This window comes from Paenibacillus sp. LHD-38 (assembly GCF_031157315.1).
Classification (GTDB): Bacteria; Bacillota; Bacilli; order Paenibacillales; family Paenibacillaceae; genus Pristimantibacillus.
Genome location: NZ_JAVIFU010000004.1, coordinates 57,672 through 173,014, shown reverse-complemented (window position 1 = coordinate 173,014; position 115,343 = coordinate 57,672). Strand labels below are relative to the sequence as shown.

98 protein-coding genes, 1 pseudogene and 2 riboswitches (2 of these 101 cut by a window edge) are annotated in these 115,343 nt (G+C 48.4%); of the genes and pseudogenes, 14 read left to right on the top strand and 85 right to left on the bottom strand.

Annotated features, from left to right (window positions below):
- The 6 genes from RCO25_RS05390 to RCO25_RS05365 form a co-directional block, all read right to left on the bottom strand.
- Positions 1–365, bottom strand: the 5' end (the start) of a protein-coding gene (locus tag RCO25_RS05390) for a sensor histidine kinase (RefSeq protein ID WP_308995104.1). Its footprint begins 1,417 nt before the window's first position; only the first 365 of its 1,782 coding nucleotides appear in the window; it begins with the start codon at positions 363–365; its stop codon lies beyond the left edge, outside the window.
- A 48-nt stretch (positions 366–413) separates the two neighbouring features.
- Entirely contained in the window at positions 414–1,292 is an 879-nt protein-coding gene (locus RCO25_RS05385; RefSeq protein ID WP_308995103.1) for a carbohydrate ABC transporter permease, read from the bottom strand.
- A gap of 11 nt (positions 1,293–1,303) precedes the next feature.
- Positions 1,304–2,200: an ABC transporter permease gene (locus tag RCO25_RS05380; protein ID WP_308995102.1), complete on the bottom strand. Its 897-nt coding sequence runs from the start codon at positions 2,198–2,200 to the stop codon at positions 1,304–1,306.
- Between the two features lie 102 nt (positions 2,201–2,302).
- Entirely contained in the window at positions 2,303–4,093 is a 1,791-nt protein-coding gene (locus tag RCO25_RS05375) for an extracellular solute-binding protein (protein WP_308995101.1), read from the bottom strand.
- Between the two features lie 636 nt (positions 4,094–4,729).
- Entirely contained in the window at positions 4,730–5,152 is a 423-nt protein-coding gene (locus RCO25_RS05370) for a VOC family protein (protein WP_308995163.1), read from the bottom strand.
- A gap of 95 nt (positions 5,153–5,247) precedes the next feature.
- Positions 5,248–6,057 (bottom strand): helix-turn-helix transcriptional regulator, encoded by an 810-nt coding sequence (locus tag RCO25_RS05365; RefSeq protein ID WP_308995100.1) that lies wholly within the window; start codon positions 6,055–6,057, stop codon positions 5,248–5,250.
- 56 nt (positions 6,058–6,113) lie between these two features.
- On the opposite strand from RCO25_RS05365, the gene RCO25_RS05360 reads away from it, so the two are divergent.
- The 3 genes and pseudogenes from RCO25_RS05360 to RCO25_RS05350 all read left to right on the top strand — a co-directional run bounded on the left by RCO25_RS05360 (position 6,114) and on the right by RCO25_RS05350 (position 7,543).
- Positions 6,114–6,776: a sugar phosphate isomerase/epimerase family protein gene (locus RCO25_RS05360; RefSeq protein ID WP_308995099.1), complete on the top strand. Its 663-nt coding sequence runs from the start codon at positions 6,114–6,116 to the stop codon at positions 6,774–6,776.
- A gap of 11 nt (positions 6,777–6,787) precedes the next feature.
- Positions 6,788–7,081 (top strand): annotated as a pseudogene (locus RCO25_RS05355) (AraC family ligand binding domain-containing protein); the annotation flags it as partial.
- The gene (locus RCO25_RS05350) at positions 7,082–7,543 is read left to right on the top strand and encodes a helix-turn-helix transcriptional regulator (RefSeq protein WP_308995162.1); all 462 of its coding nucleotides are present in this window, start codon (positions 7,082–7,084) and stop codon (positions 7,541–7,543) included.
- A gap of 11 nt (positions 7,544–7,554) precedes the next feature.
- Here RCO25_RS05350 and RCO25_RS05345 read toward each other — a convergent pair whose 3' ends face one another.
- The 9 genes from RCO25_RS05345 to RCO25_RS05305 form a co-directional block, all read right to left on the bottom strand.
- A complete protein-coding gene (locus tag RCO25_RS05345; RefSeq protein ID WP_308995098.1) occupies positions 7,555–9,159 on the bottom strand; it encodes a response regulator transcription factor in 1,605 nt (534 codons plus the stop codon).
- A complete protein-coding gene (locus RCO25_RS05340; RefSeq protein ID WP_308995097.1) occupies positions 9,137–10,846 on the bottom strand; it encodes a sensor histidine kinase in 1,710 nt (569 codons plus the stop codon). The genes RCO25_RS05345 and RCO25_RS05340 overlap by 23 nt, the downstream gene beginning before the upstream one ends.
- Before the next feature lie 181 nt (positions 10,847–11,027).
- Entirely contained in the window at positions 11,028–12,377 is a 1,350-nt protein-coding gene (locus RCO25_RS05335; RefSeq protein WP_308995096.1) for an ABC transporter substrate-binding protein, read from the bottom strand.
- An 80-nt stretch (positions 12,378–12,457) separates the two neighbouring features.
- On the bottom strand, positions 12,458–13,288 hold the full coding sequence (locus RCO25_RS05330; RefSeq protein WP_308995095.1) for a carbohydrate ABC transporter permease: 831 nt from the start codon (positions 13,286–13,288) through the stop codon (positions 12,458–12,460).
- Positions 13,289–13,305: 17 nt separating this feature from the next.
- Complete coding sequence (locus RCO25_RS05325) at positions 13,306–14,184, bottom strand: carbohydrate ABC transporter permease (RefSeq protein WP_308995094.1); 879 nt, start codon at positions 14,182–14,184, stop codon at positions 13,306–13,308.
- An 828-nt stretch (positions 14,185–15,012) separates the two neighbouring features.
- A complete protein-coding gene (gene rlmD, locus RCO25_RS05320) occupies positions 15,013–16,509 on the bottom strand; it encodes a 23S rRNA (uracil(1939)-C(5))-methyltransferase RlmD (protein ID WP_308995093.1) in 1,497 nt (498 codons plus the stop codon).
- Between the two features lie 80 nt (positions 16,510–16,589).
- A complete protein-coding gene (locus tag RCO25_RS05315; protein WP_308995161.1) occupies positions 16,590–17,498 on the bottom strand; it encodes a diacylglycerol kinase in 909 nt (302 codons plus the stop codon).
- 64 nt (positions 17,499–17,562) lie between these two features.
- The gene (locus RCO25_RS05310) at positions 17,563–18,345 is read right to left on the bottom strand and encodes a sirohydrochlorin chelatase (protein ID WP_308995092.1); all 783 of its coding nucleotides are present in this window, start codon (positions 18,343–18,345) and stop codon (positions 17,563–17,565) included.
- 11 nt (positions 18,346–18,356) lie between these two features.
- A complete protein-coding gene (locus RCO25_RS05305; RefSeq protein WP_053372669.1) occupies positions 18,357–18,647 on the bottom strand; it encodes a YerC/YecD family TrpR-related protein in 291 nt (96 codons plus the stop codon).
- Positions 18,648–18,882: 235 nt separating this feature from the next.
- Between RCO25_RS05305 and RCO25_RS05300 the strand changes: the two genes are divergently transcribed.
- Positions 18,883–19,410 carry a tyrosine protein kinase gene (locus RCO25_RS05300; protein ID WP_308995091.1) on the top strand — a complete coding sequence of 176 codons (528 nt, stop codon included), beginning with the start codon at positions 18,883–18,885 and terminating at the stop codon, positions 19,408–19,410.
- A 557-nt stretch (positions 19,411–19,967) separates the two neighbouring features.
- On the opposite strand, the gene RCO25_RS05295 is transcribed toward RCO25_RS05300, so the two are convergent.
- The 21 genes from RCO25_RS05295 to purS all read right to left on the bottom strand — a co-directional run bounded on the left by RCO25_RS05295 (position 19,968) and on the right by purS (position 43,510).
- A complete protein-coding gene (locus RCO25_RS05295) occupies positions 19,968–20,963 on the bottom strand; it encodes an inorganic phosphate transporter (RefSeq protein ID WP_308995090.1) in 996 nt (331 codons plus the stop codon).
- A 24-nt stretch (positions 20,964–20,987) separates the two neighbouring features.
- On the bottom strand, positions 20,988–21,599 hold the full coding sequence (locus tag RCO25_RS05290; RefSeq protein WP_308995089.1) for a DUF47 domain-containing protein: 612 nt from the start codon (positions 21,597–21,599) through the stop codon (positions 20,988–20,990).
- Between the two features lie 221 nt (positions 21,600–21,820).
- Positions 21,821–22,894: a DUF3048 domain-containing protein gene (locus RCO25_RS05285; RefSeq protein ID WP_308995088.1), complete on the bottom strand. Its 1,074-nt coding sequence runs from the start codon at positions 22,892–22,894 to the stop codon at positions 21,821–21,823.
- 252 nt (positions 22,895–23,146) lie between these two features.
- Entirely contained in the window at positions 23,147–23,968 is an 822-nt protein-coding gene (locus RCO25_RS05280; RefSeq protein ID WP_308995087.1) for an alpha/beta hydrolase, read from the bottom strand.
- A gap of 94 nt (positions 23,969–24,062) precedes the next feature.
- A complete protein-coding gene (gene mnmH, locus RCO25_RS05275; protein WP_308995086.1) occupies positions 24,063–25,106 on the bottom strand; it encodes a tRNA 2-selenouridine(34) synthase MnmH in 1,044 nt (347 codons plus the stop codon).
- Between the two features lie 27 nt (positions 25,107–25,133).
- Positions 25,134–26,186 carry a selenide, water dikinase SelD gene (selD, locus tag RCO25_RS05270; protein WP_308995085.1) on the bottom strand — a complete coding sequence of 351 codons (1,053 nt, stop codon included), beginning with the start codon at positions 26,184–26,186 and terminating at the stop codon, positions 25,134–25,136.
- 16 nt (positions 26,187–26,202) lie between these two features.
- Complete coding sequence (gene phnC, locus RCO25_RS05265) at positions 26,203–26,970, bottom strand: phosphonate ABC transporter ATP-binding protein (protein WP_308995084.1); 768 nt, start codon at positions 26,968–26,970, stop codon at positions 26,203–26,205.
- A gap of 1 nt (position 26,971) precedes the next feature.
- On the bottom strand, positions 26,972–27,718 hold the full coding sequence (gene phnE / locus RCO25_RS05260; RefSeq protein WP_308995083.1) for a phosphonate ABC transporter, permease protein PhnE: 747 nt from the start codon (positions 27,716–27,718) through the stop codon (positions 26,972–26,974).
- 2 nt (positions 27,719–27,720) lie between these two features.
- Positions 27,721–28,659, bottom strand: a complete 939-nt coding sequence (phnD, locus tag RCO25_RS05255; RefSeq protein ID WP_308995082.1) for a phosphate/phosphite/phosphonate ABC transporter substrate-binding protein — start codon at positions 28,657–28,659, stop codon at positions 27,721–27,723.
- A 343-nt stretch (positions 28,660–29,002) separates the two neighbouring features.
- A complete protein-coding gene (locus RCO25_RS05250; RefSeq protein ID WP_308995081.1) occupies positions 29,003–30,397 on the bottom strand; it encodes a sensor histidine kinase in 1,395 nt (464 codons plus the stop codon).
- On the bottom strand, positions 30,394–31,254 hold the full coding sequence (locus tag RCO25_RS05245) for a response regulator transcription factor (protein WP_308995080.1): 861 nt from the start codon (positions 31,252–31,254) through the stop codon (positions 30,394–30,396). The genes RCO25_RS05250 and RCO25_RS05245 overlap by 4 nt, the downstream gene beginning before the upstream one ends.
- A gap of 25 nt (positions 31,255–31,279) precedes the next feature.
- Positions 31,280–32,725, bottom strand: a complete 1,446-nt coding sequence (locus RCO25_RS05240; protein WP_308995079.1) for a hypothetical protein — start codon at positions 32,723–32,725, stop codon at positions 31,280–31,282.
- A gap of 30 nt (positions 32,726–32,755) precedes the next feature.
- Complete coding sequence (locus tag RCO25_RS05235) at positions 32,756–33,922, bottom strand: polysaccharide deacetylase family protein (RefSeq protein ID WP_308995078.1); 1,167 nt, start codon at positions 33,920–33,922, stop codon at positions 32,756–32,758.
- Positions 33,923–34,141: 219 nt separating this feature from the next.
- The gene (gene purD, locus RCO25_RS05230; protein ID WP_308995077.1) at positions 34,142–35,407 is read right to left on the bottom strand and encodes a phosphoribosylamine--glycine ligase; all 1,266 of its coding nucleotides are present in this window, start codon (positions 35,405–35,407) and stop codon (positions 34,142–34,144) included.
- A gap of 136 nt (positions 35,408–35,543) precedes the next feature.
- The gene (gene purH, locus RCO25_RS05225; RefSeq protein WP_308995076.1) at positions 35,544–37,091 is read right to left on the bottom strand and encodes a bifunctional phosphoribosylaminoimidazolecarboxamide formyltransferase/IMP cyclohydrolase; all 1,548 of its coding nucleotides are present in this window, start codon (positions 37,089–37,091) and stop codon (positions 35,544–35,546) included.
- A 63-nt stretch (positions 37,092–37,154) separates the two neighbouring features.
- Positions 37,155–37,766 carry a phosphoribosylglycinamide formyltransferase gene (gene purN, locus RCO25_RS05220; RefSeq protein ID WP_308995075.1) on the bottom strand — a complete coding sequence of 204 codons (612 nt, stop codon included), beginning with the start codon at positions 37,764–37,766 and terminating at the stop codon, positions 37,155–37,157.
- Positions 37,766–38,809, bottom strand: coding sequence for a phosphoribosylformylglycinamidine cyclo-ligase (gene purM, locus RCO25_RS05215; protein ID WP_308995074.1), 1,044 nt, complete (start codon positions 38,807–38,809; stop codon positions 37,766–37,768). Before purM ends, purN begins: the two co-directional genes overlap by 1 nt.
- A 65-nt stretch (positions 38,810–38,874) precedes the next feature.
- The gene (gene purF / locus RCO25_RS05210; RefSeq protein ID WP_308995073.1) at positions 38,875–40,359 is read right to left on the bottom strand and encodes an amidophosphoribosyltransferase; all 1,485 of its coding nucleotides are present in this window, start codon (positions 40,357–40,359) and stop codon (positions 38,875–38,877) included.
- Positions 40,341–42,587, bottom strand: coding sequence for a phosphoribosylformylglycinamidine synthase subunit PurL (gene purL / locus RCO25_RS05205; RefSeq protein ID WP_308995072.1), 2,247 nt, complete (start codon positions 42,585–42,587; stop codon positions 40,341–40,343). The genes purF and purL overlap by 19 nt, the downstream gene beginning before the upstream one ends.
- On the bottom strand, positions 42,565–43,260 hold the full coding sequence (purQ, locus tag RCO25_RS05200) for a phosphoribosylformylglycinamidine synthase subunit PurQ (protein WP_308995071.1): 696 nt from the start codon (positions 43,258–43,260) through the stop codon (positions 42,565–42,567). Before purQ ends, purL begins: the two co-directional genes overlap by 23 nt.
- A gap of 4 nt (positions 43,261–43,264) precedes the next feature.
- A complete protein-coding gene (purS, locus tag RCO25_RS05195; RefSeq protein WP_171056467.1) occupies positions 43,265–43,510 on the bottom strand; it encodes a phosphoribosylformylglycinamidine synthase subunit PurS in 246 nt (81 codons plus the stop codon).
- A gap of 439 nt (positions 43,511–43,949) precedes the next feature.
- On the opposite strand from purS, the gene RCO25_RS05190 reads away from it, so the two are divergent.
- Positions 43,950–44,207 (top strand): hypothetical protein, encoded by a 258-nt coding sequence (locus tag RCO25_RS05190; protein WP_308995070.1) that lies wholly within the window; start codon positions 43,950–43,952, stop codon positions 44,205–44,207.
- Positions 44,208–44,488: 281 nt separating this feature from the next.
- Here RCO25_RS05190 and RCO25_RS05185 read toward each other — a convergent pair whose 3' ends face one another.
- From RCO25_RS05185 to purE, 4 genes are read right to left on the bottom strand one after another with little or no spacing between them, the layout of a single operon-like run.
- Positions 44,489–45,385, bottom strand: coding sequence for a phosphoribosylaminoimidazolesuccinocarboxamide synthase (locus tag RCO25_RS05185; RefSeq protein ID WP_308995069.1), 897 nt, complete (start codon positions 45,383–45,385; stop codon positions 44,489–44,491).
- A 15-nt stretch (positions 45,386–45,400) separates the two neighbouring features.
- On the bottom strand, positions 45,401–46,696 hold the full coding sequence (gene purB, locus RCO25_RS05180; protein ID WP_308995068.1) for an adenylosuccinate lyase: 1,296 nt from the start codon (positions 46,694–46,696) through the stop codon (positions 45,401–45,403).
- A gap of 7 nt (positions 46,697–46,703) precedes the next feature.
- The gene (gene purK, locus RCO25_RS05175; protein WP_308995067.1) at positions 46,704–47,879 is read right to left on the bottom strand and encodes a 5-(carboxyamino)imidazole ribonucleotide synthase; all 1,176 of its coding nucleotides are present in this window, start codon (positions 47,877–47,879) and stop codon (positions 46,704–46,706) included.
- Complete coding sequence (purE, locus tag RCO25_RS05170; RefSeq protein WP_114378329.1) at positions 47,876–48,361, bottom strand: 5-(carboxyamino)imidazole ribonucleotide mutase; 486 nt, start codon at positions 48,359–48,361, stop codon at positions 47,876–47,878. The genes purK and purE overlap by 4 nt, the downstream gene beginning before the upstream one ends.
- A 318-nt stretch (positions 48,362–48,679) precedes the next feature.
- Positions 48,680–48,779: riboswitch (purine riboswitch) on the bottom strand.
- A gap of 557 nt (positions 48,780–49,336) precedes the next feature.
- On the opposite strand from purE, the gene RCO25_RS05165 reads away from it, so the two are divergent.
- Entirely contained in the window at positions 49,337–50,614 is a 1,278-nt protein-coding gene (locus RCO25_RS05165; RefSeq protein ID WP_308995066.1) for a glycoside hydrolase family 18 protein, read from the top strand.
- A 104-nt stretch (positions 50,615–50,718) separates the two neighbouring features.
- Here RCO25_RS05165 and RCO25_RS05160 read toward each other — a convergent pair whose 3' ends face one another.
- The 3 genes from RCO25_RS05160 to RCO25_RS05150 form a co-directional block, all read right to left on the bottom strand.
- The gene (locus RCO25_RS05160) at positions 50,719–51,288 is read right to left on the bottom strand and encodes a nitroreductase family protein (RefSeq protein WP_308995065.1); all 570 of its coding nucleotides are present in this window, start codon (positions 51,286–51,288) and stop codon (positions 50,719–50,721) included.
- A 55-nt stretch (positions 51,289–51,343) separates the two neighbouring features.
- Positions 51,344–52,327, bottom strand: coding sequence for a peptide-methionine (R)-S-oxide reductase MsrB (gene msrB, locus RCO25_RS05155; protein WP_308995064.1), 984 nt, complete (start codon positions 52,325–52,327; stop codon positions 51,344–51,346).
- Positions 52,328–52,444: 117 nt separating this feature from the next.
- Positions 52,445–54,202: a stalk domain-containing protein gene (locus tag RCO25_RS05150; protein WP_308995063.1), complete on the bottom strand. Its 1,758-nt coding sequence runs from the start codon at positions 54,200–54,202 to the stop codon at positions 52,445–52,447.
- A gap of 265 nt (positions 54,203–54,467) precedes the next feature.
- On the opposite strand from RCO25_RS05150, the gene RCO25_RS05145 reads away from it, so the two are divergent.
- The 3 genes from RCO25_RS05145 to RCO25_RS05135 all read left to right on the top strand — a co-directional run bounded on the left by RCO25_RS05145 (position 54,468) and on the right by RCO25_RS05135 (position 56,992).
- Positions 54,468–54,899, top strand: coding sequence for a hypothetical protein (locus tag RCO25_RS05145; protein ID WP_308995062.1), 432 nt, complete (start codon positions 54,468–54,470; stop codon positions 54,897–54,899).
- Positions 54,896–55,972 carry a phosphodiester glycosidase family protein gene (locus tag RCO25_RS05140; protein ID WP_308995061.1) on the top strand — a complete coding sequence of 359 codons (1,077 nt, stop codon included), beginning with the start codon at positions 54,896–54,898 and terminating at the stop codon, positions 55,970–55,972. The genes RCO25_RS05145 and RCO25_RS05140 overlap by 4 nt, the downstream gene beginning before the upstream one ends.
- A 99-nt stretch (positions 55,973–56,071) precedes the next feature.
- Complete coding sequence (locus RCO25_RS05135) at positions 56,072–56,992, top strand: proline dehydrogenase family protein (protein WP_308995060.1); 921 nt, start codon at positions 56,072–56,074, stop codon at positions 56,990–56,992.
- A 188-nt stretch (positions 56,993–57,180) separates the two neighbouring features.
- Here the strand turns inward: RCO25_RS05135 and RCO25_RS05130 are convergent, their stop codons facing one another.
- From RCO25_RS05130 to RCO25_RS05075, 12 genes are all read right to left on the bottom strand, one after another.
- Positions 57,181–58,143 (bottom strand): metallophosphoesterase family protein, encoded by a 963-nt coding sequence (locus RCO25_RS05130; RefSeq protein WP_308995059.1) that lies wholly within the window; start codon positions 58,141–58,143, stop codon positions 57,181–57,183.
- Between the two features lie 42 nt (positions 58,144–58,185).
- Positions 58,186–59,037: an EamA family transporter gene (locus RCO25_RS05125; protein ID WP_308995058.1), complete on the bottom strand. Its 852-nt coding sequence runs from the start codon at positions 59,035–59,037 to the stop codon at positions 58,186–58,188.
- Between the two features lie 161 nt (positions 59,038–59,198).
- Positions 59,199–59,966: a DeoR/GlpR family DNA-binding transcription regulator gene (locus tag RCO25_RS05120; RefSeq protein ID WP_308995057.1), complete on the bottom strand. Its 768-nt coding sequence runs from the start codon at positions 59,964–59,966 to the stop codon at positions 59,199–59,201.
- 156 nt (positions 59,967–60,122) lie between these two features.
- The gene (locus RCO25_RS05115; RefSeq protein ID WP_308995056.1) at positions 60,123–61,136 is read right to left on the bottom strand and encodes a 5-oxoprolinase subunit C family protein; all 1,014 of its coding nucleotides are present in this window, start codon (positions 61,134–61,136) and stop codon (positions 60,123–60,125) included.
- Positions 61,133–61,888: a 5-oxoprolinase subunit PxpB gene (gene pxpB, locus RCO25_RS05110; protein ID WP_374992063.1), complete on the bottom strand. Its 756-nt coding sequence runs from the start codon at positions 61,886–61,888 to the stop codon at positions 61,133–61,135. Before pxpB ends, RCO25_RS05115 begins: the two co-directional genes overlap by 4 nt.
- A complete protein-coding gene (locus tag RCO25_RS05105; protein WP_308995055.1) occupies positions 61,885–62,652 on the bottom strand; it encodes a 5-oxoprolinase subunit PxpA in 768 nt (255 codons plus the stop codon). The genes pxpB and RCO25_RS05105 overlap by 4 nt, the downstream gene beginning before the upstream one ends.
- Before the next feature lie 246 nt (positions 62,653–62,898).
- Positions 62,899–64,284: an NCS2 family permease gene (locus tag RCO25_RS05100; RefSeq protein WP_308995054.1), complete on the bottom strand. Its 1,386-nt coding sequence runs from the start codon at positions 64,282–64,284 to the stop codon at positions 62,899–62,901.
- Between the two features lie 122 nt (positions 64,285–64,406).
- Positions 64,407–64,507: riboswitch (purine riboswitch) on the bottom strand.
- 110 nt (positions 64,508–64,617) lie between these two features.
- Positions 64,618–66,687 carry an iron ABC transporter permease gene (locus RCO25_RS05095; RefSeq protein ID WP_308995053.1) on the bottom strand — a complete coding sequence of 690 codons (2,070 nt, stop codon included), beginning with the start codon at positions 66,685–66,687 and terminating at the stop codon, positions 64,618–64,620.
- Positions 66,684–67,721, bottom strand: coding sequence for an ABC transporter substrate-binding protein (locus tag RCO25_RS05090; protein WP_308995052.1), 1,038 nt, complete (start codon positions 67,719–67,721; stop codon positions 66,684–66,686). The genes RCO25_RS05095 and RCO25_RS05090 overlap by 4 nt, the downstream gene beginning before the upstream one ends.
- 217 nt (positions 67,722–67,938) lie before the next feature.
- Positions 67,939–69,249: a 6-phospho-beta-glucosidase gene (locus RCO25_RS05085; RefSeq protein WP_308995051.1), complete on the bottom strand. Its 1,311-nt coding sequence runs from the start codon at positions 69,247–69,249 to the stop codon at positions 67,939–67,941.
- A 19-nt stretch (positions 69,250–69,268) separates the two neighbouring features.
- Entirely contained in the window at positions 69,269–70,231 is a 963-nt protein-coding gene (locus RCO25_RS05080; protein ID WP_308995050.1) for an N-acetylglucosamine kinase, read from the bottom strand.
- Between the two features lie 198 nt (positions 70,232–70,429).
- On the bottom strand, positions 70,430–71,281 hold the full coding sequence (locus tag RCO25_RS05075; protein ID WP_308995049.1) for an AraC family transcriptional regulator: 852 nt from the start codon (positions 71,279–71,281) through the stop codon (positions 70,430–70,432).
- A 188-nt stretch (positions 71,282–71,469) separates the two neighbouring features.
- On the opposite strand from RCO25_RS05075, the gene RCO25_RS05070 reads away from it, so the two are divergent.
- Positions 71,470–72,108 carry a TetR/AcrR family transcriptional regulator gene (locus RCO25_RS05070; RefSeq protein ID WP_308995048.1) on the top strand — a complete coding sequence of 213 codons (639 nt, stop codon included), beginning with the start codon at positions 71,470–71,472 and terminating at the stop codon, positions 72,106–72,108.
- A gap of 257 nt (positions 72,109–72,365) precedes the next feature.
- Here the strand turns inward: RCO25_RS05070 and RCO25_RS05065 are convergent, their stop codons facing one another.
- Entirely contained in the window at positions 72,366–72,533 is a 168-nt protein-coding gene (locus RCO25_RS05065; protein ID WP_308995159.1) for a GMP synthase (glutamine-hydrolyzing), read from the bottom strand.
- 340 nt (positions 72,534–72,873) lie between these two features.
- On the opposite strand from RCO25_RS05065, the gene RCO25_RS05060 reads away from it, so the two are divergent.
- Complete coding sequence (locus RCO25_RS05060) at positions 72,874–73,284, top strand: hypothetical protein (protein ID WP_308995047.1); 411 nt, start codon at positions 72,874–72,876, stop codon at positions 73,282–73,284.
- Positions 73,285–73,296: 12 nt separating this feature from the next.
- On the opposite strand, the gene RCO25_RS05055 is transcribed toward RCO25_RS05060, so the two are convergent.
- The 21 genes from RCO25_RS05055 to RCO25_RS04955 form a co-directional block, all read right to left on the bottom strand.
- Positions 73,297–73,950, bottom strand: coding sequence for a hypothetical protein (locus tag RCO25_RS05055; protein ID WP_308995046.1), 654 nt, complete (start codon positions 73,948–73,950; stop codon positions 73,297–73,299).
- 390 nt (positions 73,951–74,340) lie between these two features.
- Positions 74,341–74,979, bottom strand: coding sequence for a hypothetical protein (locus RCO25_RS05050; RefSeq protein WP_308995045.1), 639 nt, complete (start codon positions 74,977–74,979; stop codon positions 74,341–74,343).
- A gap of 70 nt (positions 74,980–75,049) precedes the next feature.
- A complete protein-coding gene (locus RCO25_RS05045) occupies positions 75,050–76,132 on the bottom strand; it encodes a hypothetical protein (RefSeq protein WP_308995044.1) in 1,083 nt (360 codons plus the stop codon).
- A gap of 236 nt (positions 76,133–76,368) precedes the next feature.
- Positions 76,369–77,190 (bottom strand): tyrosine-type recombinase/integrase, encoded by an 822-nt coding sequence (locus tag RCO25_RS05040; protein ID WP_308995043.1) that lies wholly within the window; start codon positions 77,188–77,190, stop codon positions 76,369–76,371.
- Positions 77,191–78,011: 821 nt separating this feature from the next.
- Positions 78,012–78,650, bottom strand: coding sequence for a hypothetical protein (locus RCO25_RS05035; RefSeq protein WP_308995042.1), 639 nt, complete (start codon positions 78,648–78,650; stop codon positions 78,012–78,014).
- A gap of 183 nt (positions 78,651–78,833) precedes the next feature.
- Positions 78,834–79,403, bottom strand: coding sequence for a hypothetical protein (locus tag RCO25_RS05030; RefSeq protein WP_308995041.1), 570 nt, complete (start codon positions 79,401–79,403; stop codon positions 78,834–78,836).
- An 805-nt stretch (positions 79,404–80,208) separates the two neighbouring features.
- The gene (locus RCO25_RS05025; protein ID WP_308995040.1) at positions 80,209–82,023 is read right to left on the bottom strand and encodes a hypothetical protein; all 1,815 of its coding nucleotides are present in this window, start codon (positions 82,021–82,023) and stop codon (positions 80,209–80,211) included.
- A gap of 408 nt (positions 82,024–82,431) precedes the next feature.
- Complete coding sequence (locus tag RCO25_RS05020; RefSeq protein ID WP_308995039.1) at positions 82,432–83,379, bottom strand: tyrosine-type recombinase/integrase; 948 nt, start codon at positions 83,377–83,379, stop codon at positions 82,432–82,434.
- 159 nt (positions 83,380–83,538) lie between these two features.
- A complete protein-coding gene (gene guaA / locus RCO25_RS05015; RefSeq protein WP_308995038.1) occupies positions 83,539–85,077 on the bottom strand; it encodes a glutamine-hydrolyzing GMP synthase in 1,539 nt (512 codons plus the stop codon).
- Between the two features lie 535 nt (positions 85,078–85,612).
- Positions 85,613–89,008 (bottom strand): transglutaminase domain-containing protein, encoded by a 3,396-nt coding sequence (locus RCO25_RS05010; protein ID WP_308995037.1) that lies wholly within the window; start codon positions 89,006–89,008, stop codon positions 85,613–85,615.
- The gene (locus tag RCO25_RS05005; protein ID WP_308995036.1) at positions 88,995–90,485 is read right to left on the bottom strand and encodes a DUF58 domain-containing protein; all 1,491 of its coding nucleotides are present in this window, start codon (positions 90,483–90,485) and stop codon (positions 88,995–88,997) included. Before RCO25_RS05005 ends, RCO25_RS05010 begins: the two co-directional genes overlap by 14 nt.
- Positions 90,482–91,501, bottom strand: a complete 1,020-nt coding sequence (locus RCO25_RS05000; RefSeq protein ID WP_308995035.1) for an AAA family ATPase — start codon at positions 91,499–91,501, stop codon at positions 90,482–90,484. Before RCO25_RS05000 ends, RCO25_RS05005 begins: the two co-directional genes overlap by 4 nt.
- A gap of 89 nt (positions 91,502–91,590) precedes the next feature.
- Positions 91,591–92,901 (bottom strand): polysaccharide deacetylase family protein, encoded by a 1,311-nt coding sequence (locus RCO25_RS04995; protein WP_308995034.1) that lies wholly within the window; start codon positions 92,899–92,901, stop codon positions 91,591–91,593.
- A gap of 187 nt (positions 92,902–93,088) precedes the next feature.
- Complete coding sequence (locus RCO25_RS04990) at positions 93,089–94,198, bottom strand: copper amine oxidase N-terminal domain-containing protein (RefSeq protein ID WP_308995033.1); 1,110 nt, start codon at positions 94,196–94,198, stop codon at positions 93,089–93,091.
- A gap of 165 nt (positions 94,199–94,363) precedes the next feature.
- Entirely contained in the window at positions 94,364–95,200 is an 837-nt protein-coding gene (locus RCO25_RS04985; RefSeq protein WP_308995032.1) for a MetQ/NlpA family ABC transporter substrate-binding protein, read from the bottom strand.
- A 55-nt stretch (positions 95,201–95,255) separates the two neighbouring features.
- Positions 95,256–95,915 (bottom strand): methionine ABC transporter permease, encoded by a 660-nt coding sequence (locus RCO25_RS04980; RefSeq protein ID WP_374992064.1) that lies wholly within the window; start codon positions 95,913–95,915, stop codon positions 95,256–95,258.
- On the bottom strand, positions 95,915–96,916 hold the full coding sequence (locus tag RCO25_RS04975; RefSeq protein ID WP_308995158.1) for a methionine ABC transporter ATP-binding protein: 1,002 nt from the start codon (positions 96,914–96,916) through the stop codon (positions 95,915–95,917). Before RCO25_RS04975 ends, RCO25_RS04980 begins: the two co-directional genes overlap by 1 nt.
- Positions 96,917–97,162: 246 nt before the next feature.
- Entirely contained in the window at positions 97,163–97,648 is a 486-nt protein-coding gene (gene bcp / locus RCO25_RS04970) for a thioredoxin-dependent thiol peroxidase (protein ID WP_308995030.1), read from the bottom strand.
- A 57-nt stretch (positions 97,649–97,705) separates the two neighbouring features.
- Positions 97,706–98,497, bottom strand: coding sequence for an ABC transporter permease (locus tag RCO25_RS04965; RefSeq protein ID WP_308995029.1), 792 nt, complete (start codon positions 98,495–98,497; stop codon positions 97,706–97,708).
- A gap of 5 nt (positions 98,498–98,502) precedes the next feature.
- The gene (locus RCO25_RS04960; protein WP_308995028.1) at positions 98,503–99,297 is read right to left on the bottom strand and encodes an ABC transporter permease; all 795 of its coding nucleotides are present in this window, start codon (positions 99,295–99,297) and stop codon (positions 98,503–98,505) included.
- Positions 99,294–100,319, bottom strand: coding sequence for an ABC transporter ATP-binding protein (locus RCO25_RS04955; RefSeq protein ID WP_308995027.1), 1,026 nt, complete (start codon positions 100,317–100,319; stop codon positions 99,294–99,296). Before RCO25_RS04955 ends, RCO25_RS04960 begins: the two co-directional genes overlap by 4 nt.
- A 373-nt stretch (positions 100,320–100,692) precedes the next feature.
- Between RCO25_RS04955 and RCO25_RS04950 the strand changes: the two genes are divergently transcribed.
- Positions 100,693–101,751, top strand: a complete 1,059-nt coding sequence (locus RCO25_RS04950) for an LCP family protein (RefSeq protein ID WP_308995026.1) — start codon at positions 100,693–100,695, stop codon at positions 101,749–101,751.
- Between the two features lie 238 nt (positions 101,752–101,989).
- On the top strand, positions 101,990–103,321 hold the full coding sequence (locus tag RCO25_RS04945; protein ID WP_308995025.1) for a glutamate-1-semialdehyde 2,1-aminomutase: 1,332 nt from the start codon (positions 101,990–101,992) through the stop codon (positions 103,319–103,321).
- Positions 103,322–103,463: 142 nt separating this feature from the next.
- Here the strand turns inward: RCO25_RS04945 and RCO25_RS04940 are convergent, their stop codons facing one another.
- From RCO25_RS04940 to RCO25_RS04910, 7 genes are all read right to left on the bottom strand, one after another.
- The gene (locus RCO25_RS04940) at positions 103,464–104,630 is read right to left on the bottom strand and encodes a PQQ-dependent sugar dehydrogenase (protein WP_308995024.1); all 1,167 of its coding nucleotides are present in this window, start codon (positions 104,628–104,630) and stop codon (positions 103,464–103,466) included.
- 74 nt (positions 104,631–104,704) lie between these two features.
- Entirely contained in the window at positions 104,705–105,559 is an 855-nt protein-coding gene (locus RCO25_RS04935) for an inositol monophosphatase family protein (RefSeq protein ID WP_308995023.1), read from the bottom strand.
- Positions 105,560–105,664: 105 nt separating this feature from the next.
- Positions 105,665–106,483 (bottom strand): sulfite exporter TauE/SafE family protein, encoded by an 819-nt coding sequence (locus RCO25_RS04930; RefSeq protein ID WP_308995022.1) that lies wholly within the window; start codon positions 106,481–106,483, stop codon positions 105,665–105,667.
- Positions 106,484–106,586: 103 nt separating this feature from the next.
- Positions 106,587–107,612, bottom strand: a complete 1,026-nt coding sequence (uvsE, locus tag RCO25_RS04925; protein WP_308995021.1) for a UV DNA damage repair endonuclease UvsE — start codon at positions 107,610–107,612, stop codon at positions 106,587–106,589.
- Positions 107,613–107,615: 3 nt separating this feature from the next.
- Entirely contained in the window at positions 107,616–107,933 is a 318-nt protein-coding gene (locus RCO25_RS04920; protein WP_308995020.1) for a hypothetical protein, read from the bottom strand.
- A gap of 1,000 nt (positions 107,934–108,933) precedes the next feature.
- Positions 108,934–110,049, bottom strand: coding sequence for a D-alanine--D-alanine ligase (locus RCO25_RS04915; protein ID WP_308995019.1), 1,116 nt, complete (start codon positions 110,047–110,049; stop codon positions 108,934–108,936).
- A gap of 23 nt (positions 110,050–110,072) precedes the next feature.
- Positions 110,073–111,392: an amidase domain-containing protein gene (locus RCO25_RS04910; RefSeq protein ID WP_308995018.1), complete on the bottom strand. Its 1,320-nt coding sequence runs from the start codon at positions 111,390–111,392 to the stop codon at positions 110,073–110,075.
- 243 nt (positions 111,393–111,635) lie between these two features.
- Here RCO25_RS04910 and acnA point away from each other — a divergent pair, with 243 nt between their 5' ends.
- Positions 111,636–114,347, top strand: coding sequence for an aconitate hydratase AcnA (gene acnA, locus RCO25_RS04905; RefSeq protein ID WP_308995017.1), 2,712 nt, complete (start codon positions 111,636–111,638; stop codon positions 114,345–114,347).
- Positions 114,348–114,648: 301 nt separating this feature from the next.
- Here the strand turns inward: acnA and RCO25_RS04900 are convergent, their stop codons facing one another.
- Positions 114,649–115,343, bottom strand: the 3' portion of a protein-coding gene (locus tag RCO25_RS04900) for an IclR family transcriptional regulator (RefSeq protein ID WP_308995016.1). The gene runs 49 nt beyond the window's last position; 695 of the gene's 744 nt are visible here — the last part of the coding sequence; its start codon lies beyond the right edge, outside the window; its stop codon occupies positions 114,649–114,651.

The window sequence follows — 115,343 nt, the reverse complement described above, 5'->3', positions numbered from 1 at the left end:
AAATCGTTCACCCATTCGAAGGAGGTCGACTGCATATCCAACTTCTGCAGCAGAAGTCTCTTCGATGCCAATAGGGAATAGTCGGGTTCGGAGGAAGGCCGAAGCTGCAGCTGCAGCGCATCCGGGTCGGTCGCGACGACGAAGGCGGCTCTCCATAACCGATTCGCCTCGACGTCCATCTGCTCTACGAAAAATCGGATCCGATTTAAGTTGATCTGAAGAAGCTCTTGTTCGACAACTTCCGTGCTGGTCTTATTCGAAGAATCATACATGACGATAATCGGGATAAGCATCAGGACGATCACGATCATGACTTTCGTGAAAATATTCATTTTTCCGGCCGTTCCGCGTCTGATTTTAAACAATCAAGCTCACCCGATTCAATCCTATTTTGGATGCCGGTCGAAATCCCTCTAGGACTTTACCGAACCAAGTACGATTCCTTTAACGAAATACTTTTGCAAGAATGGATAGACAAGCAAAATAGGCAATGCCCCGATAAAAATTTGTGCTGATTTGACGGTGCGATTAGAAAAATTCTCTATGCTTTCCAATGTTACACCAACCCTTGATAAATTGTCACTCACAATCATGGAATGCAAATAAGTAGCAAGAGGATACCCATCCGGATTAGACATATAGATCACGCCGTCAAACCATGAATTCCAATGGAACACCATCGTAAACAAAGACAACGTCGCAATGGACGGCATCGATACGGGTAAATAAACACTCCAAAGCACTCTCAGATGTCCGGCTCCATCGATATGAGCGGCCTCTTCCAAATCCTGCGGAATCGTCCGGAAGAAATTGAGCATCAAAATCATATTCCATACGCTGACGGCCGAAGGCACTACCAATGCCCATATTGTATCGATCAAGTGCAGCTTGCTTACTAATATATAAGAGGGAATCAGCCCGCCCGAGAACAACATCGTAAAGACGAAAATCCAAATGTAAATTTGACGCCCCTGAAATTTGTAATTGGTTTTCGATAAACTGTAGGCTGCCATCGTAACGACGACCATCGACAACACCGTGCCTAACACGGTTCGCTCTACTCCGATCCACAAAGATCGGATGAAATTCGCGTTGCCGAGCGTCTTCACATAGGCATCCGTCGTAAAGCCGACCGGCCAGAAGTTGACGATATTCGCTGTTGCCGCAGCCCGTGAGCTGAAAGACAATGCAAGTACGTGAAGGAGAGGAAGAATGCAAATCAGCGATAGCAATGTAAGTAAGATCGTGTTTGATAATGTAAATACGGTGTACCCTCTAGAGCGATAGCGCATGGTCGTCCTCCTTAAAATATCCGGTAATTAGCTAACTTAAAAGCCATTCTGTAACTGATCACGATCAAGATGAAACCGATCGCCGATTTGAAGAGTCCGACAGCCGTTCCGAAGCTGAACTGTCCGTTGTTCAATCCTTCCCGATAGACAAACGTATCGATGATATCTCCATGCGAATATACCAAAGGGTTATATAAATTTAGAATTTGATCGAATCCGGCATCCAGAATCCGACCGAGCGACAACGTCGCTACAACGATGATGATCGGCATGATAAGAGGAACGGAGATCGATATGACTTGCTGCCAACGGGAAGCCCCGTCGATTTCGGCTGCTTCGTACAAAGCCGGATTGATTCCCACCAGCGTTGCCAGAAATATAATCGCGGAAAACCCGAATTCTTTCCAAACGTCGCTTAGAACGACCGTAAACCGGAACCACTCGCCGTCACCTAAGAAAAAGATGCTCGGGATGTCGAATGAATTCAGAATACGATTGACGATTCCGCCCTCTGTTGACAGAATATCGATCAATATGCCGCCCAGAATCACCCACGACAAAAAGTGAGGCAAATAGACAAGCGTCTGCACGACTCTCTTAAAATACGTCTTACGGACTTCATTGAGCAACAGAGCGAAAACGACCGGGATAATTAAGTTCACGAACAATTTGAACCCGGAAATGATTAACGTATTCCAAATGACCTGCTTGCCGTCCGGATACGTGAACAGGTACCTGAAATGATCTAAGCCTACCCAAGGCGAATTTTTGATCCCAAGCCATGGCTCATAGTCTTGGAAGGCAATGACTGCCCCGAACAAAGGAATATATGAAAACACGATGCACAATGCTAAAGCCGGCAACAATAGCACATGAAACGGCCAAGTTTTTCGCCAATACGCTGCCATTACGCACACTTCCTATCATCTGAAAAATAGAGGAGGAGCGAGCCAAGGCTGCCCTCTCCTCCGTCTTCAATTTATTATTACTTCAATTGCAATCAGCGATCATTACTGGTTTTTCGCGTACCATTCGTTGACTTCGTCCGTAATCTTCTGGCCGCCGTTATCCAGCCATTGTTTTACGAATTCGTCGAAGTGCTCGATCGGTTTTTCTCCGTAAATGATTTTGAGATAGCTTTCTGTAGCGAGTTTCTTCAGCAATTCGCCTTTGGATTTCATCGTCGGCGTCATCGGACCGGTAAAATAGTTTTTGCCTTCGGTGATGTTTTGGTTAATCCGAACGCCCGCGGCGTCAAGCTGCCTCTTCTTCATTTGCTTGACGTCGATTTCCATCGACGTTAAGGGCTCGGCGTTCGGATCGGACAAAAACTTCTTGACCGCTGCAACGTTGGAGTGCGGAATACTCGTATAGTTGCCGAGAATATTCGTCATCATGAATCTCATATCTATAGTGGCGCCGTCTTTCAGCGGCCATTGGTCTGCCGGGACACCTGCGGCTTCGTAGTTGCTCTTGATGATTTTGTCGTCCAATTTCACGTAATCGTACCCTTCGTAGAATCCGTCTTTCCAACGCGGATCGAAGTACGGATCACCTTCCATCTCCAATTTCTTCGCGAATATTTTGTTAAAGTACGCGAACCAGGCTTCGATATTTTCGAAGTCTTTGTTGAATACCGTGAAGCCCTGGGCCAATGGCTTCTCCGCGCGTCTCGCCTCTCCGTCCGGACCGGCTGGGAGCGGATACGGCTGGAAATCGGCTTCCGGATTGTTCTTGGTGGCGTCTCCGAGCGGCCAATCACCCATCCAGAACGGCCCGAACATTATGCCGGCCTTACCGCTGGCTACCAATTCGGAGGCTTTCGCAGGATCCTTGATTCCGGCTTCTTTATCCATGTAGCCTGTGCTCATCCAATCCCTCATCTTTTGCAAATACAGTTTGGCGTCCGGATGGATCGCGCCGAAGCTCAACTTGCCGTCTGTACCCTTGTTCCAGAACAAGCGCACGTCGTAAGTATTGATCATTTGATCGGTGAGCGCGCCTACGATCGCGTCTGTCTGACCCATCCATGTCCAAGGCCCTTCTTTAAGCGGCACGGCCAAACCGATCGTATCGTTCTGTCCGTTTTTATCGGGGTCGTTCTCTGTGAATTGCTTGAGAACGTTTTCGAATTCGTCCAACGTTGCTGGTGGCTCCAGACCCAGATTGTCAAGCCAGTCTTTGCGAATCCACATCACAGTTCCTTCGTCACCCATGAAGAAAGCTGGCAAACCGTAAATCTTGCCGTCTTTCTTGACTTCGCCCAGTGCGTAACTATACGTCTCCAACATCTTCTTATACTCGGGATGTGCGTATTTCTCGATGGCTTCGTCTAGAGGCATCAATTTATTGGCCGCGAGCAAGCTTTGCAACGGATCGCCACCTGCTGCGAATGCATCAGGCAACTTGCCGCCGCTGGAAAGCAGGAGGCGAAGTTTCGTATCGTAATCTTCAGGTTTTGTTACAATAAAATCGAATTTCACGTTGATCCCTATATTCTCTTTCATCCAACGGAGATTCACGTTGTCTTCCATGGACTCGCCTGGCTTGAACGCGTTACCCCTCGAAGTGCCATCATCTACGATAGCAGTCGTAATTGTAACCGGAGGGTCGAACTTCTGATTCCATCCTTTCGACGACTCTGCCGCATTACCGGCGTCCGATGCAGATGGACTATTAGCTGAGTTTGACGGACTTGCCGAGTTTTGATTGTTACTGTTCGTACAAGCGGCTAATGTCGTTAGTAGTCCAATTGCAATCGAAAGCGTTAATAACCTTGCAACCTTCGAATATCGACTCATAGTTTACCCCTTTTCTGTACATTGGTTAGTACACTTCAAATTATATGTACATGGCAGGATTGCGTATATAATCGATTTTTAACTTGATATCGCAAAACGTACATTTATACCTACCTCTATCTCTATTAAGTCCGACTAGGCAACCGTTCGATCATGCTTGGAAATCTGAATGAAACGATCAGAATCCTGATAACCGAAGCAAACTCGTTACAACAAAAAAAAGCCTAACCCTCTTATCGATAAGGGTTAGGCTTGTGTTCGATATTGACGATTTAGGTGTCCCCGTATCTGTTAATGCGATGTAATGACACTACACACTCCACATGAGCCGAGTATGTAAATAATAGTTAAAACAAAAAAACGGTATCTCTGCCGTTTTGGTTTAATGTAGGTATGGTGGAGACTATTGGGGATCGAACCGACGACCGCTTGCATACCATACAAGCACTCTCCCAGACTGAACTAATCCCTCGTGATAAATCTGATTCTGGTATTCAATTCTTTTGGGTAGCGCAACCAGCCAGCTCGTACTCCCGCGTTGGTTAGTTTCAGTGCCTCAAATCAACATAGAGATGAATTGTTTAAAGGGTTCTCTCAAGGGAACTGCCCGCTAAGTATGTCGAATCAAGTATCGGCTCAATCCTCGATCTCCCACTCCGGATTCCAGACTACTTCCCATAAATGACCATCTGGATCTAGAAAGTGGCCAGAATATCCTCCCCAAAAGGCATCATGTGCGGGGTCCGTTATAATTGCACCTGCCTTTTGGGCATGTTCCATAATCTTATCCACTTCTTCTTTACTGCCGACATTATGACCAATCGTAATTTCGGTAGAACTCGGTGATTTCAGAGGAACCTTTGCCTCATGGGCTAGATCCTGGCGATTCCAGATGGCAAGCTTTAAACCTGCTTGCAAGTCGAAAAAGGCAACCGCTCCATGTTCGAATTCTCTGCCAATTATACCTTGTGTCGGCAACCCCAATCCGTCACGATAGAAAGTCAATGATCTTTCCAAATCATCTACTCCCAACGTGAGTACAGTAATACGTGGTTTCATCATTAAAATTTGTCCTCCATGAATTGTTTATTTTATACGCTTGATGAATATCATCTCCTATTTTAGTCCTTTTTAATTGTAAAAAACGGACATGTTTAATTAAAAACTTGATTAGGTGTCAATCCATAAAAGCGTTTGAAATTGTGAATAAAGTGCGGTTGATCGTAGTATCCGTATTTTACAGCAATATCAGTGAAATGTGACAGAGTACCCTTATTCAGCTCCTGTAAGAGACACTGAAATCGAATGATGCCTAAAAGTTCTTTGGGGCTAACTCCCAGTTCCTTCTGAAAGGTTCTTCTTACATTTCTTTCACTATAACTGAGTTTTTCCGCCAGATTACGAATGGAAATCATTCCTTGACTAGCGATCATGTAATGCATACTCGATTGTAGCAGTTGATCGGACTGTGTCTCATTGTTAAGTAAGACTTTTAATAGTTTTAATTCAACCCTTTCCATCATTTCTGATACTCCATTGGCTGATTGAACTTCGTCCACAATTAACTCTGCTTCTCTTCCCCATATGTCTTCAAGAAACACATTATATCCCGTCAACTCGGAGACAGGATATCTTAAAAATTGGCGTACTTTATCCGAAAAGAAACGGATACCAAATAAGGAGTAGTTTGTTGTAAGGTTTATTGTTTCAAATGTGGTCATCAATCCCGCCACAATGGCTCCTTTGGAAAGGGAAAGAGCTCTTAGGTCAAAAATAATATCTACGCATCCATCAGGTATGATGCGATGCAATTTATTGTTATCAGAAGCATAGGAGTCAACAGTCCAATAACAAGCAACATAAGGTTCCAGACCCTTACTTGGTAAAAACTCCCGATATTGATAATTGGAATCTAGCAACTCGCTTTGTAATGTAGGTGGTTGCAAAGTAAGATATACTTGCATGTTATTTCCCGCTTCCCCGTGGATTCAAAATATGCACGATGTTACCCCTAATCTTTATGATCATTTTAACTCTTTATATGATAATTGAAAACACCGTGATGATGTGTCAACTGGGAGCAGTTGACGATCTGTGCGACCCATATTCCATTCGCGGACTTAACTGGCAGCTGGATGCTGTCATTGAAAAGCATAAGATTTGGGACTGCAAATACGTGGGATTAGGTGCTATGCCACTAGAATACCGCAACAGCAAGGAAGGCTATTTGACTTTTGCCAAAGAAGCGACGGAAATTGGGAGAAAGTTAAACCAGGCAGGGCTGCGATTTTTTTACCATAACCATGAATTCGAGTTCGCGAAATTTAATGGAAAAACCGGAATGGAAATCCTCATGGAGGAGATGGACCCGGATGCTGTAGACTTCTTAATCGACCTATTTTGGGTTCAAGCAGGCGGGGCGGATCCTATAGAATGGCTTCACAAGCTTAAAGGGCGCATGACACTCGTGCACTTAAAGGATTATGCAGTAACTAGTGACAGAGAGCGCCGCTTTGCCGAAGTCGGCGTAGGGAACATGAATTATCCTCCTATATTAGAGGCCTGTAAAAGTCTTGGAATAGAATGGGCGCCCGTTGAACAAGACAATTGTTACGGACGCGATCCTTTTGAAAGCTTGGCAAAAAGCTTCAATAATTTGATAGAGCTTGGCGCAGAGGCTTAACTCACGATTTCTACGAATTATATTATTTCCATAGAGGAAAGTGCAATTATTTAATTGGCGATAAAATTTACGAGCTGGTACCGGGTGATCTTATCCTGTTGAACGGTATGACGCTGCATTGCGCGAATATCGATCCCGAAGTCGAGTATGTTCGCTCGATCATTCATTTTGAACCTACCGAGTTACACGGATTTATGGAACCGCTCTACTCATTAAATATTTTGCAGCCGTTTCAGGAGTTGAATAATTACCGGATTGGCTTACTGGGCCAAGAGAAAAAAGAATTCGAAGAAATACTGCTACGCATGCACGAACGGTTTGATCGGAAAGATCCTATCGGATATAACCGGTTTCGACTGGCGTTTGTCGATCTGCTGCACCTCATTTACGAATACTGCCAAAAACCGCTTAAAGATCGTGGAGAGCTTCCATCACAAAAGGCGATGACGGTGCAAAGCATCATTTCATATCTGGAGAACAACTATACGGAGGACATCCACCTAGAGCAGCTTCAGGAACATCTGCACATGAGTAAATTTTATTTGTCCAAATTGTTTAAAGAAGTAACCGGTATCACCATATTCGATTTTTTGTACAGGCGTCGTATCAATCAAGCGAAAATTCTGTTCCTGATGCAAAAAAAGCTGACAGTCACAGAAGTTTGCTTTCAGGTCGGATTCAAGCATGTAGCCCATTTTAGCCGCGTATTCAAGAAGCAGACCAGCGTTACGCCGGAACAGTACAAGAAGTCGAAGCACATAGTCTGAAGATATAATGACTACTTCAGCCTTCGATATTCAACCGGCGGCATTCCCAAGGATGATTTAAACAATTTTATGAAATAGCTTGTATTCTCATATCCAACCATTTCGGCAATCTGTTCTACACTTTTTTCGGAATGTATCAAATACTCCTGTGCCTGTTCCATCTTGGCCCGCGTGACGAATTCGATAAAGGTCTCTCCTGTTTCCATCTTGAAGATACGGCTGAAGTGGCTTCCGTTAAGATGAAGCATGCGAGCAACCTCTTCCATCGTGATTTTCTGTGACAAATGAGTTCTCACATAACGTTTAGCTTCAATGACTTCTTTTCTTTGACTTTCGTGTTGTGTTTTGGCGACGTAATCGATTTTTTCAATAATAAAATGCTGCACATAAATAAACAACTCTTCCAATGATTCTAGTTCGAGGAGAGTGTTATGAAGCGCTTCTGTAGAATAAACATATTCAAAATGCTGCTGCGAACGATACTTCAGGTCGATATCGGACAAAAGTTTAATCACCCAGCCCCGGACTTCTTCCACTTTAAAATAGTGAGATCTGATCCATTGCTCCCAGCCGTCTAATATCCCCTGTACCCGATCGGTCTCGCATTCTGCAATAAGTTGTTTGAATTCATCCAATGCTTTTGAATAATTCTTATAGATATCATCATTAGAGTCTCGAAACGCTGACCAATTATAAATAGTTCCCCCCGCAGCATAAAAACGCAAATCCTTACTCTCCGTTAATTCCTTCACATTATATTTGATTTCTTGAGGGGAGTGAGCTGGTCTCGAAATCATGAAGGACAGGTTCATTTTTAAATTGGCTTTAAATTCCCCTTGCACGGCGCGCAGATGAGGAGCGACCTCATCGACTGCTTTACCCCCAAGGTATGCTTGCAAAGGAACGAGCAAAATGATTTCATTGACTGAATATTGAAAGGTCACTCCACGCACCTTTGCATCAATTAATTCATATAAACCGCCTTCAAGAACATAAGTGAACAACTCTTTCGTTTGAAACCGTTGTTTCATTTCACGGAAATGATTAGCGTAACAAAGTACAGGCAAATAGCTGTGCTTGTCCAGATCAATTCCAAACCCCTGCGCTTCAGCAAGCCATCGTTTAGGATCGCCCAGAGGATTCCATATAGTCGAACGAATAAAGCTTGCCTTTAATGACGAATGATTTCGGTCCATCAAGATCTGTAACTGTTCTTGACTCGACCGTTCCTTGTTTTCTTGTTTCATTTGCAAGTGCACGTTTTCCATCAATTCGATCATCGTTTCAGGCTCCATCGATTCTTTCAACACGTACTCATCTACGCTTAGCTTGATGGCTTTTTGGGCATATTGGAAATCGTCTTGACATGACAAAATAATAACCCGCACTCGGTGATCGATATCTTTAACAGCCTTGATCAGCTCCAAACCGTTCATCACTGGCATCCCTATATCCGTAATCAGAAGATGAGGCATATCGAGCTTGCAATGCTCCAGCGCTTCCAATCCGTTTTGATGTTGACCTATCACATGCATATCCAACGAATCCCAAGGAATGAGTTGTGATAAGAACTCAAGTACGGGATAACTATCATCAACCAGCATAACCTTCCACATGTCTCTTATCTTCTCCTTCACGTATAACTAATTTAACTAAAGTTCCCTTTCCCGGCTCGCTCTCTAATTCCATTAGAAACCTTTGTCCATATACCAATTTCAACCGCTCGTATACATTGATTAAACCGATGCCGGACATGCCATTGCGGGTTTTTGCTCGAACATTGCCACTTTCAACACCCGATTTAAGTTTGTTTCGCAAAATCTCTAATTCACTTGCGGTCATCCCGATCCCATCGTCCTGAATGACTATCACAAGCTTCTCTTGCATTTTCCAGGCATGGATACTGATCTTTCCTTTGCTCTGTTTCAAAGCATGGATTAAAGAATTCTCAATAATGGGCTGCAGGATAAACCGCGGAACGGACTCGAGCAACGATTCAGAGCTTAATTCAATCTCGTATTGAAACGGATTCTTGGAGGTGAAAAGCATTAATTTCATATAATCTTCTACAAGATCTACTTCTTCCTTAAGGGTGATGAACTCGAGGTCACCATTGATCGTTTGACGAAGTAAACGCGACAATGAACTGATAATATTGGCATTATCACGATCTCCCCTCAGAATGATTCGCATACGGACAGCGTTCAATATATTAAATAAAAAGTGCGGATTTATCTGGGCCTGCAGCATAGCTAATTCCGCTCTTCTTTTCAATTCCTGCTCATAAGTAATCTGTTTTATCATCAACTCAATGCTGTCCAGCATCGTGTCAAATGATCGTCCCAGCTTCACGAATTCATCCGGTCCACTGATGTTAGATCGAATGGACAAATTACCCGCTTCAATATTCGTTGCGATCTTGACTAGCAGGACAATGGGCTTCGTAAATTGGCGCAATAAATAAATGAGAATCAATAAAAACAAAATAACAAAACCGATTTGGAGCAAAAAATTTGATTTAAAGATCGTATTAACTTGAGTGGTAACATTCTTGTAGGGAGTAAGACTGATCAGCTTCCATCCGGCAAAAGGGAGATTCTTCATGACCCCAATCTGTTTCTCTTCGCCGACCTTCCGAACAGTTACTTCGCCTGATTGATTCCATTCTCCGAATTGAGGATATTTCTCGCCTATGTGATCCCTAGCTGATAGGATAGTGCCATCTTCAGAAAGCAGCATAATATTTTGACTATCGCTATATTGTTCTATGATGGAACGAAGCTGTAATTCATGGACGCTAACAATAACATAGGCATAAGGTTTCAAAGAGCTATCGCGCAATGTGCGTGCAATCGTGATCATATAAGGATAACGATTGCTTTCGGATTGTATATAGGTCGGCTGTACTCCAACCCAATAGGTATCGGAGGAATCCTTCATTTGAAGATTCGAAAACCAGGCCTCATCCTTAAAGCGTAAAGGATCGTATTCATAGTAACTGTAGTCCGTATAGTATCTATCATTGGGGAGAAGGATCGTAATATATATTCCGAAATGATCTGACGTGAATGAACTGAGCTTCTCCTCCACTTTCTTCTGCATTTCGAAAGCTTTAAAGCCTTCCGATACGGGAGATCTTAAGATCGATCCCATTTCCACATCGAATTGAATGTTATTCGTAATCCTTATCAAGTTGTCCATAACATTTGAAATATGCGCTTCGGTAACCTGTAACGACTCGGAAGCTGTGTGAACGGCTCGTTCTTCGATTAAATTAACAGTAAAGAAACTCGTATTCAACATAATGCCCCCGACAGGAATCACTAAACAGAGAAAGGCTGTAAAAATAATTTGTTTACGAAATGAAGATCTTAGACCACGAAACCATTTCATGATTAATGCACCGCTTTCTTGGTGGAGATGCCATGCAAATGGAAAATCAACGGTCTGTTCAGTTTATCTGAAAAGACCGTTGATTTTAAGTTTATTTGCTATTCTCTATAATTTCTTGCGCTTTTTGAACCGCTGAATTAATTGTGGCGTCCATATCTGCTTCTCCAAGCAAGAATTTTTCAACATCTTTCTTGAAAGCAACTTCGAGTTCTTCGTTAAATGGTAGTGGAATGTTGTATTTTTGCGAGATGCTATTAGTCATTGTGTACATTAAAGTTTCTTTGTCGATCATATCCGGTGTTTTCGAAGAAGCAATCAAAGTATCAATAACTTTGTTTAAATCTGCTTTCTTCCACGCCGGCATATATTTTCCTTGGAGCTGAATTCCTTCAGTTGTATACCACCGTACGAAATCATAGGCTTCCTGCTTATGCTTCGATTTCGAGGATACAGCCATGATATCTCCAGCAGTAATGGTTGATATCGGATCCGTTTTGTTTACTTTAGGATAAGGCGCGAATACAGTCGGAAAGTTAGCCGGTACTTTATCAGATCCGCCGGCTTCAGGAATCATGAAATCGCCCGTAAGAATCATACTTGTTTTTTCATTGAAATATTGTGGTCTGTAATTCAGCTTTTGGCTCATCGTTTCCGAATACGGCGTTGCCGACTTGTCCACCATTTCCGCTTGCTGGCGGATTTCGAGCGAACGTCTGACTAGCGGACTATCAATATTTAGTGTTTTGCCGTCGGGCTTAACAAGGAAGTAATCATCCGGCTGATTGCTCAAAGCCATGTGATAGTATTGGGAGAACGTATGAAAGTAAGTTCCATACCTTTTGCTTGCTCCCTCGCCTTTGGTCAGCTTCTTCGAGTAATCAAGGAATTCGTCCCAGGTCCAATCTTTAGGAACCGATAGCCCGGCTTCGTCCAAATGATTTTTGTTCATCATTACAAAGTAAATATTTTTCTTGGCGGGCAAACCGTAGACGGTATCGCCATAGGTCGTATCCATGTAGTATTCGTCTTCCATCTTAAAGCCGTCTTTTGCGATGTAATCGTTCAGCGGCTCCAGCATATTGGCCGTAACACGCTGAGAGTAATAGGTTGCATTGGAGAACATCATGATATCAATCTGATCGCCGGATGCGGAGGCAAGATCAAGCCTTTTCAGATATTCATTCGCATTGTTGTCTCCAGCGGTTACTGCTTCGATCTTAATGTTCGGATATTTTTTTTGGAACTCGCTGTAGACCGTTTTCCAATTGTCCTGATCTTCATTGTACCAGAAGTGAAGTTTCAATGTGACCTGATTAGCGTTATTTTCGGGAGCTGACTGCTCCCCATTCTGAGTACCGCCTCCAGCGCAACCGCTGAGCAAACCTACAATTAATGCAATTGAAGTAAGAATAAAAGCCCAATGTTTCTTCGTTTTCTTCATCTTTTTCATCCCCTTTTGATTGATTTTAATTATACGAATTCATTCCACTTATAAACCTGTATTGTCCAAACTGTTATTTCTTATCCTTTAACACCTCCCGCAGCAATACCCTCAATGACATTCTTCTGACCGATGATAAATATAATGAGCAGAGGCAAAATGGCCGATACGGCTCCAGCCATAATCAGTGAATAGAATTCACCGTTAATGTCTGCGAATTTCCGAATACCAAGCTGTATAGTGAATAAATTTTCCGACCGCAAAAATATGAGCGGGTTTTGGTAATCATTCCAAGTCCAGATAAAACGCAAGATCGCATACGTGGCAATGGCGGGCCGGACAAGCGGCATCGCAATACTGATGAAAATCCGGAAGTGTCCCGCTCCATCGATACGTGCTGATTCGATATATTCGTTATGAACGCCCATGAAAAATTGGCGAAGCAAGAAGGTGCCGATAACGCTGAAGCTTCCCAGGAGAATCAGTCCAAGATGCATGTCAAAGAGTCCGAACCAACGGTACATAATAAATTGCGGAACAAGAAAGGCTTGATGCGGGACCATATAAGTGATCAAAACGACAAGAAATGTTTTCTCTCTTCCCTTGAAAGCAATTTTAGAGAATCCATAACCCGCCATGGCGGATACAATGACGGAGGTCGCCGTCGTCAACAATGTAACTTTGATCGAATTCCAGTAATAGAGAGCAAACGAAAAGTCACCCGCCCATACCTCCGTATAGTTTTCTATGGCACGCCAAGTTGTTGGAATCAACTGAATCGGGTAATTAAATACGTCCATTTCCGGCTTGAGCGAAGCGGAAACCATCCATAGAAACGGCATTAGGAAAAAGATCCCGATGCCTCCCATGATGATGGTGATTACAATCTTTGATAGTTTATCTGATCGCATGCAATGTTCCCCCTTTTTTAATAATTAACCCATTTTTTTTGACCGAGCCATTGAAAGACTGTCAAAAGAAGAACAAAAGCTAGCAATACCACAGCCATCGCGGACGAATACCCTGATTTCAAATTAATAAACGCTGTTTCATACAAATAATAAACAATTACCGAGGTGGAATCGGATGGTCCTCCCTGGGTTAGAACGGCTATGAGGTCAAATGCTTTAAACGAACTGATCACGCCGGTGACGAGCAGAAAAAATGATGTGGGCGAGAGCATAGGGACGGTAACGTTGCGAAACTGCTCCCATGCACTTGCACCGTCAATATTAGCGGCTTCATACAGATCCTTCGGGATATTTTGAAGCGCTGCGATATAGATGATCAGGTTATAACCGATTTGAACCCAGACCATAATAATCATGACCGACAACAGGGCGAAATCAGAGTCAGCCAACCATAGAGGCGGGTTATCAATACCGATGGATTTAAGAAATTCATTAAGCGGGCCGTACGTAGGGTGCATTAATACTCGCCATACGGCGGCTACAGCAACTATACTGGAAATATACGGCATAAAATAGATTACTTTAAAAGCATCTTTAAAAAACACTTTTTTGTTCAACACAATCGCAATGAGTAGAGAAAACAGCATCGTGGCAGGCACGACAATAAGCAGCAATATATTATTTTTAAATGCTGTAAAGAAAGTATCGTCATTAAACAATCTAATAAAATTGTCCAGACCGACAAACTTCATTTGGTTCAGCCCGCTTACAAAGTTCCAATCCACTAAACTTAGCAGAATTGTAGCGATCAACGGAATAATGGTAAGCACCACCACCCCTAGCATCATGGGGCCGATAAATATATATCCCGTTGCTGATTCCTTCCAAGTTTTCATGGCCATGCAACTCCTTTGTTTTGTGAATGAGCTTTAATGAGGTAATAAACCAATTATCAACAATTTAACATCATAAAGCATCCAACGATTTATGCAGCTTTAAAATTATTTTTGCTGGATTAGAAATCTTGATTGCTACTATACGCCGTAAATTTATCCATAAACTGTAATTATTATGCAATAATTCTTTTTTTACTGAGCCTAACCCTATAAACCGCTAAAAAACTTTCAGGCGCAATAGGTTATGGGTCAGGAACGGGGGGGGAACTAAGGAAGACTGGTTTATAGCTGCCCCATATGCGTATATTGTCAAAAAAAAGAAGCAGGCCTTCACCCGCTCCGCAACTAAATCCGCCAATACATCCCAACTAATAATTAGAAAGGGATGTTTTTCAATCCTCTGTTCACAAGCTAAAAAACAACCCCTGAACCCGCATTCCACCGTTGTTCGATTGAATAACCTTTTGCTAAAGAACAGTCATTTCCCCCAATTTTAACCCGGCTTTTTCTATCAATTGTCAACTGCAAAATTAAAGGCTAGGAAAACAAGTAATGGCTTAATGCATACATCTGCTGTGGTCATGCACTCCGTTCGGGTGATCAATCAGCTCCCGATAAGTTTGAATCCTTGTTTACCAATCAGATTTCAGGACAAAAAAAATGACGCTTAGGATCAACTCTTCCTAGCGTCATTTTGAAGTTTTTTTATGTTGAATTACGATTATTTTGTACAATATTACATAACGCTTACAACCTCTGTACTGCCACTATCACTATTCTGTACTACACCCCATAACCCAACAGATATCAGGTTTTTTACTCTCTGTATTAACCCTCACGAGTTAACCTGACCACACACTCCACATGGACCGTCCAAGGGAACATATCCACAGGCACAACCTCATCCGTCCGGTATCCGCCGTCCTCAAGCACGCGCAAATCTCTTGCCAGCGTAGAAGGATTGCAGCTCACGTAAACGACTCTCTCCGGCTGCATCGCCAGAATCGTCTCGAGCAATGCGGGATCGCAGCCTTTGCGAGGCGGATCAACGACGATCACATCCGCCTTGATGCCTTCCTTGCGCCAACGGGGAATGACAACCTCGGCTGGCCCAGCTTCAAAAGAAGCATTGGATATGCCGTTCAACGCTGCATTGCGAGCCGCATCCTCGATGGCTTCCGGCACAATCTCCACGCCATAAACGCGCCCAGCCTGCCGAGCAAGGAACAGCGATATGGTGCCGATTCCGCAGTAGGCATCAATTACCGTTTCCGTTCCTGTCAATCCGGCATATTCCACGGCTTTGCGGTAAAGCTCAACCGTCTGCATCGGATTAACCTGATAAAACGATCTCGCCGAGATCGCGAAGCGGATACCGTCGAGCTCATCATAGATGACCTCGCTTCCCCAGAGAACAAGAGTCTCATCGCCAAAAATGACGTTCGTGTTCCGCTCGTTAACGTTCTGAACGATGCTCTTTACGCCCGGCAGCTCCTCGCGGATACGCTTAACCCACTGCTCCGCCTGAGGCAGCTTCTTGCCGTTCGTCACCAGCACAACCATGATTTCACCCGTCACGACACCCGTCCGCGCCATGACATGGCGCAGCACGCCGCGGCCCGATTGTTCATCGTATGGCGAAGCGCCCAGCTCCCGGCTAATCCGCTTCACGACGCGAATCACCTCGTCGTTATGCTCATGCTCGATTAGGCAATCATCCATATCAATAATTCGATGGCTGCCGCGTGCGTAGAAGCCCGCGATCAATTGCCCGTCATGAGCGCTCACTCCGATCGGTACCGAAGCTTTGTTCCGGTAGCGCCAAGGCTCGTCCATGCCAACCGTAGGATGTACGATGATTCCCTCTGAAACGCTCTTTCCATCCGCAAGACTGCCTTCTCCCGCCACATGCAGCTTTCCGATCCGCACCAAATTGTCCACGACATGCTGCCGCTTCCACTCCAGCTGCGCGGGGTAATCAAAGTGCTGCAGCTGGCAGCCGCCGCACTCCTTATAAATATCGCAAGGCGGCTCAATGCGCGAAGGGCTCTTCAGCACCAGCTCTTCAAGCCTGGCATAGCCGTATTGCTTCTTGACCTTCATCACCTTGGCGCGCACGCGTTCACCGGGAAGCGCCCCCTGTATAAAAAGGGTAAAGCCGTCAGCGCGGCCTACCCCTTCTCCGTCATGCGTCAAGCCGATGATATCGACGGTGACTTCTTCATTTTTCTGAAAAGGAGCATCTACCGGGACCGCCGCACTCGCACTCACACCAGCCGCGCCGCGCGCTCTCCCTTTGCCGCCTCTGCTTCTGCCTTTGTTCATAAACTCTCTCCGCTCTATCTTCAATGCTGTTGCTTACTTATTGCTATCCATTATTCCCTAATTCCCGCATTCAACCGTTCTTAACGGTAAGTCGATTCACCGGTCTCATCCGCAAAAATCCGCAAATGCGAAGGCAACACCGAGAACGTGCATGGCAGCACACCGCCATATTCGCCGTCGAGGTTAATCTGCACGTAATCCGGCGTCGTTACTTTAAGCTCATCCGTCCGGAAATGAATCACATGCGGATCATTCAAATGCTCGCCGCGCAGCGCCAGTGTGACCAGCTTAATAAACTCAGGCAGGTTACATTTACGGATAAGCAGCACATCCAATAAGCCGTCATCCAGCTTAGAGTCTGGCGCTAACCGCTCGAAGCCGCCGACCGAGTTGCTGTTGCAGATAAGGAACATCATGAATTCATCGTGGAACTCGCCTACGCCAGCGGCTTGAAAGGTCAGCTCGGTTGGACGAAGGCGGGTCATTTTCTCCATGCCCTTCATATAATAAGCCAACTGGCCTATCATCGTCTTCAGCTTGCTCGGCACATCATACGTCAGCTCCGTCAAGGAGCCGCCCCCGGCAATGTTGATAAAATAACGCTCATTCGCCTTACCGACATCAATCGGCCGACTGTATTGTTGAATAATCAGGTCGACGGCGTACTCCCAGTGCTTCGGAATGCCCATCGCCCGTGCAAAATCATTCGTTGTGCCCACCGGCAGTATGCCGAGCGGAGGCCGGTTCTGCTTGCTCGTGAGACCGTTAATGACCTCATACAGCGTGCCGTCACCGCCCGCCGCAATGATCATGTCATAGCCGCGATCCGCCGCTTCCGCTGCCGCAAGCGTTGCGTCTCCTTCTCCGATCGTCGCGTGACAGCTCGTTTCAATGCCGCCCTGCTCAAGCCGCTGAAGAATATCAGGCAGACGCTTTTTCATTTCTTCTCTTCCCGATGTCGGGTTATAAATAAGTCTCGCCCGTTTGATTGCCATCTCGGCTCCACTCCTAACCATCCATTCAACCTAGCTTCTATGAATAAAAGAATGCTCTCTACTTTTCATTCAAACGCTGCAGGCCCTCCAGCATCTGACGCTCCAGCCATCTTTCAATCGCCTGATTAGGAAGCATTGCCTTACCGTTATATCGATACTCTAGTCCTGTTAGTCGAGTCGGAATTACATGGTTTGTAAAATAACCCCGGCTCAGAAACAGCGGTACAACAATGACCGCTTCCCCCGGGTTTGCGGCCTGCATCTCTGCAAGCTTCGCCGCGGCTTGATCGGGCAGCAGCATCGCGTACTCTGCTCGCTTATATCCGCCTAGTGCGCGCAGCCGCTCGCCGAGCTTCAGCAGGCCTTCCTGCCAGCGCTCGTGAAACATCTTTTCCTTGCTGCCGTGTCCAATAAGCAGCAAAGCTTCCTTCTCTGGTTCCGTGGATAATTCCGCTATGTTCGCTGCAAGCAGCTCTGCAATTTCCGGATCATCATCGATCGGCAGACCGTAGCGTACGTTTGCCGATACGCGAAAGGTACCAAGGTCTCCCTCCAGATCCGTAAGCCAAGGCAAACCAAATGCTTGCCCGATTTCATCCACATGCGTGCTGCCAGACGAAATGAAGAACGGCACGACATACATGTCCGTTACACCTTGGCGTTCAAGCTCATCGATTCCATCCTGAATAAGCCGTCCCTCAATAATTTCGAGAAAGGACGACACAATAGGAATATCTGATAAGCACGGCGAAGCCGCTGCCGCAATGACGGCATCATCGACCAGCTTGACCCACGCAGCTTCTCTGGAGCCGTGACTAATCACGAGAATGCCTGGCTTCATTGAAGGTTTACCTACCTTCCCAAACGTTCTAAAGCCATTTTATATCCGTCATTACCATAGTTCAAACAACGCTTCACCCTTGAAATCGTTGCTGTGCTGGCACCCGTTTCTGCCTCGATTGCGTTGTATGTACTGCCCTTGCCGAGCATACGCGCTACTTCAAGTCTTTGGGATAACGACTGGATTTCATTCACTGTGCACAAATCGTCAAAGAACACATAACATTCCTCTACCGACTTCAATGTTAGAATCGCTTCGAATAATTGATCTATTGCTTTATCGTTCAGCTTTTTGAGCTGCATGTGAATTCACTCCTATTAAAACTAATGTTACTATTGTATCTTTTTTAACCGTTTTTTTCAAACATTACCGTATTCACGCATCACAGAGTGGAAGATGACCACGGCGCCGTTTTGAAGCGCCGACGCATACAAGCACAGGGCATTTATCCAGAAAAAATCCGGTACCCGGGGCATTCGTCCAATCCGTATGTTCGCCTACACCATAGACTGTTATAAAAGAAGGGTTGTGATCCGTGTGAATTATCGCAATAACCCCGGTAACGGCAACCAGCAATACGATTGGCACGGCGGCCAACGGCTTACGCAAGGCCCGCCAAGCAAATCGTCCGGCGCCAAGTCGAGCGGCTTCAACTTTGGCGGAGACCTGCCGACGATGCCGCCGGCATCACCATCGCCGCAAACGCAGGATATCCTGCCCGCCGTTATACCGGAATCAACAGCTGAGTTAATCGAAACGACCGCCAGCTCCAAAGCAGGCGGCTTCTCCCTTGCCAGCCTAGGTGAAATCAAAGGTTACATCGATCGGATTGGCGGTATTGACGGTATTCTTACAACGGTTACGAAAGTCCAAAAGGTCATGTCCAGCGTCTCCCAAATGGCGCCGCTGGTCAAAGTGCTCATGGGCTCCTTCAGCAAAAAGTCATCGTCCGATTCCGATGATGACGACGGCGAATGGAAACCAAAGCGCCGAAAGCGTCGCAAGCCAAGCTCCGGCTCAAGCAACAACGGAGTTCGCCGCCGCAAGCCAAAACGCCGTCGATAACCTCCCGCAAGAGTATGGTTTGGATATATTTAACCTACATCGTCCCAAGTGAAGCATCCCTGATTGCAGCGCAACGCGCTGCATTTGGGGTGTTTTGCTTGCGATGGTTTATTCACATTCTCACACACAAGAAAATCAACTTATTCGCCTGTGGATAAGATTTTCGCCAAGCTATCCACAGGATTTTGAACAACGATCGCTGTTTTTCAAAAACGCCTGTGCACAAGTGCAACCTTCGACAGGCTTCGGCAGCATCTCGATTACGTTCCATGCACAGCTGTTCATTCGATGTGTATATCTTATTGATTTTGGAGAGCTTACTGCTTCAGCTCTCACTCATCCACAACATCATTTCCCATATCGCCGCTTATTACTGTTGTCGCCGCAGCGATTCCATACACAGCTGTTATTAATTATGTGTATACACGCAAATTTCGCGCAATTTCGATAATGGTTGTCCACAAGAGAACACAAAAAATAGTGAGGTAAATCTCATTCCCCATGAACCAAAGGCTCATGGCGAGTGAGGTTTTCCTCACTATCTCAGGTCATTCTTCTTACAGGAAGAAGAAATGAATAATCCAATAGAATATCATAGCCATTACGACCGTAATCGGAATGGTAATGATCCACGCAATGATGATACGGCCTGCAACGCCCCATTTTACAGCAGAGAAGCGCTTTGCGCTGCCGACGCCGAGGATCGAAGAGGTAATCACATGCGTTGTACTTACCGGCAGGTGAATCATGGTTGCCGTCAGAATAACTGCAGCGGAACCGATATCAGCTGCGAAACCGTTGATCGGCTCGATTTTGAAAATTTTTGTACCCATCGTCTTGATGATCTTCCAGCCGCCGACCGAAGTACCGAGCGCCATTGCTGTCGCTGCGGAAATTTTAACCCAGAGCGGAACGTCCATCGTCGACTGAACGCCGGATGCTACAAGCGCAAATACGATGATACCCATCGCTTTCTGCGCATCATTCGTACCGTGTGAGAACGATTGGAACGCAGCCGTAAGAATCTGGCCAAAACGAAACCCTTTATTCACTTGATGCGGACTTGATTTGGCGAACACCAATTTTAGTATCCACATGATGATAAAACCAGCAGTGAACGCAATCAGCGGTGAAAAGATCAATGCTTGTACGATCTTGATCAGTCCGCCGGAGTTAATCGCGCTCATACCTGCTCCGCCGATAACCGCGCCCGCAAGAGAGCCGATCAAAGCATGCGAGGATGAGGACGGGATGCCAAACCACCAAGTGAGCAAATTCCATACTATCGCGGACAATAAGGCAGCGATAACGATTGGAACGCCCTGCTCCAGCTCAGCCGGATTAGCAACGCCCTTGCCGATTGTCGCGGCAACACCCGTGAAGGTTATGGCGCCAACGAAGTTCATAACAGCCGCCAGGATGATTGCGACTCTAGGTTTTAATGCCCGAGTGGATACCGCAGTCGCAATGGCATTGGCCGTATCGTGAAATCCATTTATAAAATCAAACGAAAGCGCTAGAAATACTACAATCCATAGAACCATTAAATCCATTGTTTAAGACTCCTACTCTCCAGATTAGCTGTTACGCATAATGATCGATTCCAGCGTATTAGCAACATCTTCGCAGTAGTCGGTCGTTTGCTCCAGCATCTCGTAAATCTCTTTGCGCTTCATCAGCTCAATTGGATCTTTGACGTTCGTGAACAAGCTCTTAATGCAAACCCGAAGCAGATCATCCGCTTGGTTCTCCAGCTCGTTTAGCGCAATATTCGGCTCGCGAATAGCAAGCAGCTTACGCTCAGTCAGCAAGTAAATCGCCTTCTTGATTTGGTGTGATGAACGAACAAGAATGTCGCCGAACAGGGTTATGTACTCGTCCTTCTCACGGATGTTGTACATTTCAAAACGAGAAGCACACGCTTCTATGCCATCAAGCACATCATCAAGCGAACTCGTCAGGGCCATAATATCTTCGCGCTCGATTGGAGTGATGAACGTTTTGTTCAGCTCCTTCAGAATCGTGTGCACATGTTTGTCGCATTTGCTTTCGTATTCCTTCATGGTTTTGGCGAAAGCTGATACATCCGATAAGTCTGACAGCCCTTTGGCGAAGTACTCAACAGCCTCGACGATAGAGTCAGCCATTTCTTCGAACGTCTTAAAGAAAATATCCTTTTTCTTGAACATCGTAATCCCCTTTACCCGACTTGATGTTTAGGCGCACTGCTGAGCCCACAATATCTTAACATAGTTTACATGCGAATTGTTAAGAGAATGTAAAGGTTTTATGAAAACTTTTAGATTTTCATAATAAATATAAAAAAGACGCAATCCCTTTACAGATTGCGTCCTTTCTATATACCCAGGAAGCTCATCCGTTAACGCCTGTTAACAGTGTTTCCAAAGTGCTACATTTGTACCCAAGATACATGCCCCTCAAATGTCGGTTTGTTCGGCACGATATGAAAGAAGGTTTTACCGGGAACGAATGGCAGCTCTACCCCATTCTTCACAATCCGAACCATTCCGTCAGGAGCCCTGACCCATTCCGCTTCAATGGCTTTGCCCTTCTGGAACAGCATTGCCGAGCCTCCGCTTGTCATATCGACCGAAAGCCTTCCCGCATTATCCAGCGTCTCATGATCCGCTCCGAGCACGACCAGGTTCGTCCCCGAGAGCTGTTCATTATTGTTCAAATCAATATGCGGCTTGCCGCCAATGGAGCGTTTATACAAACCGGCAGCCGAGTCATATACATAGCCTACGCTGTAATCTTTGAGCAGGAAAGAAATCGTAATATCAGATGCCGGAACCCCAGCCTCTGCGGAGCCCGTTTCCGCGAACGTGTACGGAGGCACCTGTTTATCCAAGTTGTATTTCTTCTTCTCCGCACCCGTGCGCAGCTTCTCTAAGCTTGAATACAAGTTATGCGGCGCTTTCCGATCCTTGCTCCTCCAGAAATAACTGCCTGCATTCGAGATCTCATCTAAATAAGGCTTGCCCTGATGCTGCAGCACATCATAACCGTCGTTGCTTGCGCCTGCATGAGCAAGTATCGCTCCGTAACTGTCTCCGATATCAATGAGATAAGGCCTGATGCTGCGGATCGGACCAATCGAATCGGTCAATCCTTCCGTGCACTGGAATACCGCAATTAACCGCGTAATACCGCCTTCGGCAAGCACTTCCCATATCACGTCGGCGTTCGTCAGTCCGGACTGCGGACGAGCAGCTGCAAAATTATTAATCATCACAGCAATCGGCCTTGCCTCCGCGGCTTTTTCCAGCTTCAAGCCGGTTAACGGCGCATCATAAGGAAGCGGTGTCGGCTCAAATACAGGCTCTGTCGTGCTCGTCGGTTCGTTATTTTCATTTGTTGGCTGCGTCGTGTTGCCTCCGCCGTTATCTCCGCTGCATGACGCAAGGAGAATGGTAATCGATAATAGCAGCGCTGCTGCCGTATTTCGGATTGGTTTGTCCATACGATAACCCTGCCTTTTCCCCGCTAAGCTTAGCTTGTATTCGGTTTCATACTTCTTCCATTTAAACACAATTCACAGAGGATGTCTCGACAAAAAATGCTGCTTCTCGGTTGAAAAATCAATAATTTCACATGGTAACCTTATCTTCTACCAGTAAGCGTATAAGGAGGGCTTGAAGATTCAGACGTCAAACCGAATAAAGGGGCAAGCTCATATTATCTGTGAGCTTGCCCCTTTTAGCCTTCCATTTGCTTAGATACTCCAGTGATGCCAATCCTCCTGCTGCTTCTCAAGACCGTTCAACCAATCCGTGGTGACGCGGATCGCTTCCTCCTGATGGCTGCGGGCAGAGTACGTATGATTCGCTTGAAAAATAATTTCCTTATCGCATAAGCCCTCGCTGCGGGTCCAGAACACCTTCTGGTAGAGGAAGCTGTAGTCAACTGGAATCAGCTCATCGCTCGTGCCGTGCACAAGCAGCACCTCGCCCCCAAATCTCGTTGCCGCTTGAAACGGCTGATGCTGGAGCAGCGATTCGAAGAATACGGGCTGCAGTGTATACCCTTGATAATCAGAGATGCCTGTCGTAACGGCGTTATCATAGCTGCTGCGTCCCACGATACGTACAATATCATTAAACGGATAGGCTACCGGGGACCAAAGCACCAGCCTCTTTGCCCGCTTGTCCTTAACGGCTGTCATAATCGCAACCGCTCCTCCAAGACTGTGGCCGAGCAATACGATACGGCGCGGATCGACGCACTCCATGCTTGCCACATAATCGATCGCGCTTCTGGTCTGGTCGATCATCGAATCGAAGCCGAGAGCACCGTAATCTCCGTTGCTCTCTCCGCAGCCGCCGTAATCAAAGCGCAGAACGTAAGAGCCTTGCGCTGCAAGCGCACGAGCAGTCTTCACGAACAATCGGTCAACGCCAATGCGAGAGCCAATGAAGCCATGGCATATGATAATGGCTTGCCTTTTCTCTGTTTCATTTTTAATTCCGTCTGCGGGGTAATGCAGCGTTGCCGCAAGCTCTAACTCGTTATGTCGCAGCGTCAAGTGCTTTTCCATCCCGATAACCTCCTGTTAGCTTATATATAATAATTCCTACCTGTATACTATGAATTTATGTTAAAACCATAATAGCATCACTGTTCTTCACCTGTCAATCACTTAGAGGCAGGTTAGGCAGCTTCCTGATGATCTCATCAAAAGCTTGATCCAAATTGGCCGCGGTCACGGTCATTCTTACTTGTTCATACTGATCCGTCGCATATTGGTATCGCGAGTCGTAGTAATGCAGCAGCAACAGTTTAGCAGCATCATTAAACCTGTCTTCCTGCAACGAACTGCGGATTTCAGCGGCAATGGGCGTATGGATGCGCTTCTCAATCCGTTCGAAAGAGCGCATAAACTCTTCTTTATTCTCCTGCGGCTTGTAATCGTTTATAATATTCAAAACTCTTTGCTCGTCCGGAATTTCAATAAATATCGCTGTCCCTTTTTCTTTTGCTTTTATCAGAAACTCAGGCAATACCGCTTTCCCCACACGTTTACTTTCCGCTTCCAGGATTAAATAGGGCGCATTTCTCAATCGGATAAGTTCATGAACTAATCGTGATTCAAACGTTTTTTGATTACTTGGCGTTTTTCCAATATGACCAAAAATCGAACCTCGGTGCTCTGCCATCCATTCAAGATTAATAACAGGGTAACCCCGTTCTTGTAAACGGATTAGCAGCTCTGTCTTTCCTGTTCCGGTATACCCGTTAATGACATAACAGGGAGGCAGCTCCGTATAGCCTTCCAATGTCTCGACAACCCATCTGCGATAAGCGCGAAAACCTCCGTTTAGGCGGTACATCTTTAAACCCATGAGCGATGCGAGAGTCGCTGATGTTCGGCTCCTCATTCCTCCGCGCCAGCAAAACACAATTTTGTGCGGGAAGCTATTTCCCGCAATTGTCCTGATAAAATCAGGCAGCTTGCGCGATACGATTTCCAGTCCTCTGTCTTTGGCCGCATCCACGCTTTCTTGCTTGTATAACGTGCCTACCTCTGCTCTCTCGGCATCGTCAAAAAGCGGAATGTTTATGCTGCCCGGAATCGTAGATTCCGCAAATTCAGACTGCGAGCGGACATCAATTAACTGAGCTTCTCCTTTTTTATGAAGCTCGAGGAGTTCAGCTACTGTCAGATCCTGAAACATGTCGTATACAGCTCCTTTAATGTAGTTCTAGGAAGTTACAATGATTTGTCCAGGATATTCGGCAGTAACTTCACCAATGAGATGCGCGTCCACACCGGCAGCGCGCAGCTTGTCCAGCAGTGTCTCCGCCTGCACCGAGTCAACTGAAATCAGCAAGCCGCCCGATGTAACTGCGTCACAAAGTATCCATTGGTCAATTTGATCAAGGTCTTCGGAGAATGAAATCGAACCTTCGAGATGTGCATAGTTATTTTTTGTACCGCCTGGCACGAAGCCCGCTTCTGCTAATTCACGAACGCGCGGCAGCACTGGCACTCTTTTTTGGAACATATGAATGCCGACATGGCTGCCCTTAGCCATTTCAGAAGCATGGCCCAGAAGGCCAAAACCGGTTACATCTGTGCATGCATGAACGTCAAAAGGTTCCATCGTCTCAGCAGCTGTTTTGTTCAATGTGGCCATTACCTCAATAACCCGGTTAATCTCTTCATCAGTTAACTGATCTTTTTTGATGGATGTCGTGAGAATGCCTACTCCGATCGGCTTGGTTAGAATCAGCTTGTCACCGGGTTTTGCTCCTGCGTTTGTCCGCACTCTACCAGGATGAACAAGTCCTGTAACCGCAAGCCCGAATTTCGGCTCTTTGTCATCAATGGAATGTCCGCCGACAAGTGTTGCTCCCGCTTCTTTCACTTTATCCGCAGCGCCACGTAGAATATCGGTCAAAACCTGCTTTGGGAGCGTGCTTATCGGAAAAGCAACGATGTTTAGTACAGTGAGCGGTTTGCCTCCCATTGCGTAGATATCGCTGATCGCGTTCGCTGCCGCAACTTGGCCGAAAGAGTACGGATCATCTACAATCGGGGTAAAAAAATCAAGCGTCTGCACAAGAGCAAGCTCATCATTCAGCTTGTATACACCGGCATCATCGCTTGTATCCAGCCCAACTAGCAAATTAGGATTCGGTTCCGAAATTGGAAGGTTCCGAAGCACCTCAGAGAGATCGGCAGGTCCGATTTTACAACCACAGCCCCCCTTGCTTGAAAGACTTGTCAATTTGATCCTATTGTCTTGTGACATGCATATCATTTCCCTTCTAGCTTAAATTGTAAACGCCATCCTTCTCGTCCGGCGGATAGATCAAATGCATCTCTGCGCTGCCTAATTGATCCGGTGTACCGTCAAACGTTATGCGCCCTGCTGTTATACCGATTATTCTTGTCGCGTATGCTCGCGCTATGGATACATCATGCAGATTGAGCATGATTGTCATCCCCCGCTCTAGATGCAGCCTTGCGATGTACGTCATGATCCTCTCCGCCGTGACTGTATCCAGACTTGAAATAGGCTCGTCGCCCAGTAGAAAAGTGGGCTGCTGCATCAACACGCGAGCGATAGCCACGCGCTGCTTTTCCCCGCCGCTCAAACTATCCACTCGCCGTTTTGCCAAATCCTCGAGTCCTACCTCCAGAAGCGCTGAAAGCGCATCTTTCCGATCCTGCTTTGAATACATGCCCGTAAGGCTGCGCCACCTTGGCATATCCGCAAACCGGCCAGCGATAACGTTTGTCACTACAGACAGTCTTGGCAGCAGATTAAAATGTTGAAATATCATTCCAATCTCACTGCGGATGCTTCGTAAATCACTCGCGTTCATTCCCGTTATTGAACGATCATCCCATAAGATCTCACCGGCATCCGGCTCGACAAGTCTATTAATAGAGCGAATCAACGTCGATTTCCCTGCCCCGCTGCGGCCAAGCACAGCTACAAATTCCCCTGGCATAATACGCAAATCAACTGAATCTAAGGCTGATGTCTTCTCTCCCCTATACCGTTTACTAATTCCTTTTAGTTCAAGCAAATTATTTCACCCGCTTTCGGATCATTGCGCCGAGGTAATCCACGGCCGTGACCAGAATCATAATTAGCAGAACCTCAAAAGTCACCTTTTGATACATGAATTGCTTGAAATCGTTATAGATCAATTGGCCTAGCCCGCCAGCTCCGACAATACCCAGAATCAAGGTCGTTCGAATCGCCACCTCAAGCCGATAAAAATATTGAGATAAGATGAGCGGAACCATCTGTGGAATAATACCATAAACCGCCACAAGAAGCCTTGTGCCGCCAAGTGCTTTCATGGCTTCCTGCGGTCCATCATCCATTGCTTCGATCGTTTCGGATATTAATTTTCCAAACACGCCGACATTGTGGATGATCAGTGCCATGACTGCAGGCATCGGGCCGAGCCCTAACGTCGGAATAAAGATCAGAGCCAATACAAGTTCCGGAATTGAGCGTAAGAAATTAAACAGGAATCGTGTGGAATCATACAACCATCGATACGGCGCCCAATTCACTGCCGCTAGAAAACTCAAAGGAAAAGTAATCAGTACAGCAGCAAGCGTGCTGAAAACAGCAATTTCCAGCGTGTCAAGCATCGCTTTCAACGCTATCCGCCAATCCGATAAATCAATCGGGAACCAATGCTCCGCGATAAAGCGAAACGAATTTCCGAGATCGCCGAACGATCCCGCTGAAAAATCAACTCCCGCTCCTGACCATAGGAGCAGAGCGACAACTACCGCGACAATAACCGTTTTTTTCACTTTTATTCCCTTGGCTTGATTCGTCCGTCATCTATTGCGGCTTGCCGGATTGACGCATAGTCCTCATTACTCGCTTTTGTAAATCCGCTTGCTCCACCGAAAGCATTTAAAATATCGGCATCCGTAATTGCGAGCATCGTTTCCCGAATGATTTCAATATCGGCATCGGTCATGCTGTCTACTACAGCCCATGGGTATTGGAAAAGTTCTTCCGACTGCCAAATGGTTTTAATTTGTTCTCCGTCGATCTTCCCCTGCTTAACCAAGTTGTTGTAGTAGGCGCTGTCTATAGCTCCTACATCCTGCTGCTTATTTTGGATAGCAAGCGCGGTTGCCGTATGGTCCCCTGTATAGGTAATGCTTTTAAAAGCATGCTCCTGCTGGGATTTGAACACGCCGGTTTTTTTAAGAGCTATGCCAGGAATAAGACTGCCCGATGTCGAGCTAATGTCGCCAAATGCAAAACGGATATTTTTCGCGTTGTTTACGACATCATCGAGTGAGTTGTAAGCAGAATCCGCAGGCGCAATCAAATAGGAATAATAAAATGGCTTTCCGGCAATAAGCTGTGTCACAATCGCCTTGACGTCATACCGCTCATGGGCTTCCACATACGTAAGCGGGCCCAGATATGACATTTGCACCTTACCGGCACCCATCGCTTCCACTACACCGTTATAGTCCGGATATACCTCAGCGTGTACTTTATACCCCAGCTTCTCTGTCAATAGGCTGGCGAGCTTGTCCGCACCGAGCTCCATCTGATTGCTTCCTTGAGCCGGAATAACACCGATGAGCATTTCTGCGTGTTTCTCACTATTCTCGGTTTGATTTGCCGACGTGCCCCCATCCCTCTTCTCCGTATGACTGCAAGCCGCCATAAGCATGCAAGAGATCAGCAGACATGTTAATACCAAAAAGGATTGTCTTCTTTGGAACATTTCTCTTTTCTCCTCCTAAGTACAAATTTCTAGTCAATATCTGAGCCTAACACAATTTCTGTCGTAAAAGAAGGAAAGAGCTTCTAGCTAGCCCCCTAATTCGATGCCGCAATATAAGAATACCATCAATATTCTGGAGTGTTCCCGGGAACTACTAAAGGTATCAAAATGATTCGAGGAGGTACTCCCATGCCTTTATGGATTGAATGGATGAAGGAGAATTGGCTTTCCCTAATGCTAATCTTAGGGATCGTCATTGCAATCGCTTATGTGATTGCCAAGCGCAAACTGCTTTTCTATAAAGAATGACGATCAGAGCGGCGCAAATGAATGAGGCTGGAATCTACTCCTCATGCATAAGCGGCACTCGAATCGTCACGATCGTACCTGCTCCACGTTCGCTGTCAATCGTAAGCTGACCGCCGTGGAGCTCAATTATTTCTTTGCAGATTGCGAGTCCGAGTCCCGAACCGCCTTGTCCTGTATTGGCCTTATAAAACTTTTCCGTAACATGCGGCAAATCTTCCGCTTCAATCCCGCAGCCGGTATCCGATACGGTGAGCATCGCGACATCCTGCTCCGCATTCGTAACTACGCGGATCGTACCGCCCGCCGGCGTAAATTTAAGCGCATTGTCGATCAAATTAATAATCACCTGCTTCAAACGGTTCGCATCTCCGCGAACGACAATCGGGCTCTTCCCGTAGGTGGCAAGAATCCGTACGCGGGTATGCTCCTCACGCACCGCAAGTTGATTGACCGTCTCCTTCACCGGGCCGTTGAAATCGAGCACTTCGCTGTGCAGCTCCATCGTTCGCGCCGACAGCTTCGAGAAATCGAGCAGATCCTCGACAAGACCCGATAAACGCTCAGTCTCTTTGCTAATAATAGATAAGCCCAGCTTAACTTCTTCGTCATCCTCTGTAGGCTCGCTTTCCTTCAACGTCTCGCTCCAGCCCTTTATCGACGTTAACGGCGTGCGCAGCTCATGGGATATGGATGAAATAAAATCATCCTTCAGCTTCTCGCGCTTGCTAAGCTCCATAACCATGACATTAAACGTTTCTGCAAGCTGACCGATTTCATCGTCATTTCGCTGAATGGCTCGGCGCGTCCAATCTCCTTCCGCCATATAGCGGGCCGCTCTCGTTAGCTCGCGAATCGGCTTGACGATTCGCTGTGCCAGAAACAAGCTTAGGCCAAGAAACAGCAGCACAACCCCGATACCGACTGCAGCAGCCATTCGAATAAGCAGGCTTACCATCGCATCCACCTGTCCAAGCGAAGCCGAGTACCGAAGCATCGACACGACGCGCGTTTCATTCCAGAGCGGAATGGTCACGGACATCACGCGCTCGCCATAATACGGATCGACGCCTCTCCAGCTTCCGGTAGCTCCTGCGATTGCAGATTTTACGTCTGCCGTCGTATAACGGATATCCGGCGCGAAGCCGTCGGAGTCGATACGGATTTGGCCCGTGCTATCAAGCAGCTGGAGCCTCGTTCCGCTCTCCACCATGTATTGCAGCATATAATCGCCTTGGTCCTGCACCGTAAGGGAGGATAGGGAACGGCTGTGCAGCGTTAGCGCGGATTCCGCTCTTTGCTTAACGGAGCTCTGCGCGCTTCCATAATAGTAGTTCCACATCAATGCGGCAAACACGCCGCCGAGTACGCTGACGACAAGCACGATGAGCAGCAAATAGCTCCATACCATGCGCGTTTGTACGCTTTTCATTCGTCGACGCCCCGCTTCCACCGATAGCCGTAGCCCCAAACCGTTTCTATAAAAGCCGGATCAGACGGGTTTTTCTCGATTTTTTGGCGAATTCTCCGTATGTTTACGTCAACCACCTTGAGATCGCCGACGTAGTACCTGCCCCATACCTCAGTCAAAATATGATCGCGGCTGACGCTCTCGCCTACACGCTCCATCAGCAGCCTGACCAGCGTCCATTCCGTTGGCGTCAAAATAATTTCCTGATCGCGCTTCCACAGCTTGCGCTCCGACACAGAAAGGCGAAACGGCAGCACCACCAGCTCTGGATGCATGGTGGCATAGGGAGGATAAGATGACTGCATGGGCGGCTGTGCATGCGGGATTGCTGTCAAGCTGGATCCAGCGGCTTCTTCAAACGCATCGTCAGCTTTATTAACGGAAAGACTCTCGGCAGCTGCGCCTGCCTCGTTCTCATGCACCCGCGCCTGCTCCTGATCCGCCGCCGTATCCGGCTTCATACGCCGATAAAGCGATTTAATGCGCGCAATGAGCTCGCCCGGGCTGAAGGGCTTCTGCACATAATCGTCCGCGCCAAGCTCCAGCCCGTGTATTTTATCTTCTTCCTGCGACTTTGCCGTCAGCATAATGATACCCATGCGCGGATAACGGGCACGCAGCTGCTCGCATACCTCGAATCCGCTGATCGTAGGCAGCATAACGTCCAGAAGCGCAATGTCGATCGGGCCTTCCGTCTCAGCGAGAGCCAACGCCGCTTCTCCCGTCTCTGCTTCCAGGACTTCCATTTCGTTACGCTTCAGGTTAATGCGGACGAAGCCGCGGATGGACTCCTCGTCCTCCAACAATAATATACGCATCGCTCAGGCCACCCGCTTTTCTATCTTAATCGTTTCGAATGGTCAGTGAAGAAGCAAGCTCCGCTTCCACCCCTGCCATTTCGCTAAACGCTTGACGCTCTGCTTCCGGCCACTTCGCCGGGGCTTCCTTTACGAACGAAACCGCAAATATATTGCCGCTGTCCTTCAAGAGCTGCCGATAGGACTTTCCTTGCTGCCTCCACTCCGATTCTACGCTTTCCCACTGCTTCAGCGGTACGGCATATAATGTGGCCAGATCGGACGTCATGTTTAACTTCTCATTCCAATAGTCAATCGCTACGAAAGCATGCGCTTCATTCGAGCTATGCAGCGTGTAGCGGCCTATCCATTGCTCTGGAATCCGCAGCTGTATGCCATAGCGGTAATCCGTAAATTCTTCCGTAATTTTCTCAAAACCCTTTTTGCCGTCCCACTGCATCCATTCGTTCAACCACTTGGACTCGGCATAGGAAATGTCCTCATACCCAGGCGCTTCTCTTGCCCATGACAGCTCCAATATGCCATCCGCATTTATATCCTTGCTCATCGTAGGTGTGCCGCTCAACCCTTCTTGCCCTTTTGCGCCCGTTGGGAAAACGAGCCGAAGCTTGTTTCTCTCCCAAACATACATCGCCGTATAGGTGCTGTGGGCACCGGTCGACGCCTCCAAAATAATCCCTCTATGGCGAGGTGATATCCGTCCAATGATTAAACGGTCATAATTATTAACATCATTATACAGATTTTCCGTGTAGAGTTCCTGCATGCCCCCGTTTTTCCAATTGTAGAGCGTTAAATGATATTCGGGCATAGCCATTTCCTGGCTCGTTCCGATCTCTGAGAGGATCGCAAGCTCCAGACGCCCATCCTCATTGATGTCGCCCGTATCCCCGTAAGAATAAGGCAGCGTCTCCACCGGCTTCAGAATCAGCTTGCCCGTATCGCCCCGTACGGGCTTTGTGTTGAACGAATAAATCTCAAGCACGTTGGGACTGTCGAAAGCTCCGATCCATCCGATCATAATTTCCATATGGCCGTCCTTATCGAGATCCTCGATTTTCAGCCAATCGATAAGCCTAGCAAGCGGCTGCTGCACGAGCACCCATGGCTTCCATTGGCCCGATGTATATTTAAACACCATTAACTCCGGTGAGCTGTATTCATTGTAATAAGAAACGACGGCCTCTTTCGTACCGTCCCCGTCTGCGTCAATTAGACGAATCGCTTCCATATGATCCTCTCGAAGAGGGAGCGTAAGCTTGCTGTAAGCCGGCAGATTCTCTTCGATAGCCTGTACGATCGCTTGCTTTTCCGGCGCAATAGCCGGCTTCTGCAGGAGATCTGCAGGTGCGGCTGTATAACGACAGCCTGTAGCCAAGCATAGGAGGATTAGGATGCCGCAGAGCAAAATGCCCCATCGCATGATTTGTCCTCGTCTATGCTTGGCTCTCGTATAACTTCCGTTATCCAACTTTACAGCCTCCTCGTACCTTTAACCCTGTTAAACCAGTTGATCGGCAGTCACCAATGTGTAGTCCATTTCTACTAAATCATCAATAATGCCCGGTAACGCTTGTACCGTGTTCTTAATATTTTTGCTGCCAAAAGAATGCATTAATATTATACCACCCGGCTTTGCCTCGTTCTTAATCATTTTGCTCATATTAGCTGCGGATGTACCCGCCCAATCACGCGTATCGATGTTCCAGCCCACTAATTCGCGGCTGTTGGCTTTCAATACAAACTTCAGCATATCCGATACGGCGCCGTATGGAGCACGGACCATAGCCGGCGTAAAACCGATTGTTTTTTTGATCACGGCATCGGAGGTTTTGATTTCCTCGATCATTTGCTGCTTGTTCAGCTTAGATAAATCCTTATGGTTGTAAGTATGATTGCCGATTGCATGTCCTTCCTCCGCAATACGCTGGAGCACTTCAGGATTTTTCTTGACCTGCTGTCCGACGACAAAAAATGTTGCTTTTACTTCTTTTTCCTTCAGGATGTCCAAAATATCATTCGTATAACGCTGGTCCGGACCGTCGTCAAACGTCAAGGCAATATATTTCTCACCTTTGCCGGGCTTTACTGCCGGAGCCATTTTATCGGGCTTATCCAGCTCTTCTGCAGAAGTATCCGTTTTGTTCGTCACCGGCGTATCCGGCTTCACTGTGGTCTGCGTGACAGGCTCGCTCGTGGCCGCTGCATCCGGCTTAGGGGTTGGCGTTGCTTCCGGCTTCTCCGCTGCCTGAGCGTCCGGCTGCTCTGTTCCAGCCTGTTCCGGCTCGTTGGTCACTTCTGCTCCTGCATTGTCCGGATCAGCATCCGGCTTATCTGTGACGCTCGAATCTGGCTTCTCTGTGGCTGCCGAATCCGGCTTGTCGTCACCCGGCTGGGCTCCTATGCTGCCTTCATCCTGCGTCTTAGGTGGCTTGCCTGTCAGATTGCCCTGGCTGACATCGCTTCCCGAGCTGCCCCCGCCGGTATGGTCAATGATAACAACATCGCCTTCGCCGCTCGAGCCTTCTGCCTGCGGACCCGTCCAAGCGCTGCCTGTCAGCAGCGAATTAATCGTTTGGCTGGCAGAGCATCCGCTAAGCCATACCGTTACTGCCGCAAACATCATCCAAACCAATAGCTTTGGACCATGCCGCTTTGCCTTTTTCATCTCATTCACCTTCTACTCCTCGCTGATAGATTCATTGTAACGCTGGAGCAGATTGATAGAGTTACAAATTAGTAACACCTTTCGTGCAAATCTGACATAATTGGGCATAAAAAAAGAGCCTGACAGCTATAGCTGTCGGGCCCCGCACGCAAAAAAACCAATGCCCCGCGCTGCTCTAGGTGAGCATCGCGGGGCATTGGCCTTCATTCAATGATGGACTTAAACCAGCGCTTTTGCGGCAATGTCCGTACGGTTTTGCTTGCCTTCGAAGTCGATGACGCTAACCGCTTCGTATGCGCGGGCACGAGCCTCAGCAATGTCGCGACCGCGTCCGACGATACCCAGCACGCGTCCGCCGTTCGTTACGAACTGACCGTCCTTCTCGGCTGTACCTGCATGGAACACCAATGCGCCCTGTGCTTCCGCCTCTGCAAGACCGCTAATGACACGGCCTTTCGGATATGAAGCGGGATAACCTTCCGATGCTACAACCACGCACACCGCTGCTTCGTCGCTCCACTGGATATCCAGCTGATCGAGGTTGCCGTTAATCGATGCAAGCACGATATCAATCAGATCCGTTTGCAAACGAGGCAATACGACCTGCGTTTCCGGATCGCCCATACGCGCGTTAAACTCGATGGTCTTTGGACCGTCCGGCGTAATCATAAGGCCGGCGAACAATACACCGCGGAACGGGCGCCCTTCGCTAACCATTGCTTTTGCCGTAGGAATAATGATGTTCTGGATGGAATCCTCGATGATGGCTGGATCGATATGCGGCAGCGGCGTATACGTTCCCATGCCGCCTGTATTCGGCCCTTTGTCGCCGTCAAAAATCGGCTTGTGATCCTGTGCGGGCACCATCGCGCGGACGGTTTCGCCGTCAACAAAAGCAAGGATCGACATTTCTTGTCCGACTAGGCATTCCTCGATAACGATTTGCGTGCCGGCTTGGCCAAACACCTTATCGACCATCATTTCGCGCAGCGCCTTTTCGGCTTCTTCAAGCGTTGCGGCAACCGTAACGCCTTTGCCGGCAGCTAGGCCGTCAGCCTTAATAACGATAGGCGCGGACTGCTCGCGAAGGTATGCGGAAGCTGTCTCATAATCGGTAAACGTCTCATACTTCGCCGTTGGAATGTTGTACTTTTTCAGCAGATTTTTCATGAAAATTTTGCTGCCTTCGATTTCCGCCGCGTTTTTGCGAGGACCATATGCTGCGATTCCAGCTGCCTCGAACGCATCTACGATGCCATCCGCAAGCGGGTCATCCGGACCTACAAACACAAGACCAATCGCTGCATCCTTTGCAAAACGGATCAGCTCGTCAAACTCGCTGACCGCAATCGGCACCACTTCTGCAAGCTGCGCAATGCCGGCATTGCCCGGCGCACAAAAAATTTCTTTTACCTTCTCGCTTTTCTTAAGCGCCCATACGATTGCGTGCTCGCGTCCGCCGCCGCCCACTACCAAAATACGCATAATCGTTAACCTCCTAAATAACTATACAAGCGTAAACGGCTGTCGCCGTCCTTTATACATTCTTATATTTTAAAACAGCTGCAGCCGCCGCCCTCGCCAGCTCTCTGTCGTTAACGTGCGGCTGCCTATTGCTCGTTTAGTGTTTAAAGTGACGCACGCTTGTAAACACCATAGCGATGTTGTTCGCGTTAGCCGCTGCGATGGACTCTTCGTCCTTGATTGAGCCGCCTGGCTGAATGATTGCGGTAATACCCGCTTTTGCCGCAAGCTCAACCGTGTCTCCCATTGGGAAGAATGCATCCGAAGCAAGAGCTGCGCCTTTTGCCGCCTCGCCCGCTTGCTCAATCGCGATACGAGCCGCGCCAACGCGGTTCATTTGGCCTGCGCCAACGCCGATCGTCATATCATCCTTCGCAAGCAAAATCGCGTTCGATTTCACATGCTTCACGACTTTCCAGCCAAATAGAAGCTGCTTCAGCTCTTCTGCTGTTGGTTTGCGGTCCGTTACGAACTTCAGATCCGCTTCCGTTATGCCGTGTACGTCGCTCTCTTGCACGAGCATGCCGCCGTCAACCGATGTAACAAGCCATTCCGGCTTGCGCTCGCCAGCCGCAGTAAGCTCGCCCAGCTTCATCAAGCGGATGTTTTTCTTTTTCGTCAAAATTTCAAGCGCCTCTGGCGTGAAGTCAGGAGCGATGATAATTTCAAGGAAAATACCGCCAAGCAGCTCAGCCGTGTCGGCACCAATCGTACGGTTAGCCGCGACGATACCGCCGAAGATCGAGGTTGGATCCGCTGCGTATGCTTTTTGATAGGCTTCGTGAATGGTTGCCCCGATGCCTACGCCGCAAGGGTTCATATGCTTAACGGCCACAACAGCCGGCTCGTCGAACTCTTTCAGAATAGCAAGCGCCGCGTTTGCGTCGCTGATGTTGTTGTAAGAAAGCTCTTTGCCGTGAAGCTGCTCGGCAGTCGTAACGTTGCCTGCCGCAGCAAGCGGCTTGCTGTAGAAAGCAGCCTTCTGATGCGGGTTCTCGCCGTAGCGCAGATCCTGTACTTTCTCGTAAGTTACCGTATACGTCTCAGGCAATGACTCGCCCACTTGCTTGGTCAGGTAATCGGAAATAAGGGAATCATAAGCCGCTGTATGGCGGAACACTTTGGCAGTCAGGCGTTTGCGCGTCTCAAGCGTCGTATCGCCTTGTGCTTTCAATTCTTCAATAACCGTGCCATAGTCGGCAGTATCAACTACAACGGTTACGAATGCGTGGTTTTTGGCAGCAGAGCGAAGCATAGTCGGGCCGCCGATATCGATGTTTTCGATCGCATCTTCATAGGAAACATCAGGCTTAGCGATCGTTTCTTTGAACGGATATAAATTAACGACAACAAGGTCGATATAATCCAGACCAAGCTCCTTCATCGTTTTCTGATGCTCTTCATTGTCACGCACCGCAAGCAAACCGCTATGTACGGCCGGGTGAAGTGTTTTGACACGACCATCCAAAACCTCCGGAAAGCCCGTTACATCGGAAATACCGATAACCGGAATGCCTTCCTGCTGCAACAGACTGAATGTACCGCCCGTCGAAATGATTTGCACGCCTTGGCTTGCCAAGTCTCTGGAAAATTCCACGATTCCCGTTTTGTCGGAAACACTGATTAACGCTCTACGAATTGCCACGCAAATACCTCCTCATCTATTTGACCAAACCTTTGCTTATCCGAAAATAGTGCCTTAAGCTCGCTAGCCGCTTATTCTCACATGACGGCCATCGAGCGAAACGCGCCCCTGCGCGATCTGCTGGATGACAACCGGCAGCAGCGCTTGCTCCGCTGCGTGGATGCGCTCTGCGAGCGTTTCTTCCGTATCTACATCCGTCACTTCAACCACGCACTGCGCGATAATCGGCCCGCTGTCCATGCCCCCGTCCACATAATGGACGGTTACGCCGGTCAGCTTCACGCCGTATGCCAGCGCTTGCCCGATGCCGTTCACGCCGGGGAAGGCCGGCAGCAATGCCGGATGAATATTAATCATCCTGCCGTAGAACGGCTCAACGAGCACCGATGTGATAATGCGCATGTAGCCCGCCAGCACGATCAATTCTACGCCGCGGCGCGCAAGCTCAGCGATAATCTCCGTCTCATAGGCCTCACGGGACGGATACTCCTTCGGCGTGAACAGGAACGTGTCCACGCCAGCCTTCCGCGCTCGCTCCACTACGGGAGCGGCAGGCTTGTCACAAACAAGAAGCTCGATGGTTACATCGAGCTTCCCCTCCTGCACCGCATCCACAATCGCTTGGAAATTCGAACCTTGTCCCGAAGCGAAAACAGCGATGCGAAGTGCTCCCATTATACGTCCGCTCCCGTAAACGTTACGATGCGGCTTCCTTCCGTAACCGTTCCGATACGGTAAGCCTGCTCTCCAAGCTCGTTAGCAATGCGAAGTGCTTCATTTGCTTGATCAGCTGGTACAACAACCACTAAGCCGATACCCATATTGAAAGTCGTGAACATATCACGATTCGTAATGCTGCCTTTATTTTGCATCAAATCGAAGATTGGCAAAATCGGCCATGAGCCGAATTCCACGTCAACGTTCACGCCGTCCGGCAGAACCCGCGGGATATTCTCGATAAAGCCGCCGCCCGTAATATGCGCCATGCCCTTTACTTTTACTTGCTCAACCAGCTTAAGCGCCGATTTCACGTAGATGCGGGTTGGCTCGATCAGCACGTCGCCAAGCTTCGCGCCCCCAAGCTCTTCAAGCTCTTGATCAAGCTTGTATCCAGCATCCTCAAGCAGCAAACGGCGAACGAGCGAGAAGCCATTGCTGTGAATACCGCTTGAAGCGAAGCCGATAACCGCGTCGCCCGCAGCGATAGTTGATCCGTCGATCATTTTCTTCTTGTCAACAATACCGACCGTAAAGCCTGCAATATCGTATTCTCCGCCTTGGTACATACCCGGCATTTCAGCCGTTTCGCCGCCGATCAAAGAACAGCCCGCTTGCACGCAGCCTTCAGCGATACCTTTGACGATCGCTTCGATTTTCTCCGGCACGACTTTGTCGCATGCCAAGTAATCGAGGAAGAACAACGGCTCCGCGCCTTGTACGATGATATCGTTCACGCACATTGCCACGGCATCGATGCCGATCGTGTCATGCTTGTCCATGGCAAAAGCAAGCTTCAGCTTCGTTCCGACGCCATCCGTTCCAGACACGAGCACAGGCTCATCATACTTGTCCTTGTTTAGGCTGAACAGACCGCCAAAGCCGCCAAGCTCTGCCAGCACCTCAGGGCGGTAAGTCCGCTTTACGTGCTTCTTCATCCGTTCAACCGCTTCGTTGCCTGCCGCGATATCGACGCCGGCTTTTTTGTACGCTTCTGACACTCTCGGTCAACTCCTTAACTAATTTAGGAGCAGCAATCACTCCATGGGGTTAATCATTTACGCTATTAACAGCTGCAGCTTTTGTCCGATTCTTCGTTAACCGGCGTTGGGTAATCGTTATCGAAGCAAGCGAGACACATGCCGCGATTATACGCTCCGTCATTGCCGCCAACCGATTCTACAAAGCCCTCGTCGCTTAAAAAGGATAAAGAATCCGCATTGATCTGTTTCCGTATTTCTTCTACCGTACGGTAAGAAGCGATAAGCTCCTTGCGGTCCGGCGTGTCGATGCCGTAATAGCAAGGGTTTTTGAAAGGCGGCGATGTAATCCGCACATGCACCTCCGTCGCTCCTGCTTCGCGAAGCAGGTTAACGATCCGAAGTGACGTTGTGCCGCGCACGATGGAATCGTCAATCATGACGACGCGTTTGCCTTCAACCACTTTACGGACAGCGGACAGTTTCATTTTGACACCCTTCTCGCGAAGCTCTTGGGAAGGCTGGATGAACGTCCGGCCGGTATATTTGTTTTTAATAAGTCCAAGCTCGTAAGGGATGCCCGTTTGCTCTGCATAACCGATCGCAGCCGAGATACTCGAATCGGGAACACCCGTTACGATATCTGCGTCCACGAACGATTCCGTTGCAAGCTGGCGGCCCATCCGTTTGCGCGCCGAGTGAATGTTAATCCCGTTAATATCACTGTCAGGGCGGGCAAAATAAATGTATTCCATCGCACAGGTTGCACGGCGGTCAACTTTGGCGTAACGATCCTCGCGCATGCCGTTAGCATCCAAAATAAGCAGCTCACCTGGCTGAACATCGCGCTCATAAACCGCACCGATCGTCTCGAATGCGCATGACTCCGAAGAGAATACGTATCCATCGCCGATGCGGCCCATAACGAGCGGACGCAGGCCATGCGGATCAGAAGCAACCAGCAGCTTGTCATTGGTCATGATCAAGAATGCAAAGCCGCCGACAATGCGCTGCAAAGCCTCTTTCGCTGCCGTTTCAAAATCCTTCGACGAGCGAGCGATCAGATGGGCGATAACTTCCGTATCGCTGGACGTTTGGAAGATCGAGCCTGACATCTCCAGCTCATGGCGGATCTCAGGCGCGTTCACGATATTGCCGTTCGTAGCAACCGCAAGGTCGCCGTCCCGATAACGGAAAATAAGCGGCTGCGCATTGGCAAGCTTGCTCTCTCCCGCTGTCGAATAACGAACATGGCCTATCGAACGGTCGCCGGCCAGTATATCGAGCTTTTCTTTATCGAATACTTCTTTTACTAGACCCATGCCGCGGTGGTAAGCGAATTTGTTGCCGTTATTCGTATCTACCGTACAAATTCCCGCGCTTTCCTCGCCGCGATGCTGAAGCGCATGAAGTCCATAATAGGATAGGTTGGACGCTTCGGGGAGATTAAATACCCCGAAAACGCCGCATTCCTCACGCAATTTGTCAAAAATATCGTCACGGCCAATGCCTTCGTTATAGTGGTCTCCCGTCCATAACAAGGGCTCCTGTCTTATTTTTTCATCAGACATGGAATCGCATCCTTCCAGACCTTCTCCAGTTGTTTTACCGGCGCCTGAATGCCGGCTTTTCCGTTTACGCTTATGGTCAGGCCGCTGCCTTTAACAGTACCGATTTGTGCATGTACAACGCCTTGTTCGGAAAGCAATGCTTGCAATGCCGCAGCTTGCTCCGGTTTAGCCGAAAGCAGGATACGGGATTGCGATTCGCTGAACAAGAGATGGTCAGCGCGCAGCTCCGATGTCAAGGCAACTTCAGCGCCAAGGCGACCGCTTATGCAGGATTCCGCAACAGCAACCGCAATACCGCCTTCGGACAAGTCATGCGCCGAGGCTACAAGACCTTTTTGAATAGCGCCAAGCACGGCATCAAGAACCTTCTTCTCCGTTGCAAGGTCAATTTCAGGAGGACGGCCGGCAGCAGCGCCTTGCATTACGTACTGCAGCTCGCTTCCGCCCAGTTCCGCTTTCGTTTCGCCGACAAGAATGATTACGTCGCCTTCTGCTTTGAAGCCTTGTGTCGTGATGTGGTCGATGTCATGTACGAGACCAACCATGCCGATTACCGGCGTCGGGTAAATAGCGCCCTTCGCGTTCTCGTTGTACAAGCTTACATTACCGCCGATTACCGGCGTATTAAGCACGACGCAAGCCTCAGACATACCGTCTGCGGATTTCTCAAGCTGCCAGAACACCTCTGGCTTCTCCGGGTTACCGAAGTTAAGGTTATCCGTAACGGCAAGCGGCTCTGCGCCCGAGCAAACGATGTTACGCGCTGCTTCCGCAACGGCAATGCGTCCGCCCACTTCCGGATCTAGATATACGTAACGTCCGTTACAGTCCGTTGTCATCGCAAGCGCCTTGCGCGTGCCGCGAATCGTTACGACTGCCGCATCGGAGCCCGGTTGAACAGCTGTCGATGTACGAACCATGTAGTCATATTGATTATAAACCCACTCTTTGCTCGCTACGGTAGGGGAAGCAAGAACCTTCTCCAGCGCGCCGGTCAAATCGGTTACTTCTTCGTAAGCTGCTGTGTCTATTGCAGCATTTTCGCTGTAGTAAGCAGGCTCTTTCGATGGTTTGTCGTATACAGGGCACTCGTCAACGAGCGCTTTAACCGGCATATCGGCAACCTCTTGGCCTTGGTGGAACAAACGAAGACGTCCGTCATCTGTTACTTTACCTACTTTGGCGCAAATAATGCCCCAACGGTCAAAAATTTCTTTCGCCTGCGCTTCATGCTGCGGCTCTACGACGAAGAGCATACGCTCTTGCGACTCGGAAAGCATCATCTCATAAGGCGTCATGCCTGTTTCGCGCTGCGGCACCTCATCAAGGTAAAGCTCAAGGCCGTTACCCGCTTTGGAAGCCATCTCCGCGCTGGAGCATGTAAGGCCCGCTGCTCCCATATCTTGAATACCAAGCACGATACCGGAATCGATCAGCTCAAGCGTCGCTTCCATAACCAGCTTCTCCATAAACGGATCGCCGACTTGTACCGCTGTACGTTTTTCTTCGGATTCCTCGGAAAGTTCTACGGAAGCAAAAGTTGCGCCGTGAATACCGTCGCGGCCTGTAGCAGGACCCACGTAGAATACCGGGTTGCCTACCCCTTTAGCGACACCGCGCTGAATTTTATCATGATCGATTAGACCCACGCACATCGCGTTAACGAGCGGATTGCCCTCGTAGCTCTCATCGAACATAACCTCGCCAGCAACTGTCGGAATACCGATACAGTTACCGTAGCCGGCAATACCGCTAACCACATGCTCAAACAAATATTTAACGCGCTCATTCTCAAGGCGACCGAAGCGCAGGCTGTTCAGCAAGGCAATCGGACGAGCTCCCATGGAGAAAATGTCGCGGATAATGCCGCCAACGCCAGTTGCAGCGCCTTGGAAAGGCTCAACCGCCGATGGATGGTTATGCGATTCGATTTTGAATACTACCGCTTGGTTGTCGCCGATATCGACGATACCCGCGCCTTCGCCTGGTCCCATTAGAACGCGAGGTCCGGTAATCGGGAATTTTTTCAGGATCGGCTTGGAGTTTTTGTAAGAGCAGTGCTCTGACCACATGACGCTGAAAACGCCGATTTCCGTATAGTTAGGCTGACGGCCAAGAAAACCGCAAATCAGCTCAAACTCATAATCGGATACGCCAAACTGGCTGTAAATCTTTTGCTCGGCAATTTGCTCCGCTGTCGGTTCCTTAGCTGTTAACTGCTGCGCCATGTTGTTCCCTCCATGCATTCAAAATCGATGTAAACATCCGTTTGCCGTCTTCCGAGCCAAGCAATTGATCAATCGCGCGCTCTGGATGAGGCATCATTCCTACTACGTTTCCTGCTTTGTTGCTGATACCCGCAATGTTCTCGACCGAACCGTTCGGGTTTGTATCGCCTGCATAGCGGAATACGATTTGATTGTTTGCTTTGAGCTCGGCAAGCGTTGCGTCGTCGCAATAGTAGTTGCCTTCACCGTGGGCGATTGGAATCGTTATAATTTCACCTTGCGAGTATTGGTTAGTAAATGCTGTGCCGCTGTTCACAACTTCAAGCTGCTCTTGCTGGCACACGAACTTCAGTCCGTTGTTGCGGATCAATGCGCCTGGCAGAAGGCCGGCTTCCGTCAAAATCTGGAACCCGTTGCAAATGCCCAGGATAAACTTGCCGGCTTCAGCCGCTTTTTGCACTTCGCCCATAACAGCCGCGAATTGTGCGATGGCGCCGCAGCGCAGGTAGTCGCCGTAAGAGAAACCGCCCGGCACTAGAATTGCGTCATAAGCGGACAAGTCCGTAGCTGTATGCCATACGTAGTCAACCGACTGGCCGATGGTGTCTTCGACGGCTTTGAAGCAGTCGATATCACAGTTGGAGCCAGGAAATACGAGTACCGCAAACTTCATCGTCTTAACCCTCCAGTTCAAAACGGAAATCTTCTACAACCGTGTTCGCGAACAGTTTTTCGCACATTGCTTTGATGCGTACTTCCGCTTCGGCGCGGTCAGTCGTATCGAGTTCAAGCTCCAAATATTTGCCGATGCGTACTTTTTCGACTTCGGCGAAGCCCAGAGTGTGAAGCGCGCCTTGTACAGCGGTTCCTTGTGGATCCAAAACGTTTTGCTTGATGGTGACGTAGACGGTTGCCTTCATAATAGCCTCCTGAAAATGTGGGTTTTTCTCGCAACAGCTTTATTATTCAAAATGTGATTGCCGCTCGGGCGCGGGAGTTATTGCTTACGCCGCTTTCGAAGCCAGGAAACTTTGATTACACGCTATGCGGTAACATCCCGGCTTCAAGAAGCGATCGCTGTCACTCTCCAGCAACAACTTCCCGCTCTCCGAGCTCTCACACTTTGAGATAATACCGTTTCGAGTGAGTCGGTGAAGCAATGGGTTTCTTGCAGAGTTGATGGACGATGCTCGGCGCGGGCGTGGGGGGTTATTGTCTACGTCGCTTTCGAAGCCGGGAAATCTGATTACACCGCTAAGCGGTAATTTCCCGGTCTTCAAGAAGCGATCGCTGTCGCTATACGACAACAACTCCCCACGCTTCGCGTGAGCTCATTACCATCAAACCCTGAGAGGATGGTCGGTGAAGCAATGGGGTGCAGCAGCGCTCTCGCTGACTGCCTGCCTTGACGGCATACGCTTTGGCGTCCCTATGTCAGCGTCAATGCTTGCGCTCGGCGTTGTTTTTGTCATTTCTCCCGCCTGCTTTGGCGGATTTTTTAATATAACGGGATTTACTCCCGTTAATTCAAATACAATTGCCAGTTTGTTGCGATTAGCGGGAATTTTAGGCGTTAATAGCAACAGTTTCGGCGTCCTAGCTCGATTAGGTTACATTTAACGCCAGTTTTTACCGTTAATTCGCTCAACTTACAAGCTGCGATTGAATTAACGGGAGTTTTTCCTGCTAATTTAACCAACTATAAAAGCCAGTTAGCTGCGAATAGCAGTACTTATGGGCGATAATGGCTTCATTTCGATGTCCTAGTTCGATTTGGTGCCGATTAACGCCCGCAAATACCTTTATTTCGCTCAGCATCCCTGCCCTGAATCGAAATATCGTCTAATTTTACCGCTATTCCCGATGCATATGAAGCAGAAATTTGCGGACAGTTACGTTTTCTAAAGTTCGACGCCAGTCAGACGGCGGTAAATATCGCGGTAGCGAGCCGTTGTTTCAGCTACTACGGATTCAGGCAATGGTGCTGGCTTGCTGTCGCGGTCCCAATCGGAACCAAGCAGATACGTGCGCACCGGTTCTTTGTCCATGCTATCGATTTCGATATCCAGCGCATAGTTGCCTTCAGCCCAGAAACGCGAGGAATCCGGCGTGAAGATTTCATCGATCAAAACGACTTTGCCGTCGATAAGTCCGAACTCGAATTTGCAGTCGGCAAGAATAATGCCATGCTCGGCGCAATAGCCGTGAGCGAACTCATAAAGCTTGATGCTGCGGTCGCGCAGCTCTTCGGCAAGCTCGGCGCCGACCATTTCTGCCATTTTCTCAAATGGGATGTCCTCGTCGTGACCAACGTCGTTTTTCGCTGCCGGCGTGAAGATCGGCGCTGGAAAACGTTCGTTTTTGCGAAGGCCAGCCGGAAGCTCAATCCCGTTAATTGCTGATGTTTGCTGGTATTGTCTCCAGCCGCCGCCCGTAATATAGCCTCGAACCACGCACTCGATATCGATGCGCTCCGCTTTACGGGTTACCATGATGCGGTTTTTCAGCAGCTCGGGCTCCGTTACGAGAGCGCCAAGCTTCTCCACATCGGTGTGGACGACATGATTCACTTGAATATCGGCCGTTTGCTCGAACCAGTAAGCCGATAGGCGGTTCAGCACATTGCCTTTGTCCGGAACAGCAGGGTCAAGCACATAGTCGAATGCCGAGATCCGATCCGTTACGACGATCAGGAAATGCTCGCCCAGATCGTAAAGCTCGCGTACCTTACCTTTGTAAATGAGCGGAGCTTTTATATAATCGACAGCCGTCGATAAAGCTTGCGATGTTGCAGTCATCAGGCCAGCCTCCCCTTAAATCAATCCCAAACGAGTGAAAATCGTATCCACATGCTTCAAATGCCAAGCCGGGTTGAAGCAATCGTCAATTTCTTCCGTGGAAAGCACGCTTGTAATTTCTTCCGTATCGCCGATGATGTCGCGGAATTGACGCTGTGTCTCCCACGCTTGCATCGCGCGCGGTTGAACGGTATCGTACGCTTTCTCGCGGCTGAAGCCTTTGTCGATCAGCTTCGTCAATACGCGGCCCGAGAACGGCACGCCGTATGTCGCTTGCATGTTGCGTTTCATGTTTTCCGGGAACACGGTCAGATTGTTGATGATATTGCCCAAACGGTTCAACATGTAGTTAAGCAGCATCGTTGCATCCGGCAAAATAATCCGTTCAACCGAAGAGTGGCTGATATCGCGTTCATGCCAAAGCGCGATGTTCTCATAAGCGGTAACCATATGTCCGCGAATGACGCGGGACAAGCCGGAAATGTTCTCGCAGCCGATCGGGTTGCGCTTATGCGGCATTGCAGAGGAACCTTTTTGACCTTTTGCGAACGGCTCTTCGACTTCACGGAATTCGCTCTTCTGCAAAGCGCGGATTTCGGTTGCAAATTTATCGAGCGACGAAGCGACGAGAGCAAGTGTCGCCATATATTCAGCGTGGCGGTCACGCTGCAATGTTTGCGTCGAGATTGGAGCTGCCGTAATGCCGAGCTTCTTGCACACGAATTCTTCAACGAAAGGATCGATGTCTGCGAATGTGCCTACAGCGCCGGACATTTTTCCGAATTGCACGTTGTTTGCCGCATGGTGGAAACGCTCCAGGTTACGCTTCATTTCCTCGTACCAAAGCGCCATTTTCAGACCGAATGTCGTTGGCTGTGCGTGAACCCCGTGAGTACGTCCCATCATCGGCGTATCTTTATATTGAAGTGCTTTATCCTTTAGGATCTCAATGAAGCGCTCGATGTCTTTGACGAGAATTTCATTCGCTTGAAGAAGCAGGTAGCCGATCGCTGTATCAACGACATCTGTGGAAGTCAGACCGTAATGCACCCATTTGCCTTCAGGACCCGCTTTCTCAGATACCGCACGCGTAAACGCGATAACGTCATGGCGAGTGTCCAGCTCGATCTCATAAATGCGGTCAATGTCGAAATCAGCGGAAGCGCGAAGCGCGACTACATCTTCCTTAGGAATAACGCCCAGCTCGGACCAAGCCTCGCATGCGCAAAGCTCAACCTCCAGCCATGCTCTGAATTTATTTTCCTCTGTCCAAATTGCTCTCATTTCCGGTCTGCTGTAACGCTCTAACATTAATCCTTCACACCTTCCAAATTGTTGTTTCTTCAATCCAGCTCAGTGCGGCTTCCGTGTTCTCAGCCAGCACGTTGACATGACCCATCTTCCGCTTGGCAACAGCGTCCTTTTTCCCGTACAAATGCACCTTCGGCGCTACCTTCAACCGTTCAGCCGACTCATCCCGGTGTGCCGTCAGCGCAAGCAGCGGCTCGACATGCTCACCGAGCACGTTGACCATCACGACTGGACTCATAAGCGTCGTGTCGCCAAGCGGCAAATTGCATACCGCCCGCACATGCTGCTCGAACTGCGACGTTCGGCAAGCCTCCATCGTGTAATGGCCGCTGTTATGCGGGCGAGGCGCAAGCTCGTTTACGAACAGCTCGCCGTCCGCCGTGACAAACAGCTCTACTGCGATAAGCCCGACTGCGCCAAGTCCTTCGGCAATCCGCGTTGCAAGGCGCTCAGCCTCGCGCTGCAGCTCCTCGCTGATTCTTGCGGGAACAATGGACAAATGCAATATATTATCGACGTGTATATTCTCCGCTGCAGGGAACGTTTTAATTTCACCCTGCGGACTTCTCGCCGCTATAACCGAAATTTCCTTATCAAAACGAATGAACTGCTCCAGCACCAGCTGGACCTTCGCGCGCGCGAGTGTCTCATATGCTTCTTCGATCTCATCTGCGCTGCGAATGACCCACTGCCCTTTGCCGTCATAGCCGCCCATCGCCGTCTTCAGCACGCACGGCATGCCGAAGGCAGCTACCGCCTCGCGAAGCTCGTCCACGCTGCGAATCTCGCGGTAGGGCGCGACGCGTACGCCGGCCGCTTCTATTGCACGCTTCTCGCGAAGCCGATGCTGCGTCGTGTAGAGCAGCTCGCTGCCTTGCGGCACGTACGACTCTTCCATGAGCATCGCCGCGACGTCTGCGTCAACGTTCTCGAATTCATAAGTAATGACATCCGAACGCTTCGCAAGCTCCCTTGCCGCCTCGCGGTCATCATAAGCGGCCACGATTTGCTCGGCGACCTGTCCGGTTGGACAGTCTAGGATCGGATCAAGCGCAATGAACCGATAGCCCATCGCGCTGCCCGTATTGGCCAGCATTCGTCCAAGCTGGCCTCCACCTAAGATTCCGATCGTGCTGCCGGGCAGCAGCGTCTTTAGAGGCTGCTTGTCCGTTTCATGACTCATAGCGTTTCACTGCTTTCCAGCACTTCCTGCTTCACGCGCTCGCGGCGCGCTTCCACGCGCGCTTGCACCTCAGGGTCGAATGCTCCCAGCATTTGTGCCGCCAGCAATCCCGCATTCGTGCCGCCCGCGTTGCCGATCGCAACCGTAGCCACGGGAATACCGCCCGGCATTTGAACGATGGAAAGTAAAGAATCCAATCCACTCAGATTTGATGATTTAACGGGAACGCCAATAACCGGCAAAATCGTCTTTGCAGCGACCATGCCGGGCAAATGTGCGGCTCCGCCGGCTCCGGCGATAATTACCTTAAGCCCGCGCTCTACCGCAGTTTCCGCGTATTCAAACATCAAATCCGGTGTCCGATGCGCCGAAACGACCTTTTTCTCATAAGGAATTTGCAATTCCTCCAGAACATCGCAGGCTAATTTCATTGTGTCCCAATCCGATTTGCTGCCCATGATGACGCCCACCTTCGCAGACATGCGATCAAACCCACTTTCATTTATAAGTTTATAAATCATAAAGCTTCATGAACTCGAAGCGGTAAAAACCAGAAAAAGCCCGTCAGCAACCATAGGAATGGGAATGCCGCAGGACCGGAGCGGAAGCAGACGATACGACCGGTATTCATGCGAACCCGCTATCGATAGATCATGCTTCACTTTAATGATGACGAATCAAGCTGCGCCGCATGGCCTTAAAGACAAGAGTAGGCTGCCTCGTGAGAGAGGCAACCTCTATCTAATCAAAAGGGCATCTGTATGCTGCGAACTTGCTTTATGGCGATCGCTCGGTATCGCATGTCGTCTCATCTTGCTCGTAGTCCGAAAATTAAGGTTTCCGGGTAGAAACATTCAGGCCTTATCCCAAATATATACGAGATGAATGTAAATGAAATAGGAAGAAGTTATGATGATTCATCCTTGTATTCCAGTTTTAACTTTAAAGTCATACTTCTGAGTCTTCGGCTTCGACAAACTACAACATGTTTCGCACTGTCAGAGCGCTCCGCCTCAAACCTATTCTAGTTTATCTAATCCCCAAACCACTGTCAATGAAATACGAACATTAAAAGACAATGTTTTATAAAGGTTCGTTTTTTTGAATAAAACAAAGCCGAATTCCGAGTGAAATACCCATATTTAGGGGCTTAACCCACACCGTTTACCTTTCATGCTCCGCTGAAGCCCCATTTCGTTCCATTTTCTCAAAGAAAAGACGCACAAACGCAAAACACGAGAAGATCCGTCTGCGAAAAAATATTGGATGTAGCGTCGGCTGTCTGATCTTATTTTCGTATTATTCCCAATGCTCGGAATTCCCACCCGCTTCTTTTTCAGACTAGGAACAACCTCCGACGAATACAGTTGTAATGGAGACTTTTTTGGTATGCGCGCACATAGAGACCGCAGTCGTAAACGCATGAACAATGAATTTGAAAAGGAGGTTCGGCGAAGATGCAAATTCATGTAGTGCAGAAAGGCGATTCGTTATATAAGCTGGCTCAAAAATTCGACGTATCCGTTAGCGATATTACGGATGCCAACGGGTTAAGCGACCCGAATATACTTGTTGTCGGTCAATCCATAATCATTCCCACTGAAGCAGCCACTCACAGGGTGCTTGTCGGAGAGACGCTTTGGCTGATCGCTCAGCGATACGGCGTTACGCTACAAGAGCTGGCGGAGGTTAATCAAATTAATAATCCTGCGCTCATTTATCCAGGTCAAACGATTGTGATTCCGCAACCGGCACGACCCATCATTGAAGTTAATGCTTACACCGAAAAGTTCGGGCCTGCCGGCGTTGAGCTTGTGCAGGAAATCGGCCAATACTTAACGTATTTAAGCCCGTTCAGCTACCGCGTACAGACTGACGGGTCCTTTACAACCCTTGACGACTCCGCGATCATTAATGCCGCCTACCAATCGAGAGCCGCGCCGATGATGGTCATCACCAATTTTGAAAACGGAACCTTCAGCTCGGAAATTGCCCATGCGGTGTTAAGCGATCCTGCGCTTCAGCAAAGGCTTATCGGAAACATACTCGCCACGATGAAGCAAAAGGGGTACCTAGCGCTTAATGTCGATTTCGAGTATGTGCCGCCCGCCGACCGTGAGCTGTACAACGCCTTTCTGCAGAGACTCGTAGACAGCCTGCATCCGCAAAACTATCTCGTATCCACCTGTCTCGCTCCTAAGCTCAGCGCCACCCAAACGGGTACGCTGTACGAGGCGCATGATTATGCTGCTCATGGACGCATCGTCGATTTCGTTGTGCTGATGACCTACGAATGGGGCTGGTCTGGCGGTGCTCCCCGTGCCGTTGCGCCGCTGAACGAGGTTAATAAAGTGTTGACTTACGCGTTAAGCGTAATTCCAGCACAGAAGATCGTCATGGGCATGCCGTTATACGGCTATGACTGGACACTGCCTTACGTGCAAGGGGGGAAATGGGCACCCACTGTCAGTCCGCAGGCAGCAGTAAACCGGGCTAATCAATACGGCGCAACCATTGAATACGACGTGGAAGCGCAATCCCCCCACTACAACTATTATGATAAGGAAGGCCGCGAGCATACCGTCTGGTTTGAGGACGCACGCAGCGTACAGGCGAAGTTCAACCTCGTAAAAACCTATAACCTGCGCGGCGTCAGCTACTGGGTCCTTGGCGTTCCTTTTCCACAGAATTGGTATGTGCTGCAGGCGAACTTTACGATCAAGAAGCTTGTATGAGGCGTTTTCTTTCATTGTTTGACGGATTATTGCAGACCAAAAACAGGCCGTACCATTCGCTTATCCGAATGGCACGGCCTGTTTCATAAGCTTATTACCGTAATCTACACCAGCCATACCGTCTTCGCGGTAGCAGGTACGCGCTGCGGCTCCGGCGGCGTCATCTCGGGATAACCCAAGTAAATGAAGCCAACTATCCGCTCTTTCTCCGCAAGCCCGAATGTCTCTCTCATAAGGGGATGATACATCGGATCGCCGGATCGCCAGATCGCACCCAGTCCGCTTGCGTGCGCGGCGAGCAGCAAATTTTGCACGGCTGCTTGCGCAGCAGCCAGCTCTTCTTCCAGAACCGCCCGCGGATCATTAGAAGGCGAGCATACTGCCGCTATCACAACAGGTGCGCGGTATGCTTTTGTCCGTTCCTTCGCTAGTCGATCCTCAAGCGCCTGTCCGGTCATCTCCGGTACCGCTGCTGCGGATACGCGCGCATATCCCTCGGCAAGCCGGCCTCGGCCTTCACCGGTCATGACAATAAATGACCATGGCTGCGTATTATGATGGCTGGGCGCCCAAACAGCCGCATCGAGCAGTCGTTCAATAAGCGCGCGGTCTACAGGGTCCTTCTTGACTCTCCCAATCGTTCTGCGCGTGCGAATCGCTTCTTCAACGTTCATCTTCCGTATCTCCTCCATTCATTTGAGTTGTTCCTTCTGCCGTTTGACAAACCTATTACTCGAAAAGATTCAAATACTCGCCGTACCCTTCTTGCTCCAGCTCATTTTTGCCAATGAACCGCAGAGATGCGGAGTTAATGCAGTACCGAAGCCCGGTTGGCTGCGGTCCGTCATCGAACACATGGCCGAGATGGGAATCGCCTTCCTTGCTGCGAACCTCAACCCTTACCATATAATGCGAGGTGTCAGTATGTTCTGCTATTGCTGAAGCCTGCAGCGGCTTCGTAAAGCTCGGCCATCCGCAGCCTGCATCGTATTTATCGCGGGAGCTGAACAGCGGCTCTCCTGACACAATGTCCACATAGATGCCATCCTCGGTGTGATCCCAGTACTCGCCTGTGAACGGACGCTCCGTTCCGCTGTTTTGCGTTACTTCGTATTGAATTGGGGTCAGACGCTGCTTAAGCTCGTCTTTGTCCTTCTTAACCGTCCAGTTCTGCGAGATAAACGCGTCGCGGCCGGAACCTTTACGGTACATTTTATAACGGTAAGGGTTCGTTTTATGATAGCCCTGGTGATAATCCTCTGCCGGGTAAAATGCCTGCGCCGGCTCGATTTCCGTTACGATCGGACGATCGAAGCGGCCGCTAACCTCGAGCTCCTGCTTGGAAGCCTCAGCCAGCTCGCGCTGCTTCTCATCATAATAATAAATGCCCGTCCGGTAAGACTCGCCGCGGTCATGGAACTGGCCGCCCGCATCCGTCGGATCAATTTGCATCCAGAATATGTTGAGCAGCTTCTCGTAGGGAAAAATTTGCGGATTGTACGTAATTTGCACCGCCTCCGCATGGCCGGTCGTCTCCGAGCAAACCTCCTCATAAGTCGGGTTGACGGTATGGCCCCCCGTATAGCCGGAAACGACCGAGATAATGCCGGGCATTTCTTCGAAAGGTGAGACCATGCACCAGAAGCAGCCGCCTGCGAACATGGCTTTGGCTTTGGTTTGGCTTGCGCCGTTATTTGTAATTGGTTGATCCATACTGATCATCCTCCTCAATGGTCTAATGATAATGACTATCTCTAGTATACATGACGAGGTGGGTCAACAACAAAAAAGGAGGAAGCGCCGAGTCCATAAGGCGCTTCCTCCAAATCATTATGATTTAAAATCCGATGCTGGAAGAAATACGAATAAGATCGGCAATGAGCTTGCTCCAGGCGACGTATATTGAATGGTCACCTCAGGCGCTGCCTGCAGGCCTGCCGCTCCCTCAGGTCTTAGCTGCGTGTAAAGCAGCGCACCCTCGCCTACTTTCACATGTCCGCCGGACGGCACCGAAACGACTTTCCCGTTCACCGTGACCGCTCCTTGGAAAATACCCGCGCGCGGATTCAAAATAATACGCGTTCCGTAAGCGACGCTTTTGAGCTTGATCGTCGTCACGGCGCCATACTCCCCGCCGTTAATCGTCATTCCGCCCGTCAGCGCATCCACGCCCGCCATAGCTGGACCGCGCTGGCCAAGGCGAAGCTTGCTTTCGGTCACGCCAACCTTTTCAGTTACTTCGATATATTGATCGGTATCAAAAAACTTGCCGCGGTTGCCGACTTTCTCCAGCTCCGGCAGCTTAAATACCACGCTTACCGGATCCGTGAATTCTTTTAGCGCCATCGTCGAGAAGGTCAATTCGCCATCCATGTCCACATCAAGCAGGCCGGAAAAGCCTTCATCCGGATTCATGATGATTTTCTCCATCTCCGGCATGAGGTTGATGGATGCGCCCGGCTCAATGATCATTTCGCGCGGCTGAGACGGCACAAAATATCTGCTTACCGCAGCGGATCCGAACTGAAGCGCGCTTACGCTTGGTCCAGCCAATCCCCGGTTGCCTATCGTCAGCTTAATGCTCTCCTCACCCTTGTTCGTTGCGACTACCGCTAGCTTTAGCCGTTCTTGGGAGCCGTTGCGGTGATGGAGGAACAACCGGCTTGGATCATTCAACGTATCCTCATAGAGGAGACCCTCACCGAAGAAACGCTCCGGCGCATTCGACATGTACAACGTGCGTCCGCTCTTGGATTCAATGGTCGAAACCTCTTTAAAGGTGTTCATCAGCTTTCCGTCGAGTACGAATTTATCGCCCGGATTACCATAACGCATGTAATATTCGTAAGGCGAGTACATCACTTCATCCGTAACGGTGATATCTTGTGACACGACTCCGCTGCTAAGTCCTTCGCTGTCGTAAACGCTCAGCGTTACCGTGTAGACGCCCGGCTCGAAATAGGTGCTTTTGCGTCCTGTCCAGATCGGTTTAACGGTCTTGCCGTCCGGATCATAGCTGAGATCCTCGTATTCGATATTCTCGCCCTGCTTCACTTCGAGCGGTGCATTGAATTTGGCTACGGGCGCGACATTCGGCTCCGGCTGAATCGTAATAGTGATTTGCTTCAGCTGCGCGTTATAGACGTAACCCGCATTCCATAGGAACTTTACCGCGGATAAAGGGACATGCATCGTGCCATTGATCCGCATAGCCGCATTTGGCAAAAGCAAATAGCTGCCGTTGCGGTTCGCACCGCGCATGTTAACGTTCAGTGTTACTTTGTTGAAATAAGTATCGATATGAGTACCCTTGCTATCGTTATATACGCTTGCGCCTACAGAAGTCGCAATCGTACGGACAGGAATCATCGTGACTCCTTTTACCACCGGAAGCGGCGTTGTCATTTGCTGCGTTTTCCCGTTCAACGACATTTGTTTCGAACCGTGGACAAATACCAATTTTATCGGCTGACGCTCTGCCGCATGCGCCTCTTCCTTCGCTCCAAACCCTGCTCCCACAAGCGAAACTAGCAAGCTAGCAACAACAATTCGCTTGGCCATTCGACTGATCCAATTCACTTTACTCATCCTGTTCTCCTTCCAAATTTACAGCATCGACTGCTGCATCCCATATGGTTAGACGCACAAGTGGGTAAGAATGTTCCGCTGATTTTTAAAATTTACAATTTATTTCCACCTCACATAGGGGACATCTACTTCTCTCTTTGTTACAATAAGATGACATGCGCAACTATTTGGCATGATTTGATGTCTAGAATACTGAACCCCATGCTTGCAGTTCGTTCATCCGATCTTTCGTGCAAGTGACTAACAAGAGAGGTGAATGAATAGAATGAGTGATTTGATTTTGGAACAACGTACTGCCAGCCAATACGACAAGAAGACACGCAAAAAGAGAGGAAACCGTACCTTTCTCCTCTTCGTCTGCGTATGGGTCATTATTATATGCTCCGGCATACTTGGCGCGAAATGGTATACCGAACGGATTCAGCAAACCTTATCCGCGGATCTGGAACGGCAAACCGCAAGCCAAATTACAGCCATGCAGCAAACCTACGAGGCTCGCATGCTTCAGCTTGAAACGGATTATACGGCAGATCTTACTGAGCTTAAGGCAAAGGTGGATGCGCTAAACGAGCTGCTTACGTTCACGAAGGATAATGCGGCCTCCAAGACCGATAACAGCAACAAGCTGTACACGCAGCTGAACGAGGTGAAGAAGCAGCTGAATGAGCTGCAGAAGAACTTGGATGTGCTCAAATGAATATCACCGTAAGAGCATTAAACCGTACCGCCTTACTCGCATGTGCCCCTTTTCTAGGCGTAATGATCTGGCTGCTATTATCCGATATGGTCATTCAATTATCTACCGAAGCATTCCCGAAACCTGTCACCGAACAAGCAAGGCTGCCCGAAGCCGATATTACGCATGCCGCGGCAGGCCTTGATCTCGCCCAGGAAATTGCGTCGCAAACGCGGGAATCGATTCAAAGGCAAATAAAACTGTACCAGCAGACGAATGCGGATATGGCGAAAATTTCGTCGATTGCAGCCTCCCAAGCGATGAAGCCTCTGCAAATTTACGATCGCAATATTACGCGAAAGCTTGGCAATGCGTCTGCAACCGTTGAATCCGACAAGCTTAGAGCCCAGCTCTTCTACATAAAAGCAGAAAACTTTACGGCCTACGCGCTAAAAGTAAAGCTGAAGAGCAAAGATGCCATGACGATGTCTCTCGGTGGCGACGAGCTCGGCAAAGCAGAGTCTACGCTTGCTGCGGTCAACCGTCACGGAGCCATTGCGGGCGTCAATGCGGGCGGCTTTGCGGATGGACGCGGCAAGCGTTATCCGCTCAGCACGACCATCGTGGACGGTAGCTACGCAACAGGCTTTGAACCGCCTCACGCGGATTTGTTTTTTGTCGGTTTAAATGAACAGAATGAGCTGATCGGCGGGAAATTCGTAAGCAAGGCGCAGCTGGATGCCCAGAAACCAAGATTCGGCGCTTCCTTTGTGCCCGTGCTGATGAGAGGCGGGGCTCCGCAGCCGATCCCGATCAAGTGGCAGACAAGCCCGAAGCGGGCGCCGCGAACCATTGTAGCCAACTATAAAGACGATCAACTGCTGTTTATCGTAGCCGACGGCTATAACGAATCCGGGAGCTCCGGCGCCACGCTTGGCGAGATGCAGCTTCTCCTTCAGCGTTATGGCGCCGTGGACGGCTATAATCTCGATGGCGGCGGCTCCTCATCACTTATTTTTAATGGACGAGTCATTAATAAGCCTTCGGATGGACAGCTTCGGAAGCTGCCGACTCACTTTCTGTTTTTCAAATAATTAGGCTCGCATAGCGCGTGACGATGATTTCTGAATATACTACTATCGAGCTTCCCAATTCAGACTCCTACTATCGTTTTTCGGAAAGGAGCAGCACGGATGGGCATCGGATCGAAATGGTATCGCAAATCATTGTTGACGATTACGGGCATGCCGCTTGTAGAAAAGCTTTCAACGAACTATGGCAAAAGGCTCGCCAGCCGGTTTATTGCGGGAGAAACGCTTGATGAAGCTTTGGATGAAATCGAGAAGCTGGGTGAGCTCGGCATTATGGCGACCCTTGATCATCTTGGGGAAGGCATTCGGGATTTAAGCGAGGCAGCGGCATACAAGGAACAATACCTGAAGCTAATCGAGGGCATTGCCAAGCGTAAAGTAAACTCCAACGTCTCGTTAAAGCCGACCCAAATGGGACTCGCGCTAGACCATGCAGCCTGCTTTGCAAATATTCGAGATGTTGTGAAGCATGCGCGGCGCCACCGAAACTTCGTTCGAATCGACATGGAGAATACCCCTTTCACCCAAGCGACAATCGATATCGTCAAACGGCTTCATGCCGAGGGGTTGACCAATGTGGGTACCGTGCTGCAGGCTTACTTATTCCGAACGGAGCAGGATGTCAGGGATTTGCTGCAAGCACGGATAAGCCTTCGCCTCGTCAAAGGCGCCTATAAGGAATCAATCGAGGTTGCCTATCAAGACAAGGGCAAAGTCGTCGATAGCTTCAAAAACATGATTAAGCTTCATTTGGATAAAGGCATTTATACCGCGATCGCTTCGCATGACGATGCGATTATCAGCTGGGTGAAAACCTACGCGCGCGCGCATCGCATTCCAAAAAACGCCTTTGAGTTCCAAATGCTGTACGGTCTCCGAATGAGTGAGCAGGCCCGTCTGGCAAAGGAAGGCTACCGCATCCGCTGCTACGTCCCCTATGGAAGCATGTGGTATCCCTACTTCACCCGCCGTTTGGCCGAAAAGCCCGCTAACCTTATGCTGGTGCTCAAGAATATGTTCTAAAAGAAAAGCTGAAGCCTGTGCGGGCTTCAGCTTTTTTTAAAATATAAGAATTTATAAGTTTTCGAAGCTTATCGGGATTCTTATATTTCACCGCGAAACGAGCTTTTGCCTCCAAAGGATGGCGACAGCTGTTTACGCTTGTCATTCCAATGCGTTTGCCGAGGAGCTGGAAGGGATGGGCTCGTCAATCATCCGATTACCGGACGATGCTCGGGCTGATGGCGGACGACAGAGCCGTCTGCTAAGCGCAGCCACGATTCCACGTTCCTCTCGTTCTCGGTCAAACGGATCACGCGGGCGCCTCGCGGGAAGCCTTCCTTGCCATAGGTATTGTACCCGGTCGCCCGTCCGTAATAAAGGCGGATCCCGTAAAGCTCTCCCCAAAAATCGTTCGTATGGTCATGTCCGCAGAAGGTTGCTGTTACGTCACCCTGTGCCAGCATTGCCGAAAAGAAACCTGCTTGCGTCCGTGCGGCGCAAACTTCTTCGTTTTTATCCCCATAACATATTTCCCTGTCCCATACTTCTTGATATTCCGGGAGCGGGATGTGAAAGAATGCGATGGCCGGCAATACTTCATCCTGCATCCGAGCTCTCCATCCCCGTGACTGTTCCAAGTACCACTGCACTTGATCATGCTGAATCCAATCGTAGCCGGGAACGCTGGGCAGCCTGGAGTAATCGCCGGAGTCAAGGCAATAGAGCAAGGCGGCCGCTTGATCGTTGTCAGCCCCGAAGACAGGAAGCACATAGTTGCCTGTGCCGTGGATTTCCCGCGGTCCAGGTTCAGCTAAAGTATACGTGTGCTTCAGCACCTCGCCCATCAGCTCGTCGCGGGTAATGTCGTTCTCCGTATCATGATTACCGAATACGATCCCCCATGGAATGCCGCGCTGCTCCGCAGCGGCAACCGCCTCCCGAAACGCTTGTTTCGGATCGTCGCATAAGCATGACCCATCCGAATCCTTGCCCGTATAAATGACATCCCCCGTAAACATAACAAAATCCGGTTGTTCAGCATCAAGCACAAGCTCCATCGCTGCTTTCGACTGCAAATCCAGCTCGCCCCCGTCCTGCCAATGAATATCGGTAAATTGGACAATGGTAAAAGTGCCGTCTTTGCGAAAACGAAGCTCTTTAGCGTTTCCCATCTTCATCCTACTCCCTCTCCAATAAGTAGATAAAACAATGATTTAATGCCCGGATGACGCAATCATGATGATGCCCATGACAACAGCGACCGAAGCCGTAATTCTTCGGATCCCCTGCGACTCCTTCAACACGAAAAGGCCGAGCAGCGTGCCGAATACGATGCCTACCTCCCTCATAGGCGCGACCGTTGAAACATTGGCATTTCTAGCTGCAAACAAAAACAGCAAATACGAACCAGGCGACAAAATAGCGCCAATCCATATCCGATTCGAATGTGTGCGGATAACATGCCTTAAACGATTAGAATGAACAACCGCAGGCGTCAATCCAAGCACAAATCCGATGTTCGTCACTTCAAGCAGCGCGAGCGGTGAAAGATGCTGCAAATTCGCCTTATCGATAAGCGTATAAATGGTAATGCATAGGCCGACGCTCATGGCCAGCAGCATCGGCTTAAGCGAAGCTTGCTGCCCCTTGCCCGAGGATCTTCCAAGCATGACGACGAACCCGGTCAGCATAAAGCAGAGTCCGATCCAGCCCCATAAAGCCAAAACCTCGTCAAACAAAATTACCCCAAACGCTGGAATAAGCAAGGTTGGCGTGCCCCGCATGACGGGGTACACTTGCGATAAATCACCGGCGTTATAGGTGTAGGCAAGCAGCAGCGAGTAGATGCTTTGCATGATAAGCGACGCCCCGATTAACAGCCACATAGCCAGCGATAATGATGCGCCAGCTAACTCATTGACGAGCGTCGGCAGCAAGAGAATGGTCGCTGGCATATAGATCACCCATAAGAAAACTGCTTTATCCGTGCTTTGCTTCGCCAGCATATTCCATACGGCATGTGCCAAGCCGGAACACAATACAAGAATAATAGAGATAACAAGCAATGAGGCAACAACTCCTCTAATCCTTCTTTTCCAACATAATAACACACAAACACACACATTTACAATAACTTAATATAAAATACACAACAGTCAAAAAAAAAGATCCTTGGCCATTTGCCAAGAATCGTTAGGACATCGAAGCCCCTTTTCCTTATTCCATTCTACTCGTAAACGATCTCAATACCGCTCCGTTTGTATTTCGCGACTAAATCCAGGTCGATCTTCGAATCCGTAACGAACCGTTCAACCTCCCCACAGCCGCATACCTTGAGCAGGGAGACCTGATCAAATTTGCTGCTGTCGGCAAGAGCGATTGTGCGTTTCGCTTTCGCTTGCATGATTTTCTTCACCTGCACCTCGCCAATCGCGTTGTCGGTAATGCCGTCTTCCAATGTAACCCCGCTCATGCTCATAAAGAAAAGGTCTGCGTGGAAGCGGGACGCGAATTCTTCTGCCAAATCACCGATAATACTCTGTTCCTCTTGCCGGATAACGCCGCCGATCATAACCAGCGTATAACCGGGCATATCCATTAATTCATTTATGATCGGAAGCGAATTCGTAATGATCGTTAGTTTATCGAACTTTGCCTTGAGCGCCTTCGCGATCTGCGTGTTGGTTGTGCTAACATCGAGTGCGATGGACATCCCTTCCGTTACATATCGAACGGCCAGCTGCGATAATTCCGTCTTCTCCGTCAAATAGATCGATTCACGAATCGGCAATGGGATTTCGGTGCTATAGTCCAACTCTTTCAGAATCGCGCCGCCATGGACCCTCTGCAAATATCCGGCATTCTCTAAATGCTCCAGATCCCGCCGTATCGTTTCGAATGAAACGCCGAACGCTTCCATAAGCTCCGATGCACGAATGGATTTATCCGAATTTATTTTCTGGATAATTAATTGATGCCGCTGCTGTACAAACAATTGCTTTCACTCCTTTATTGCCAAAACTTCCGGACTTCATTGCTTCTGATTAGTAGTCTACCATAAATTGGCCGGGAGAGCTTAACCGATAGATACCATCGTCCACCGAAAGCTTTGCATGCAGAAGACTGATGCAGCAGGACGTTTATGGCCTGTTTAGTTAGCTCCGTTAATTTTTAACGCTATAGCTGCCTTCAGCATTTGCATGTCGCGCTCGCTGTTCAAATAAAGCCGCTCCGCTTCCTGCTGGGTAATGGCTTCGAAACGGAAGCGATCGCCTGGCTTTAGCTGCGCGAATACCGGAATATCAACCGTGGCGACCTGCGCGATACGCGGATAACCGCCGGTTGTCTGTCTATCGGACAATAACACGATGGGATTGCCGTCAGAAGGGAGCTGGACGGTGCCGTTTGCGACTGCCTCCGAAAGCAGCTCCTGAGGCGAAGCGAGCGCAAGCTTCTGCGCGCCTTCAAGCCGGTAGCCCATACGGTCGGACTGCACGGCGATTTGATACGTTTGACGAAACAGCGCCTGCTGGCTGTCCTCCGTAAACAGCTCGAAATGGGAGCCAGGCATTGCGCGAATGATGGGGTCTGCCAGACTATCCGCTATCGCAAAATGACTCGCATGCCAATGCGGCACGGCGAAGCCTCCATTCAGGCCGCCGCTCAGCAACGATTTGATTCGCTCGGACAGCAAGCCTGGAGCCTGGGCAGAAAGCACATCTCCCGACTTAAGCGCTCGACCCTGATAACCTCCGATGGCGCCGCGCAAATAAGTGCTCCTGCTGCCCATCACGACAGGCACATCAAATCCTCCAGCGATCGCTAAGTAAGAACGGCAGCCCGATTGGCAGGCTCCGAATTTAATGATGGATCCGGCGCGAATGAGTGCAGGCCGCCAAAGCGGCAGCCGCTCACCTGCCGCTTTCACGGAAAGATCTGCACCGCAGATCGCGAGAATAATATCTTTGTCGATAAGCAGCTCCGCTCCGGCCAGCGTTATCTCCAGCACGGCTTCATGGCCTTCATTGCCGACCAACACATTAGCTGCCCGCGCTGCTCCCGTATCCATGGCTCCTCCCGGTACGACGCCGTATTTCTGAAAGCGATACCTGCCGAGATCTTGAACGGTAGATAGCAGGCCGGGACGAACGACGGTTATACTCATAATTCACCTTCAATGTACAGCTTATATTCTTCGCTCGTTATCGGCTTGAACTGCACGGAATCTCCGGGCCTAAGCAGGCTTGGAATCTCTTCCTGCGGGCGAAACAGCGCAAGCGGCGTCCTGCCTATAAGCTGCCAACCGCCCGGAGTCGATACGGAATAAACCCCCGTCTGTTTGCCCGCGATACCGACGCTGCCCCGCGGGATGCTCGTTCTCGGCGTCTGATGTCTTGGTGCCGCTATTCGCTCCGACATCCCGCCCAAATAGGGAAAGCCGGGCGCGAAGCCCAGCATATACACCAAATAAGATCCGGCTGCATGAATCGCAATAACCTCTTCCTCCGAGAGCCTATTAAGCTTCGCTACAAGCGAAAGATCGGGTCCGTATTCGCCGCCGTAGCAGACAGGGATCTCCACGGTCCTGGTCAACTGATCCGCTGCGCTTAGCAGCTCTTTGCTAAGGTATGTCTCCAGCCTTGCGCGAACCGTTTCAAAAATAGTATCATGCTTAAGCTCTTCCCCAGCACGGCTTCTGCTCACGAGCAGCGGATCATAATGGATGGCTACCGCGGCAAAAGAAGGCACACACTCTATAAAGCCGGCAAACGGCTGCGCCTCTATAACATCAGTAAGGCTCCTCACGAAACGATTAAGCTCGGTGCTGATGCAGCTGGCCAAACGAAAAATGATCGCTGAATCCCCAAGCGGCAGCAGCTCATAGGGGAACGGACTATCCTTTATCATCATCTTCATGCCCCATTTCCCGCTTTTTTTACGGCAATCCCCTCTGCTTCCAAGGCTTCCCGAAGTCGCTGCACATGCTCCAGTGCACCTGGCGTATCGCCATGCACGCATACTGTATCTGCTTTCAAAATAAATCCGCTCTGCTGACGGGTTTGGACCTCTCCCTCTTTAATCATTTTGACCGCTTGTGCAGCCGCACGGCCCGCATCCACAATCACTGCGCCCGCTATCTCTCGCGGCGTAAGCGATCCGTCCGACTCATAGGTTCGATCCGCGAACACTTCATTTATCGTATGCAAGCCGATAGCTTTTCCTGCGAGAATAAGCTCGCTGCCCGCCAAACCGAACAGCAGGAGGCTAGGGTCAACCCTATAGACTGCCTCGGCAATTGCATCCGCCAGCTGCCTGCTCCTCGCTGCCATATTATAGAGAGCGCCATGCGGCTTCACATGCCGAACAGTGCCCCCTTCCGACTTGGTAAAAGCTTGAACGGCCCCCAGCTGATACACCGTCATATCGTAAGCTTCCTCCGGCGTGATGTCGATCACACGTCTCCCGAATCCGGCCAAATCAGGCAGTCCGGGATGCGCGCCGATGGCTACGCCGTGCTCCAGCGCCAGCTTCACCGTACGGCGTATCGTCGCGGCATCACCAGCGTGAAAGCCGCAGGCAATATTTGCTGAAGTAATATATTTCATCAGCTCGCTGTCCGAGCCGGTGTGGTACACGCCAAAACCTTCACCCATATCGCAATTCAAATCGACCTGCTTCACAAGGCTCCTCCTTTCGCGTACTCAAATATGCTATTTCAAAATTATATCAAATTACCACCGAGCGTAAACGGCTGTCGCTTTCCTATGGCGGCAAAGCTCGTTTCGCGTAGATCTATAAGCATATTTATAATGTGAAAACCTATAAATTCTTATAGATCGAGCGTAAATGGCTGCAGCCTTCCATAAACCTTTGTACGCAAAAAAAGAAGCAGCGCCGGTCCAGCGCTGCTTCTTCCTTTATGAACTCTATTCCCCGCCCATGAACACGTAACGGCCAATAATCAGCACCGCTAGAATCCACATGAGCCAGTGAACCTTGTATTTCCCTTTGCCCGTTGCATTCGCAACCGTTGCAAGCAATACGTACGAAACGATACCGAATGAAATACCGTTTGCAATGTTGTACGTCAACGGCATAAATGCGAGTGTCAGGAATGATGGAATGGCGTAAACCATATCCGAAAAATCGATATCCTTGACCGATTGCATCATCAGCACGCCTACGATAATAAGCGCGGCAGCCGTTGCCGCACCCGGAACAAGCGCAACGATCGGTGACAAGAAGATCGCAAGCAGGAAGCAAATGCCCGTTGTTACGGCAGTCAAGCCTGTACGTCCGCCTTGCGCAATGCCTGCCGAGCTTTCGACGAATGCGGTAACCGTGCTCGTACCGAGCACCGCGCCGCCGCTGACGCCGATGGCATCCACGAACATTGCCTTACCAACACGCTTCTTGCCTGTTTCCGGATCCTTCATATAACCTGCGCGGTTTGCCGTACCGACGAGCGTACCGAACGTATCAAACATCTCAACGAAGGTAAACGTCAGGATAACCGTTACAAGCCCGACTTCAAACAGGCCCGCAAAGTCGAAATGCCAGAAGTTCATTTTCGAGAAATCAGGCACCCAGGTTTGGCCCGTAAATGCGGCTTTCACGTCAACATGGCCAATTAGAATCGCGATAACGGTCGTGCCTAGAATGCCGAACAAAATGGCTCCCGGTACGCGAAGCACCATCAGCACGCCGATGAGCAGCAGCGCAATAACTGTAAGCACAACCGTCTCATTGTGGAAGCTTCCCAGCTGGATAACGGTTTCGGATCCGCTAACCGGCGTGAACACTCCTGCCTTGATGTCTGTGAAGCTTGATACGGCGATTGTCATAATGCCGCTGTTTTTCAAGCCGATAATCGTAATAAACAAGCCGATACCGACCGTAATCGCATGCTTCAGGCTGTCTGGAACAGCGGTGATAAGCATTTGGCGAATTTGCGTCAGCGTTAAGATAATAAAAATAATTCCTGAAATAAAGACGGCTGTCAGCCCCATTGCAGGCGAGATCGGGGTATCCGTAGACGCCGATGCGATCACGACGGATGCAAAGTACGCGTTAAGGCCCATACCGGGAGCAAGCGCAACAGGAAAGTTAACGAACAAGCCCATTGCAATGGTGAAAATTCCGGCAGCAAGCGCCGTAGCTAGAAATACGGCAGTCCAGTCTAAGCCTGCTGGCGTAAGTATAATTGGATTGACAGCCAATATATATGCCATCGTCATGAAAGTCGTCAGCCCCGCCATAATCTCTGTTCTGACATTTGTTCCGTGTTCCTTTAAGCGAAAGAAACGTTCCATTTTGATTACAAACCTCCCAAAAATGTGGTGGAACAAACAAAGAAACCTAGGAATAAATGCAATAAATCGCATTTCTCCTAGGCTCTGCAAAAAGGGGAAAAGTATACCCGCTGGACCGATGCGAGCTTTTCCGCCATTTTCGTAGCCTGATCATTTACGGTGACCGAGTAGAGACTCTCAAGCCGATTCTTGAGATTATACGAAAAAATATGCTGTTGTTGTTTTCCGTTTTCAATTCTAAAGAGAATATGTCCACTTTGTCAACAACTTTTACGAACATTAATGGCAATAAATACCTTCATTATTCGTTTTTAGCAATCATTTTGAGAAGTACTATATCTTCTTGACGAGTGAACGGTACATCAGGAATAGGAAATAAGGAGCTCCGATCAGCATAATGATCAGTCCAGACGGAATCTCCTTCGGCGCCATCACCGTTCTGCCGAGTGTATCCGCCAGCACGAGCAGCAAGCCGCCAAGCAGACCCGATAACACAATGGAGCGTCTCGTATGGTGACCGACCATCATTCGCACCGCATGCGGCGCCATCAGTCCAAGGAAACCGATCGTGCCCACGCTTGCAACTGCGCCGGCAGCGAGCAGCACTCCGATAATCATTGCCCAGAGGCGCGTTCCTTTCACCGGCAAACCAAAGCCCGTCGAGCTTTCGTCTCCGAATGCGAGCAGGTCAAATTTTCTGCCCAAATAATAAGCAGCCGGCAACAGAATGATAAGAAAGATAAAAATGCTGTTAAACTGATCCCACCCTCGCCCGTAGGTTGTGCCGGTAATCCAGACGAAAGCCGTGCTGCTCCAAAGGCTTGCTTTCACGATCATCGCCTGTATGCCGGCAGAGCCAATGGCAGATACCGCGATGCCAAGCAAAATAAGTACCGAAGGGTTAAGCGACTTGCGCCATGCCAAGAAAAATACAAAGGCTGCTGAGATAACACCGCCTGCAATAGCGGCAATTGGAAGAGCGAAAATCGGCAGCGTAGGCCAAGCGACCAACACCACCAAAGCGCCAAAGCCCGCACCTGAGGTTACTCCGATAATCGAGGCATCCGCAAGCGGATTGCGGACAGCGCTTTGAATGAGCACGCCGCTGATCGCCAGCGCAATGCCACCGCCAGCCGCAACAAGCGTGCGCGGAAGCCGTAAATTCAGCAGTACGGAGTAAGAGTCGTCTCCTGCCCCAACAAGACTTCTAAGCAATTCCATGATCGGGATTTTCGTCCCGCCGAGCGACAAACTGACTAGGATTAAGACGGCCAGCAATACGGCCATGGAAATCGCAGTCGGCGTAAAGCGCATGCGCAGCGGGGCTCCCCCGATGCTCATCGACGACTGTCCCGTGCCCGAGCCGGAAATGTTTTTCATCTTGGTAAGTACCAGCCAAATGAGCCAAGGTGCGCCGATGATCGCCATCACAGCGCCGACCGGCATTTCGCCGAGACTGCTGCGCACCATGCGGGCGAGCAAATCCGCAGCCGTTATGAGCAGCGCGCCCCAAAGCGCACTCGCTGGAATGAGCAAGCGATGCTTGCGAATGCCTGAGAGACGGACCAGATGCGGGGCAACAAGCCCGACAAAACCAATCGGTCCGACAACGCTGACCACGATCGCTGCCATAAACACCGAAAGCGTAAGTCCGCCCGCCCGGGTGAGGCCAACGCGCTGTCCTAACGAGCGCGCGGTCGATTCATCCAGCTCCAGCGCGTCGAATTGGCGGCCTGCGAATATGGCGATAACGAGCAGCGCTGCCACGAACGGCCAGGCATACTCGACGCCGCTCCAGTCGAGCTGGATCAAGGTGCCCGATCCCCATAAAAACAAGGATTGTGTTTCTGTCTCTTTAAAAATGTGAATGGCCGACGTAAATGCGCCGAGCACCAACGATACGATCATACCCGATAAAGCCAGCCGAACCGGCGTTGCCGTGCGGCCCCCGCCAAGGAAATAAGCAGCCAGCGCGGCCAGGAAGCCCCCGCCTGCTGCCAGTAAAAAAGGGAACTGATGCTGCAGCGCAGGAAAAGCAACCATGCCGAGCACAACCATAAAGTAGGCGCCCGCATTAATCCCCAGTGTATCGGAGGCGGCGAGCGGATTTTTCGTTATGGTCTGCAAAAGCGCACCTGCGGCAGCAAGGGCGGCGCCGGCGATGATGCCGATTACCGTCCGCGGCATCCGGATATCCCAAAGCAGGTTATGCTCCATTATGTCACCCTGCCGGTGCATTAAACCGTCAAACACGGTAGCTGCCGGAATCTGTGCTTCCCCAAAGCACAGGCTCAGCACAGACAGAACGAAAAGGGCGGCAAGGCCGCCCCCGAATATACCGATCATTCGCCAAATCATACCCAATGAGGCTTCGTTTTTGTGATTCGTCATCATCTCGCTCATTTCGTCAAAACATTTACGACTTGGTCAACGATCACTTTGGAGGAGATCGGACCGCCGAACACCCATGTTGCGCTGTCGAGGGCAAACGTACGTTTTTCTTTCACGAAGTTCAGGCCGTTCCATACGGAATTGTCTTTCAGCGCGCCTGCAAAAATGTCGTCGTCCTTTTGAACGATATAAAGCAGGTTCGTATCTTGAACGGCAGGCAGCGCTTCTACAGTCGAAGTGCTAAAGCCGTAAAGCTCGAAATTTTCGGATTTCCAATCGTTTTTCAGACCAATACGGTCCAGTGTTTGCACCGCCAAAGAGTTGCCTGTGAACAAACGCATCGTTGCAGCGTTCTGGTAGCTGAATGCTTGCGTAAGTACATAGTTCAAGCCGTCTTTGCCAGCTGCAGCCAGCTTTGTTTTCGCATCCGCATAATGCTGGTCGAGATCAGCAAGCACTTTGTCGCCTTCCGGTGTTTTGCCTACTGCTGCAGCAATCGATTTGAACATATTGATCATCTCGGTGTACTGGTCGCCTTGGCCATCCGGCGGGTACAGGCTGAATATAAGTGTCGGCGCAATGCCTTTCAGCTGATCGTAGATCGCTTCGTGGCTGTCCGTGTTCGCAATAATCAGATCAGGCTTCAAGGATGCGATAGTCTCAAGGTTAGGCTCGTGGCGGAGACCAACGTCTGTCACGCTTGCGTCAAGTGGAGCTTCGCCCGTTACCCACAGCTTATAGTTTTCATTGTCCGCGTTGCCGATAGGCTGCATGCCTAGCGCAATAATATCCTCTGTAAATGTCCATTCCAATACAACAACCTTTTGTGCAGGCTTATCAAGCGTTACTTCGCCTTTAGCATCCTTAACAACAATTGGGCCGGATGCCGCTTCAGTACTCGCATTGGTCTCAGCTGCATTGGTTTCGGCCGCATTGCCGTTTTTCTCGTTCGCTGCTGTCGTGTTAACCGAATTGTTCGCACCGCAGCCAGCCGCAACCAGCATAACGACGATCACCATAATCAAGCTCATTAAACGTTTGTTCATTTCCTCGTACCCCCTATTTTTATAAACCATTACATCTACATTGAATGATAACCATTTTCGTTATGTTGATAATGATTATCATGTTCAAGAACTTTAGTAATCTTATAACCGTTTCAGATATATGTCAATACAATTTTTTTCTTGTTTTCAATTCAAAGAAAAAGGGCGGGAATCTTGCTCCCGCCCTTCTCATTGCTGCTCCGTAGGCAGCTTATATTCATTCGCTTTTAAAAAAGTTAGGTAAATAAGCTTTGTTCGCCTCAAGCATCTCTTCAAGCAGCAGCTTCGCAACCGCTACGCTTGGAACGAGCGGATGATGCACCATCGCTTGCAGCGCGATGCCTCTATCACCGCTAATCGCAGCCTCGATTGTCAGCGATTCGTAAGTTTTCACGGCATGCATGAGCCCTTTGATTTGCTCAGGCACACGCTGAAGCGGCAGCGGGATCGGTCCCTGCGCCGTAACGACGCAGTTGACTTCAACGCTCGCATCCTCGGGCAGAAAATCGATAATATTGCCGTTTCTCACGTTCAGCGTTTGAATATCCCGCTTATCCGTATACAGCGCATGCATAAGATTGACAGCGGCCTCGGAGTAATAAGCACCGCCGCGCTTCTCAAGCTGCTTCGGCTTCTCATTCAAATTCACGTCCTTATAAAGCTCGAACAGCTCCGCTTCTACCCGGCTTACGACTTCCGCGCGCGTGCCGTTTGTCGCAAGCGACTCGGTCATTTCCGCAAGCATCGCATCCGTCATGTAGAAATAGCGAAGATAATACGTCGGCAGCGCGCCAAGCGAACTCAGGAAATCCGCATCCCAGTCAAAAGCGGTAACGTTTGTGGCCGAATAATCCCTGCCGCCGCCAATCATCTCCTGCAGCTTATCCTCGCCATTCACGTAAGCGGCCGTAACCCAGTGAAGATGGTTAATGCCAACAAATTCAGGCAAAACCTCTCGTTCGCTGACGCCGTATTCCTTTGCCAGAAATTTTTGGAAGTTAATGGGTGAATTGCATAGGCCGACCGTCTTTACGCGGCTGTGCTTCTGCACGGCTTCCGTCACGATCCCTGCCGGATTCGTAAAATTCAGCATCCATGCATCGGGAGCCAGCTCTTCTATATCTCTGCAAATATCTAGAATGACCGGCACCGTGCGGAGCGCCTTGAACATACCTCCCGGCCCCGTCGTCTCCTGCCCGATGACACCGTGCGATATCGGAATATGCTCGTCGCGCCGCCTAGCCTCCAGCAGCCCTACCCGCATTTGCGTCGTTACAAAATCAGCTCCGGCAATCGCTTCTCGGCGGTCTAGCGTTAATTTCACTTCAATCGGCAAACCGGCCTTTTCAACCATCCGCCTGGCAAGCTCACCGACAATCGCAAGTTTATGGCGCCCCTCCTCGATATCAACGAGCCACAGCTCGCGAATCGGCATTTCGTCGTATTTTTTGATGAAGCCTTCCACAATTTCAGGTGTATATGAGGAACCGCCGCCAATGACGGCGACCTTTAATGTTTTTTTGGACAAGTGAACGAGCCTCCCTATATTAAAATGTAATTTTACGCAATGCGGAATCAACCGCTTGATCAATGGCAATGCCGCCGCAATCCATGGCGCTCATAACTGCTCCAATGACCGGGTCGACCGTCAATCTCACTGTTTTCGCTTGCGGCGCAGCTATAGCCAGCGCTTCTTTGATCGCATCAACCATATGAGGGGAGCCTCCCCGCGAGAGCACGCTGCCTGTCAAAACAACATCGAAGCTTTCTTGCTCCATGCCGAGGCGCTTGATTAGCGCAATAACCGCATTGGCATGCTCGCTGCCAGCTTCGCGCAGAATACGGATGGCAACTGCATCACCCAGTGACGCAGCTTCAAACATGACCTTAGCAAGACTATGAGACGGTCGCTTGCCGTTATAAAGCGCGTCATCGTACATTTCCTGGATGGTCGCATAGCCCAGCCGCTGCGGAACAAGATCGCTTAACAGCGTAGCTTGTTCCCTTCCCTCCGAGGACCGAATGGCGCTGCGGAAGGCATGAATCGCAAGATCCGTGCCCGAGCCGTGCCCATCGCCGAACAAATAACCGAAGCCGCCATACTGGAGCTCTTCTCCTTGCGGATTGCGGGCCGCCGCGTTAAATCCGGTACCGCTTATAATGACTGCCCCATACGATTGGTTTGTTCCGGCACGCATGCCGATCATCGTATCACATGCGATAGCGTATTGTTTATAATCAAGCGATGCGATCATCGGACGCAAAATCTCATAATCCGGCTCGCGATCGGCTCCGGCGAGACCAAAATACGCGAACGTCACCTGCTCCTTCGTTGCGCCCGCTTCCTGCAAGGCCTGCTGGCAAGCATCATCGATGCTTGTTCTCGCTGTTTCAAACGCGGTTTGGTGGTTTCCATTGCCACCGAGGCCTCTGCCGAGCACATGGCCTTTCTCGTCTACGAGCAGGGCGTGGGTTTTGCTGCCACCTGCATCTATTCCAAGAAAAATCATGATGTTCACGCTCCTTATTTGTACTTTCTTCTATTTCTAGCGTAACCGGCTGACGCCAGCCTTTGCGGCGAGAATTCGGTTCGCGTTGAAATAGAAGCAACGTATAACCATCTCATTTATACTTTCTTCTATTTTAAAATAAAAAACATCGCTCTTCTAATGAAAAAGAACGATGTTCTGATACAATCTTACTGTTTTTTATATTCTTAGCTCGGAAGGCTGCCTGCCGATATGCTGCTTGAACAATCGGTTGAAATTAGATAAATTGCGGAAGCCGCATTCCGCTGCCACTTCGATAATTTTCTTATCCGTGGATTCCAGCAAGTAAGCGGCCTGCGCCAGCCGAAGCTGGATTAAATAATCCATTGGCGATGTGCCGACGACCTGCACGAACAGCGAGCTGAACCTTGATGGACTTAGATGTGCCGCGTCTGCCAGCTCTGCAAGCGTCCATGGATGGGCAATATCGGTCTCGATATCGCGCAGCACGCCTCGAATCGTTTCCGTTCCGCGCGCATGCAGCGCTTCGTTTTTATTATTTTTCATAAAGTAACGATTGACGAACGCCAGCAGCTGAATGAGCTTCGCCCTCACAACGACCTCGAAATGCGGTTCCTTCCGCTTAAATTCAGCAGACATTTCCTTTAGAATTTCCCCTAGCCTCCCCAGCATAGGGTGCGTCCTATCCAGCACATGATCCAAACGCAGGCCGATATCACGGAACGGAATAAGCAGATCTGCATCATAACGCTGCTCAAGCGCAAGGATTGAAGAGTCTAACATGACGATGCTCATGACCAGCTCATCTGCTTCAAACGCCCGGTGCAAATCATTGGAATGAATGAGTACAACATCGCCTTGCTGGAAGTCATAGCGGTTCCCGTTAATCAAATAGTAGCCGCTTCCCTTCTCGATATAGTTGATTTCAAGCGCTTTATGCCAGTGCAGCCTTTGAAAGGTTGGCGTAACCCCCACAGATTGCGAAATGATAATCGGAAAAGCCTGCGGCAGCGCAATCTCGTCTTTGCTGATGGATGGCAATAGCTTCATTGTTTTCTCCTAAAAGGTTTGCGGATGCAAACCTGGCTTCGTAAGCATTGGCTTAGGTTTGCGGATGCAAACCTGCTCATCACAAATTATAGCAGATAGGCTTTGTTGACATCATCTGTAAATCGGGAATAATATTTAAACCAACGGTTAGTAACCAATGGTTATTTTCGTGCGAAGGAGGACTGCCGATGGCCGCAAAAAAAGAGCAGCGTTCCGAGGAAACGAAACGTTCGATTATTTCCGCTGCCGAGAAGCTTTTCGGCGAGAAGGGCTACGAAGCTGTAACGATTAGAGAAATCGCCAAGGAAGCAGGCTGCTCGCATACGACGATCTATATTTATTTTCAGGATAAAGAGGCTTTGCTTCATGCGCTATCTATCCCCATGCTGCTTCAGCTAAATGCGGCTTTAGATACGCTCGCTGCCGATGCCTTCCTATCCGCGGACGAGAAGCTCCGCCGCATGAATGAACGGTTTATTCGGTTCTGCTTGGATCACCGGAGTATGTATACCCTATTTTTCGAGGCGAAATCCGCTCGTAGCGATGAACCAGCGTCCGGTCTTGAAGTCAATCGGCTGCGCAACCATATGTTCAATATCATCATTCAGCTCCTAAAGACCAATCTTAATTTGTCCGAGGGCGAGCAGATTCTCAGCTGCTCACGCATTTATTCCTATATGCTGCGCGGAATCATCAGCACGTATACCCATTCGGAGGAGAGCGTCGACTCCATTATGAGCCGCCTCTCCCCCAGCTTCGATGATGCCTTTGAAGCCCTCATTTTTGGATTCGGCAGACAGATTAACGAAAGAAGGGCGGATTCATGACATTTTTAAAATGGCTGGCTGGATAAGTGAATTGCGACGAAGGAGGAAAAATAGAGGTTATCTGGACATTTTCGGCTTGCGGCTTCTATCAAAACGCTTGATCATAAGTTGCCATTAAGAGGGCTTATGTTCAGTACGCAGCTTATCATTGCTCTCATGATCTTACACATCCAAAAAAATGGCGTACAAAACTGTTGTCAGTTTGTACGCCATTTTGTGTATATTCATATTTTAATGCTGGTCGAGCAAAAGAAATCCTATTCCCACTCGATTGTAGCAGGCGGTTTCGACGTAACGTCGTATACGATACGGTTGACGTTGTCGACCTCGTTAACGATACGAACGGAGATTTTTTCGAGCACATCCCAAGGAATACGGGGGATGCGAGTCGTCATATCGTCAAGTGGAAGTAAATCGAAGTTAATTCACGGATGCCGAAAACCTGCCTTAATAGAGTAAATTACTATTCAATTATCACGTTGTTTTTGTATATCAATTGTAGCGGGTAAAACCAGTGATTTCAACTAGAGATTACAAAAAAGTGGCATATCTCGCTACGACGATGCTACCCTATTTGCTATCCATCGAAAATATAGCTAATACTGCCGAATTATCCCGCAATCCCGATGCAACAGGTAAAAAGGGAAGTCGCTATATGTACCGATGTTAGTCACCCTCACGCTACTATATATTTATAGGGGTTGGGTGACCGTGTTACTTGTTTTGTGACGAGTTGGGCATGTTACTTAATGAGGTGAAAATCAAATGGCTAAATTAATAACCACTTTTGTAACAATTTTATTTCTGTCTTTTAATTTAGGTGGCATAGTTCAAGCAAATGAACAACCGCCTTTAATGAGCATTAAAACCATTCCTTCTCCCGAAGGCAATTGGGTATATATTCCTGAGGGTGATGGAGAAATGATAATAAACGTATCCACCGCTTATGTAAATACTTTTAAAGTATGGAGAGTTCCAACTGGTACTCAACAATGGGAAAATCGAATCCTGATTTGTGAAAAAAGAGGTAACGTAGATGACTGGACTTGCATCTGGAGATACACCAAAGACGATAATATTCATGACCATTTTGTTGTTGAAGTTACAGGAGAAGGTGGGAGTGCTACGGATAGTATCAATGTGACTCGTAAACATTCATTAGACCATCCACAATAGTCATCATGTGATTTAAATGACCTTATAGATATTATCATCAATCTCTTCAATAGTGTCATTATTTCGAACGAGCAGGTATACCGCTTCGGAATTAAAATGAAGTTCTCTCAATCTGTCCATCAGTTTGACTATGAACTCATCTGTATTCAAGTCCCATATGTCCAAATACAATTGTGTGTTAATTAATATTATAATACTAACTCCTTGGTAGTCTTTCTGAGCCTTCTTATTGGCGTTCTCAATCACCTTCTCCATATAGTCATCAGCCTTGGTTTGTAAATCTCTTGTATCCCCTATACTCATCTCACTGTAACCACGCTCGTTTAGTTTTTTAGCATCCTTATTTTCCTTATGTCCTTCTATGTACTCAGTGATTTCAATCTTATGAATGTGACCGCTTGGCAACTTTATAAGGCCGTCATAGCTTTGATTACCAACAACTAGTCTAATCTCAGTATCTGACGAGACATATTTAGTTTGGCTAAAAAGATACAGAGGGTAGAACTCCTCTAAAAACTCTTTATATCTGCCCTTTTTAAGCCTTGCTAATTTGACATAATCCTTATTATCTATGATCTCAGCACGCTTCATTTCAAAATAAACTCTCATTTGAGCAGGAGTACGATATATTTCCAAATCCTCGAAAAATTCATTTATGTTTTGCATCTTCTTTTCTGTCCTCTCAGGAAATTTCACCAAGTTTCAAATCGACATACTCTAGGAGACATATCTAGCTATCAAACTCAACCAACATCTTTGCTGTTCGAATGTGAATCCCTCAAACTCAAACAATTTTGTTTCCCTGATGTGTAATGTAGGGTCGCATCAACTACATTAGTATTATCCCATAATACCATGAATAGGAAGTAAATTGACCGTTAGGTCAACAAGATCATCCTATCGTATCGCTAAGTTTCACGCATGGGTCGCTGGCTGGATGTGCTATGGGCTTTTCCGTAAATCACAATCACTTTATGGATATTAACTAACCCCGACCCGCTCCTATAGAACAAAAATACCACCTATTTCAAGGTGGTATAGAAAAATCATCTTTCATTATGTAATGTCATTAAATATTTCAGTTAATACCCTATCCTCATACCCATTTGAAACTTCAAAAAATCTTTCATTCCTATTTATTTTATAAGCATATATATTATTAGAAAGATACTCTTTATCTACAATATAAACATTAACATCTTTAACAGCTAATATTTGTCCCAAATTTTCCACGTTATCATTTGTCGAACTTATTGCAATTTTCTCCTTCGGCAAATAGAGCCTAGGTGTAGCATTTCTCCCATCAATTCTAGGTCTAATTTCAATATCAAACTTAGACTTAATTTTTAATTGACCTTCACTATCTACAAGCACCATATGTTGAGAATCCAATTTTCTCAATAAATATATCAATGGTGCAATCACAAAATCATTTTCTTGATGATAATCTTTTAGACACTGTACCAGTGTATATTGAAGTTTATCTGTTTCCTCAACAATTTCATATAATTTATCTTTAGCATTTTCAGCCACGAGATATTTCTCAACAGTAATTACATTTTTCGCAATTGCTTGTTTAATTAAAGATTTATAGTGTTCTTTAAAAACTGCCCCTCTGCTGTCATTGTACAAATCCATATACTGAAAATCCTTACCTAATGGTAACTTTGCGGTAAATAATTCTTCAATATTCATTTACTCATCTCCAATTCAATTAACAATAATTATTTCGCTAGTTATTTAAACAACATCATTAAAAAGTAACTTATTGTTCATCTGTATATTGTTGAAGTTTAAGAATGTGTTTAGAAGAAGTAACTGACTCATATGTGATCTTTTTAAATTGTTCAACTTTTAAGTGAAGTTGTTCATTATTTACAGATTCAACTTCAATATCTTCATCCTCATTTGGTGTTCCAACTTTAACCTCTATGGTTGCCCCCTTGTCTAAGCGATCAGCCAAATAATTAAGGTGTTTTTTTAAGATGACTTCAAGTTCATTTGCTCTACCTTGATCCGTCTTTTGATAATATTCTTGAATGAGTTCCTTTGCTAAGTTACCTATTCCCTGTGAAATTGAATTATCTATGTATGCTTTCATTGGTTCAGTTACTTCATTAGGCATAGACCTACTTTTCATATTATCGTAAATTTGTTTTGTTTCAAGGACGGTCTTTATCAATGCAATAATTCGTTCAACTGAGGCAATTGTTATTCCTATAACTGCAGGCGTTGATTCAAGAAAAACCTGAAATGCACTATTGCTAATTGTTCGTATCCTTGTACTTGCAATATCTTCTGAAACAATCTCTTTAAATGTAATAAGCAAGTCGTCAAGACTCTTGAACTCATGTACTAAACCTTTTATAGTATTGTCAGTGATTTCTCTTGGAACTAGATAGCCAATCTCATACTCATTGTTCTCCAAATAATCATATTCAATTTCAAGATCATTAAATGAAGAATCAATACTTTCAATGGTTGTTTGAAATTTAGTCAATTGGGTTGAAAGTAGATTCAATTCATTAATTGCATCGCCTGGTGTCAGGTTGTTGGTGGATAAATGATGTAATACATTGTCGTATAAACCTTGACCAACAAGTTGTGTACCTTTAATTTCATTTAATATTTGATATTCCGATACTGTAAATGAATTACTTTTACACGCATCAGTTGCTTCTTTGAAATTTTGAAGAAACTCCTTGAACTGCTCACTATTACTTGAATTGGGTTGGGCTAATGAATTTGCTAATGAATTTCTTAACTGATTAAATAATTGTTCCAAATTACATTTTTTCAGATCGTTTCGAATTGTCTGTATTACATAATGAAATTTTGCAACATTCACGTAATATCCCCCTATAAGCAATGCTAGTATTAGTTAAATATTACCATGATTTGTCGAAATGGAGTATGCTTTCTTTTCGTACCTATCAAAGAAAATCTAACCGTTATCGCATCAATTTCTAAGTCCAGTCGCTGGCTTGGTGTGCTATGCCCCTTTCCGTTATAAGGTAACTCTGTTTAGATTTTAACCACCCCCCACCCGCTTCTAAACAACTAAAAAACCACCCTTTCAGGTGGCTAGTCTTTAAATATGTTATCTACCGCTCTCTGCCTATCTTCTTCACTGGGCATTGAATACCTTAGAATCATATCTGCACTTGTATGTCCGCTCAAACTCTGAATAACACTTATATCTTCTCCTGCTCTCACAAGCCCTGTAATGAAGCTATGGCGAGTCTGATGGACGTTGTGACCATTCTTCTCCATTAGGTACTGAACGCTTCTGATGCTAATACGTTCTTGTCTGTTGCTTATGAATAAAGCTGGATGGTTATCTGTACGTTCTTCAAGATACTTTTCAATAGCCCTTCTTGCTTCAACGTTGAGTGGAAGTGTACGCTCCTTATTGCCTTTACCCAACCTAACTACCAACGAGCCTTTTCGGTCGCTTACATCAACATCTGTGCGGTCTAGAGCGACTAATTCTGATACCCTGATACCAGTCATTAGCAAGGTCATAAGGATTGCATAATCTCTCTTATTGCCAGTACGATCAATATCTCTAACCAACTTATTGCGTTCAAGCTTATCCATTGCTTTCGGTGCTTGCTTCTTTATATCGGCAACTTTCACAATAGCTATATCTTCAATAGCATCGTTCTTTCCAGCCCACTTAGAGTATGACTTTATGGCATTCCACAACTTATTGATCGTAGATGCTGACTTCTTCTTAGATGATAAGTAATCGATGTACTGTTGAACATCTGATCTTGCGTAGTCGCTTAGATTCGTTCCCGCCCCGTCTAGCCACTTATCGAATTGCTGGATAGCATGAGCGTAAGTTTTGATTGTTGTTGCTGATTTGCTCCGCAAGCCTTCATTAAGATATTGGTCTAACATACGCCTTTCACCCCTTAAAGTGTCATTAAATAATTCTACGCAATATTTTTCGTTTGTTAATCGGCTATATATGTACCATATCGATTCAATATACGTCATATTATAGCATAGAATTGTAATTCCACGCAATAATTCTACGCAAATAATGAGATTTAATTCTAACGATAATCCTGTCGTGGTGCTATCGGCAAGATTATATGGTGCAATAAAAACACTTGTGTTTACTCACTTTTTCAATTACAGGAAAATTGATAAAATTACGATTCACTCACCGTTAAAGAATAGTGAATATATGGTTATTTCGCTTTGTTCTTTTATCGCTATCGTGAATAATAACAAGGGTGTCGGGATGGAAGTGTTATTGTTGGTAACTAATCAAATGACTCTGTTAAAGTTCATTAAGCTAACTGGCAGTTTAGTGTAGTAACCCCATGAATATCCATAAGCTTTTTAGTTACCACTGCACTATAATCTTAGTAGGATTCTTTATAAGGAGATATTTATGAAAGCCAAATTTCTTGAAGTATTTGTAAGTCTCATGCTAGGTTTTTTTACTGGAATATTGCTGAGTGGAAAGGGTCATCACATTGAAGAAAGTGGAGTGCAAATTTTACTAGGATGCATCCTCTGGATTTCTATCTTTGCATATCTAAGAATGAAATGAAATTAGTTATTTATTGAGTTAACGGGGAACGATAGTTCAATATTATGAGTTACATACAAAGACACCCACTTCATACAGAGGTAGGTGTCTTTGCTTTCCATATAATATCCTCTTCTGTACCATGAGCGACAATGAGATCAAACAGTTTTCTCAGAAATTATTGCGTTTCATATAGCTTCCACTGTCCATTAACTCGTATGTAAATATAGTCTGCATTGGTAAGTATCTTCTCGAATAAATTGTTTAAAACTTGATATTCAATGTTTACAATAATGACTTCGTCAGCAAGTTTATCCAAACCATACCACTCTGTAACCTTTTTTACTCTTGTGTTATCAGGTTTTAATCTTGTAACCGCAAAAACATATGGCTCTATATTATTCAAACTATCTGAAAATAAATCTGGAGCGTAGATGGTACTCAATCTTTTCTTGTCATCTTTTTCTTTTACTGCTTCAAGATAAGTTAAGATTGTTTTTAACAAACTGCCTTTCACACCAACAACTTTAATATGGTTAAGGTCTAATTCACCTTTACGTTCTAGTTTTTTCATTCGTTCTTGTATTATTTCTTCATCCGTCTTTGTAACCTCTTTGTTTGTTGGCTCAATGGAAGGTATGACTTTGAAGCTTCGAATATTGTCTGCTACAATATCATCTGTTTCTGATGAAGTGCTTTGATTCGTTGATGCTGATGTGCTTTGATTTGTTTGTGATAACGTTGAATTTACCTGCAGATTTGTACAGGCAGTGAGTAGAATGCTAAAAACCACAATAAACATGCCTATCTTTCTCATAAGCTTGACCACCTTTATTAATGTGTGTCAACCCAGTCTTACTTAATTATGGCTCAAATTATCCAATTACCACAATGTATACGAGTACTATGAATGTTTATTTGTCCATATCCAAGTCCTATGTTGTCTTCCTAGACGCTAGGTATGTAAATAGCACCACCCAATATTGTGGTGCTTGAACTTTCATCTTATTGAATTAGCTATCTCCACTAAAACATCAGCTGTTACCTTACCCTCTACACGTTTATCAATCGACAATATATATTGCCAACCATCTTTTTCAAATCTCAATACATTAAAGGCTGGGAGTCTATCACCCAATGTAGGGGTCGTTCCATACACAGCTTTCTCTCCATTCTCTAACTCATATATGCGAATAACATCACTTTTACGTGGAAATCCTTTTCGGTGTTCCGAAGGATTTACCCATACCATGTAATGATTATTAGAACCTTGAAACTCATTAAGGTACTCAATTTCAAAATAGTCGTTTACACCACCATGTTGATTACATCTTGCCAAATGGTGAGTAAACGGAATTGGTGGCAACTTAAACGGCAACTTAATCTTTCTTCTGAAGTGACTATTACATTCACCTAATGCATCTTCAACTGATTTATAGCCACCATATTCAAAGTACATCTTTTCAAAAGGCACACGCTCGTCACTTGATGGCTTTTCGTTATAGGCATATGTAGTTGAGCCAATCATGAAAGTGAAAGCGATTATAGCCAAGCCAAACAACTTTTTCATTGTATACCTCCAACTGATTTGTTTTCATCATGTAGACTCCCCAAAAATCCCAATGTTTATCTACTCGGTTCCACTACAACTTCTATGGGTGGACTTCCTAGACACTCTCATGGACATTAAGAAAAGCACCACCGAATGTTGATGCTTATAAAGCTTCTCTTTTATTTGAACTATCGTTATCCGTTAGGTTAACGATCCAAGTGTTCAGTCATCCATTTCAAAACTAACCATTACTACCTATACATGATGTTGATGCTTGGGAGCGAAGCGACAAAAACGAAACGAAGTGAAGTGAGATTAGCCGTGAGGGGGTATGGGGGTGGTGCGGCAGGTACTTTTATTCATTTTGTTCTGTGAGCGAAGCGAGTCAGGACGAAATAATAAAAGTAGTTGGTATTAGCACCCCCACTATTGTTGAGCGAAGCGAAACAATATGATTACATCTTATAAGCAGTAAATCTACACCTCCGCTTCGCTACGGTAGCTACCGCACACTTTGCTTTGCAAAGTGTTTGGTTCGCCACAAAACACTTCGCTTCGCTCCGTGATTTCGTGTCGGCATCAACACTCAATAATCTTCTACGTCATCAACACTCAATAATCTTCTACGTCATCAACTTATCATCATGTCTTGCAGGATAAGCCCATTTTACCCCAAAACTATGCCATAACTTTTTCGAAAATCGTTCTATAAATCCCTTGATATATAGGTTTTTCACCCAAGTCATCATAGTATCTATATAATAAATAGAACTGATTACTTGATGGATTGTTAATTTTTCTAGATAAATACATGAACTTTCCATTAATCATCAGGCAGGTTGATAGGGTCGGTCAGCTTCTCAATATACTTATTATGTACATTTATGATACCTAGACCTGTATCCGTAGGAAGTAAGGCTTTTACCCTTGCGTCCGTCAAGATTCTATTGAAGTTCGTTGTTATGCCTATTGCTTGAAATACATCCTTCTTTTGATACTCTCCCTTTGACAATCTAAATACGTAATCAACAAATATGTCAATGTTATCCCTTTTCTTTTCTCCCTTATTCTCCTGCTGGAAGTCCATCTCGATGGTTTTAACATTGTCAGTACCCTTGATTTGGCTTAACACCATTGACACAATCTGTTCATCGCCATTAACGATATAGAACTCGCCCTGTGGCATTTCATTTCGTTGGATACGCTTGATACTTTGATAAATTTCAGAAGCAATGTAGCCTATCTGGACAGCCTTAAAGTCATTGTTTTTGAATCTGCCACGTTCAATATCAATTGACTTCTTCCCCAAATCACTTTGTTTGTACATCATGTATTGGACTAGATACTGCTCGTATGGAATGTTGGGTGTTCCAATAATCCAACATTGGGTGAACTTAGAGTATTCATTTTTGCCAATCAAGTTACCAAACCAATTGATAGCGAAATTTTCACCATTGTATTCGTCACCAACACCTATTTTCGATATTTCCGCTTTGTATAACAGTTCCAATATTGCTTTGTGATTGTCTTTGTGGCAAATGATTAGCGTCTTGTCATCAGACTTGTGGTTAGCTTTAATCTTCTCACAAATTTCAGGATAGAATTTGCTTTGATTATGTCGTAAGTGGCTTTTACTTGAATTGAAATTGATAATTGTGAACATTGAGTTGCTGTGGTCAACAATTCTCTCCTGACCAATGAGTTTGAAGTCGCCAAGATTATAAATCCCATCGATTCCTGCACTTGCATCAAGGATGATGTTATTTTTTAGTCCCCACAATTTGTGTTTGCGATTGTATGTGGAGATGTTTCCACCATTGTAAACACATTTGGTACTGTACCACTGGTCAAGACCAGCCATAAAATGCTTTAACGTGTTTCTGGTCTTCTTATCTTTCTCATTTTCAATGTTTACTTCCATGACTTTCTGGAAATTTTCAATTGTTGCAGGGTGAATCTTTGGTTCACAACGCACTACTTTGTTCTTGTTCTTCTCGACTTCCTGTTTTTGAAGTTCTTTGAGAAGCTTTTGGCAGACTTTATCGTATTCTGGCTGAATACTTGTATGGAGTAGAGAACGAACCTCGTCGTAAGTTTTTTTTGAAAATGTGTAGATAGGGAAATTCACTTTTTCATCAATCACAAGTACATCCCTGTTCTCCATAAATGCTTGTCTGACTGCATCATCGAGACAGAGGTTAATGTAGCGTTGATGGCTGATAATTAGGACACTAATATCTTTCAGCTTATCCAATTTGAATTGCCACTCGCCCCAATTGTCAGATGTAATTCCCAATACATTGGTTCGTAGCGAATTGTTGTGTTTCTCTAGGTACTTCTCGCTATGTTCTATGTCGGCTTTGAAGCGTCTAATAATTAAGAAGGAAAGAGGATTATCCCAATCGTCAAGGTTTGCATCAATAATCTTTAGTGTCTGTAAACTCTTACCTAATCCCGCTTCTAAGCTAAACACGTTAAAAGCATTTTCGCCTGTGTTGTGAGTGGTTATTACTTGCTTTAGTTCCTTGATTTTATTTATGTATAAGTCGCCATACTCTTTTGCGTATATATCTACTTCAAGTTCTTCCTCTTGTATTCCCTGTTCGTCGTCTTCAAAAAAAACATTTCCCAAATCCAACCTAAACCCTCTCTCCTGTATACCTTTTTAGATGCCTATTAACCAAAAAAAGTGATAATCAGAATAAATTATATCGTAGTTCCAAAGCAATAAGCTACTCTGATTGAAAAATAAAAATGGGCTATTACGCCCATTACACCCATGCTTGCAAGAATATATATTTTCTTCTTCCTTGTTTTACTTTAGAACAACACATCTTCACACTTCAGCTATCTTATGCAAATTCCCTGCCCTCCAGTTCAAAAATTTAGAGATATGATTTCCCGCTCCACTCTAATACGCTTTATTTCCTTCTCTATGGCTTCTCTGCGTTCTGGAGATTGAATACCTTCCCATGTTCCGAAACAAGCTTACAGTGACTCTGAACGTTCCGTAGAGGTGATGTGTTATAGCACGGCAAGATTAATGCTATGAAGGTTTGTCATGTTTTATTTTCAATCCATTTAGCGGGCTATGCAATCGTCCAATCTGCAAAATGTCATCTTGCTCTAATCCCCTCAAATACTTGGAAGTTATTTGTGTATCAAAATGTCCCATTAGCCTACTCAAACTGTAAATATCAATTCCATTTCGTAACTGCTTCTGTGCGAAATAATGACGACAATCATGTGGCGAACATCTAACTTCTTTTCTTACACCCGCATTTTCACAATGTTCTTTCAAAATCTTATTGATGCGGGAGCGAGACAATCTTACAGCAGATTGGTCAAGGAAATAATAATCCTCAACTTCATCCAGCAACCGTTTTCTGAATCGTTCCTGCTTTAATGCTTCATACCCTCTCATGTACTTCCGCATGATATTGCTAATATATACCAGACGCTGTTTAGAGCCTTTCCCATGAATTAGAATGTGTCTCCTTGCTACGTCAATGTTTCTGATATTACACAGTTCAGAAACCCTTATTCCCGTGTCAAAGAGCATAATAAGAATGAGTTTGTCACGAACATTCGAATACGTTTCTTCTTTCAGGTCATTAATTATCCTTGATACTTCATCATCATTGAACGTTACAATAACTTTCTTTTCTTCCTTGAGATTTTTAATCCTCCGCATTGGGTTATCCTGTTCATCAATAAACTCTTCGCTCACCAAATATTGAAAAAAGACTTTTAACGTGGCTAAATTATTGTTTATCGTTCTGTTTACTTCACTTCCGACACGCTGACGCTCCTGTATATATTTTTTGATATGTAGTTGTGTTACATCCTCTGTTTCAGTGATACCTAACACTTTAACTGTGAACTCTTCCCATCTGTACAATCGAAACAAACAAAGATCAACATACTTCTTTTCCCTGCCCAAGATTTCTTGATTCAGCCTGAAATCCTCAATTAATTCTTTGATTTTGGTCATAAAAAATACTCCCTTCTATTTGCTAAACAACGCAGATAAAAGAGAGTAATTTTTTGCACTCTATTGTTGCAGGTGTACGTGGATTATCAATGCCGTCAACGCTGTAAACCCTTATAAATCAAGGATTCCGAGCGATTGACGACATTAATTATTTCCAGCCTATTCCCACTCGATTGTAGCAGGCGGTTTCGATGTTACGTCGTACACGATACGGTTGACGTTGTCGACCTCGTTAACGATACGTACGGAAATTTTCTCCAGAACGTCCCACGGAATACGAGCCCAGTCAGCTGTCATACCGTCGATGGACGTAACCGCGCGGATACCTACGGTATAGGAATACGTACGGGCATCGCCCATAACCCCTACGCTCTTCATGTTAGGAAGCGCGGTGAAGTATTGCCAAATTTCACGGTCTAGACCTGCTTTTGCAATCTCGTCACGCAAAATCGCATCAGATTCACGGACAATCAGAAGCTTGTCCTCCGTTACTTCGCCAAGGACACGAATCGCAAGACCCGGACCTGGGAACGGCTGACGCCAAACGATAGCTTCCGGCAAGCCGCACTCTTCCCCGACTTTACGTACTTCATCCTTGAACAAAGCTTTAAGCGGTTCAATGAGCTTGAACTTAATATCTTCAGGCAAGCCGCCAACGTTATGGTGAGATTTGATCGTTTGCGCTGTAGCCGTACCGCTCTCCACGATATCTGTGTAAAGCGTGCCTTGCGCCAAAAATTCAAAGTCATCCAATTTATCCGACTCTTCTTGGAACACGTAGATGAACTCGTTGCCGATAATTTTACGTTTTTGCTCCGGATCCTCTACGCCCTTCAGTTTGCTGAGGAAACGCTCCTGCGCATCGATCTTAAGCACCTTCATGTCGAATTTGCCAACGAAGGTTTCCATAACGCCTTCAGCTTCGCCCTTGCGGAGCATGCCGTGGTCGATAAACATACAAGTAAGCTGATCGCCGATCGCTTTGTGAAGCAGGATCGCTACAACAGAAGAATCTACGCCGCCGGAAAGCGCGCATAGAACCTTTTTGTCGCCAACCTCGTTACGGATATCACGGATCGCATCTTCAATGAACGATTCCATCGTCCATGTGCCGTCGCAATCACAAACGTTGTATAGGAAATTACGGATCATCTCGTTACCAAACTCAGAGTGGCGAACCTCCGGATGGAATTGAACCGCATAAAATTGACGCTCTTTATTGCTCATTGCCGCAACAGGAGCATGCTCCGTGCTTGCGTCAACTGCAAAGCCGGCAGGCAGTTCGACAACGTGATCGCCGTGGCTCATCCAAACCGTTTGAACTTTATCGAGACCAAAGCCGATTTGTGAACCTTCTACAAACTCAACCTCTGCTTTGCCGTACTCGCGTTTGCCCGCACGCTCAACTTTGCCTTCAAGCTGATGCGACATAAGCTGCATACCGTAGCAAATTCCGAAGATCGGAATGTTCAAATCATAAATCGCAGGATCCACCATTGGTGAATTTTCTTCATAAACGCTAGCCGGTCCTCCCGAGAATACAATACCCTTCGGCTGCAATTCACGGATCCGTTCTACCGACGTGTTATAAGGCAATAGCTCGCTGTATACGCCTAAATCGCGGATACGGCGTGCAATCAGCTGATTGTATTGGCCTCCAAAATCGAGAACAACGATGATTTCATTTTGCTTAGTCATTACCGAGCCTCCCTCAAATTATGTAGTAATTATATATAAGGCGGTTTGAGCGAGTCAAGGCGAATCAACGTGACAATTCGTAGGAGAAGCGGTTAAGGCGTATTTGCTTGGGGAAATGTGGTCGGTTTTTGCGGTGGATGATTAGCTCAAGGCGATATGAATCGATGGTCAATCAGCAATCAAAACAGCTAAGCAACTACATTAGCAACAGCAACAGCATTAGCAACAGCATTAGCAACAGCAAATAACAGGAAAAACTCCATCTAATTTTTTCTCAATAGACGTTCTTGGCAAATTAACTGGAATTTCTCACGTTAATATATCCAATCGATCGACGATCGAATCTATTTGATTAAATTAGATGGAGAATTTCCAGCTAAATGCGATGAAACATGTATTTAGGTGAAATTAGCAGGAGTATTTCCTGTTAATTATGATATTGAATGTTCATAAATAGGTTTGAACAATTTGATCCTCTTTGCCAGCGCAGCCGATGCCAGGCTTAGCGTATGCAACGCGTACATTCCATAGTATTTTAGTTAGAAGCCTTGACTTCAGAGGACCGCTTTGTTTTGTGAACAGGCTGCTTATCCAGTACGCGCAAAACGGTACGCAGCGCAGCCGGCGTCGGCGCACCTGGCCAAGGTCCTGGAGCAGCGAAATGCGCTTCCTCCATCCAGCTAGTCAGCTGACGGAGCGCATCCTGCTGCTCCGCCGCCAGCATTGGCTCGGCGGCGCTCGCATATTCACGCGGCGTCAGCGCCTCCGCGTGTACGCCGAAACGGCGATGCAGCAGCGGAGCCAGCGTGTCGGCGACGGCTATAAAGCTCGCGCGAACCCGCCCTTCGGCGCCGCGCGGCGCTTTTGCATACCGCGGCGCAAGCCCCGCCGCGGCTCTGCTGTCCGTCACAGGTTCATGTGACGGGTAGGGCGCGGCTGCGCCGGCGAGCTTCGCGACGCCGGCGTAAGCCGCGCCATAACGGCGCAGTGCCAGCGAAAGGCGAAGCCGCTGGCGCTGCGCCGCAGCAATGGCCGCTGCCGCAAGCACCAGCGCGGCCGCGCCTGCGGCAGCTGCAGCGGCGGGCGATGCCGCCGCCGCGCTCTTGGCGGCGCTCTGCGCCGCTTGCACGAGGGCGTCTGCCCCTCGCGCAAGCGTTGAGGCGGCTTGCTCAGCCGCCGCCTCGGCCCATGCTGCGAGGCCCGCTATGCTTGCCTCGCTAAGCCCAAAAGCATCGCTGCCGACGCCGCTCGCCAAAGCCGCTCCCGCTGCACCCATCGCGGGAGCAGCAAGCGCTCCGCCAGCAGAACCGGCGGACGCAACGTTCAAAACGCCGCTGATTCCCGGCGTCGGATCAAAGGGCACCCAGCCTGCGCCTGGGAAATAAACCTCAACCCAGGCATGCGCATCAGAGCCCCTCACCTCATAATTCACAAGCTTCGCGCTACCCTCATTTGAAGAATTATCCGTTTTCCCCGCGCTTAGCGCATCTATGCCCGCACTCTCACGAGCACTTTCATCCGCACTCAGCGCATCACTGCTCGCACTCCCACGAGCACTCTCATCCGCACTTAGCGCATCACTGCTCTCACTCCCACGAGCACTCTCATCCGCGCTTAGCGCATTACTGCTCTCACTCCCACGAGCACTCTCATCCGCGCTTAGCGTATCACTATTCGCACTCCCACGAGCACTCTCATCCGCGCTTAGCGCATTACTGCTCGCACTCCCACGAGCACTCTCATCCGCACTCAGCGCATTACTGCTCTCACTCCCAAGAGCACTCTCATCCGCGCTTAGCGTATCACTGTTCGCACTCCCACGAGCACTCTCATCCGCGCTTAGCGCATTACTGCTCTCACTCCCACGAGCACTCTCATCCGCACTCAGCGTATCCCTACTCGCACTCCCACGAGCACTCTCATCCGCACTCAGCGCATCACTGCTCGCACTCCCACGAGCACTCTCATCCGCACTTAGCGCATCACTGCTCTCACTCCCACGAGCACTCTCATCCGCGCTTAGCGCATCACCGCTCGTACTCTCACGAGCACTCTCATCCGCGCTCAGCGCATCCCTACTCGCACTCCCACGAGCACTCTCATCCGCGCTTAGCGTATCCGCGCCCAGCGAATCACTGCTTAAACCCCCATCACCGCTCAAGCTCTCCCCTACCGGGGTTCCGGCAGTAAAGCCCTTTACCCATCTAGCGGGAATGCCCTGCGAGCGAAGCAGGACCACCATAGCTGTCGAGAAATGAACGCAGTAGCCTTGGCGCTGCTCAAAGAGAAAGTTATCGACGAAGTCGCTGCCCTCCGGCGGCAGCTCACTGCCGTCTAACGTGTAGGTATAGCTCGTTTTCAAAAAATCCTCAATGGCTTTGACTTGATCATAACGGCTCGTTACCCCGCCGCCTGCCACCTCAGCGGCTAAAGCCACCACTCGGCTGGGCAAGGATGAAGGCAGCTGCAGGTAAGGCTCCAGCTCCGCTTCGGTTTTCTCGGCACCGGAAGCTTCCGTACTTCCACCGGCAGCAAGACTGCCTTCCATTCCGCTGCCCAAAGCCCGCAGCTGCGCACCGTCTGTTACCGGGAGCACGCTTTCTACGGTATACCTTTCCACCTTCGTCTTATCCGACTGGGCATACAAGGCGCTTTCAACCTCATTGTAGACGTAACTTCCGAGCTTGCGACGAGGATCAGCCGCGATCAACTCAGTAACATGTCCATGGAAGCCCGATGAAAAGAGCGGCATTCCCGCTGTTGGCTCGGACCAGACGACCGTTTGCCAAATAACCGGGCCAGTCAGCTCGTTCCCTGCTTCCGAGGAAGCTTCAGCCGACGCTGCCGTACCTGCGCTTTGCACCGGCATCAGCACGGAGCTGCCTGCGGTATCCGCCCAGCCGCGGCCGTCATACACATGCTTGGATTCACCGCGCCAATAAGCTTTTGCCGTGGAGCTCCCCGTGAATAGGACATGGTTGTCCTTCCGTACGGGTGCCCCCAGCTGGCTGTCATCGAAGCCGTAGCCCGTAAATGCGCCGCCAAGCTGGTCAAAGCCTGTTTGTCCCATCACCGTAATTGACCCTTGTTGATTGCCAAGGGATTGAATCGTTTGTTCAAGGCGTTCATTCAGTGCTCCCGTCCAGCTCGGGGGAGTCATTGCAGCTTCGCGTCCACCCGCGAACAGCAAGCCGCAGCCGAGGATCATCACCACAATAAACGCCGAGCCTGACAGCCAGCGCATATCCAATCGCTTAAGCTTACCGACACCCGTCTCAATGATGCGCTGCACACGCGGCACGGACACCACGCTGCCTAGCAGCAGTCCTTCCGCGACGGTCCGCATTAATCCTCCCATCACATCGAGGCCGAGCCAAACATGCAGCGTAATTAAATAAACCAACGTGATGCATGCAATGCCAAGTGCAGTTTGGCGCATCCATAATAAAGCCTGGAGAGCAGGAGCAAGCATCGTCCAGCCAATAAACAACAGCAGCGTCCGCAGCTCGCCTGACATCGCCCATAGCCCGTTTTGCATAAGCAGGACGAAATGCTCTTTCAGCATCGCCGGAAAACCAATCAGCCATTGCAAACTGCTCTGATCAGCGCCCTTGTAAAGCCACATAAGGCTCAAGATGCACAAAAACGTATTCATAGGAAGCGTGACCGCGAGCGGCATACGAAACAAGCCAAACAGCAATACAAAGCCGATAACAAGCAGCAGAGGCTGCGGATTATAAATAACCGACCACTCTCCTGCGTTTACCCAAGGTAACAGCCACTCGGCAAGCAGGCCAAACAACAGCAAGCTTGTAATGAATCGGTAGCCCAGCGATTCCTCGGGCGCTTCGCCGCGCATCGGACTGCGATCAGCCTGCAGCCCTTTTCCCGATCCCATTCTTCCTGCCACATCGCTTTTATGCAAACTCATGCGCGTCGCCCCCTTCCTCGGCGTAAGGAAGCGCGGTCATGCCTGCAGGAACATGCAGCCACGTCAATTTGACGCCGCCGCTTTCCAGCCACTTCTGCTGCTCACGCATGGCGAAGCTTGGCACCGTGCTGCGCGTCACAATAAACAGTTCCAGTCTGCAGCCCTGCTCGGCTGCGTATCCGGCCAGCTCGCCCCAGCTTCGTCCTCCCCGCCAATCCGCCGTGAATACTAGAATGGTACAGCCGCGGGAAAGCAGCTTCGAATCACGAACAAAACTTCCGGTCAGAGAGCCCTTTCCTTCTGCACGAAGCAATGCCATCGCCCGCAGCATGCTGGATAAGCCCTCCTGCGTGCCGCCATCTATAGGAGATTGAATCACTTGCCCGCCTTGTCCGAGCAGAAGCGTTACACCGTTTCCCATCCATGCTGCCCTCGTCACGGCTAACGCTGCCCAGCCTAAACAAGCATCAAATAACTGATCATCCCGTTCATAGGCAGAAGCCAGCGTATCGACCGCAATATACGTTTGAACAGGCTGCTCCAGATTATGAATTTTGGTCTGTAAACCGCGTCCTTTGGCTGCGCTTCTCCAATCCAGATGTCGAAGGGAATCTCCTTCCCGGTATGGACGGCTATCCGGTCCGAGTCCGGCTGCCCGCACCGCCGCTTCTATTTCTTCCCGTCCCGCTGCCCCACGGCGGTCCTGCGCTTCGCCTGTCAACGCTGAAGGCACAGCGTAAATCGCTGCCCCTCCCGCACGTTCTGCTTTTGTGCCATTCTCCAACTGCGGGAGTCCCGGCAGCACAACAAATTCCGACTTGCACTCCAGCCGCTTGTGAATAGCCGTCAGGCCTAACCAATCTCCAACCGTAATCGATACATGTTCAAAGGGATGCCTTCCGCGCCGCAATTTATGCAGCGTATAACGGTAGGTCGTCTCTTTGCGGAACGCAGGGGTGAAAACCGTGCGTATACTAATTTTACGATTCGCTGCCGAGCTCTCGTTTATCGTTTCATCATGTATCGCTATCCAAACGAAAGGAATCAGATAGGACCGCTTTAGCGTTAAGCTGATCACAAGCTGTCCGCCCTCGCGCGTCAGTTCCTGAGACAAAACCCGCGCTGCGCTTGAACCAGCTGCTGCCATAACAGGCGCTATTCCGCTGACTGCAATGATCATAGTCAGTACGGTGGCCATAAACCATTCCACAGCGCCGCCCCTCAGCAGTACGGCTGCAAAGCTTCCTATCCAGCCTGCGCTGATAATGCCCCAAGCGAGCCATCTTGTTCGATAAGCCGGAGCATACCGCTCCTCAGGATGGTTTGCTGGCTCCCTTTTATTTATTGCATTTGCTGCTCTTGATTGAACAGCCGCTGATTGATTCAAAGCAGCATCGCCTTGCGGATTGATGCTGCCAGCGACAGCATCTTCCTGTGCTCTGCTCTGCAATACGCCATCTTGAAACGGTGCATTCATCGGCGCTTCCCGCTTCCTGCAGCAGCCGGCATAGGACAATCGCGAATCGTCCGTTTAATGACAGCAGCCGCATCAACGCCAGTTGCGGCCGCATTGAATCGAAGCGAAAGCCGATGCGGCAGCACAGCGTCCGCTGTCGCCAGCAAGTCATCCGGCACCGCATAGCTGCGTCCTTCCATATAGGCGTTAGCCTGCGAAGCCCGCAGCCAATCGCGCAGCGCGCGCGGACTTAAGCCAAGCACAACCTCCGGGGCACGGCGGGTCGCGTCAGCTACCTGCACCATATATTCGAGCAGAGCGGGATGCATATGGGTCTGCCTGGCTTCCGCCTGCATTTGCAGCCATTCCTCTGTCGCGATAACGGGGCGCAGACGTTCAGGCTCGATTCTGTTGCCGTCCGCGTATTGCTCCAGCATCCGCTTCTCTTCCAGCGAGCCGGGATAACCGATGGTCAGCCGCATCATAAAACGATCCAGCTGTGCTTCCGGCAGTGTATTCGTCCCCTCGAAGCTGAGCGGGTTTTGTGTCGCAATCAGCATAAAAGGAACCGGCAGCTTGCGGGTTTTACCTTCCACCGTGACTCGTCTTTCCTCCATCGCTTCAAGAAGCGCAGATTGTGTACGCGGCGATGTCCGGTTAATTTCGTCGGCCAGCACCACATTGCCCATAATGGGACCAGGACGATACACGAGCTCGCTCGTGCGGGTATCAAGCACGACTCCGCCGACGATATCAGCCGGGAGCATATCGGATGTAAACTGTATTCTTTTGAAATCGCCGCCTACTGCTCTAGCAAATGCCTGAGCTAGCAGTGTTTTACCAACGCCAGGCACATCCTCTAACAGCACATGTCCGCCTGCCAGCAGCGCGGTCAACGTATTACGAATGACCTGCTGCTTGCCTAGCAATACGCTCTCTACCTTTACTAGCAATCGGTGCAGCAGCACCTGCGGAGCTTCCGGCCAATGACTATAACGGTCTTCTTTTGCATCCTCTGAGAATTGGGGAGAAATCATCGTATAAATCGCCTCCTGAAAAATAAATCTATCTATTTTTCAGTTTCCCCAGCTTTCTCTCTCTTTAGACCTGCTAGAAGGCCTTTCTGTTACTCCGAGAGCCATATTTCTCGTTGTTGATCGTTATAAACATATTTTGTGATCTGGATTTCGAATTTTTGCAGCGCTGCCCGCACAGGGACAATGACCTGGCCTTCACGTGAGGTATGAATTTCTTTACTGGTCAGCGACAACACTCGGTTTCCATCGTAATAAGCATCGATCAGTCCATTTTCCACATCAAGCAATAGGCTTCCGCCAACCCATTCCGTCAGCTTCCGCAGCGAAACCTCGATAGCTCCGCTCGTTATGCTGTATTCGCCTGATTTTAATACTAATTTGCCCTCTCCGCGGTGCACAATAAGCTCAGGCTCATTCTTCGCCGCTTGCGCCAGCGAGCTTTCCCTGCTAAGCTTCTCCGAGAACTGGGTCAGCTTCGTTATTTCTGTCTTTGTAACATGGGCTCTGGTCCATTTCAGCTTGCCCGCTGCTTTGAATTGAATCGGTGCTACCTCATCCGTTATCTTTGCAAAAGCGTAACCTTTGCTTTTGTAATATTTAATAATTGCTGGCAGCGCCTTTACCGACTCCGTGTGCCCAGCGCTGTCATGCAGCAAAACGCTCAGCTTACTCGCCAGCTTAGAGCCTTTGATCGTCGTCAAAATCTCAGAAGCGGGCACGCCCTGCCTTTTCGAATCTCCGCTGTCCACATTCCAGTCATGCACCTGATAGCCTGCAGCAGCCATCGCATCGAAGTAGCCCTGATCAAAGTTGGTGTATGTCCCGCCAGGCGCTCGAAAAAGTATCGTCCTGACGCCTGTTGTTTGGTATATGGCCTTATCGGTTTTCATGACCTGCTCTGCAAACTCGGAAAAGCGCCCATATAAACGCTCATATTTATGATCATACGTATGATTGCCGATCGCATGTCCTTCCGCTATGATTCGTTTGGCTATTTCCGGCTGCCCCAGCACATGCTCCCCCAATACAAAAAAGGTCGCCGAAATGCCTTCCTGCTTCAAAATATCAAGCACCTGCTCGGTGTTTTTGCTCGGACCGTCATCGAATGTCAAATATACGATTTTCTGATTCGCCTCTGCCATTTCTGCCGATTCGGAATCGCTTGGTTTCACTTCGGTGTTGGCCGGCTGGTCTTTTCCCGACTGCTGCTTTGTTTCATTGGACGCGTGCGCTGCCAAAAGCGGCTTTGCCTCATAATGAGCTGCGGTTGCGGCTTCACTTGCCTGCACAGTCTCCCGCTCCTTTGCCGCATTGCTCTGATCACCCGTAAAGCTGCCAAGCTCTATCAAGCCAAACCACATGATCATCGCACAAATTGCCACCTTCAACATACGCCGCATTCGATGTGCCACCCTTCTCTACCTATGAATAGGAACTCTCGTGTATTCTGATAGATTATATGAGCCGCTTCTCTATTAAATGACTGCTTCTCTTAAATGATGGAATACTATCTCGTCTATCAAAAAAAGCCAAACACAGCTGCAGCTTGCCGTGTTTGGCTTAAGTCTTGTATTGGTCTTGGATTTTTTAATCCGCAACGCTTATGCTATAGGTATTATTGTCCTTGTCATAAGGAAATTCATTTTTGAAATAAAGAAGATCGCCTTCCCGTTTAATGAATTTAAGCATATCGCCACGGTATGGCGTATCATTATACGCTACATACTCTTGATGCTTGGCATCCAGCAGCTCCTTATATAAAATCGTAACTGAGCCGGTATCCCGGTCAACCAGGTTCAAAATACCATTCGAATTTGCACGAAGCAGAAATACATCCTCGGCGAAGTATTCGACGAAATACTTATCGGCTTCACCGCCCAGCTTCACTAAGTCGATCGTTTCAAGCAATGTTCCCGTTCCATCCTCGATGATTCTCAGCGTTTTTCCGTCTATTAATAACAGCTGGCTTCCCAGCTTCGTAACATTCGTTTCTAAGCGATTCCAATAATGTACGCTTGCTTGCTGAATAACCTTGCCGTCTTTCACGACAAGCGTAAAAAATTGATTATTCAAATGCGGCTCTCCGTAGAAGTCAGCCCAACGAAACACCGTCAATCCTCCCGGTGTCCTCTCAGCCGTAAAAGATAAGCTCTCTTTAATGGAGGTCCCCAGTCTTGCAAACTCGCGCTGAACGCCTTTGCTGTCCGTAACATTAACAATACCGCTTTTCCCTTCAACCGTGTATTTCAATCCCTCATGGACAAAATCATATTTCTTGAAGGTTTTCAAATGGTCTGCTTTTACCGTTTTGGTACGGGCATCCCATGTCAGATTACCTCCGCCCAGCGCATACACAACAAAACGAGCCGGTACGTAAAGCATTTTCTCGAACAGGAAGGGCGCTCCCTCCAGCTTCACGATTTCCCCGTCCAGCATGACGGTCAAACTGCCTACCCGGACAGCAAACGATTTGTTCCAGCCGTCGAACTGCGCCCGTTTGCCGGAGGAGTCCCAGCTTAGGTCATCCACTACATGCGTCAAAGGAACAAAGGTGACTCCATTTTTCAAAAGGGCTGTTCCACCCCCACTCCCGCCTTCTTCCCAGCTAAAATAATATTTAGCCTGAGCAGCGGCACCAGCCGCAGCCGGAAGAATAAGCAATAAGGCCAGAATGAAGATTGTTAAGCTCCGTTTCACTCTCAATCATCCCCTCATCTTCTATTAAATGGGTTTTCTAATGATTACTAACGCTTATAGGGATGGAAAAGTTGCGCACTTATCATAAAGGATTGAAACGCAAACAGCCGAGCAGAGATTGCTTCTCTGCTCGGCTGCTTATGAAATGATAATCGGGCGCTGCGCTTAAAACGCGGCTACGATCGCACCTTTATACGTATCTTCAATAAACTTCTTTACTTCCGGCGAACGAAGCGCCGCTGCAAGCTTCTGCATTGCTTCGGAATCTTTGTTATCCGGACGCGCGACAAGAATGTTTACGTAAGGAGAATCGTTGCCTTCAATGAACAGCGCGTCTTCCGTCGGAACAAGATCAGCCTCAAGGGCATAGTTCGTATTGATTAGGGCAAGATCAACTTCGCCGAGTACACGCGGAAGCGTAGCTGCTTCCACTTCTGTAATATCGAGCTTTTTCGCGTTTTCCGTAATGTCTGCAACGGTTCCGTTAACGCCAACGCCGTCCTTAAGCTTGATCAGACCATTTTCCGCCATCAAAGCAAGTGCGCGGCCGCCATTCGACGGGTCGTTCGGTATAACGACTTTTGCGCCTTCCTTAAGCTCTTCAAGCTTTGTAATCTTTTTCGAGTAAGCGCCGAAAGGCTCAATGTGTACGCCTGCTGCATTTACAAGATCATAGCCCTTGTCCTTGTTAAACTGCTCTAGATAAGGCATATGTTGAAAAAAGTTCGCATCGATTTGTTTTTCGAATAGCTGTGTGTTTGGCTGCACATAGTCATTGAATTCGATGATTTCCAGATCAATGCCTTGCTCCTTCAGCATAGGCTTAACGAATTCCAGCAGCTCCGCATGCGGTACTGGAGACGCTCCAACCTTCAGTTTAACCTCCGACGGCGTTTCGGCACCCGTGCCATTCGTGTTGTTCTCTGCATTCTTGTCTTGTCCGCATGCTGCTAGCGCAAACATCAGCATCATCGTTAAAATCAAATAGCTTGTCTTCTTCATGTTCATTCCTCCAATGTTGTCATTGCTTTCTAAGCTGTAATGCTTTCAAAAATATCTACTTCCTGCTGTAACGCCGAACCAGCGCATCGCCAATCGTCTGCAGCACCTGGACAAGCACGATAAGCAGCACCACTGTTACCAGCATCACATCGGTTTGAAACCGTTGATAGCCGTAACGCAGGGCCAAGTCGCCAAGTCCGCCGCCGCCAATTACGCCTGACATTGCCGTATATGAGACGAGCGTAACTGCCGTTATGGTCACGGCAGCAAGCAAGCTAGGGCTGGATTCACGAAGCAGCACGCGCCGCACAATGTCCCAATTCGAAGCGCCCATCGCTTGAGCGGCCTCGATAACGCCGCGGTCCACCTCGCGCAGCGACGTTTCCACCAGCCTTGCGAAGAAGGGTGTTGCTGCTACGACTAGCGGCGGAATCGAGCCCTCTACACCAAGCGTCGTTCCGGTAATCAGCTTCGTAATCGGCATGATCATAATCATCAGGATAACGAAGGGAACGGAACGCAGCACGTTGACAATAAAAGAAAGCACCCCGTAAACAATCGGCTGCTGCAGCAGCTGTCTGCGAGAAGTTAGAAATAAGATAATGCCGAGCATTAATCCGAAAATAATCGTAAATACAAGCGAGGCGGACAACATATACAGGGTATCCTTCGTCGCGTCCCATATTTCCGGCCAGCGCACGTTTTCAAAGCTCATCATATCGCCTCCACCTCCAGCCCGTCCTTACGCAGAACGTCAATTACGCTCTCGATCTCTGCATCGCTGCCGATCAACTCGACAATAAGCTGGCCATATGGCGTTTGCTTCATGCGTGATACCGTTCCTTGCAAAATGGCAAATTGCACGGATGTCGGCTTCACGGCATTATAAAGAATCGGCTCATACGTCAAATCGCCGATATAGGTCATGCGCAATAGACGCCCTGTGCGCTGACGCAGTAGCTGTCCGTTTACACCGCTGTCTGCTACTTGATCAACAAAATCGCGGGTCACCGGATGCTCCGGCTTCAGAAAGACATGCAGCACATCGCCGATCTCGACGATTTCGCCTTGGTCTATGACGGCTACGCGGTCACAAATGGAACGAATGACATTCATCTCATGCGTAATAAGCAAGATCGTAATGCCGAGCTTCGCGTTAATATCGAGCAGCAGCGACAAAATCGAATTCGTTGTTTGCGGATCGAGCGCCGATGTCGCTTCGTCGCACAGCAATACGTCCGGATTGTTCGCTAGCGCCCTGGCAATGCCGACTCGCTGCTTCTGTCCCCCGGAGAGCTGCGCGGGATATTTATCCGCATGTCCCTCAAGCTGAACGAGCTTCAGCAGCTCATCCACCCTTTTGTTAATCTCTGACTTGGATAGCTTTGCAAGCGCAAGCGGGAACGCAATATTATCTCTAACCGTAGACATCGACAGCAGGTTAAAATGTTGAAAAATCATCCCGATGCGTCTACGCTGCTGCTGCAGCTGCCCTTCGGACAAGCCCGTAAGCTCAACGCCGCCTACTGTTACCTTGCCTGTCGTCGGCTTCTCCAGCAAATTGACGCAGCGCAGAAGCGTGCTTTTTCCCGCACCGGAATGGCCGATAATTCCGAATATTTCACCCTTATGGACCGTTAAACTAACGTCACGGACTGCTTCTACCGAAACCGCCCCTACTCGATACGATTTTTTGATGTTGTTTAGCCTGATCAGTCTAATAACCCCCTATCGAACAAGCAAAACCATATTGTATAAATGTGTCAGCATCTCGTCAATGGATAAAATATTCCATTTCTTTCATATACCCCGTCCATTAAGTGATTAAGCGGCTTAAGTGAATTTTCTCTATTGTTTCCATAACCCAATTTATTACTCTTTCATGCACGGCCTGAGCAGCAAAGAAGCCTATTCAGCCGGTTAGCTGGATAGGCTTCTTTATGTTCGTGCATAGCTTGCCGATTAGCGAAGAGCAGCCGACTGTAATTGCTGTACGGCTTCAAGCACCTGCAGCGTATGTCCTTTGACTCTAACCTTGCGCCACTCTTGCACCAGTTTGCCCGCTGCATCGATTAAAAAGGTTGACCTAACGAGTCCCATATACTCTCTGCCATAAAGCTTCTTTAGCTGCCAGACACCGTAAAGTTCGCATACGGTATGCTCGGTATCCGCCAGCAGCAAGAAAGGCAGCTCTTTTTTGGCGATAAAATTCTGATGCGATTTTACCGTATCGATGCTGATTCCCAAAATAACCGTATTGTATTTAATCATTTCCGCGTTCGCATCGCGAAAGTCGCAGGATTCTTGGATGCAGGCTGTCGTCATATCCTTAGGATAAAAATAAAGAACGACATTTTTCCCGCGGTAATCGCTTAATGAAACGTTCTCTCCGTTTGAAGCCGGCAGGACAAAATCCGGAGCCAAAGCTCCCACTTGAAGCTGTGTCATTGCTAGACCTCCATAAAGCACTCTTTTTTGCTGTCCTATACGAGCTGAATGCGAAAGCTAAGAGCCTGCTCCGCGGTAACGTTTTACGCCATGGTTCCACATCCACAGCCCTAACGAGAATACGACAATGCCCATAACGGGCGTCAAAAGCGCGAGCTGGGAAAGATCATCGGCTTTTTTCTCGAGAAAATAAGAGGCTGGAATGACGCCGACGAATGCAAACGGCAGCAGCCATGTAAGGACAAAACGAATCATTTTATTATAAATGTTAACCGGATAGCGCCCATAGTTTTGAATGTTGTACATAAGCGGCACGATACCGGTCGGCGCATCCGAGTAAAAGGAAATCGCGCTGAGCGCGGTATAAAGTCCCGCATAAATAAGTACTGCGCCTAAGATGAGCAGCAGAAGCACGAGTACGTCGAGCACTTGAAACGGCAGATCAAGCTGCGTCCAGCAAAGCGCCATAATGATTGCACCGACGAAGGAGCCGATCAAGGACGGCGGATCTACGTTTTCTAGCAGCACTTGATAAAGACTGTGCGCCGGCCTTGTAAGCACGCGGTCCATTTCACCCTTTACGATATAACGCTCGCTGAAATTCCAGATGCTGAAGAAGGTGCTGAATACGCCGTACGGAATCATGAAGAACCCATAAACGAATACAACCTCTGCCTCCGACCAGCCGCCGAGCGACGGCGTATGCTGGAACACGATCAAGATGAAGATCAGGTTCATCCCTTGGAACAATAAATCGGACAGCACCTCGACCCAAAAATCTGCCCGGTACGTTAACCGCGTTTTCGCGTAATTTTTAATATATTCCCAAAATAAAGATGCATATCTCATGTCTGTTACCCCCCTTGCACGAACAGCCGTCTACGAGCGGCGCGCCACGTCAGCCATATCGGCACCAGCAAACCTACAAACCATAACACTTGAATGCCAAACACATGCAGCACCTCACTGCTTGGCGTTCTCCCCGTAAAAACGGAGCTTGGCAAATAAGTGATCGCTTGGAACGGCAGCCACTGCATAACAGCTGACAGCCACCCTGGGAAGAAGGCAATCGGCACGACTACGCCGGAGAACAAATCGACCATTACCCGCTTCATTCGCATCATGCCCTCGTTGTTTTCGACAAAAAACGCGAACAAGCCGGTCAAAATATTAATTTGCGAGTTAATAAGAAAGCTAAAGAACAGCATGACTAAATAAATAAGCCATGTCATGGGATCTGTCGGAAGCGTGACCGGGAAGATGAGACAAACGATAATCATCCCCGGAATCATGAACAGCAGCATGCGGAAGAGCCCTTCGCCGAACCCCTGCATCATTTTTACGAATAAATAGGAATACGGTCTTATTAATTGAACCGCCACGCTGCCGTCCCTAATCTCATTTGCAATCTCGCGATCCAAATTGTTGAAATAAAAGGCACGCGCCATCCACGATACCGCCACATAGGTCGTCATCTGCGTCACCGTAAAACCGGCGAGCGTCTCCTTGTCCCCATAAATCGCCTGCCACAGAAAATAATAGGCACCGATATTAATGGCGTAAATAATGATACCGCTGTAATAATTAACGCGGTAAGCAAGCATCATGATAAATCGAATCCGAATAAAATCGATATAAGCGCTCATCATGATTGAACCGACTCCTTGGGGGTTGACGCGGAACCGGAGGAGTAAATACTGCGGACGATATCATCCGTATTCGTCTCAATAATTTTGATATCGCGAATTTCTACGCCGCCTACCACGCAGGATAAAGCATCGGAAACGTTAACCGCATGGGGCAGCCACATTTTTGCCGTAACCTCGTTTTCCATCGTCCATGTGACATCGAGAGATTCGGTTAGCTGCTGCAGCTTAGCAAGCTGCGTATGCCCGGCGAATTGGAACTGAATTTCTCGTCCCTTGCTCCAGCGGTTTTTCAGATCGTCTAGACCGCCGTCATAAATAATTCGGCCGTCATCAAGCATGATGACACGCGAGCAAAGCGCTTCGATATCCTGCAAATCGTGTGTCGTCAGCAAAATGGTTGTTCCTTGTTCTTTGTTCATTTGCATGAGGAAGTCGCGGATTTCCGTCTTCACGACAATGTCGAGACCAATCGTCGGCTCATCTAGAAATAGGATTGATGGATTATGAAGCAGCGAAGCGACAAGCTCGCAGCGCATCCGCTGGCCTAGGCTTAGCTTGCGTACCGGACGATTGAGCAAATCGCCCAACTGCAGTCTTTCGACAAGCTCGTTCAAACGTTTGCGGAAATCAGCCTCCGACACCCGGTATACCTTGCGCAGCAGCTGGAAGGATTCGATTACTCCGATATCCCACCAGAGCTGGGAACGCTGTCCGAATACAACGCCAATCCCGTTAACGAACTTCTCGCGGTCCTTAAACGGCACGTAGCCGTTTACCTTGAGTTCGCCTGACGTAGGTACCAAAATACCTGTCAGCATTTTTATCGTTGTCGATTTGCCTGCTCCGTTTTCTCCGATATAACCGCATACTTCGCCTTGCGGAATTTGAAAGGAAATATCTTTAACCGCCGTGACCTCGTTGTACTCGCGTTTAAACAAGTCCTTGAGTGCACCGGATAAGCCTTCTCGATTTTTCTGTACGCTGAATTGCTTACGTAAATCCTTTACATCAATGGCTAGCATTTGCTTCTTTAAGCCCCTCTCGCTTCGACATTTCCTAGGAAATACCGATCTTTATTTACCTAAAACGATAAAACTTGCTTCTGCATGTCGTTCAGCTTTATAATTTTATGATATGTAATCATACATTAGTTCACGCCTAGCGTAAACGGCTAGCTTTGCCCCTGGTACAGCAGCTTTCGTTCGCGGATGAAATATAAGTTATGAAAGAAGCTCATACTTATACGTTCTTATATTTCTAGCGTAAACGGCTCCGCTCGCCTTTTTATTTAGAAGCGGACCATTCGCTATGCCATCATTGTGCATGCTTACATTGAAATTCACCCTCATTGACACAAAATGATCCTGCAGCATCTGAAAGGAGCACGTCAAGCGAATGTCTAAACAGACGAACCAAGTGCCTAAAGAAAAGAACAAGAAGAAAAAATGGAAATGGTTTTTCGTCAGCCTCTCCGTAATACTAGGCGCAGCAGCAGCGTTTCTTATTTACTGGAGTGTAGGCATATATAGTGCACTAGATAACTTCAGTGACCCTAAAGAAACGAAGGTACCCGTAGAGGACGCCGAAGCTACGCCTGTTCCCATTCCGGATTGGGAAGGGAAGGAACGTGTTAATATTTTGCTGCTTGGCGGTGACGCGCGCGGTTTAGACGAGGGGCAGATTGCCCGTTCAGACTCCATATTAGTCGCTTCCTTTGATCCTGTAACCAAAAAAGCGCATCTGTTCTCTGTGCTCCGTGATACGTATGTCAACATTGAGGGTCATGGCAAAGGCCGCATCAATACGGCGCTTGCTCTAGGGGATTACCCGTTAGCTATGAAAACAGTCGGCGACCTCCTCGGTCTCGACATTCAATATTATGTATATACAGACTTTGAAGGCTTCAAGAAGCTGATCGATACGATTGGCGGCATTTACTTTGATGTCGAAAAGGATATGCAGTATACCGATAACGCAGACGGCAACCGCTACGATATCGATCTTAAAAAAGGCTACCAGCTGCTCGATGGCGACAAAGCGCTGCAATATGTCCGCTTCCGCCACGATGCAATGAGCGACTTTACGCGTACGGAGCGTCAAAGAAACTTTCTTCAAGCGGTATCCAAGGAGCTTCAATCCACTTGGAACATCGTTCGCATGAAGAAAATTCTTGAAAGTGTTCAGCCCTATGTCAGCATGAATATCAGCGTTATGGATATGCTGAAGCTCGGCCAGCTTGGTGTCAAAAGCCATGTAGCCAGCACAACGCAAATCCCGCCGATGGAGCTCATTGCGGAAGACCGCGTTGGCGGCGCATCCGTCATCGGTATCAGCGACGATGAAGAGCTGCGCGATTTCGTGCAAATGACGCTGGAGCAGGACGATACCATCCCTACTCCTACTGAATCGACAACACCGACAGACGGTGCAGAAGCAACGAATCAACAGCAATAACCTATACGTACACGCAACGGGCTCCAGCAAGTTGCGTGTATTTTGTTTCCCATATAACAAGCGTAAACGGCTGACGCCGTCCTTGGCGGTAAAGCTCGTTTCGCGGTGAAATATAAGCAACGTATACGGTTGAATTTTATACTTTCTTATATTTGAACCAAAGACGGCGATGCCGTTTATTCATGTCCGAATCCGAGCATTCATGCCCGGCTAACATTTCTATTGGAGGCTGAAAACCATGACGACAAAACGAACCAATTCCGAGAAGCTTTATGAAGAAGCGCTGCAGCATATCGTCGGCGGCGTTAATAGCCCCTCCCGCTCTTATAAAGCAGTAGGCGGCGGCGCTCCGGTGTTTATGAAACGCGGGGAAGGCGCTTATTTCTGGGACGTCGACGATAACCGTTATATTGACTATTTAGCAGCTTACGGTCCCATCATTACGGGACATGCCCATCCGCATATTACGGAGGCTATCGTGCGTGCTGCCCAAAACGGCACGCTTTACGGCACCCCTACTGAGCTAGAGATTAAGCTAGCCCGCATGCTGAAAGAGGCCATTCCCTCACTCGACAAAGTCCGGTTCGTCAACTCCGGCACTGAAGCCGTCATGACGACCATTCGTGTGGCACGCGCCTTTACGAAAAAATCCAAAATCATTAAATTCGCAGGCTGCTATCACGGGCATTCCGATCTCGTGCTCGTCGCGGCAGGCTCCGGTCCGTCTACGCTTGGTATTCCGGACAGCGCCGGCGTCCCGTCAAGCATCGCAAGCGAAGTCATTACAGTTCCCTTTAATGATCTTCCGGCACTAAAAGCTGCTTTGGATCGCTGGGGCGCCGAGACAGCCGCCGTCATGGTAGAGCCTATCGTCGGCAACTTTGGCATGGTAATGCCGCATGAAGGCTTTCTGGAAGGGCTGTGCAAGCTTACACGCGATGCGGGTGCTCTCGTTATATACGACGAAGTCATTAGCGCATTCCGCTTCCACTATGGCGCAGCGCAAACGTATGTTGCATTTCCCGACCATCAAGCGGTGGAGCCGGATTTAACCGCACTGGGCAAAATCATCGGCGGAGGCCTGCCGATCGGCGCATACGGCGGACGACGCGAAATCATGGAACAGGTTGCTCCGCTCGGACCTGCTTATCAAGCAGGTACAATGGCCGGCAATCCGGCTTCAATTTCAGCAGGCATTGCATGCCTCGAGCTGCTGCAGGAGCCAGGCATCTACGATCGAATGAACGCTCTCGCAACAAAGCTCGCGGCAGGCCTGCACGCCACTGCCAAGCAGCACGGCATACCGCTTACAATCAACCAAATCCGCGGCTCGTTCTCGGCTCATTTCTGTGATCATCCAATTACTAACTATGATGAGGCGCAGGATACGGACGGCGAGCTGTTCGGTAAATTCTTCAAGCTCATGCTGGATCAAGGCATCAACCTAGCACCATCCAAATACGAGGCTTGGTTCTTCACGACCGCGCATACGGAAGCGGACATCGATGAAACGATAGTTGCAATCGACCGCGCCTTTACGCAATTAGGCTCTGCGGACGCTATCTCTTAATTAATCTCCAGTCTTCGAATGTTTCGACAAAGCTGGCAGCTTTATGATTTACAGAAGAGGCAAAGACAACATAAAAACGAGGAGATCTAAATGGCCGTTTGGCCAGTAAGATTCCCTCGTTTTATTTTGATGCTCTTGATTGTTATTTCACGTCGTTAAGCAGCAGCAGCCGGTCATCAGTCTTCGACGGTATGCCGCGTCCGTCGGTGTTGTTCGTTATGACGTAAATGCGTCCATCCTTTATTTTCACATCGCGAAGTCTGCCTTCGCCTTCAAATACAACGGACATTTTATTAACCGCCGGATCGTAACGATAGAGCGCTCCGCCCATTAAGGTTGCAATCAACAGTCGATTGTTCGCGTCGATTGTCGCGCCAGAGGGGGCAATGGCCTTCTCTCCTGTATGGTAGATTGGCGTTTTCATCCCTTCTTTTTCCGCATCCCCGTAAATATCAGGCCAGCCATAATTAGCGCCCGCTTCAATCATATTGATCTCATCATGTCCGCCTGGATCTCCGGATGGACCATGCTCTGTATTGAACATAATCCCTTCTTCATTCCATACCAGTCCTTGCGGATTGCGATGCCCGTAAGAATAAACATACGAGTCGGGGAAAGGGTTGTCCGCAGGTATTTTGCCATCAAGCGTCAGCCTTAATATTTTACCGGCTAAACTGATAAGGTCCTGTGCGAGTTCCCGCTGCTGCGCATCACCTGTGGTCACATAAAGCAGCTTATCTGGTCCGATTGCCATTCTTCCGCCGTCATGGTTGGCTGCTCCGGGTATGCCCTCAAGCAATGCCCGTACCTCATCCCATTGCTCGCCGTTTTGCTTCAGCAGAACGACCCGATTCCAAATCTGGCCATTCTCTTCATAGGTATGATACGCATAAGCCATTTTCGACTTTGCAAAATCCGGCGCTAATAAGAAGCCTAGAAATCCGCCTTCTCCAAGGCCATGCACGCTTTTATTAAGATGGACCGATTGCCGTGTCATTTTCGAACCGTCCACCTTCACGATATTTCCTTCTCGTTCGCTAATGTAGATAATGTCATCATCAAATGTGATGACCCAAGGTACACGAAGCTCCTGGGCAAGCACCGTATAAGCTTCGCCCACGTTTTCTGATGCTGCCGGCTTGTCGGTCTCTCCACTCGTTTTCGTTTCTGCCGGCTTCTCGGTTACTGCGTTCGTTGACGTATTTGTCGATGGCTGCGATTCAGGCGACTCGTTTTTTTCGCATGCTGCCAGCATGCCTAAGCATACGGTAGTCATGATCAAGGCGGCTATTCTTCTTTTTGCTGTCATCTCCGTTCACTCCTTCCCCTAAACAGAGAAGGACACCGCAGCTGCGAGCTTCGCAGTGCGCTGTCCTTTCCCCTTTACTCGTTTGCTTTCGCTTCAGTAAGAGCAGCGATGAGTTCCTCTTGGATATGACCGTTCGTGGCTACGACATTGCGAACACCGAGGTCGTATGGCTTGCCTAATGTATCGCTTACGATTCCGCCCGACTCCTGCACAAGCAGCGAGCCCGCTGCCAAATCCCAGCTGCTGAGCCCAATTTCCCAAAAGCCGCTTAACCTTCCTGCAGCTACATATGCCATATGCAGCGCGGCAGAGCCGGCAATACGCAGGTTGCGCACTTGAGGCGCCACCGCTTGTATGCCTTGCAAATTTAATGGCAAAGCGTAATGGTGATCGGCCGGAAGGCCTGTCGCCACCAAGCTGCCGCGCAGTGTGTCTTCTTTGGACACCTGCATCCGTTTTCCGTGAACATAAGCTCCCTTGCCTTTTTCCGCAACAAACAGCTCATCCTTCATCGGATCATAAACGACGCCGACGATCACCTCGCCGTTATGAGCAAGCGCGATTGACACGCAGAAAAACGGAAAGCCATGTACAAAGTTCGTTGTTCCGTCAATCGGATCAACGATCCATAAATATTCCGCGTCCCGGATATTTTCAAGCGCGCGCGTTGATGCTTCCGGTCCCGGCTCCACGCCCTCTTCGCCTAAAAATGAATGATGAGGAAAATGCGTCATGACGAGATTTTTGATCAAGCGCTCTGAGCCTTTGTCTACTTCGGTAACAAGATCATGCGAGGAATACTTTATATCAAGTTTCGCGTAATTGCCAAGCTTCGTCTTAATCCATTCTCCTGCCTTAGACGCACAATTGATAGCGACAGCAGTAAAGCTTTTCCCGCCAACGACGGAAGCGTTGTTCTGGTCACTCACGATCCATCACTCTTCCCTCTATGTAAAATTACAAACATTTCTATCCACGTTATGCTACTACGTATGAAGCTTAAGCAAGTTTCGTATATAAGTACTCTCACCATATCAAAATGATCGCAAGCCTTCAATGATTAATTGTCCCGCAAGAAGCAGAAGCGTAACCCGAAGCAGCCATAACAAGCCTTTTCCACTCAGTTTCACGGCGATCGCCGCTCCAAGCTTTCCTCCGATCCATGCTCCAGGCACTAAAGCAAGCACGAGCAGCCAATCCGTCTCCCCCAGATAAGCATGCATGCCGCTCCCAAGTATTGATGATAAAAAAATGACGAACATGGAGGTTGCCGTAGCCATATGAGGCGGAAAACGGAATAACAGCACCATGAGCGGCACGAATAACGATCCTCCACCAATGCCGAACAACCCTGACATAAGCCCTACGCCAAAACCGATCGCGAGCGCAGGCAGAATCCCGTAGCTATAGGTGTGCACCTCTCCCGTAACATCGGTTATCGTACGGACGATTGGCCACTGTTTGGAAAACGGTTTCATATTGTCCCGAGCAATCAGAAGTGAGGCCACCAGCAGCATAAACACGCCGAATACCAGTTGAAACACGCCCGCTGGAAGCATGCCCGTTAGCGCTGAGCCTATCATGGCAGCTGGTCCGCTCGTTATAAAAAATAACCAGCCACTGCGGAAATCGACAATTTTCCGTTTTGCATAGCTGAGCGTTGATGCGAGTGCTGTCACAACAAGCACGGTTAACGAAATGCCGACCGCCGTTGCATGTCCGATCTCATCGCCCGTTAATACGGGACCGATCAGCATAAGCACGGGGACAATAATAATCCCGCCGCCAAGTCCTACTATACTGCCGAACATAGCCGCTACAACCCCGAGCAGCACTAAAAGTATCCATTCCATGATGATAATCACCTTTTCAATGTGATAAAGAAGGCCATGCAGAAAGCTGCCAGCATACAATAGCACCGCCAAGATATCCCTTGACGGTGCCATTCTGCTTCGGTTAATGAAAGGGGGCAATCTCTACGCGTCCGCCATCTAACACCTTAATGCCTTCTCCGGTTGCTTCCATCTGCTTTAAATCCTCGATGAGCTTGAGCAGCGCTTCATCCTTGCTTTTGGCTTCCAGCATACAGTCCAAAAACTCGCAGCTCCTTGCGGCATTGCGCAAAAACTCGACCAATGGCCCGGCTTCCACAAAATCTGCATGACCGCGCGGATCAGATAAGCTTTTGGGGCTGGAGGCATGGATTTTGGTCGGAAGCTGACTGGCGCTTGTATAGCCCAGCCGTTCCCGCTCCTTTTCCCAGGTGCGCTCAATCCGCGGCCATATCCCATCATACAGCTCGTCATCTCCGATGTCGCAGGAATTGACGGCATGATGATGAATGTCAAGAACCATGGGAACCTCCACTTGTTCCGCTGCGGCTAGGGTTTCCCTAGCATTAAACGTTTTATCATCATTTTCGAGTGTAATCCGATGCCTAAGACGAGGCGACAAGGCGCTGAATAGACGGATGAACCGTTCTCCAGCTACAGCCTTGTCGCCATATGCCCCACCGATATGTATGTTGCATTTGATCGCCTCATCCAGTCCCATTGCCTCCAGCATAAGAACATGATTCATCAAATCCAGCTCGGATTTGGCGAGTACCTCCGGCCTAGGCGTGCTGAATACACAGAAATGATCCGGATGGAAGGATACTCGGATACCGTTCTTCTGTGCATACTCACCCACCTCTTGAAAAGCAGGAGCCAGCGCGGTAAAGGGGTTCCAACCCGCTAATTCTTCATGCGTAGCCAGTGGAATGAGTTTAGACGAAAAACGATACATTTGAATGCCGCTTGCTTTGCAAAGCTTCAAAATACGCAGCGTGTTCCGCAGATTTTCTTCCGCAATTCTTTCAAGCTTCCGAATTCCCGCCTCGCGGTCGTCCAGCTTGGAGAAGTTTGTGAAGGTCATCGTTTTGGAGGGAGACGCATTTTCAAGCTGCAAGCTCATTGCGACAAAGCCTAATCTAACAATCATCAATTAAGCCTTCTCGCCAAAAAACATTTCAAAAGCGAGCGCCGTTTGAATTCTTGCTTCTTCCTCAGTCAACTTTCTCACGAGCTCCATCTCCACTTGTGTCACTTCTTCGCCTTGAAAATTAATCTCGGCTATAGAAGCTAAAATGCGGACAATCGCGATCGCTTCGTTAGCAGGCGTGTAGGCAATTACCTTCTGGCCAGTTGGAAAAACGCGAAAGCCGCTCTTGACCATTTTGCCCCGACCGTACTCCAACAATTCATACAGCTCCTGATCGGACTTAAATTTGCAAACCGAATTAAACTCCGTTGCAAAACCCATTATATTTCCCTCCTTTCAGTGAAATTTCTACCTGGCCTTCAAAGGCTTTACTACCAACCTTCAAAGGTTCTACTGCCAACCTTCAAAGGCTCTTTACTACCAACCTTTAAAGGCTTTACTGCCAACCTTCAAAGGCTTTACTACCAACCTTCAAAGGCTTTAATACCAACCTTAAAAGGCTCTACTGCCAACCTTCAAAGGCTTTTCGAACCCACCCAAACCCTCCCTTCCAAGGGAGGGCCCCAAGGGTTGCACCCTCTGGACACCCGCAACTGGACTAACGTCCGTGTAGCGGTGGCGCTTGCTTGCTGCGTTTGAGGGGGATCGCTTTCGTCCCTGGGGGACACGCTTACTTTGGGTTGTAGGGATTGATTACTTACTTACTTACTTACTTACTTACTTACTTATTTGCTTGCTTGCTTGCTTGCTTAATCTTACTTGATTACATATAAGGGATAGCTTTATTCTTCGCGGTTTGAGTTACCTCAACGCCACACTCCACTACACAACACAACACAACACAACACAACACTACAGTACAGCTCACTACACAACACTACACTTCGCTTAACCTTCTTGGTTTGCAATAACAGGAATTTCTCCTGCTAATTCAGCCTATTGTGCTCCATTTAAGCATTTAGAAGGAAATACTCCATCTAATTTGGAGCTTGTCCGGCATTTTTCCCTATATGTGAGCATTTAGATGGAGAAATTCCTGTTAAACAACCGTCAACCCACGCTCGGAAAGAATTAACAGGAATTTATCCTGCTAATTACTCCTTAGAAGCGTCAGCATAACAAAAGAGCTGTACCACCGATAAGCGTTGGCGAGAATTTAATACGGTCATGCAAGAAACGGGTTGCGTTCCTGCATGACACGTTTATTTTGGGATTCTATGGATTGGTTACCCTATTGGTTTTCTGTCAGTGTCGTTGGAGCATACCCGCGAGTTTATTATGCCAGTCAAGCTATGCCAGCCAATATAAGTAAGCTTTAGTCTTATTGTGCCGCTTCGCCTGTGAAATCAATACGCTGCTTGTCGGCATGGCGTGAAAGAGCCAGCGCAATCAAGCTATCCAATAGTTCTTTATATGGAATACCGGTTTCCTTCCACATGAGCGGATACATGCTGAAAGGTGTAAAGCCCGGCAAGGTGTTCACTTCGTTAATAAAAATCTGGTTATCGCTTTTGCGAAGGAAAAAATCTACGCGTGACAAACCGGAGCCGTCGATCGCTTGGAATGCGCGAACCGCCATTTCTCGGATGGATTCCGTAACTTCTGGTGACAAAATAGCCGGAATTTGCATCGTCGATTTTCCGTCGATATATTTAGCCTTATAGTCATAGAACTCGTTAGACGGCGCAATTTCACCCGGTACGGATGCTTTGGCGTCATCGTTGCCTAATACGCTTACTTCGATTTCCCGCGCATCAACAAATTCCTCCACGATTACCTTACGGTCAAAACGCAGCGCGTAGTTTACCGCCGAAATGAGCTCTTCGCGGTTTTTGGCTTTGGATACGCCGACGCTGGAGCCAAGGTTAGCCGGTTTGATGAAGCATGGGTAGCCGAGCGAAACCTCGCATTCCATAATAAAGAAGGAAGCGTCTCTTTCCCATTGCGTCCGGTTGAAGTAGCGGAAAATGCATTGCGGCAAGCCTTCTTGCGCAAATACTTTTTTCATCAGAATCTTGTCCATCCCAACGGCAGAGGCGAGAACGCCCGCTCCTACGTATGGAATGTTCGCCATTTCGAACAGTCCTTGAATCGTTCCGTCCTCACCAAACGTCCCGTGCAGCAGCGGGAACACGACATCAATGCGCGGTTCCTCGCCTGCAGCGGACGAGCCGGCATTTAAACCTTCAAATAATGGAGCTAAAGCGAAGCCCGTTTGTGCCTCGCCCGCTGCAAAACGCAGCTCCTCTACCGTATTCGGACGGGCATACAGAACAGCTCCCGTTTTCCACTCGCCTTGCTTTGTAATATAGAAAGGTTTGATTTCATATTTACTATAGTCGAATTCACCCATAACCGCGTAAGCCGTTTGCAGAGACACCTCATGCTCTCCCGATTTCCCCCCGTAAACTAAACCTACTCGAACCTTGCTCCCCATGGCATATCCTCCGGTACAATAATTTATAATAGATCAGCAATATGAAAAAAACGATATTTCGTTTGTTCCGTCCATGCATAGGAATCACGATAATCCCAATAGCGATGCCTGCTGGAAACGGTGTTGGCATTCACTAGCGGCATTCCGAATGAATCAAAGGCAGTCACGATTGTGCTGTGCTGAAAGCGCTGATCGCCGTTCCAGTCATAGGTAATGACATCACCCAGCTGCAGCTCATCGGCAGATTGCACAACCTCCGCACGCATGCCGGAAGTCTTCGAACCGGTCAAATAATTGGTTAATGCATTGGATACCGCCCAGCTGTAGCTCCACCATTCGCTGCCTTTGTTTCGGCCTTTATACCACCAGCCCGTTTCTCTCTTACCAGTATAGTTCATCGGGGCATTGCCTGCAAAGATGCACTGAGACACGTAATGGGTACAATTCACCTCAAAAAGCTCATAAGCCGGGTTCCCTTCGTTCCACCAACGATCCGCATACGCCGCAACCAAATCTCTCCTGTAACGAATACCCGAGGGACGGTGTTTGAATTGCTGTAATAGGTCATAATTTAAGTATGGTGTTGACGGTGACGATAGATCGCCAAATAGCTCCGAATGATCATCGACGGTCATCCAGTTGTCAGTTGCTGTGCCAAACCGCGGCCTGCGTTCCGAAATAATCGGCTCCACTCGCAGGATATCCCAGGCACCGCCTGACAACCCTAACCAGAGACGTTCAAATTCGGATCTTTCCTCCATGTAAAACCGACCTGACTGTTCCATCCTTCTTTTAATATGGAGCCGGACAAGCACAGAAACTTCGTTCGCCGAATCATTAACGCGAATGAGCTCAGCTTTTGTTTCGCTGCCTGCCGGAAGCGCTCCTCTGAGCAAATCACGCTCTCTAAGACGCTCAAGCCTGCAGCGGAGACGCTCGCAATGTTCGGTATCGGTTACGTAATCGGTCAACACGGCTGCGTGCTGATTAGCTTCGGCTTGGTTGTACAAGCTCACATAACGATGGACTGCTGATTTCCAGCCCTGCAGTTTCCCCTGCTGGATTTGCTGATCATAATCAGAGGAACGCAAAAGTGAGTTAAGCTTTGATGCTTGCTGTTTAACAGACTTAATTTCTTGATTCGCCCGTTCCCGGATCTGCGGTGCATGATCGCTCGGCTTTGCTTGTCGTTCCGCTTGCAACCCGGAAGGGGGCTGCTGCTTCAAGATAGCATGCGTCGCAGCCTTCTGCTGAACATTACGCGGAGAGGCGGCCTGTTTGGACGTTGCTTGCGTTTTCTTCTGACCAGTCGTTCCTTGTCCCTGGTTACCTGTTCGCGGCATAACAATCCTCCTTGACCTTGTCGTGACTGCAAGCTTATCGCAGATTAACTGCTTCATTATATGAAGCCGCCTTCCGTTTCATGTAACATTCGTAAAGTTGTGTTTTCAAGCGATCTACAGGCGTGGATAGACATAATTGGACTTTACGGAAGGACTATTTTAGCGATATACTATAGATATAGCGATTTTGAAATTGTGTTTCACAGAATGAAACACAAACTACATTCAAAGAGGAGAATGACGATGGCTACACAAAATCATTATTCGGTTCGCACAACGCTGGACGCTGGTGGCAAGTCTTACGCTTACTACCGTCTGGGCGGACTTGAAGAACAAGGACTAGGCGATATCTCGAAATTGCCTTTTTCCATTAAAGTATTGCTTGAGGCGGCTGTTCGCCAATTTGACGGACGCGCCATTACTTCCGAGCATGTAAAGCAGCTGGCAACTTGGGCTGACGGACGCGAAGATAAAGAAATTCCTTTCATTCCTGCTCGTATCGTTTTGCAGGATTTCACGGGTGTGCCTGTTGTCGTTGACCTCGCGGCAATGCGCGATACTGTAAAAAAAGCAGGCGGAGATCCGAAGAAGATCAACCCGCTCGTTCCCGTTGACCTTGTAATCGACCACTCTATCATGGTTGACGCATTTGGTTCGCCGCAAGCACTTGAATACAACACAAAGGTTGAATTCGAGCGTAACGAAGAGCGTTACCGTTTCCTTCGCTGGGCACAAACGGCATTCGATAACTTCCGCGCGGTTCCGCCGGGCACAGGTATCGTTCATCAAGTAAACCTGGAGTACCTGGCATCTGTTGCAGCTACAAAAACAATCGACGGCGAAACTGTCGTATTCCCTGATTCCCTCGTTGGTACGGATTCGCATACAACGATGATCAACGGACTTGGCGTAGTGGGCTGGGGCGTTGGCGGTATCGAGGCTGAGGCTGGTATGCTTGGTCAACCTCTATACTTCGTAATGCCTGAAGTTATCGGCTTTAAATTGACAGGCAAGCTGGCAGAAGGCTCTACAGCGACTGACCTTGCGCTTACTGTTACTCAAATTTTGCGTAAAAAAGGCGTAGTCGGCAAATTTGTCGAGTTCTTCGGCCCTGGCTTGTCGAACATCAGCCTTGCTGACCGTGCAACGGTTGCCAACATGGCACCGGAATACGGCGCGACAATCGGCTTCTTCCCTGTCGATGACGAAACTCTTGCTTATTTGAAACAAACGGGCCGCAATGATGACCTTATCGAGCTTGTTGGCTCTTACTATAAAGCGCAAGATATGTTCCGTACGGATGCTACTCCGGATCCGGTATTTACGGATGTTGTTGAGCTTGACCTTTCGACAATCGTTCCTTCCCTTGCAGGACCTAAGCGTCCACAAGACCGTGTTGAGCTAACGGCAATGAAGGATTCCTTTAACGACATCATCCGCACGCCGATTGACAAAGGCGGCTACGGACTCTCCGATGAGAAAATCGAGCAGTTCGTTACGGTTAAACACAATGACGGCCAAGTGAGCAAAATGGGCACTGGCGCAGTCGTAATTGCCGCAATTACAAGCTGCACGAACACGTCTAACCCAAGCGTAATGGTTGGTGCCGGACTTGTGGCTAAAAAAGCAGTTGCCCTTGGACTTAAAAAACCTGCTTACGTAAAAAGCTCCCTGACGCCGGGTTCGCTCGTTGTTACGGAATATTTGACAAAAGCAAACCTAATCGAGCCGCTAGAAGCGCTTGGATTCCATGTAGCGGGTTATGGCTGCGCGACTTGTATCGGTAACTCCGGTCCGCTTCCAGACGAAGTAAGCAAAGCGATCGCTGACAACGATATGACGGTTTCCGCTGTTCTTTCCGGTAACCGTAACTTCGAAGGCCGCGTTCATGCGCAAGTAAAAGCGAACTACCTGGCTTCTCCGCCGCTTGTTATCGCTTATGCGCTTGCCGGAACGACAAACATCGATTTGACAACAGAACCAATCGGTTACTCAGAAGACAACAAACCGGTATTCCTCAAAGATATCTGGCCTACGTCAAAAGAAATCAACGACGCGATGACTGCTGCGCTTAACCCGCAAATGTTCCGCGACAAATACGAGAACGTATTTACGCAAAACGAACGTTGGAATGCCATTTCGGTTCCTAAGGGCGAAAGCTACGAGTGGGATAATAAATCGACTTATATCCAAAACCCGCCGTTCTTCGAAAACCTTGGCCCTGATCTGTCCGACATTGAAGATATTCATTCCGCAAGCGTGCTTGCGCTTATGGGCGATTCCGTTACAACGGATCACATCTCTCCTGCCGGTAACATTACCGTTAACAGCCCGGGCGGCCAATACTTGATTGAAAATGGCGTTAAACGCGAAGACTTCAACTCGTACGGCTCCCGCCGTGGTAACCACGAAGTGATGATGCGCGGTACGTTCGCGAACATTCGTATTCGTAACCAAGTGGCTCCAGGCACAGAAGGCGGCGTAACTACTTACCTGCCTACGGATGAAGTGATGTCGATCTACGATGCATCGATGAAATACCAAAAAGACGGCAAAAACCTTGTCGTTCTAGCCGGTAAAGAATACGGTACTGGCAGCTCCCGTGACTGGGCGGCAAAAGGTACAATGCTTCTTGGCGTTAAAGCCGTAATCGCAGAAAGCTTTGAGCGTATTCACCGCTCCAATCTGGTTGGCATGGGCGTATTGCCACTGCAATTCCCAGAAGGTCAAGGCTGGAAGACGCTTAACATTACTGGTCGTGAAACGTTTGACATCGTTGGCTTGTCCAATGACGTTACGCCAGGCTCGCAAGTTACGGTAACCGCTACTCGCGAAGACGGCACGACTTTCGATTTCCCTGCAATCGTACGTCTGGACTCTGTCGTTGACGTAGACTACTACCGCAACGGCGGTATCCTTCAAACGGTACTTCGCCAAATGATCGCTAACATGTAATCATCGGAGCACAAGCGTAAGCTGTGCAGCCGCAAGCGTAAACGGCTGACGCCGTCCTTGGCGGCAAAAGCTCGTTTCGCGGTGAAATATAAGCAACGTATAAGGTTGAATTTTATACTTTCTTATATTTTAAGAAAAAGGCATCGCCCAAGCAGAACTAACTGCTTAGGCGGATGCCTTTTTTCTGAAATTGCTTCGTTCACAAGCGTAAACGGCAGGCGCAAATTTTTACTTTCTAATATTTTAACAAAAGCAGCAGGTCCGAGGTTCGCCTCAGTCCTGCTGCTTTTTATTGTTTTGGCTATAAAATCATGATGCCCATCCGTTTAGCGGACTCCATCATCACAGGCGCGTATTCTCTCATCGTCTGCATGGTTAGCCTGCTTGCAGGCCCCGATACGGATAATGCCGCGATCAGCTTGCCTGTCCGGTTAAATATCGGCGCGGACAGCGCGGCAGCTCCCGGCTCGCGTTCCTCGAAGCTTGTTGCGTATCCTTGTAAGCAAATCTCTTCCAGCTGCTGCTTGTACTGGTCTAGATCAATGGAATATAGCCATGACGGATCGCCAAAAATACTTTCCTGCACCATCGGGTCGGAATAGGCGATCAGCACCTTACTCGAAGCGCCTGCATAAAGCGGCAGCCTCACGCCTACCGGCGCTACCCGCCGCACAGGCTGATTGCTTTGAACGGCTTGCATGCGAATCCGCTCGGAGCCGTCCCTTACATATATGCTAACTGTTTCTCCCAGCTGGTCGCGCAGCCGCTCCATCTCGGGCAGCCATATCGTTGCTTGGTCGTCTGAACGCGATAAATTGGCGGACAGCTCCCACATCTTTAATCCTAAATGATAACGGTCCGTTGAGCGGTCCCGCTCGATGAACCCCTTCTCCTCGAGCGTAGCGAGCATCCGATGCACCGTGCTTTTGTGCAGGCCGACATGATCTGCAATTTCCGTCATCGCCCAGTCCGTTTTTGAAATAAAGCACAGCAATA

Bases quoted from the DNA above. Each gene is read 5' to 3' on its own strand.
- RCO25_RS05385 (WP_308995103.1), bottom strand. From the start codon at position 1,292: ATGCGCTATCGCTCTAGAGGGTACACCGTATTTACATTATCAAACACG.
- RCO25_RS05380 (WP_308995102.1), bottom strand. From the start codon at position 2,200: ATGGCAGCGTATTGGCGAAAAACTTGGCCGTTTCATGTGCTATTGTTG.
- RCO25_RS05375 (WP_308995101.1), bottom strand. From the start codon at position 4,093: ATGAGTCGATATTCGAAGGTTGCAAGGTTATTAACGCTTTCGATTGCA.
- RCO25_RS05370 (WP_308995163.1), bottom strand. From the start codon at position 5,152: ATGAAACCACGTATTACTGTACTCACGTTGGGAGTAGATGATTTGGAA.
- RCO25_RS05365 (WP_308995100.1), bottom strand. From the start codon at position 6,057: ATGCAAGTATATCTTACTTTGCAACCACCTACATTACAAAGCGAGTTG.
- RCO25_RS05360 (WP_308995099.1), top strand. From the start codon at position 6,114: ATGATCATTTTAACTCTTTATATGATAATTGAAAACACCGTGATGATG.
- RCO25_RS05350 (WP_308995162.1), top strand. From the start codon at position 7,082: ATGCACGAACGGTTTGATCGGAAAGATCCTATCGGATATAACCGGTTT.
- RCO25_RS05345 (WP_308995098.1), bottom strand. From the start codon at position 9,159: ATGTGGAAGGTTATGCTGGTTGATGATAGTTATCCCGTACTTGAGTTC.
- RCO25_RS05340 (WP_308995097.1), bottom strand. From the start codon at position 10,846: ATGTTGAATACGAGTTTCTTTACTGTTAATTTAATCGAAGAACGAGCC.
- RCO25_RS05335 (WP_308995096.1), bottom strand. From the start codon at position 12,377: ATGAAGAAAACGAAGAAACATTGGGCTTTTATTCTTACTTCAATTGCA.
- RCO25_RS05330 (WP_308995095.1), bottom strand. From the start codon at position 13,288: ATGCGATCAGATAAACTATCAAAGATTGTAATCACCATCATCATGGGA.
- RCO25_RS05325 (WP_308995094.1), bottom strand. From the start codon at position 14,184: ATGAAAACTTGGAAGGAATCAGCAACGGGATATATATTTATCGGCCCC.
- rlmD (WP_308995093.1), bottom strand. From the start codon at position 16,509: ATGAACAAAGGCAGAAGCAGAGGCGGCAAAGGGAGAGCGCGCGGCGCG.
- RCO25_RS05310 (WP_308995092.1), bottom strand. From the start codon at position 18,345: ATGAAGCCAGGCATTCTCGTGATTAGTCACGGCTCCAGAGAAGCTGCG.
- RCO25_RS05305 (WP_053372669.1), bottom strand. From the start codon at position 18,647: ATGCAGCTCAAAAAGCTGAACGATAAAGCAATAGATCAATTATTCGAA.
- RCO25_RS05295 (WP_308995090.1), bottom strand. From the start codon at position 20,963: ATGGATTTAATGGTTCTATGGATTGTAGTATTTCTAGCGCTTTCGTTT.
- RCO25_RS05290 (WP_308995089.1), bottom strand. From the start codon at position 21,599: ATGTTCAAGAAAAAGGATATTTTCTTTAAGACGTTCGAAGAAATGGCT.
- RCO25_RS05285 (WP_308995088.1), bottom strand. From the start codon at position 22,894: ATGGACAAACCAATCCGAAATACGGCAGCAGCGCTGCTATTATCGATT.
- RCO25_RS05280 (WP_308995087.1), bottom strand. From the start codon at position 23,968: ATGGAAAAGCACTTGACGCTGCGACATAACGAGTTAGAGCTTGCGGCA.
- mnmH (WP_308995086.1), bottom strand. From the start codon at position 25,106: ATGTTTCAGGATCTGACAGTAGCTGAACTCCTCGAGCTTCATAAAAAA.
- selD (WP_308995085.1), bottom strand. From the start codon at position 26,186: ATGTCACAAGACAATAGGATCAAATTGACAAGTCTTTCAAGCAAGGGG.
- phnD (WP_308995082.1), bottom strand. From the start codon at position 28,659: ATGTTCCAAAGAAGACAATCCTTTTTGGTATTAACATGTCTGCTGATC.
- RCO25_RS05250 (WP_308995081.1), bottom strand. From the start codon at position 30,397: ATGAAAAGCGTACAAACGCGCATGGTATGGAGCTATTTGCTGCTCATC.
- RCO25_RS05245 (WP_308995080.1), bottom strand. From the start codon at position 31,254: ATGCGTATATTATTGTTGGAGGACGAGGAGTCCATCCGCGGCTTCGTC.
- RCO25_RS05235 (WP_308995078.1), bottom strand. From the start codon at position 33,922: ATGAAAAAGGCAAAGCGGCATGGTCCAAAGCTATTGGTTTGGATGATG.
- purD (WP_308995077.1), bottom strand. From the start codon at position 35,407: ATGCGTATTTTGGTAGTGGGCGGCGGCGGACGCGAGCACGCAATCGTA.
- purN (WP_308995075.1), bottom strand. From the start codon at position 37,766: ATGGGAGCACTTCGCATCGCTGTTTTCGCTTCGGGACAAGGTTCGAAT.
- purF (WP_308995073.1), bottom strand. From the start codon at position 40,359: ATGTCTGATGAAAAAATAAGACAGGAGCCCTTGTTATGGACGGGAGAC.
- purL (WP_308995072.1), bottom strand. From the start codon at position 42,587: ATGGCGCAGCAGTTAACAGCTAAGGAACCGACAGCGGAGCAAATTGCC.
- purQ (WP_308995071.1), bottom strand. From the start codon at position 43,260: ATGAAGTTTGCGGTACTCGTATTTCCTGGCTCCAACTGTGATATCGAC.
- RCO25_RS05185 (WP_308995069.1), bottom strand. From the start codon at position 45,385: ATGACTGCAACATCGCAAGCTTTATCGACGGCTGTCGATTATATAAAA.
- purB (WP_308995068.1), bottom strand. From the start codon at position 46,696: ATGTTAGAGCGTTACAGCAGACCGGAAATGAGAGCAATTTGGACAGAG.
- purK (WP_308995067.1), bottom strand. From the start codon at position 47,879: ATGAGTCATGAAACGGACAAGCAGCCTCTAAAGACGCTGCTGCCCGGC.
- purE (WP_114378329.1), bottom strand. From the start codon at position 48,361: ATGTCTGCGAAGGTGGGCGTCATCATGGGCAGCAAATCGGATTGGGAC.
- RCO25_RS05165 (WP_308995066.1), top strand. From the start codon at position 49,337: ATGCAAATTCATGTAGTGCAGAAAGGCGATTCGTTATATAAGCTGGCT.
- RCO25_RS05160 (WP_308995065.1), bottom strand. From the start codon at position 51,288: ATGAACGTTGAAGAAGCGATTCGCACGCGCAGAACGATTGGGAGAGTC.
- msrB (WP_308995064.1), bottom strand. From the start codon at position 52,327: ATGGATCAACCAATTACAAATAACGGCGCAAGCCAAACCAAAGCCAAA.
- RCO25_RS05150 (WP_308995063.1), bottom strand. From the start codon at position 54,202: ATGAGTAAAGTGAATTGGATCAGTCGAATGGCCAAGCGAATTGTTGTT.
- RCO25_RS05145 (WP_308995062.1), top strand. From the start codon at position 54,468: ATGAGTGATTTGATTTTGGAACAACGTACTGCCAGCCAATACGACAAG.
- RCO25_RS05140 (WP_308995061.1), top strand. From the start codon at position 54,896: ATGAATATCACCGTAAGAGCATTAAACCGTACCGCCTTACTCGCATGT.
- RCO25_RS05135 (WP_308995060.1), top strand. From the start codon at position 56,072: ATGGGCATCGGATCGAAATGGTATCGCAAATCATTGTTGACGATTACG.
- RCO25_RS05130 (WP_308995059.1), bottom strand. From the start codon at position 58,143: ATGGGAAACGCTAAAGAGCTTCGTTTTCGCAAAGACGGCACTTTTACC.
- RCO25_RS05115 (WP_308995056.1), bottom strand. From the start codon at position 61,136: ATGAGTATAACCGTCGTTCGTCCCGGCCTGCTATCTACCGTTCAAGAT.
- pxpB (WP_374992063.1), bottom strand. From the start codon at position 61,888: ATGAAGATGATGATAAAGGATAGTCCGTTCCCCTATGAGCTGCTGCCG.
- RCO25_RS05100 (WP_308995054.1), bottom strand. From the start codon at position 64,284: ATGGAACGTTTCTTTCGCTTAAAGGAACACGGAACAAATGTCAGAACA.
- RCO25_RS05095 (WP_308995053.1), bottom strand. From the start codon at position 66,687: ATGAGCGAGATGATGACGAATCACAAAAACGAAGCCTCATTGGGTATG.
- RCO25_RS05090 (WP_308995052.1), bottom strand. From the start codon at position 67,721: ATGAACAAACGTTTAATGAGCTTGATTATGGTGATCGTCGTTATGCTG.
- RCO25_RS05080 (WP_308995050.1), bottom strand. From the start codon at position 70,231: ATGATTTTTCTTGGAATAGATGCAGGTGGCAGCAAAACCCACGCCCTG.
- RCO25_RS05075 (WP_308995049.1), bottom strand. From the start codon at position 71,281: ATGAAGCTATTGCCATCCATCAGCAAAGACGAGATTGCGCTGCCGCAG.
- RCO25_RS05070 (WP_308995048.1), top strand. From the start codon at position 71,470: ATGGCCGCAAAAAAAGAGCAGCGTTCCGAGGAAACGAAACGTTCGATT.
- RCO25_RS05060 (WP_308995047.1), top strand. From the start codon at position 72,874: ATGGCTAAATTAATAACCACTTTTGTAACAATTTTATTTCTGTCTTTT.
- RCO25_RS05055 (WP_308995046.1), bottom strand. From the start codon at position 73,950: ATGCAAAACATAAATGAATTTTTCGAGGATTTGGAAATATATCGTACT.
- RCO25_RS05050 (WP_308995045.1), bottom strand. From the start codon at position 74,979: ATGAATATTGAAGAATTATTTACCGCAAAGTTACCATTAGGTAAGGAT.
- RCO25_RS05040 (WP_308995043.1), bottom strand. From the start codon at position 77,190: ATGTTAGACCAATATCTTAATGAAGGCTTGCGGAGCAAATCAGCAACA.
- RCO25_RS05035 (WP_308995042.1), bottom strand. From the start codon at position 78,650: ATGAGAAAGATAGGCATGTTTATTGTGGTTTTTAGCATTCTACTCACT.
- RCO25_RS05030 (WP_308995041.1), bottom strand. From the start codon at position 79,403: ATGAAAAAGTTGTTTGGCTTGGCTATAATCGCTTTCACTTTCATGATT.
- RCO25_RS05020 (WP_308995039.1), bottom strand. From the start codon at position 83,379: ATGACCAAAATCAAAGAATTAATTGAGGATTTCAGGCTGAATCAAGAA.
- guaA (WP_308995038.1), bottom strand. From the start codon at position 85,077: ATGACTAAGCAAAATGAAATCATCGTTGTTCTCGATTTTGGAGGCCAA.
- RCO25_RS05010 (WP_308995037.1), bottom strand. From the start codon at position 89,008: ATGAGTTTGCATAAAAGCGATGTGGCAGGAAGAATGGGATCGGGAAAA.
- RCO25_RS05005 (WP_308995036.1), bottom strand. From the start codon at position 90,485: ATGAATGCACCGTTTCAAGATGGCGTATTGCAGAGCAGAGCACAGGAA.
- RCO25_RS05000 (WP_308995035.1), bottom strand. From the start codon at position 91,501: ATGATTTCTCCCCAATTCTCAGAGGATGCAAAAGAAGACCGTTATAGT.
- RCO25_RS04995 (WP_308995034.1), bottom strand. From the start codon at position 92,901: ATGCGGCGTATGTTGAAGGTGGCAATTTGTGCGATGATCATGTGGTTT.
- RCO25_RS04985 (WP_308995032.1), bottom strand. From the start codon at position 95,200: ATGAAGAAGACAAGCTATTTGATTTTAACGATGATGCTGATGTTTGCG.
- RCO25_RS04980 (WP_374992064.1), bottom strand. From the start codon at position 95,915: ATGAGCTTTGAAAACGTGCGCTGGCCGGAAATATGGGACGCGACGAAG.
- bcp (WP_308995030.1), bottom strand. From the start codon at position 97,648: ATGACACAGCTTCAAGTGGGAGCTTTGGCTCCGGATTTTGTCCTGCCG.
- RCO25_RS04965 (WP_308995029.1), bottom strand. From the start codon at position 98,497: ATGAGATATGCATCTTTATTTTGGGAATATATTAAAAATTACGCGAAA.
- RCO25_RS04960 (WP_308995028.1), bottom strand. From the start codon at position 99,297: ATGATGAGCGCTTATATCGATTTTATTCGGATTCGATTTATCATGATG.
- RCO25_RS04955 (WP_308995027.1), bottom strand. From the start codon at position 100,319: ATGCTAGCCATTGATGTAAAGGATTTACGTAAGCAATTCAGCGTACAG.
- RCO25_RS04950 (WP_308995026.1), top strand. From the start codon at position 100,693: ATGTCTAAACAGACGAACCAAGTGCCTAAAGAAAAGAACAAGAAGAAA.
- RCO25_RS04945 (WP_308995025.1), top strand. From the start codon at position 101,990: ATGACGACAAAACGAACCAATTCCGAGAAGCTTTATGAAGAAGCGCTG.
- RCO25_RS04940 (WP_308995024.1), bottom strand. From the start codon at position 104,630: ATGACAGCAAAAAGAAGAATAGCCGCCTTGATCATGACTACCGTATGC.
- RCO25_RS04930 (WP_308995022.1), bottom strand. From the start codon at position 106,483: ATGGAATGGATACTTTTAGTGCTGCTCGGGGTTGTAGCGGCTATGTTC.
- uvsE (WP_308995021.1), bottom strand. From the start codon at position 107,612: ATGATTGTTAGATTAGGCTTTGTCGCAATGAGCTTGCAGCTTGAAAAT.
- RCO25_RS04920 (WP_308995020.1), bottom strand. From the start codon at position 107,933: ATGGGTTTTGCAACGGAGTTTAATTCGGTTTGCAAATTTAAGTCCGAT.
- RCO25_RS04915 (WP_308995019.1), bottom strand. From the start codon at position 110,049: ATGGGGAGCAAGGTTCGAGTAGGTTTAGTTTACGGGGGGAAATCGGGA.
- RCO25_RS04910 (WP_308995018.1), bottom strand. From the start codon at position 111,392: ATGCCGCGAACAGGTAACCAGGGACAAGGAACGACTGGTCAGAAGAAA.
- acnA (WP_308995017.1), top strand. From the start codon at position 111,636: ATGGCTACACAAAATCATTATTCGGTTCGCACAACGCTGGACGCTGGT.